Origin of the sequence: Rheinheimera tangshanensis, from assembly GCF_014645135.1 — a bacterium.
GTDB lineage: Bacteria > Pseudomonadota > Gammaproteobacteria > Enterobacterales > Alteromonadaceae > Pararheinheimera > Pararheinheimera tangshanensis.
On record NZ_BMLH01000012.1, the window covers coordinates 28481 to 119324 of the forward strand.

A 90844-nucleotide genomic window follows, 5' to 3' on the forward strand; every position below is an offset into this window, starting at 1 on the left:
AGGGAGAAGTGAGCTGGCCGGTACTTCGGATGGTCTGCCAAATGGAACTGACGAGTCATATGCTGGTGAATGCGGCGATGGATAGATATGCCAGCAATGAAATGGTACTGGCTGAGCAGTTGATTGAGACCACTCCCGATAACAGTCTGACCTTGTTTGACCGCGGCTTTTATTCGTTGGGATTGTTACATGCGTGGCAACGCAATGGACACAACCGACACTGGCTTATTCCGCTGAAAAAAGGCACTCAGTACGAGGTCTTAGAAAAGCTAGGCAAGCAGGACTATAGGGTTCGGTTGAACACGACGCCACAGGCGCGGAAAAAATGGGCAGAACTGCCAGAAGAGCGTTTATTGCATAAAAAAGTCAAGGGAAAAGAGTGCTTTATCCTGACGTCCATGTTGGATACTCAGCGTTATGTCGGCGATGAAATCGTCGATTTATACAGCCAGCGCTGGGAAATTGAATTGGGTTACCGGGAGATGAAACAACAGCTGCTGCAGAATGAATTTACACTGCGCAGTAAAAAGCCAGAACTCATCAGGCAAGAGTTATGGGGGATGTTGTTATGTTACAACCTTATCCGATACCAGATGGTAAGGATGAGTAAGGTCTTGCCGGGTATTTATTCAAACGAACTGAGTTTTACCTTGTGCGCGCATGCCATCATCAACATGTTCACGTTTGGTTTTACATTGAGTCATGCCCATCACATACCCAAAGAACTCTCGAACCTGACAGAGCAGGCTGAGTTTTACGTCTTACCATTCAGGCGCGAAGAGCGTAGTGATCCAAGGCAAATCAAAAGGAAATCCAGCAAATATGCGTACAAAAAATAATGCCAGTCAGCTTAACTGACTGGCATTAGCCTTGTGCTCCTTTTCTTTTTTTCAATACGACCAACGCTATCTGCTGTTAAACTTCATGTATCCTTTTTGATTTTATGTAGTTAGGGACCATAGTTGTGGCCAAAACACTGATGTTTGTCGCTTTATTGTGGTGTGCTTTTTGTGAAGCGTCCACAGAGCACAACGCTGTTGTCTGGATGAAAAATGGTGACAGATTAACAGGTGTTATCACTCAGCAAGACAAAGACATTGTCTTTTTGAATCTGCCTTATTCGGGGCAAGTGCAATTGCCCAGGGCTCAGATTGATCGGATTGAGCAGCAAAAGCTGCTTGCTGCCCCCATAGTTGTCGCTGAAACTCATGCTGTGGTGATAAAAAACCAAGCTGTACGGCACTCTAGTGTGGATCTGACCGCAGGTAAAAAACGCAGTAGCAGTAGTACCGACAATCTGGGTTTTAAAACGGCCTTTGAGCAGCGTGATACCAATATACGGCTAACCTTTGATGGCAAATACGATTACGAAACCAGTAATTCGCTCAAGAAAACTCATAAATATCTGCTCAATCCAGGTGCTGACTATTTTTTCCAGCCGCAATTATTCTGGCGTAATAAGGTGGATTATTCGCAGGACTTTATCGCGGCCGATTACAAAAACATCGATCTAAGCTCGGGTTTAGGCTACAGCTTTTATGACACCGCTGAACTGAGGATTGAGTTTATTGCACTAGCGGGTCTAAAGCGAACTCACTTTAAAGAAACTGCAGGGCTGGAATTATTTCTTGGCGACCGACAGCAGTTAGATTTTCGTCACATCCAGCTGGAATGGGATTTGCGGTATTTATGGCCTGGCAGCAGCTTTGAGGTATTTAGTGAAGGCAGCTACTTAAAACCAGTGAATCAGCCGGTGCAATACATTGAATTCAGACAAGATATAAACATAAGCTCAGGGTTGCATTATTATCTGACCGAGCGCATTCGGTTGTCCTTTTCAGTCGATTTAGACTGGTCAAAAATTGATGTGGTGTTGCCTCGATACGAGGGATTCTCGGCAGACAGCCGCGATTTACATCAAAAACTCAGTATAGGTGCCAAGTTCTGAAAAAAAAGGGGCTGAGTATACCCAGCCCCTGAACTATCAATTAAAGGCTGATAGCAGTGCTGGCGCTGCACTTAGTTGTGCTTGCCGCTTCACAGACTTTGTAGCTGTAGCTGCCACGGTTTAACGGACCATCACGATGGGCCCCGTCATTGGTTGTGGTCAGAATTTTCACGTTATTGCGGTACAGGTCAACTGAGCTTGTAGTTGCACTTGCCCATTTCAGGTCAACATAACGTTTACCTTTACTGGAAATACCCTGTAAAGTCAGGCTGATACCTGGTGTTGGAGTCACGCCACCACCACAACCGTTGGTCGTCAGGTATTGATGTGCTGCTGCCGCCTGAACAATACCGTAACCGAAGTAAACATCTTTACCTGCGGTACCAGAGTCTTTCGCCGTAGCTTTTAACGCATTACGGATTTGAGTACCGGTACAGCCTGGATGATTTGACCAGACCAGAGCTGCGATACCTGAAACAGCAGGCGTTGCCATAGAAGTTCCGCTCATCAGGCCATAATCGCTGGTGCCTATATTGATTGACGCTGTAGTTGCAGAAAGTAGGGCCGTTCTGTCTTCAAAAGCTGCGCCTACGGCAGGGATGGATGTGGTGTTGGCTGAACCTTCACCTAAGGTGCCGTATAACATGCCTGCAGTGTTATTGATCAGAACAGCTCCTACGCCACCAGAGTTCTGACAGTTTTTTACCTTGTCGTGGAAGGAGATCACACCACGGTCAATCATACAGATTTTACCGGCTGCGCCTGAATTCACCGTTTCTGCTGTGCCCATAAAAAAGGTTGCTGCACTTGCTGACCCTGGATTTTCCATGGCTGAGGTTGCAAAAGGAGTGCCGTTCGCGCTTAAGGTTGCGCTGGTTGCCATATCGGCTGGGTAAGTAGATAGGGTATCTACACCACCTGCAGTGGCTTCCACACAAATAGTCTCGTCCGTTTTTCCATTAGCAGTACAGCTTGGGAATTGGGAGAAGTCGGCGATATTATTGTTATTGTCGTTGGCACCTATCATCATGACCGATGGGTAACCTGCCGGGTAAGAGCGCACATTGTTACCGTCATTTCCTGCAGCTGCTATGACTAAACCGCCAGCGTCAGTGAAGGTTTTAAAGGCATTTGATTCAGTAGTATTGGCACCACCACCGCCTAAGCTCATGCTGATAATGTCAGAGCCAGCATTTTTACATTTTTGTGCTGCGTAAGCTAAATCCGAAGAATATCCCCAGCCTTCAGCGTTAAATACTTTGATGATATGCATAGAGACGCCTGGCGCCATGCCTACTACACCAAAACCGTTATCAGCCGCACCTATAGTTCCTGCTACATGAGTACCATGCGGCCCACCGTTGACGTTCCAGCTGCCTGTACCTGAATCGTTGTCACCTGTAATGCTGCCCCAGTCAAAGTCAGGATTAGATTGGTCTAAACCTGAGTCGATCACACAGACTTTAATGCCAGCACCAGGGTTAAATTGCACCTGATTGGCTTGAGACTGGTACACAGCATAAGGAGTGATTTGTTGTTGCATCGGATCGCCGGCGTCATCATTAAACAACGCCAAAGGTTTACGTACTAAATCTTCTTCTACCAGTTTGATATGAGGGTTTTTTAAAATACCTCGGATTTCGTCCACCGACTTGCCGTTGAACTGAGCGGCGATAAAACCATCTGCATCTACTTTTACTTCGCCACCCAGTTGTTTTGTTAAGGCGGTGATGATCCCTTTGTTGGCATTATCGACCTGAATAATAACCCGGTCCGCTGCTGTCGCAGTGGTGCAGCCCAAGGCTATTAAAGTTGCGAAGGAGATTTTGCTTAACTTACTGATTTTCATTGATTTGTTCCCGTTTATTATTATTGTTTTCTCCACTGCATCTGAGCATCTTTGTGCTTTTATCGCATGAATGTGGAGTCTTGTCGCATTTGTTGCTGTATATAAGCCTCTTCTAAATGCCATTTTTTGCGATGAGAAAGCAATCAAAATATTAAATTTTGTTTCCAAGTGTAATTAAATGTAATCGGTGGCGTGTATAGCTATTTGTACAGAAATTAGCTGGAGGGTGCTTCGTCTGGCAAGAACGAAGCACTCAGGAGACAGATGAAAAAACAGAATTAACGAGTGATCAGCTCTGAAGCTATTTGAAAAGAATATTGTCGTGCTTTTGGGTCGTGCATCATAGCAGTCAGCATTAACTCGTCTGGTTGATGTGTTGCAATAAAATTCAGAATACCTTGTTTTACTTCAGCCGGATTACCGATGACAGAGCAAGCCAGAGCTTTTTCCACATAAGATTTTTCGTGCGCTTGCCAGATCTGATCCATATCCTCGACTGGCGCAGGTAACAAACCTGGCACACCGCGCACTAAATTAACAAACTGCTGCTGTGGTGAGGTAAAAAGACGCTGAGCTTCGGCTGTGGTATCCGCAGCAAAGACATTCAGCGCCAGCATCAGGTAAGGCTTATCCAGTTGAGCCGATGGCTTAAATTCTCTGCGATACAAAGCTGCTGCCTGTTCCAGCATGGCTGGCGCAAAATGTGAGGCAAAAGCATAAGGTAAACCCAGATGGGCAGCCAGTTGAGCACCATATAAGCTCGAACCTAAGATCCACAAGGGGACATGCAGGTGTTGCCCCGGTACAGCTTGTACCGCCTGATTGGGTTTAACCGGCCCAAAATACTGCTGCAATTCAAGGATATCGCTTGGGAACTGATCTTCAGTTTCCATACGATTGCGCCGCAAGGCCCGTGCAGTTTGTTGATCGCTGCCCGGCGCACGGCCCAAACCTAAGTCAATCCGGTTTGGATACAAAGTCGCTAAAGTGCCAAATTGTTCGGCGATGACCAGAGGGGAGTGATTCGGCAACATAATGCCACCAGCACCCAGGCGGATGCGTGAAGTCGCAGCGGCTAAGTGACTGATTAGCAGAGATGTTGCGGCACTGGCAATACCCGGCATATTGTGATGTTCAGCCAGCCAGTAGCGATGGTAACCCAAAGCGTCAGCTTGTTGTGCCAGAGCTTTGCTATTGGCAAAACTGTCGCTAATAGTACTGCCCGAAGGGACAGGCGCTAAATCTAAAATAGAAAGAGGGATCATCAATACTCCGCTTAGCTGTGAACTTTCTGTTTTATACCAATTGGTATGGAACTATGGCAGCTATGGGTACGCAATCATCTTTATTCAAGTCTGATGCTGTATTTCTCTCAGTGACAGGGGTGAGTGAGTGTTTTTTTGCGACGGACTGAACTTTGTCACTTGTCGATCATTTAGAGTAACTAAACGTCGCTCCTCGTTTCGCGTTCAACGCGGCGCCAGAGCAAACAAAATTTAATCTTGAAACGTCAACACGCCCTAGTATTGCGATAGATCAATAGCTTATATTCTGAACCAGCTAAGCTGGGCTCACCTAACAAAGACGATGAATCATGGCAGAATTTGACGTAACCCTGACCCAAAACTTTCTGATCGCGCTACTGATTGGGGCTTTGGTGGGTATAGAGCGGGAAAAACATAAAAGTAACTCTCACCCCGGTTCTTTTGCCGGAGTTCGAACTTATATTTTATTGGCTCAGTTTGGTGCCGTCAGTGCCTGGTTATCGGTATTTTTACAAACGCCCTGGTTATTTATCGCTGCTTTGGCTGCGGTGGCTATGATAGTACTCAGCTCTTATTATCTGGAAAACAAAGCCAATGCAGTGGCTTTAGGTTTAACTACTGAGCTGTCTGCTATTACGGTCTGCCTGTTAGGGGGCGCCGTTATGTTTGGTTTTGCCGAAATTGCGGTGTCATTGGCCATTTTAACTTCGGCTATTTTAGCCTTTCGGGATCCCTTACATGGCTTAGTCAGCAAAATTGGTGCTGATGATCTGTATGCAGGGTTAAAGCTTTTGATCGCCAGTTTTATCGTCTTGCCTTTGTTGCCAAATCAAGCTGTTGATCCCTGGCAGGCGCTAAATCCTTATAAACTCTGGCTCTTGGTCATTTTGATCTCTGGATTATCTTTAGTGGGTTATGTCGCTGTGCGTTTTTTTGGCTCAGTCAAAGGCACTATGATTACTGCCCTGACCGGCGGCCTGGTGTCCTCTACCGCTATGACTTTAAGTTTTTCCCGCAGCAGCAAAACGGAAACTGACAGTGGAGCAGCCAACAGATTAGCTGCCGGTATTCTGCTGTCCTGGTTAGTGATGTTCTGTCGGGTTTTGTTGATTGTCGCTGCCGTCTCTGTACCTTTGATGCAACAATTAGTCTGGCCTTTGTTGGGACTGGCGCTGTTAACAGCGGTACTTGCGGTCGCATTTTTTCTGGCCGGACACAAGCTACAATCGGTCGAAGCCACAGAGTTGTCTGTGACTAATCCTTTTAGTTTATGGTCAGCTATTCAATTTGCTTTGTTATTTGCGCTGGTGCTGTTGCTGGTTAAGCTCACAGAGCATTATGCCCCGGGACAAGGTTTATATTGGCTGGCCGCTTTAGCGGGCTTAACGGATGTTGATGCCATCAGCTTATCGGTCGCAGATTATGCTGGTCGCACTCACGCTGTAGATTTAGCCGCTACAGCTATAGGTATCGCCATCCTGAGTAACTCCGTAGTAAAAACAGCCATGGTATGGGTGGCTGGCACTCGAACTTTGGCCCTTAGGGTGAGCGCAGCCACTGTGGCGCTTGGGCTGATGGGGTTGTTGTTATTTCGTTTTAGCTAAATGGAAAGTCACTGAGTCGGCGGATGCTCAGCTTGTCTTAAGTTTTGCTTGCCACAATAAAAATAACTGCTGAAAAAGAGGTGGATATGTCGGGTTCTCAACAAAGTTACAATCAATGGATGGTTCGTTTGCACTGGCTGACCGTGCTGTTGATCATCGCTATTTATGCCAGTATTGAATTCAGAGGCATCTTTGAAAAAGGCACGCCAGAGCGCGATTTGATCAAAGAGGTGCATTTTGTACTGGGGTTAAGTTTGTGGTTTATTACCTTGCTGCGTCTGGTGGTGCGGCGTTTTAGTGCTATCCCTGCAATAGAACCGGCGCCCTCTGCTCTGGCTATTAAAATTTCTGGTCTGATGCATCTGGCACTTTATGGCTTTTTACTGCTGATGCCTTTACTGGGATGGCTGATATTAAGTGCTGGCGACAAAGTTATTCCGTTCTGGGGTTTTCAAATGCCAGCGCTGATAGGGCCGGATCCGGATTTGGCGGGGTCCATTAAAGAAATCCATGAAATGCTGGGCACTGTAGGTTATGTGCTGATTGCAGTGCATACTTTGGGCGCGCTGGCGCATCATTACCGATTCAAAGACAATACCTTAAAACGTATGTTGCCCGGTTTATTTGGTCAGAAAAGCTAAAACTGGTTGACGGGGATCGTTGAAAGGTTTTAACTCTGGGCCCTCTTGAGTGAGGGCCTATGAGTAAAGCAAAACAAGCTTCCGAAATTACCTTGCCGGCCAAAGATTTGGGCTGGGGCACTGTGCTGAATTTTCTGATTGATAAATTCAGCCGTATCGATGCTGCTATTTGGCGACAACGAGTGGCAGACGGCAAAGTACATTGGTTTGGTGGTGAGCTGATCCATGCCAATACGCTTTTTTTGCCGAGTCGCAGAGTTTGTTATTACCGTGAAGTTGTTGCTGAGCCCTGCATTCCTTTTGCTCACCAGATCCTGTATCAGGATGAGCATATCCTTGTGGCCTGCAAACCGCATTTTTTACCCGTCACACCAGGCGGCGAATTCGTCAACGAATGTCTGCTCGAGAGAGTAAAACGGGAGACAGGTTTGCCTGACATAGTTGCTGTGCATAGATTAGATAAAGAAACAGCGGGTTTGGTGCTGTTTTCTGTCAATAGCCAAAGCCGCCCTTTGTACTATCAGCTATTTGCCACTGGCCAGATCTGTAAAAGTTATCAAGCTGTTGCTTATTTGTCTGACGAGCTACAGCAGTTGCCATTACCGCAGCACTGGCAGGTAAAAAACCGCCTGGAAAAATCGAATCCGACTTTTTTAATGCAGCAGGCAGAAGGGGAAGTGAATGCTGTTTCCAGCCTCAGTCTGGTGGATAAAAGAGCTGAACTTGGATTATTTGAATTGAGTCCCCATACAGGTAAAACCCATCAACTGCGTTTGCATATGCTGTCTTTGGGTTGCCCTATTTTATTTGATAAATATTACCCGAATTTATTACCAAAACAGCCAGGACAAGAGTTGGATCTTACACAACCTTTGCAATTACTGGCCAAGCGCTTAAATTTTACTGATCCGGTTAGCGGATTGGAGCATCAATTTGAATCAAGTCGTCAGTTGCAAAGCTGGCCTTTTGATGACGGTTCTAAGGAAAACTAATGTCTAAAAAAGTCTATTGTGTTGCTCAGTTTCTGCCTAAGCCGGGTAAAGAGGCTGAACTTTTTAAAGTACTGCAAGGTTTGGAGGCCAATACCTTGCGTGAAGATGGCTGCTTGCAGTACAGAGTAACGCGTCAAATCTCCAGCCCTTTTGCTGAGGGTAAAAGTTTCCCCATTGTTTTTAATGAAATATGGGCTGATCTCAAGAGTTTTGAAGCACATTGTCAACGCAATGAAATTAAAGATTTTTTTCAAGCCTATTGTCTGGCTGAAACAGGTTTAGCCGCGGACTGGAACGTCTGTATTTACAGCGATGAGCCAGAAAACTTTGATGCACCAAAGCTGGTATAGTCGCGTCAGACAGAACTGACTTTATTTTTTAAGCACGGTTTCTGAGACCTGACTGCTTTAGGCCCGAACTTAGTATGAACACTGTCATCCCATCCATCTGGTGAGCTCTTACATGTCAAAACCAGTTTTTAGAAAACTACCTGCCCATACTATGGGTTATGTGATGCCGCTTATTTTATCCATTATTATGAGCTGTATTGTGTCTTTGATCAGTACGTTAAAAAGCACAGGCTTTAGCGGTTTTGAATTACCGATTTGGTTGGGCGCCTGGGGATTATCCTGGGTAGTGGCTTATCCGGTATTGCTGTTGATATTACCCTTGGTGCGTAAGCTGACATCCTTCATTGTCGAAACGCCTTAATCGCGCTTTTCATGATAAAAAAACGCCGGTACGAAAACCGGCGTTTTTATTTAGAGCAACCTATTAAGAACCTATTACGCCGCCATCATCTTTAGTGATAATCACAGTAGCAGAACGTGGTCTGCTGCTGCCATCGTTGGCTGGCCAGTTACTGGTGAACTGAGTTGGGGTAGAACGATCGCCAGGGTGCTGGATATTGACAAACATAGTTTTTAAATCAGGTGTAAAAGCCAAGCCTGTGACTTCAGCATCCACTGGTCCGACAAAAAAGCGTTTGATGGTGCGACTGACTGGGTCTGCAACCAACATTTGGTTATTACCATAAGGGCCTTCACCTTGTTGCGAGCCACTCATGTCAGTTTGGATCCATAGCAAACCGTTGGCACTGAAACATAAACCATCCGGGCTTGCCATGTGGTTATCTGCAGTTAAAACCAGGTTGGTACCAGGGGTTGCAGTACCTACATCACCAGCCAGCAGGAAGATATCCCAGTTAAAGCTTAAACCCTGAGTCGCAGCGTTTTCTTTCCAGCGAATAATATGGCCTGTGGCGTTATTAGCGCGTGGGTTTGCCGGGTCAATTTGCTCTGCTTTACGACCTGTGTTGTTGGTCAGAGTAAAATACACTTCACCAGTGGTTGGATGCACCGCACCCCATTCAGGTCTGTCCATTTTCGTTGCGCCGGCAATATCGGCCGCCAGACGGGTGTTTATTAATAAATCAGCCTGACTGTCAAATGTAACACTGGCAGCAGCGGCTTTCGCCATCAGAGCTTCGTTATTGATATCTAACGCCAGCCATTCACCTGAACCGTCGGCATTAAATTTTGCTACATACAAAGTACCGTCATTAAGCAGGTGGCCGCCTGCGGTTGCTTGAAAGTAGGCCGCTTTAGACACGTATTTGTAAATGTATTCAAAAGTAGAGTCATCACCAGAATAAACACTGATTGGCTGACCTTCGACTACTGGTCCAAAAATAACACCTTCATGGCCAAAACGGCCTAAGGCGGTGCGCTTTTGTGGCACGCTGTCAGGGTTAAATGGATCTATTTCTACTATCCAGCCAAAGGTATTGGGCTCGTTACGATAATCCTCGGTCGCATCTGCACCTAAGCTGGACGCATTAAAACGTTGATACTGATCGGCGCCAGAATCTGCTGTTTCCCAGTAGTAACGCCCATTTTTACTGCTGACCCCATAACGCTTATGCTCGCGAGGTTGAGTGGCGTCGGCATTCATAAAGTAACCTGCCCAGTTTTCTTCGCAGGTTAAATAAGTGCCCCAAGGCGTAAATCCATTACCACAGTTATTTAAGGTGCCGCGGGTTCGGGTACCGTCCTGGCTGTATTTTGTGACTACTTTGGCATCACCACGTACAGGGCCTGTAATATCCATAGGGGTAGCGCCTGTAATACGACGGTTCAGCGGACTACCTTGTACCAGTTGGAATTGGCCTTGCGCATCTTTTTTGATATGGGCCACAGTCACGCCGTGTGCAGCCACTTCTTTGCGTACTTCATCTGCTGGGCGTGGTAAACCTGTAGGACCCATAGGATGCAACACGTTGGCATCCAGGTATTCATGGTTAAATACCAACAAACCTTCGTCGCTGTTTTTATTAGTGCTGCGGGCATCTAACGGAAAAAAGTGCATGCCGTCATGGTGCGCACCCACTTGCTGTTCCATATCTGCGCCGCTGTTGCTGCCATCTGCCAGATAAGCGGGGTAGCGACCTAATAGCGGCGTACCCATAGGTAAAAATGGACGGGCTGTATAACCTGCAGGAACAGTTACTGTGTCTAAACGGTTTGCGGCTATCGCAGTAAAACCTAATAAAACCGGTGCAGGTTCAGGTTTTACTGCCACAGGGCCAGTTGTGGGTTCGGCGGTATCACTGCTGCAAGCCACTAAAGATGTGCCCATAATAGTAGCTATGGCAGCGCCTAAAGAACCTTTTAAAAAGCTGCGGCGGGACGCTAATACCGACTGAAAATCCGGGTTATCGGAAAAGTTGGTTTGTGGATCTATACCTGAATTGTCGATCTCGAAATTTTTGTTCTGCATTTTGACTCCGATGTCGGTTTAATTAAAAATCTGCACGCGACATTAGAGCTGTTGCTTGTTTCAGTAAGGTTACTTTTTGTTGATAAAATAAAGACAGCTATTCGACATTTATATGACAAGCGGCTGTGAATTCAGTCTGGGGAAAACGCAGTGTGAACATGGTCACACTGCGTAGCGGATTTTAGTGATGGCCTTTACTGACTCCACCACTGGCGTTCGGCAGGCTGATCCGCACATTTTGCATCATGCCCTGATCTTCGTGATCCAAAATATGGCAGTGCAAGACAAAGTCGCCGATATAGCGCTGGTATTGAGTGCGAACTATCACTTTGTAGGATTGGCCCATCGCATTTTTCACCCATAACGTGTCCTTCCATTTGCCTTTTAAGCCTCTGTATTGCGGGTCTGGGAATTTTTTCGTGGTGTCATAATCATCCACCGCATCGTCAGTACTGACATCTTTACCATTGGGATCTAATACAGCAACAACCTGAAATGGATTCACATGAATATGAAAAGGATGACTTGCCAGTTTTGACGTTAAAGTCCACTCGTCGGTATGACCTAAAATCAACTCTCTGTCGATACGGCCAGGCTGATAAGGTTCGCCGTCAATTTCAAAGCGGACAGGGCTGGCTTTGGTATCAATATTAAACTCCAGTTGCTGCTTATTCGGCGTGTCCGGCAAATCCTGATGTGGCACAAAATGACTGAGTTTCAGACCGGCCTGTAAGTCGTTTATCACCGCATTTTGCATATCGGGGCTGATATTCACTTTGGCGCTTTGGATCAGCTGCTGCCCTATAGTGGATATGACAGGTCCGGCAGAGTTTTCTACTTGTACTATGCCCAGTAGTTGTGGTTCTGACGGGGTCTGATCAACGTTGGCTGACGCTGCTGCTGCATCGTCTATAACGCAATATTGTCCGCCATCAGGAAACATCATTAGCGTATCCCAGCGGTAACCCGGCTGGAATACAGTGACTTCTGTGGAGTCTATTTCGCTGAGCGTTAAACCATCTGCTGCAATTTGATGTTGTGGCACTAAAGCGCCAGTGCAGGATTTTTGTAGTAGCTTTTGCTCATCAGCAGCCGATACTGGGCCTTGTAATGGTTGGCCAGTCAGTTTTACCACTTTTAAGTTGATACTGTCGCGCACCCCGGCATGCACCATACGCCAGTGTTCGACCTGACCTGCTTTGGCATCGGCAAAAAAAGGTTGCACTGCGCCATTGATACTGGTGTAACGGCCAGATTTACTCCAGCCACCCGGGCCAAATCCGGCATAATCCAGTATTTCGCCTACATCACCGGGATCGCAGATATAAGCACCATTAGCATCCATTTTCAGCGTGGGTTTTTCACCCGGTTTGGTCGGTTTGGTATAACAGCCATACTGAATTTGCTGAAACACCATGGTGCGCTCTTTAAAGGTCTGGTTAGCAGAACTGGTTAACAACAGATCGATATCCCCGGTGCGGTCTTTCGTCGGCTGTCGGGTGCCCTGAATAATTAAAGCTCCGGCCATTCCGCTGGCCACCTGAATAGCGGTAGAGCCATGACGGTGCGGGTGATACCAGAAAGTACCTGCCGGATGGTCAGCCGGAATATTGTATTCGTACTGAAAAGATACGGTAGGGTCTATCGATATCAGCACGTTGTCACTATTGCCAGCCGGGTTGATCCACAAGCCATGGGTATGCATATTGGTGCCGTTAAAACAGTGGGGGACATTGACGCCTTTCTGATGACTGACACAGCTAGGATCAGCCGGGAGCTTGTTATTTAAGGTGGCTCTGATGGTTTCGCCCGGAAATACCCGCAAAGTAGGGGCAACAAAAGGTGCGTTAGTATCAGTCTTGCTGCCTCGATAGCTGCGTAAATTCACCTGATCCCAACTGCTGGTATTTGGATTCCATAACTGGCTGCGGGTAAACACAACATCCCAATTCAGACTGGCTTCATCAGGTTGAGGCGCTCCGGCTTGTTGCTGGGCTTTGGTCAGTGGAGCATGTATCGCCCTTTTAATCTCCAGCAAAGGGGGATCTTGTAGCGGACGGGGTTGAGTTGCCACAGCCGCATCACTCGCTGTAACCGTTACGAGCAGTGTCAGAGGGAGAATATGACGAGAGATAAAGTCAGACATAGGGAAGTCCTCACTAAAATTAATAGGATAAAACCCGGAGCATTCCGGGTTTTATTTGGGATTTCTATTGGCGAGTTGGCGCAGTTTCCAGTCGGATTTGACCTAGGGTGATGCCAGATTGGCGGGGCTTTTCTGCGACTTCTGTCGTGGTTAAATTGGTCGGGACAAAGTGCACCATCAGATCTGCAGCATCAGCATGGCCCAGTTGTTGCGCCAGATCTGTCACTTTATAGACTAAGTCTCCCATATCTCCCATTGCATGGCCGGCATGCGCGTGGTCTGTTACACCAAAGTAGTTGATAGTCGCGACATACAACTTTTGCTCAGGCTGTTGTTCAGTACTCAGGTAGATTTTATAGGTAGTGGCAGGGGCTCCGACCATTTTCACATCTTGCAGGACCAGATAAGTATCTCCTGTGCTCTGAGACAGCAGCTCTATTTTGTCTGACGCCTGTAATTGAGCCGGAACTTGTGGATCCAGTGCCACTTTGGTGGTCGTGCCGCGTAAATCCACAGTTTTATTGCTGCTGACCGGGGCATGAGCTTTAAACTGAATAAGGGTTTTCTCAGGTTGAGCTTTGGCCAGTTGCTGTGGTGCCACTTTTTGTATGTCGCAGGCGGTTTCGTTGCTATAACGTACCGGAATTTTTCCTGGCGTAAATACATCTGCGATGGTCATGGTTGCCTGATTACCATTTTCATCAGCAAAGCTGTAGCTGGTTTGATACCAGCTTTCCGGCATACCCAGGTTGGCTTTAGCCCATGCCAGATCAATGGTTTTGCCCGCGGCTTTTTTATTCAGCCAGCACTGCCATAAACGGTCTATATTGGCATGATGCATATAAAACACTGGGTCTAAACCAGCAATAGGCACAAAGCCCATATTAGGTGTGGCACAGCCTGTCCCTACAGCACAATGCATAGCCCCATGGGGCTGTCCTTGCAGCTGATTAGAGAAGTGAGTGAAATCTGTAAAAGAAAAAGCCTGAGCTGCACTGGCACTGTCTGGATCTATGGCTGTTTTATTGTCATTTAGCCCTGGAGTGCGGAACTGGTCGTATAGTGAGCCTGCGGCTTGCCCTCTGACCAGTTGCGGTAACGCTAAACCCTTGCCGTCAGGGCTGCGCTCCTGAAAATAGTCCCAGTAGGGTAACGAAAAGTTCGGATCGCCTACATGTTTTCTTAAGGTTTTTTCGTAAAAATATAAAAACATCCGGTGCCAGGGTAAAAAGTTCAGGTTACCGTGCTGGCAGGTTCCCCATACATTGTCAGTAAAGCCATCGTTAGGCACTGTGGAGTTACTCATATGCTGGTAGTAAGCATCACAGGTGGCTTTATCCAGCACTTCTAAACAGCCCGGCATACGATACGCTATGTAGGCTTTCAGATCTGTGGCGTTTTTCCCTGTACCAAAAAAACCATGGGTATTGGACCAATAGGCAAAACTGGTACGAAAATCTGCTGACATGGGATTGGCCTGACTTTTGGCTTTCATCCGCTCTATGCCTTGTTGCAGAGCTTTTACTTTGGCCGGATCGGAGGAGAAGTCTTTTACGCTAATGCGGTAAGAGGCTTCGGCCAATGCGTAACTGCTGCATAACAGCAAAGAGAGGGCGATGGTAAATGTTTTTTTTGTATAGGACGATTTTTTGGACAGAGCGGCTGGCATACAAGGATCCTTTTTGTAGTCTGAACAACAGGCTGTAGTTTCTATATTCGAGATTTATTCAAACGGGCTACACAACCATAGTCCCTTTTTTAGATAAATCAACGTCGGATCAATTTATTTTGGTGATGGTGCTGGAGTGCTATGACGGAATTAAATGCAGAGGCAGGCCGGAAGATGAGTGGCAGCGAAAGAGGGGGACTGCTTTTGTTGCAAGCTGTCAGGGCCGCTGAAAAATCAGCTCAGCTTAGTTTAGAAAGATAAGCGGGTACAATTTTTGCGGCCGGACCGTAATACCCCTCAGCAAAATCACCCCGGGTCGCTTCCATATTCAGCTCCACGGTATGAGCGCCTGATTCTGCCGCAATCTTTACAAAACCAGCCGCAGGATAAACCTGACCTGAAGTGCCTGTAGAGATAAATAAATCTGCTTGCATCAGCGCATCTACGCAGTCATCCATCAGATAAGGCATTTCACCGAACCAGACAATATCGGGTCTGAGTGGTTGTGGATTTTTACAGCAGTGACACAGATCGGCTGCAGTTAAATCCTTTAGCCAGCTCAGGTTTTTCCCTGTAACAGGGCATTTTACTTTTTGTAATTGGCCGTGCATTGTAATCAATGACTCAGAACCCGCTCTTTGGTGCAGGTTATCGACATTCTGGGTGATCAGTAAAAAACGCCCCCCTTTGCTTTTGTGCTGAAGTTCAAACTGCGCCAATGCCTGATGAGCCGAATTAGGTTTTAATTTGGGATCCAATAACTGAGCACGGCGCTGATTATAAAATTGATGCACTAAAGCTGGATTTCGCTGATAGCCTTCAGGGGTGGCGACGTCCTCTATCTGATGGTTTTCCCAGAGGCCATTACTGTCTCTGAAGGTTTTAATACCTGATTCAGCAGAGATACCAGCTCCGGTCAACACTACTATGTTGTTAAATCTCATAAATCAGAACCTGTGTTGCTGTCAGTGCAAAAGTATGGGGTGAGGTCCAGGCGTAATTCAATGCATCGCTTGTCGTATCCTACTGCCAACTGAAAAAGAGAACCAGCCCCTAACCCCTATTCTTGCAAAGACCATCCCTAGAATAAAAGCTGGTGCTGCTCGCTTAAAACGAAAGGAGCGAAGATAGCCGCGTTCAATGTTTGTTTCACTTTTATCATATTTGTTGTGTCTTTATTTTGACTCTGCTATTTTCTTGCTAATTAGCACAGAGGCTGACCTATAGTTATAAAGCTTTAAGTCAATTTTGGCTTAGCTTTTAAAAACGTCTGACGTTACAGACCAAGCAGGAGTTGTATGCCAAGCCCGTCGTTAGCCTCGTTAAGTGATTATATTGATCAGTTACTTGAAGCTATTTGTGTGGTGGATGCCAATGGCCACTTTTTGTATTTGAGTTCCGGTTGTGAGCGGATCTTTGGTTATCAAAGCAGCGAAATGATTGGTCGTTCTATGATTGAGTTAGTGCATCCGGATGACAGAGAACGCACTTTGTTGGCTGCCAGCGAGATTATGTCGGGCGATGAAAAAATTGATTTTGAGAACCGTTATATTCGCAAAGATGGTCAGATTGCTCATATTCAATGGTCGGCCCGTTGGTCTGAAGATCATAATGTACGGGTGGCTGTGGCCCGTGATATCACTAAACATAAACAGTTATTAGAGCAGTTACAGCATATTGCTTTTTACGATCCGCTGACGCAATTACCCAACAGAGCTTTGTTTGAAGACAGGCTACAGCAATCACTGGCGCGGACCAGACGAGAGCAGGGAATGCTGGCTTTGTGTTTTGTTGATTTGGATAAGTTTAAAGAAGTGAATGACCGGTATGGTCATGCTGCTGGCGATTTATGTTTGAAGAAAGTAGCAGAGCTTCTGTTGTATTCAGTGCGGGAAACCGACACTGTAGCCCGTTTAGGTGGTGATGAGTTTGTAATTGTAATGGATGCGGTAGCAGAGCAATCAGCTGTGATGGGCACCTTACAGCATCTTTTAACTAAACTGCAGCAGCCGTTTTTATTCGAACAACATCAACTGCAACTCTCGGCTAGCATAGGAATAGCGTTGTTCCCTCTGCATGGTCAGGATCAGGCCAGTTTGTTAGCTGCTGCTGACCGGGCTATGTATAAGGCTAAACATGCCGGTGGTCATCAACTTTCTATGGCAACTGAGCTTTCACATTCAAGCGGAAAAAATTACGGTTAATTTTGCTTTTATCGCTGTTAAACTTTTGTTTTTCATGCAGTTGAGCTCTGTATTCCTATGTCCTTACCCCGTCGTATCCATCGCTTTTTGGGCTGGTGTTTGATTCTGCCATTTTTTGTCTGGGCTTTCACTGGCCTGGTGTTTTTTATAAAACCCGGTTATCAGGCCGCTTTTTCCTACCTGACGGTCAAAACCTATCCTATCAGCAACGCAGTTCAGCTCATTCCACAACCAGAGTGGCAGGAAATCAAATTACTGCAAACCGTGCTGGGACCACATTTAATGGTGAAACAATCAGATAGGTGGCAGCAGTTAAATCTGACGGATTTTACAGTGCGACCACAACCTTCGGCTGATGACTTGCTGCGGCTGATTAAAGACGCAATGAGCGTCGATTCGAAGCGATATGGCGAACAATTGCTGAAAACAGAGCAGGGTTTTGTCACTGATACCGGAGTGCAAATTCAGCTGGACTGGGCTAGCTTAAGTCTGTCGCAACAAGGCAAAGATACGGAATTAATTAACAATTTATACAAAGCTCATTACCTGCAATGGACAGGACAAAAGACAATAGATCAGGTACTGGGTGTGATTGGCTTAGTGCTGTTGATGTTGACCACAGTAGTGGGAGTCTGGTTACTGATCCGTCGTCGTTGAAGGCGCTTTAATTGTTTCATCGCTGGAGATTATAAAAAAGTTCCATCTAAATGAAAATTGTTTGCAAACAAGAATGATTCTCGATAGCATGCGCAGCAGGATCAGCGCCGATACCGAAAAACTTGTTGTTAACACTCTATTTTCATAGAAGGACTTTATTCGATGGCTTTTATCACCGCTAAAAAACATCAGCAGGTGGCCCGTTTTAATACCACTTTGTTAGCTTCAGCTTTCGCTTTGGCGTTACCGGCAACAGCAACTGCTGATCAACAAAATACTGCAACGCAAAATGACACTCAACTGGATGCTGTGGTTGTTACCGCTGATGCAGTGGAAGCAAAATACAAAGCTGAAAAAGCAAGTTCAACTAAGCTGACTCAGCCTTTGGTGAACACACCACAAACTCTGGTTGTAGTGAAAAAAGAGTTGTTCCAGCAACAGGCTGCAACGACTTTGTCTGATACCTTACGCAATACACCTGGCATCACTATGTTGATGGGTGAAAATGGTAATACAGCCACTGGCGATTCCATTTTTATGCGTGGTTTTGATACTCAAGGCAGCATTTTTGTCGACGGTATCCGTGATTTAGGCACCATCAGCCGTGATACCTTTAATACAGAGCAAGTTGAAATCGCTAAAGGCCCTGCAGGTGCAGACAATGGCCGTGGCGCATCCTCTGGTTATATCAACTTATCGAGCAAGCAGGCTACACAAGAAGAATTCACGACAGGCAATCTGACTTTAGGTTCTGGCTCGCACAAAAGAGCGACTGTCGATATGAATCGTCAGTTGTCTGACACCTCTGCTATTCGTGTGAACCTGCTCAAACAGGATTCAGGCATCGTTGATCGCGATGAAGTGGAAGACAATAGAACTGGTATTGCCACCTCTTTAGCCTTGGGTTTAGGCACAGCAACCCGCGCTTATTTAAACCTGTTTCATGTTGACCAGAAAAACCTGCCTGATGGTGGTACTCCAACTGTAGGGTTAGAAGGCTACTACAATGCAGCTTTTGATGCTGACCCAAGTACAAATTTCCCCAATGGTGGCCCTAACGCCGGTAAAACTCTGGTGCCTGTGGATACCAGCAAGTTTTACGGCTCAAAAAATGATTTTGATGACGTCAAAGCCACTATGGTTACTGCAAAAATTGAGCATGACTTAGGCGATAAAACTACTATTCGTAACACCTCACGTTTTGGCCAATCCACGCAGGATTACTTGCTGACGGGTGTGAATGCTATTACCACAACAACAGGCACCCTCGCTGCTGCTGTTGCCATCCCGGATCCGGCCAACTGGACTATTTCCCGCAGCCGTCAGGGCAAAGATCAACAAAACCAGATCTTAACCAACCAGACCCAATTAAATTCTTCTGTTGAAGTGGCGGGTTTGACCCACGATATCAGCTCTGGTATCGAGTTTATTTATGAAAGTCAGCGTAACAATACCTTAGCTTTACCAACAGGCACAACTCAGGTAGCTGCTAACTTATATAACCCAAGTACAAATGATGCCTTTGTTGACCCGGTTCATACCGGCGCCAGCACAGATGGCAGTACCTTAACCTCTGGCGTTTATCTGTTGGATACCATTCATTTAAACGAGCAATGGCAATTAAACGCCAGCGCCCGTTTAGATCATTACAAGACAGAAACCGATACAGTCACTATTCAGGGCACTTCAACACCACAGATTATTCCTGTAGGCACGAAGTTAGGTTCGTCAGTCGAAGCGTCAGACAACCTGGCCAGTTACAAGCTGGGTGCTTTGTATAAACCTGCAGTCAATGGCAGTGTGTATTTATCTTATGCCACCAGTCAGTTGCCACCGGGTGGTTCAAATTTCACCTTAAGTGAGACGGTTGGCAATATCAATAACCCAAATCTGGATCCACAAAAAGGCACTAATTTAGAGTTAGGCACGAAGTGGGATCTGCTGAGTGATAAACTAGCTCTCACTGCTGCTGTGTTTAAAAGCACCAACGAAAACGAAATTGCCACTGATCCGGACGGCACTGCACTGCAAGTCGGTGAGCGCGAGGTGCACGGCCTTGAGTTAGGTGTGGTTGGAGCTATTACTTCTGCCTGGCAAATCAGCGCTGGTGCTGCTTACATGGACTCTGAAATTACCCGGGGTAATCAGGCCGGTACCAACCCTACCGACGGTGGTGTGATCCAGTGGACACCTGAACTGACTTTCACTTTGTGGAATACCTATGAGTTGCCACTAGGTCTGACTTTAGGTGGTGGCGTGCGTTATGTCGATACAGTGGTTCGCTCCAGCAGCACCACCTTAAATCTGGCAAAAACTGCTGTGGTTGAAATGCCGGATTATTGGGTGGTTGATGCTATGGCCTCTTACCCTGTCACCCCATATGTCGACGTACAACTGAACGTCTATAACCTGTTAGACGAAGAGTATATCGCCAAGTTGAACAACGGCGGCTCACGGTATTTTGCCGGTACTCCACGTTCGTTCCGTTTGGGTGTGAATGTACAGTTCTAAATAACAATACCCTTCCTGCGTGAAGCTGCAGCTTTGTTGACTGCGCTCACTCGCCCCAGTCACATAGGATCTCTATGCTCCTGGGGTCATGCGAGCTTGTCGCCGCCCTGCAACATCACGCAGTTTGGGTATAAGCCTCACTATTGTGAGGCTCTTTGCAGGATTTTTTATGCTAATCCATATTCCACAAGTATTAACCAAAGACCAGGTGGTACAATTCAGGCAGTTGCTTGATGCAGCAGACTGGACTGACGGTCGTGCTACTGTTGGGCCACAAGGTGCTTTGGTTAAACAAAACAAACAGTTGGCTGTTGAATCACCACTGGCGAAACAACTGGGCGCCGTGATTTTACAAGCCCTTTATCAGCATCCGCTTTTTATGGCTGCAGCTATTCCGCTTCGCACCGTGCCACCACTATTTAACAGCTATCAGGGCGGCGAACATTATGGCTTGCATGTAGATGGCGCTATCCGCGGTTTGCCTGGTTCTGGTTTAAGTTTAAGAACAGATCTGTCTTCGACCTTGTTTTTGTCCGAGCCTGATGACTATCAGGGCGGCGAGTTGCAAATCATGGATACCTTTGGGTTGCATGAAATTAAGCTGCCGGCAGGAGATTTAATTTTATATCCGTCCAGCAGTTTGCATCAGGTATTGCCTGTCACGAGTGGCGAGCGGGTATGCAGCTTTTTCTGGACCCAAAGTATGGTGCGTAACGATCAACAGCGTTCTATGTTATTTGAACTGGATCAAACCATACAACAGTTGCGCTCACAGCATGGCGACACCGCAGAAGTGCTGGCGCTGACCGGGCATTACCATAACTTAGTGCGTTTATGGGCTGAGCTGTGAAACGATCTGCCTCGTTGTTTTTGCTGGTGCTGATGGTGCACTTAAGTCTGATTGCGGCTGTGGTCAGCCAAACCAGTGAACCTCAAGCCAAAGCGGTCGAAAAGGCTATAGAAGGGGTTATTATTCCTGCTCCTGTAGCGCCACAGCCAGAAAAGCCTAAGCCAAAACCGGTTCAGCCTGAACCTGTGAAAAAACCAAAGCCCAAACCGCTGAAGCGACAAAAAGCGCAAGCGAAAAAAGCAGTGGCTAAACCAAAACCAGCTCCGGTATTACCAGCTCCAGTTGCAGAAGCTTCACCTAGAGCTGTCAGTGCACCAGAACCTGTGGCGCAAGGGGCAAATAACAAAGCTGTAGCCAAAGCAGCAGAGCCTGAACCTCAAGCAACACCGCCTGTGGCCTCAGCCTATAAAGCCCTGAACAAGGCGCCACTTTATCCGACCTTATCGCGCCGTCTGAAAGAGCAGGGCACAGTCTATTTACAGGTGTTGGTGCTTAAAAATGGCAAAGTAGGGCAGTTAAAACTAAAACAAAGTTCGGGTTTTGCCCGACTGGATCAATCGGCATTAAATGCGGTGCGCGGCTGGACTTATCAGCCTGCGCAGAAGCTGGGGCAACCAGTCGACTACTGGTTTGTGCAGCCTGTGGTTTTTAATTTAAATTCAATTCATTAGCGAGTAAATCATGCAAGAGAATCCCTATGGTATTGCCGCACTCTGGGCACAAGGTGACTTTGTTATCAAAGCTGTGGCCGTGATGCTGCTGTTGATGTCTGTCGCCAGTTGGTCTGTGATTGTGATCCGGGCTATTAGTTTATGGCGCTTAAAACGGATCAGCAGAGCCAGCAATGATTTCTGGCATGCCCACAGTTTTACCGAAGGTTTGCGGATTTTAAGTTCGGCCGATTCAGCAACAGGCCCGATGAACCCGTTTCGCTATATGGCTGATGAAGGTCAGGCGGCTTTGGATCACCATCAAAGCCATCAGCAGGATTTACATGGTAATTTGCCTTTAGCCGAATGGCTTACCTCTTGTTTACGCGGCGCTATTGATGAAAGTGCTGAGCAGATGCAAAAGGGTTTAGCTATTTTGGCCTCTGTCGGCTCTACAGCGCCTTTTGTCGGTTTATTTGGCACCGTCTGGGGTATTTATCATGCACTGGTGGGGATAGGTGTTTCGGGGCAAGCCAGTATCGACAAAGTTGCAGGCCCTGTTGGTGAGGCTCTGATCATGACGGCCTTTGGCCTGGCTGTGGCTATTCCTGCTGTACTTGGTTACAACGCTTTGCAGCGTGGCAACAAAGATGTGTTGAATAAAATGCATCGGTTTGCCCATCAACTACATGCCTATTTTCTGACCGGTGCAGCGCCAAAAAGCAGCAAAGTGGTAGTGCCATTAAAGGAGGCAAAATAAATGGCTTTTGGTGGTGGTTTAGATTCAGACAATGAAGTGATGAGCGAAATTAATATGACACCACTGGTGGATGTGATGCTGGTGCTGCTGATTATTTTTATTATCACAGTGCCGGTATTAACCCATAGCGTAAAAGTCGATTTACCCCGGGTCAGCAACGAAAAGCAGGAAATCAAACCTCAAACTGTCACTTTAACAGTCAAAGCTGACGGCGCTGTATTTTGGGACGACACGCCTGTTGATGCAGCTGCGCTTGAGCTAAAACTTGCTGAACAGGCGCAAAAACAGCCACAACCTGAAGTACATATACGGGGAGATAAAGCCGCTCCTTATGAACATGTCCTGAAAACTATGGCCGCTGTGCAGCAATCGGGTTTGCTGAAATTAGGCTTTATCAGCGAACCTGCGGCTTGAACTTTGCTGTTCGGTTTTTTGCATAAAGTACATCGATAAAATTAAATTGCATGCAATTTAATTGTTAGGCATTATGTTTGCACTTTGGAATTATACCCCCAGTAATTGTAATTGCAGCGAGACGACAAGAGTGAGCGGCCTCAGGAGCATAGTTTAGCTATGTGAATGGGGCGAGAGCTCGCGGTCAACAAAGCGGCAGCTTCAAGTACGACGGGTATATCACTGAAACCAGAACAGCAGAGGAGCAAATAATGTCGAACCCAATTTTTGATTTAGCAGTGACCAATATCAAAGGCCAGCAGGTAGAGTTAAAAGACTATCAGGGTAAAGTGCTGCTGATTGTCAATACGGCCAGTAAATGTGGTTTTACGCCGCAGTACAAAGGCTTAGAAGAGTTGTATCAAAAGTACAAAGATCAGGGCCTGGAAATTTTAGGTTTCCCTTGCAACCAGTTTGGTAAACAAGAGCAAGGCAATGAAAGTGAAATCAGCGAGTTTTGTGAACTGAACTACGGTGTGTCTTTTCCAATGTTCGCCAAAATTGAAGTCAACGGCCCTGAGGCCTCGCCTTTATTTAAAAACCTGAAACAACAAAAACCAGGTTTATTAGGCTCAGAGTCGATCAAATGGAACTTCACGAAATTTCTGATCGGCCGCGACGGCAAAGCGATTTTACGCGCAGCACCACTAACCAAACCAGAAGATTTAGAAGCAGAAATTCAACAGGCGCTAGCAGCAAAATAAGTGCAGAGATAAATGGTAGGGGCGACCTTTATGGTCGTCCTTTTTTATGCCAATCTGCTTTTTGCAGAAGTGTAAAAAAGCGCCTGAACACAGGCGCAAAATACACAAGGCTGGGATCGGTTGCGAAAAGACCTGCTTTTGGACAACCTGTTCATCCTACTGTGAGAACGAAGCTCAGTGTGCGCCAGTTCTGCTGGCCTCGCCTTGATTTAAAACAATAAAAAGCCAAGCTTTGTTTTTTAGCTGTCTTTATTTTTTCCTTTCATCTTTAGCCCTGCTGCGGTTAAAAAAGTAGGACGTAAAAGCTAACTGTATTTTCTTTCGCACTGAAAATTGCGGTAGCCACCAACTTTTTCGCACAACAGATTTGCATTGCTGCGCCAACCTGACCGGAAAACTTTGCAGGCTTTTATTATCCAGCTGCAATTTATAAAGCAAGTAGGCCAGATTCAATAATAAGATATGCCGCCACTTTGGCTGCAAAGCCGGATATGCCTGCTTTTGCTCTAACGCTGTGAAGAAATTATGCAGTTGCTGCTGATGCTCAGCTTTGACATTAAAAGAGGCACTGGCCTGATGTTCACGATACCCATAAAGGGGTAAACGCAGATGGTACAAGCGCTGCGCTGCCAGATATAAATCGGGTAATGCCATTACATCTTCGCAAAAGGCGACCCCCACAGGAAACTGAAAATCCATGGCTATTTTTTTACGATAAATTCTCAACCACGAAAACCATTGATTTATTTTAAAGACATTCGTCACTGCTTTGTCTTTTGCTAACCAACCAGAATTCTTATGCAGGTAACGGGCTTTACTCTGTGCTATGGCGGCCTCATTTATAAATCTTTTATAACCGAGTTCAATCAGGTCAGGCTGATGCTGTTGGATGACCTGTAATACGGCCTCGACATAACCTGGCAGCAGCACATCGTCCGCATCAACAAAACCAATATAGTCACCAGTTGCATGCTTGATACCGTTGTTTCTTGCCGCACTGACCCCTGAGTTGTGCTGACAAAGCAGTAAGTAGCATTCCGGCATTGCAGAGCTGGCCATATGCTGTCTGGCGATCTCCAGACTGCCATCGGATGCACCATCACAGATCAGCACAATTTGTACCTGCTCTGTTAGCTGAGCTTCAATAGAGCCCAGTAATTGAGAAAAATAGTCTGCTGCATGATAAAAAGGCACAACAAGTGACAATAAGACACTGGATTGCATAAAAGGAAGACCCGCTAGCGCTATGTAAAAATGACCTTCATTTTATCAGGATCGATACGCAACTCAGCAGCAGTTTTACATGTAGTGACAAAAAGCCTGAAGATCTGGAATCATTGAGTTTCTGTTTGAACTCTAATAAAACGCTGATTTTCGAGGTTTTCGGCTTGCTTTCATTGAGGAATTTCTAAAGACTGACGCCAGTTCATTCTGTTGTTCAGGTTGTTATAGGACCTTATGAAAAGTCTGGCGCACTCTGCTTCTGATCATCCCACGAAAGGGATCCTTTTTATGTTGCTGGCTGTTGGTATGTTTTGCGCTATGGACGCTTGCATGAAGCAACTGACAAAGCACTATGGCCCCATGCAAATTACCAGTTTGAGGGCTTTATTTGCCTGGCCATTAATAGTGTGCTGGTTAATAACTACCAACAGAGTGCAGCATTTACTCAATTCACGCTGGTCTTTGCATCTGCTAAGAGCTGTGCTTGGTATAGTGATGTTGTCCGCTTTTGTCTATGCCATTCAAACCCTGTCGCTCTCCGATGCTTACGCTATCTTTTTTGCCGCGCCGCTTCTTATCACTGCTATGTCAGTGTGGTTTTTAGGTGAACATGTGCAGCTGCGGCAATGGGTGGCTATAGGTATTGGCATGCTGGCTGTGGTCTTTATGCTCAAACCTGAAGGCGATCAATTACTGAGTTTAGGCGCGCTGGCTGCTTTGGTGTCGGCACTTTGTTATGCCATTTCGGCTATTACGGTGCGGGTGTTATCCCGCACCGACAATAGTGGCAATATGGTGTTTTGGCTGATGACCATGATAGGGGTGGGGGCCGGAGCTTTGGCTTATCCGGACTGGGTGGCTTTATCATCCGAACATCTGTGGTTATTTGCACTGATGGGCTTAAGTGGTGCCATAGGTCAGGTATTTATTACCGAAGCTTTTCGTTTAGCGCCTGCTTCTGTGATTGCGCCTTTTGAATACACAGCGCTGGTTTGGGGTTTAGGTTTTGATATCTTGTTGTGGCAGTTGTACCCGGATTTATCTTTGTTGATAGGCGCTGGGGTGATTATGGCCAGTGGCCTTTATCTTTGGGCACAGGAGCGGCGTTGGTAAAACAAATGAACCCGTTGTCATGTTAGTGTCATTGCGGCATCTTAGGATAAGACTTTTGCAAAAGGTATAAATAATATGCTGATCCAAAAAGGGTTTTCTCTGCTGCTTCTGAGCCTTCTTGCTCTGAATTTTTTGCCTTTCGCTGCTGTAGCAGCTGATGCCTGTCTGAATCCACCGTTAGTCATAGCGCATCGCGGTGCCAGTGGTCACTTACCTGAGCATACGCTGGAAGCTTATCAGCTTGCGATGCGAATGGGTGCCGACTTTATCGAACCGGATTTAGTGCCAACCAAAGATGGTCAGCTTATCAGCCGCCACGAAAATGATTTAACCAACACTACTAATGTGGCTGTACTAGCACAGTTTGCCGATCGCAGAACTACCAAGCGTATTGATGGCATTCCCGTCACCGGCTGGTTTAGTGAGGATTTTACGCTTGCTGAAATTAAGCAACTCAAAGCCCGCGAACCTTTGCCTGCACTGCGTCCGCAAGGGGCTGAACATAACGATCAATACTCTATTGCGACTCTGTCTGAAATTGTCGGCTTGGTTAAACAGTTTGAAGCCGATACAGGTCGTAAAGTAGGGCTTTATATTGAAACTAAACACCCGACTTATTTTCGTTATGAAGGTAAAACATCTGACAGCAAAGCCATAGCGCTTGATACCAGCAAAAAGCTGATCCAGCAATTAAAGCAACTGCAGTTTACCGACCCAAATCGGGTGTTTATTCAGTCCTTTGAAGTGCAAAATCTGCTGGAGTTAAAGCAACAGTGGATGCCGGCTCTGAAGCTGAAATTTCCACTGATCCAGCTGATAGGCGATACAGAAAAAGCCTATTTACCGCCCAAAGACAGCTTCTCTGTGCCTTATGATGTGTTTTATCACCAGCAACAAGGGACTGATTTAAAAGCTATCTATCCACAAGAGACTAACTTTTTATCGGCCGCAGCTAAGCCTTTGGATTACTCCGCATTACTGAATGAGAAAGGACTTAGCTTTGTGCACAGCTACGCCGCAGGTATAGGGCCATGGCGTAGCAGTATTTATCAAAAACACAGTCTGGCCTTAAAGCCATTTGTCAAAGCTGCACAGCAGCAGGGCTTAAAAGTGCACCCTTATACCTTCAGGGCTGAAGCTAATTATTTAATGGCCAAAGACGCCAAAACTACCTTTAGCTTTGATGAAGAAATGCAGGCCTTGTTTAAACAGGGCATAGACGGCGTATTTTCCGATTACCCTGATTTAGCCTTAAAAAACCGCACTTTGTTTCAGCAAGGCTGCGGGATTTAATATGTGTAGTGAGTCAATTTTAACTCACTCATCTTCTAATACCCTTCTAAATTAGGCTGCTCCCTTTTAGAGAGCAGCTTTCCACCAGGGCTTAAATGCTTGTTCCCTGCCATCTAAATAAATGGCTTGTCCGATCAGCGGAGTCCACAGCTGGTAATCATAGTTTTGACTCGCCTTCGACAAACGCTCGAATGGCTCAAACCAGTCATGAGGTGCCAAAGTGAAACGCCCGACATGAGCTGGCGTCATAGCTCGAGTGTTGAGGTCATCGGCAGCTTGTGCCGCTTGTTCCGGAGTCATATGCAAGTGTGCCCAACGCGGATCATACTGACCACTATCCAAGGTCACCCAATCAAAGGCGCCATATTTACTACGGATTTCCGAAAAGTGTGGTCCATAGCCAGAATCACCACTAAAAAACAGCCGACGTTGCTGGCTTTCTATGACAAAGCCAAGCCATAACGATTGATTGCGGATGAAAGTGCGGCCTGAATAATGCCGGGCAGGAGTGGCATGTATCTTCAGATCTGCACTGATCTCTAGTTCACCGTACCAGTCCAGTTCCTGAATAAGACTTGGATCGTAGCCCCACAGCTCAAAATGCGATCCCACGCCTAAACCTGTAACCACCTGTTTAACCAAAGGTTTTAGCGCCAGAATGCTATGGTAGTCCAGATGATCATAGTGGTCATGCGTAATGAGTAACAGGTCTAGCGCCGGTATATCTGCTGCAGAATACAAACTAGTACCGTCAAAGGCTTTAATCATACCTGGCACTGGCGCTGCGTAGTCGCTGAACACTGGGTCAATCAGCATGCGTTTCCCACCTAGTTGCAGATACCAGGACGAGTGACCTAACCAAATCACCAGATCATCCTTGGGATTGAGGCTAAACAGATCGGTTTTTTCTGTGGGGATCAGATGTTCAGGCCGGGTTATTTTCTTGTCTGCAAGCCAGTTTTCTATACGGATAGATAACTGGGTCGCACCGTTCGTCAAAAAAGGCGTCTCAAGCTGATTCTTAAAGGCGCCTTGAGCATAGTTTGGAGACGACTGGATCCTGTCCAGTTTTGCTGCATCAGGCAAGCTGCCGAATAAGGCATGCTGAAAATAGGCATAAGTGAAGACCGCTAGCAGAGCCAGCAGACAGGCAAATCCAATAAGTAGTTTTTTTATCATGTATCAACTCTGATTGTTTACGGCAGCTTTTCACATTGGGTCCACAGCATCAAAGTGCTGAGGTTTTACTGCAGTGTTATAAGAATACATAGTCCATTGTACGGGGGAACCCGCCAGTCGATTAGCCGAATAAAACTCTATGCGGTGATGAGTTATTTTCAATAATCATGCTTTTTACAAAGCAGTAACCTGTTTATTCTCTCTGTATCTGATGGCATCTACAAAAGCCATAAAAGCAGGTGATGCTTGACGACGATTTGGGTAATACAGATGGTACCCCTGAAAATACGGACTCCAGTCGGTTAGGATCATTTTTAATCGGCCATCTGCCAGATAAGGTGCAACCAGAGGTTCTGGTACATATGCTAGTCCAATACCATCCAGAGCAGCATTCAGCACATGCATAATGCTGTTAAACACCAGAGGGCCTTCCGCCTTGACGGTAAAAGAGCGTTGGTCCTTTTCAAATTCCCATGCATAAATAGGCCCAGCCACTCGATGTCGAATATTAATACAGGCATGTTCTGTAAGTTCATCTGGTGTTGACGGTGTTGAGTGATTTGCAAAGTAGTCAGGAGATCCCACCACCACCAAGCGCCAGTCAGGCCCGATACGCAAGGCAATCATATCTTTACTAATGGATTCTCCAAGCCTGATCCCTGCATCAAAGCGTTCTTCAACCAGATTGGTAAAGCCATAATCTACATAGAGTTCAAGTTGGATTTCCGGGTAATCACGCAAAAAATTAGCCAGCATAGGGCGCAAATGCAGTTGGATTTGATCATCGGTGCAGGTCAATCGAATCGTGCCTTTGGGTTTATCTCTGAGTTCACCCAGAGCGTCCAGCTCAGCATTGATCTGCTCAAACAATGGAGTGATGGACTCTGATAACCGCACACCCGCTTCGGTCAACGACACATTTCGTGTTGTGCGGGTAAGTAAACGCACTCCCAAACGTTCTTCCAGCGCACGGATGGTGTGACTCAAAGCCGAAGGCGTAACCCGCAGTATGGCTGCGGCTTTGGTAAAGCTTTGCTGCTGTGCTACCGCCAGAAAGGCCTGTAAATCGTTCATCTTATTTTGTGCCATTGCTGAATTTTTCTCACAACTACATAAAGATTATGTCTACTAATCAAAATATCAAAGCTCTGTCAAGATAAAGCTATGTTTTGGTCTTTGCAGATGTGATGAGATGAATAGCCATACTCATAGTTCCGGTGTTGCTGATACGGCGAATAGCTGGGGTAGCGTATTTGCTATGTCAGTGTGTGCCTTTGCGTTGGTTGCATCCGAGTTTTTGCCAGTGAGTTTGCTAACTCCTTTAGCTGAAGATTTACGCGTAACTGAAGGGTTGGCTGGTCAGGGGATCGCCATCTCCGGCTTTTTTGCTGTGCTGACCAGTCTGTTTATTTCTCCACTTTGTGGGAAGCTTGACCGTAAAACTTTGCTGCTGGGGCTGACCGCTGCCATGGGCTTGTCAGGCGCTGTTGTTGCCTGTGCGCCTGATTATCAAGTCTATATGCTCGGCCGCGCGCTGATTGGCGTTGTGGTCGGCGGCTTTTGGTCTATGTCTGCCGCTACCGCTATTCGATTAGTACCTTCTCATCAGGTGCCACGCGCCCTTGCTATCGTTAATGGTGGTAACGCTTTGGCTACGGTAGTAGCGGCACCACTTGGAGCCTGGCTTGGAGCCACACTAGGTTGGCGATTTGCATTTTTTTGTCTGGTGCCTGTAGCGCTGATGGCGCTTGGCTGGTTATGGCATGCTTTGCCTTCGATGCCTGCAACAGTGCAAAAAAGCCAGAAAAGTCAGGTGTTTAAAGTATTTGGTTTACTAAAACGCCCCGCTGTTCTGCCTGGGCTTTGTGCCAGCAGTCTGATGTTTATGGGACAGTTTGCACTATTCACTTATCTGCGGCCTTTTCTTGAGACTGTGACTGCAGTGCAAGGAACCACCATCTCGTTTTATTTGCTGATCACAGGGGCTGCGGGCTTTATCGGCACTGTGTTGATAGGCCAGATCCTGCAATGGCGTTTTTACCAAACGCTGATTGTTATTCCTCTTGTGATGACTCTGACGGCATTGCTGCTGATCCTGCTTGGCGATCGGAGTCACGCAGTTCTGGTTTTGCTTGGGTTATGGGGCCTGACTGCAACTGCAGCGCCTGTGGGTTGGTGGGCCTGGATAGCTCAGGTTTTTCCGGATGACGCTGAAGCTGGCGGCGGCCTCTTTGTCGCTATGGTGCAGTTATCTATTGCTCTGGGTTCGACAGTCGGCGGTCTGCTGTTTGATCACAGCGGCTACCAAAGTACCTTTTTACTTAGCGCTGCCCTGCTGCTGATTTCCGCAGGCCTGACAGTCATTGCAGCCCGCACTGCAGCCATAACAACGCCGGAGCCAGGTTCAGATGACTAAAACATCCGATCACATCTTCAGTATCTGGGCTTTTGCCGCCCTGCTTACTCTGGTTGCCTGCGCTTTTGTGCCAACTACCCAAGCTGATGTCAGGTCGAAGGAGGCCGCCGTGTCCAAGATACAAAAGATGTCCAAGATACAAAAGGTGTACAACATACAAATTGAACTGGATGGCGCAGTGATCTCTGCCACTTTGGATGATAACCCTACAGTACGGGATTTTATTGCCCGCTTGCCGCTGATCGTAGCGCTTAAAGATTACGCATCGACCGAAAAAATCGGTTATTTGCCTGACAAATTGACCACGCAAAACGCCCCACCAGGCAGCACTCCTGTTGTTGGCGATATCAGCTATTACGCGCCTTGGGGCAATCTGGCGATTTACTATAAAAATTTTGCTTATTCCGCAGAGCTTGTAAGGCTTGGGCGGATCAGCTGCGGTATAGAACACCTGAACTTCAGCGGCGAAAAACACGCCACTATTAGCCTTATTCATTTTAATTAAGCCATGAGGATAGAAACCATGAACAACGATCAATCTCAGATGAAACAAGCCGGACAACCGGACACAGGCCGGCGCAATTTGTTAAAAATGACAGGCGTAGGTATTGCTGCCGCTTGTGTAGCGCCACTTTTTACAACTTCAGCAGCTGCAGCAGCTCCAGTCTCTGCTGCTCAGACAGGACTGAAACTTGGTACAGAGTGGGACAAAACCTTCGCCAAAAGTGACAAAGTGGAGCATAAAAAAGTCAGCTTTAAAAACCGTTATGGCATCACTTTAGCTGCTGATTTATATCAACCCAACAATCCAGGGATCATAAATAATGGCGGTAAGCTGGCGGCTATTGTGGTTGGTGGTCCTTTTGGTGCTATTAAAGAGCAATCCTCTGGTTTATATGCGCAGACCATGGCAGAGCGTGGTTTTATCACCTTAGCCTTCGACCCATCCTTTACCGGCGAAAGTGGCGGTGAACCGCGCCATGTCGCCTCACCTGATATTAATACCGAAGATTTTAGCGCAGCAGTGGATTTTCTTGGCTTATTACCCAATGTCGATCGTGAGCGTATTGGCATGCTTGGTATTTGTGGTTGGGGTGGTATGGCACTAAATGCAGCTGCAATCGACAAGAGAGTGAAAGCTGTAGTAGCCAGCACTATGTACGATATGACGAGAGTGATGTCTAAAGGTTATAACGACAGTGTGACCAAAGAACAGCGAACTGCAGCGCTGGAACAACTAGGCCAGCAACGCTGGAAAGATGCGGAGAAAGGTGAGCCGGCGCTGGGTCCTGTTTACAATGAACTCAAAGGCGGGGAACCACAATTTTTAGTAGATTATGCAGGGTATTATAAATCCCGCGATCGCGGCTTTCACCCACGAGCTATTAACTCGAACAGCTCCTGGACTATTACCAATCCGTTGTCCTTTATGAATATGCCGCTGCTGTCATACATTGATGAAATTTCACCACGCCCACTATTGTTGATCCATGGTGAAAAGGCGCATTCACGCTACTTTAGTGAAACCGCTTATGCGGCGGCAGCTGAGCCAAAAGAGCTGATGATTATCAAAGGTGCTAACCATGTCGATCTGTATGACCAGATGGATGTGATCCCCTTTGATAAAATGACCAGTTTTTTCCGCCAACATCTGGTGGCTTGACCCTTGGCTTTAGTGCGTCAGAGTGAGACTGAATCTATGTCGCTGAGCTCACTCTTGGCGCTATCGAATAAGCTGTGCTATCCAGCGAAAGCCGACCACACTGCGCAGTGTTTTGACCAGGCTGTTGTGGCGCAGTTGAAACAGGCAACCTACGCTAAAGCTCAATAGTAAGCCGGGTGTAGAACCTATAAATGCCAGTGCACTTTGCGACAGTTGTTGTTTTCTGAGCAACAGTTCCTGCTGCTGTAGCTGGCTTTGTTCTGTCAGGACAGCCAGCTTTACTTGCTGCTTTTTAATCAGCTGTTGAATTAGCATTTTTGTCCTCAGGTTTGGCTGCAAAAAACAAAAGACGTAATTGCTGCAACGTATTTGAAAAGCCCACTTGCGACAACACATAACCCAAGCTGCGCCAACACCAATACAACAAGCCAAACTGCAACAACACTAAGGCACCAGCTGTGACCAAGACTGAGCTACTTAACTGAAACAGCAGATAACCCAGCACTAATAAAATGCTGCCCCAGAGCAAAATCAAACCAGCACCAAAACAGACGACCAGAGCAGCAGCTATAGTCAGGCTGCGTCCGCTCAGTTGCCATTCTGCTGTCGCTATTTGTCCTGTCAGTTTCAGCTGACCGGCGTAAGCCTGTTTGACTGAATGGCCAAGAGCAGCCAGATGCGCCAGTTGATCTAAAGCCTGTTCTGCGTTATGACTAAGGGCAGCCGATGCAGGCTGCCCAGGTTTTTGTGCAGGAGCTTCAGAGCTCTCGCGATGTTGCATAAATCCGCCTTGCTCGAGTCAGGTCTGTTTAAAGGCTTAGTTACGACGTAACAGAGCTGTCAGCAGTACACCAGCAGCAAAAGCTATACCAGCGGTAGCCAGCGGGTTTTGCGCTGCCAATTCACGGGTTTTGCTGTATGACATTTGCAGTTGCTGTTTAATTTCTTCCTGCTTATGCGACAGCGTTTCCTGTGAGCTGGCTGCTGTTTTGCGAAGCGTATCTTCAGCTACAGCGGCTTTACTAGCTACGGCATCCACTGCATGATGGGCAGCTTCAACCGCTTTTTCCGTCACTGGCGAATTTAACGCGCTGTTGCTTTTTGCCTTCGCTTGTTCTGTTGCACTTTGTGAAGTAGCCATAATAATTCTCCATGCTCGATAGTGTGAAATACAGCAAGATGCTGTACTTTGCATCTTAATTAAAGCACTTGCTGTGCCAAATAGATATAAATCAATAAAAACAATAATTTATCAGTTTTTCACTGTTGGTGAGGCTTTTGATTGGCTGTAGAACTTACCCGTTGCTGGTAATTTTTACATGCCTTGTCTTCAGGGCATGATCTAGGAAAGAAATGAGAAAGCCGGGGCATTTAGCATCCCGGCTTTGTGTCACTCTGAATTTTGTTAGAAATCCAGTTTTAACGTCACAGTCGCTGTACGTTCAGCACCTAAGTAATAAGCGCCTTCCTGGCCGCCTGCTAAGTAATCTTCGTCGTTTAAGTTATTCAGCACTAATGAAAGATCTAGGCCTTTAAACATGTCTTTAGACGACAAATCTTTACTGTAGCCGACATAGAAATCCATCACTGTAGAGGCTGGGATTTCATCTTTATTGCCACCTAAAGCCGCGCCAAAGTAAGTGTCAGTGCGCTTGGCGGTTAAACCTGCACGGTACGCATCACCCTGGTAACGCAGTGACAAGCTCAGCATAGTTTCTGGTGAGCCTGCGACTTTATCGCCCTCAAAAATAGCAGCAGGGTTAATGGCTGGTTTACCGTCTGGGCCTGTCACTACATTACCATCGTCATCCAAAACCAAGGTATTAATACTTTGGCTATATTCGGCGTTATTGCTGGTCAAAGCACTGTAGAGGCTCCAACCTTGCATAAATTCCCAGTTTAAGCTGGCTTCTAAACCGTTCGATTCAATACCACCTACGTTGACATAAGTACCGTCTAATTCGTTCAGATAATCCGGGCCAGCGCCATTGGCACCGGGTTGCAGGAAGGTAATACGGTTATCAAACTGTACGTCGTAATAAGTCAAAGACAGGCTTAAGTCATCGCCAAAGTAGCGTAAACCTAAGTCGATATTCTCTGCAGTTTCAGCCTCCAGTGAACCAAAATCCTGATCGGTTTCTAAAATCGCATCGCTGATAGCTTTGAAGTTTTCGGCGTAACCACCAAAGACTTCGTAGCTTTCGTTTAAGCGATAAACAAAACCCAGGCTTGGCAATAAATCTGAATCGCTGTCGAGTTTACCTTCGTTACCTGCCACTATATTGTCTTTGCGGCTGACATCGACATAAAACTGCTTCACGCCCAAAGTAACAGTGAAGTCGTTCCAGCTGATTTGATCCTGCAGGTAAATTTTCTGAGTGTCAGTTTCATAAGTCCGATCGTAGTGCACCCAGTAAGGTTGATTGTCGAAGTAATGATACTGTTTCGGGTCAATCACGTTGTGCCAGTCGCGGCTTTCGTCACGGTCTTGCTGTTCAAGCCAGGCACCTAACCGCAGCTCGTGGTTTTCCATCGCCCATTTGAGTTCTGACGTCAGACCGTAACGGTCTTTTTCATAGTGGGTATGGCGGTAAGAGGATACGCGGGTAGCACCTGTTAAATCGGCATTTGGATCCAGAATCGGCTGACCTTCAGCATTGACGTACTGATAAGGCGTTAAAGTACCGTTACCTGTGCCACGGCTTACGCGGTTACCGGCAGCATCTTCCACATAGACCTGATACGGCGGCATCCAGTCACCACGGCCAGATTGCATATGCACATAAGGCGTTACAGTCAGGTTCAGGCTGTCTGATAAGTCGGTATCAATTTTCACGTAGGTGAAGCTGTTTTCGCGCAAGGTCGACCAGACTTCAGCAAAGTTTTGATCGACATCCGGGTTACCTGTCCACACATTGGTCAGACGATCCCACTCCGGGTTTTCGAAAAACTGAGCTAAAGAGACGGTGTTGTAGTTGTCTTCTTCAGCGTCATCGTAAGAAAAACGCGCGGTAATAGTGGTGTTTTCCAATTCGGTCACAGTTTTAACTTCACCGTGCAGACGGTCAGTAAAACCATTGCTGCCTGAACCTATCCATCTGTTGTTAAAGCTGTCTGACAAGCTGAAATAGGCTGTGGTATTGCCACCTATCTGGCCTGTGTCAAAACGGGTGTAATAACGACGGGCATTATGATCGCCGCCTGTCACCCCTACAGATAAGTTTTCTTCGGCCAGCGGGTTGTTGGACACAAAGTTTAAAGTACCGCCCAACGCATCTAAAGAAGCAGAGGCGATATCGGATGTGCCTTGGCCTACTTCGACAAAAGCGGTGTTTTCTGTGTCCAGGTAACGGTTGGCTTTACTGCCACCGCCATAACCAGAGCCACCATTAGGTAAACCATCTACGGTAATACCCAGTTGTTGCTCGTTCAGGTTGACGTTAAAACCGCGCATTGAAATAGTTGTTGACCAGTCGTCACCACCAAAAGCGTCGCCTTGGCCGACGCTAATGCCAGGTAGTTGGCTGACTAAATCAAGCACATTGCCTATTGGCGCTTTGGTATTTTTAATGGCTTCGTCTGTGCTGTTATTGGCGTAGCTAATACGTTTGCCGGTAATGGCCAACACTTCGACTTCCTGCTCTTCAGCCGCTGCCGCTGCGGCTTCTTCTGCGACAACAGGTACCGATAAACCCAGGGCTGAACTCACTGCCAAAGCGAGCAGATGTTTGTGATGTAATGCCACGTGAAACTCCATATTGTTGTTTGAATTGAAGAAAATGCCATCATTCTGGAGTGGTCTGATGACATTGCAGTGAAAGGGCGATGACAAAATGAAGTAATTGATATGTAAGTTTTATGAACGGCTGAGTGGCTGTTTTGTGAACAGTTCAAAGAAAAAACTGGAGTTCAAACAAGAGTTTGGCCTATGCTGAAGTGAGGTTGTAGATGGTGAAGTCGATGCAACAACTGCTGTATTTAGGAATGCTCTGTGTGGCCTTCATGGCTGTTCCTGCAAAGGCGCAGCAGCTACAGCTTTTAGTTGGGGTGGAAAAACCTCCTTATATCAAAGTATCGACTCAAACCGGCTACGAACTGGAATTACTCAGTGCTGTGGTCAAACGTATGGGCTTTGACTGTCAGTTTATTCATGTACCCAATGGTCGATTACTGGATGTATTTAACGAAGGCCAGGCTGATTTAGTGTCACTGCAGCGTAGTGCCCCAGAGGGGCTGTTCGCCACCGAATCCTACATCAGTTATCAGAATATTCTGATAGTACGCCAAGACTTGTATAAAGAGATCCTGAGCTTAAGCGATTTGGTGGGGCTTAGAGTGATGGCTTTTCAAAACGCTCTTAAGTTTTTGCCGCCAGCTTATGCCGACGCCATTAATAAAACCAGCAGTTATCTCGAAGTGGTAGAGCAACATCAACTGCCGGCTTTATTATTAAAAAACAGGGTGGATGTATTGGTAATGGACAGAAATATCTTCTGGCACTATTACCGCCTAACAGCCCCTGATGACAGGAGTCTGAAAGTCCTGAGCTTGTTCCAGCCGAATCACTATCATATGTTAGCCCGCACTCCAGAGGTCGCTGAGCGTTTTAATAAAGCACTGATGGAGGTGAAACAGTCGGAGTTATTTAGCCAACTGCAGCTAAAGTATTTTGCGGAGTTGAGTCAGTAGCTGGAAGGCAAGGATGGACGGCAGTTCACTGCTAAAAACTGTTGAAATCGGTGCACCTTAGGCATAACTTGATAGATGGGCGTACCATAAAACAAGGAGAACAGCTGTTCGACTTGCCAGACGAACACTGTTTGCATAGACGCTGTTATTTAATGTGAGGACATGGATATTCTTAAGGTCATTTTTTGGCTGCTTTTGATATGGCTTTTGTTCACTTTAGCTACCCGGATTTATTGGTATAAAAAAGAAGGCTATGGTTATGCAAGTTGGTTTTTCGAGTGGTTATTAGCTTGCTTTTCTTGTGCTGGCGTTTACGTGGTTGCCTATGATACTCCACTGCTCGAGCAAAGAGTGTGGTGGTTTGTCCTTTTCTTGGTTCTCGTGTCAACAATCTATAGATTAAGAAGCCAACGGTTCAACGCCCAAATGATACAACTTAATAGGGCACAAGTTCTTTTGGTTAAATCGCTTATGGCTCTTTTTACTGTACCAGTAGTCGCTATTCTGTTGGTAAATGCCAGTAACTTGACTGGTGTATGGACCCCAGGATCTTGATATCCTCTTGAGCTGCCGGCTGATCTGGTCCTACTGGAGCAACTTATTTTCGCTTCACTCAGTGAAAGCTGAGCTTTAGCTCATTTAGCCTGCAGAGCAAAAGAGTTGTCGGCCTGATGGAGTGAGTATGAAAAACCTTGTCATTATTCTGCAGCTTTGTTTTAGTCTCTGTGCTTATAGCAATCAGCTAACTCCGTTATCCGGTTTTGAAGCGCTGCAATGGCAGCAACGTATTATTCTGGTCAATAACCTTCAAGACCAGCAGAGCGTATTGACTCTTTTTGAGCAAAACAAAGCTGAAATTAAAGAGCGGGATATTATCTGGTTTGTGTTTAGTGCAGATGAAATCCAGACAAATTATCAAGGTGTGTTGTCAGCAGATTTTATAGCCAGTACAAGAACGCAGTACCGGCTGAAGCCTGGACAAATTATGTTGATAGGTAAAGATGGTGGCGTGAAAATTTTGCTTGACCGTATGGATTTAGAGGCGATATTTAACGAAATTGACGCTATGCCGATGCGACAAAACGAGATGGTGCATTAAGTCTGGTGACTTGTGGTTGAATGCTTTGATGTGCGCCCGGCATTAAAAAAGGACCCGAAGGTCCTTTCTAAACAAGGTCAGATCAATATTTAGCAGCTTGATCCGGCTTAGGTAAAGTGGCTTTGATAAAGTCACGTAAGTCCTGGTTCGACTGACGTAAATCGTCGTAACGCAGGTACATCATATGACCGCTGCGGTAGCCTTTGAAGCTTAATCTGTCTTTCATTTTGCCACTTGGGTCTAACTGCCACATATTGTATTTGGCATCAAAATAGTTGGTGGCGCCGTCGTAATACCCCGATTGCGTCATCACATGCAGGTAGGGGTTTTGCGCCATGGCCTGACGCAGGTTTTCACCAGTATTGTCATTACTTCTGTCCCATGGATGTACGTTACCAAACATATTGTATTTCACGTCGGTTTTGTAATTCAGCTCGTTTTTCAGATAGTTATTAATAGCTGGAGTAAAAGAGTGCAGCCATGACGTCAGCTCGGCGTTGTAATCCGGCTCTGAGCCTGCATCTTTTTTATCTATACCCAAATAACGTGAGTCTAAACGGCCGACGGTCTGGCCACGTTCACGCAGCAATTCTTTCCAGAAAAAGTCGGTATTGATATCCAGATTATTTTGCAACACAGCTTTGACTGATAAACCTGAATACTTCGCTACTTGCTCAGCAATCTGTTGTTTTTCAGCTTGAGGTAAAGAGTTGCCTTTGGCTAAAGCAGGTAAGTAAGTGTTCAGGGTAAACTCTTCGACTTCTGGCAGATAGTCGGTTAAGTCTTTTTGCTGTAAATCGCTAGAGAGCGCTTTGTGATACCAGGCTGTGGCGGCAAAGTAGGGCAGACGGTTAGCCACATCAACAGGGCCATCACGTTTAATACCAATTTCAGTAGGGGACACCAGCACTACACCGTTTAAGTACATCCACTGCTGGTTTTGCAGTGCTAAAGCTAAACCCGACACCCGTGTTGTGCCATAGCTCTCGCCAATCAGGTACTTAGGCGATTCCCATCTGTTGTAGCGGCTGACAAAGGTGTTGACCCACTCGGCCAGGTATTTGATATCCGCATTCACACCAAAAAACATTTTTTGTTGCTGATCCGGGCTTGGCATTTTGCCATCTTTACCAGGCAATACGCGGGAATAGGCGGTGTTCACCGGGTTTACAAAGACGATGTCTGCAGTATCCAGCACTGAATAAGGGTTTTGTTTTACGCCATAAGGTTGCAGCGGGTAGCCTTCGCTATCGACATTCAGCGCTTTGGGGCCTGTGTAAGCAATTTGCATCCATACCGATGCTGAACCAGGGCCGCCGTTAAAGGAAATCAGCAAAGGGCGGCTTTTTCTGTCTTTTACATCCTGACGTTCGTAGTAGGTATAAAAAATGGCGGCCGTTGGATTGCCTTGCTCATCCCATACCGGCTGAGTGCCAGTGTAGGCTTTGTAACTGAAATCCTGATCCAGCACTGTGGTTTCATGTTCTGTCACCACTACTGAATCCGCGTCTATTTGTACACTGGCATTTTTTGCAGTTTTGGCATCTTCAGCCTGAACAGCAAAGCTTAAACTGGTTGCACTCAGGTATAAGCTGAGCAACAGAAGTGGACTGATTTTCATAGAGTTCCTGCTAGTTTTTGTTGTTTATAGTGCTGGGGATTGTCATTCAGCTTACTGTTTAACTCACAAAACACAAAATAACCATCTGTGTTGAGACTAATTCACCTGAACTTGGGATACCGTGCTTTGTCTGTTGCTCCGCACTTCTTGCCTAAAAGTCCAGCAGGCTGATTTGAACGGTGCAGGGCTGTTGCTTTGCTTTTATACTGGTTTTAAACATCTGTGAAGGAGAACGTAGTGAGTATCGAACTGCAACTTGAACAACTCAAAACCCAGCTTTCGTCTCATATGCCTGCTGATGGTGTTAAAGAATGTATGATTCCTGACTTGCATTTATACCGCACCGAAGTGACTACCGACGTGACGCCGGTGGTCTATGACCCTTCTCTATGCATTATGCTGCAGGGCGAAAAAGAGGTGTATTTAAACAATGACAAGCTGGTGTATGACCCCTTAAGTTATTTGCTGGTGCCTGTGACTGTGCCTGTCAGCGGCAAAGTCACCAAAGCCAGTGTCGATAAACCTTATCTTGCGCTGAAGATGACTATTGACCTAAAAGAATTGGCTGATCTGGTGATTGATTTAGGTGGTAGGGTCGAACGCAGTCAATATCAGGTGAAAGCTATGTCGGTTGGCCGGGTGGATGAAGCTTTATTATCTGCGGTCAGTCGTATGGTTCAACTGTTAGATAAACCGTCCGATATACCAGTGCTTTATCCGCTATTAAAACGCGAAATTTTATACCGTTTATTATTAGGCGATTTAGGTAGTCAGTTACGTGATTTTATGCTGCTGGATAGTCAGGGACACCGTATCAGCAAAGTGATTGAAATACTTCGTAAAAAATTCAATGAGCCACTGCGAATTAAAGATTTAGCCGATGAGGTACATTTGAGTGAGTCCGCTTTGTTTCAGGCTTTTAAGGCCGTGACTGCTATGTCACCTTTGCAGTATCAGAAAAAATTACGCCTGAATGAGGCGCGCCGTATTATGTTACAAGAGGGCATTGAAGCGGCCACTGCCAGTTATAAAGTAGGTTACGAAAGCCCTTCGCAGTTTAGCCGTGAGTACAGCCGATTATTCGGTGCTCCACCTAAAGCTGATATCGAAAGAGTGCGTTTGCAGGGCAGCTGATGGCTCAGAACTTGTGTAGCTGCTAAATCCTCTATGTGGGTCAGAGCTGACAGCTCTGACCCACAGTCGCTTACTGCTGCAACCACATCCGTGCACTGCGGGCCGGAATAGTCACCTTTAACCACTGCGTATTGACCTGAAAGCTATTGCCACTGATCACATCAGTGTAGTTGACATACCAGTTCAGCTCGTTGGCGTAGGTATCGACCCAATACTCCTGTGGTGTATCACATTTGTTAATGCCCACTATGCCCTTTTTGTCACGTTTAAACAGCAGGAAGCACTGGCCGTGTCCCAGCACCTGCATACCGCTGCCTTGGGTACTGTTATGAAAACGGATCATATTTTTAATATCTGCTCTTTTATAAAAATCCTGCCAGCGGTAGCCATCTAAATTGGCCGTCTCACCGTGATCCGAATAAATCATTGGCGTACCACCGTTTCTTCCCAGAATGTAAGCATGGGCCAGCGTCTCATCTGTGCTGTTCATGATCTGATAACGAAAACCATCATTGGTTGGAATGTCATGAGTGATGGCAAAGGTTACGGCTTTGTTCCATGCCAGTGCCTGACCATAAGCACCTGGGTCGACCAGTACGCTCATAGAGCCGCCAAAACTGAAGGCATTGCGCATAGAAGCAAACAGCGGGAAGTCATAAGCACTGTGGCTGGTATTGTCCAGATAAGGTTTTAAAAACAGTTCGTACTCCTGATTGCCTGAGCCGCCAGAGGTAATAACTTCACCAAACACATGCATGCCACTAAGTAAAGTCGGAGTAAACACAGCATTAATGTGGGCATTGGTCATATGTTTCACAGCATCCACCCGGAAGCCTTTAATACCCATATCTTTCAGTGCCTGTAAGTAGGCTTGCTGCTGAGCTATGACCCAGTTGTTATTATCCAAATCAGGTAAGCCGGTATCGCTGCCACCGCCACAAAGCCGGTAATATTGTACTTGCCAGACGTCCAGATAATTACTGATACAACCAGGCGCATGAAAGTCTGAACCGGACAGAAAGTTCTGTGTTAAATCGCCATACAGTTTCTGATTATTGGCGTAGGTCCAGTTGGCCTGATAGCTGCTGAGTACTGCTAAACCTGGGTAGTTCAGATCACTGCGCTGGGCGCTTTCATTCGCCATATGATTCAGTACCACATCAGCATAGACCTGAATGCCTTTGCTGGTCATGGTCTGGATCAGCGTTTGCAGCTGCTGTTTGTTGCCGCGTGGATGATCTATCAGGCGTAAATCCTGTGGCTGATAACGGGCCCACCACTGCTCGCCGCTGGATTTCATTGGCGGTGCTATCAGCACTTTTTTATAACCGGCCTGCTGAATTTCAGTGGCTTTGGCGGTGATTTCGCTGTAGTTCCAGTTAAAGGCATGCAAAATTACATCGGCATACGCCGGGCTTGCAGATAGCAGGCTGACGCCCACTAACAGTGTCTGTAGTGATAATTTCATTCGTTTTACCCTGTCATTTTTTAATGGGCCACTTTGACGGCGAGTTTTTGCTCGTCCTGTCTGTGGTTGTCTTTTTGTACACCGGTGACAGATAAAAGTTATGAAAGGCTGATTGATTTGTAAATAAAGTTGCTCAATTGTTTATTAAATGCATACGTATTCAGTGCGAAATAGTATTTTTTAATGCATAGCCTGCCATTGCTCCAGCCATAACCAGACTTGTTGTTGCTGTTGCTGGTTAAACTCATGGCGTGCTTCAGTCCAAATTTCAGTGCGAAGCGCTGATTCTGCGCCAAAGGCCCGCCAGACTTTTTTCAGTTGATGCTGCCCTTGAATAACACCTTGAACTGGCATCAAGGGATCTTGTCCGCCATTGATTAAATACAAAGCTTTGGGCGCCGCTAAACTGACCTGATCCGGAATATCCAGCTGACGGGCCAGACCCGGATGCAGCATATAAAAGGATGACTGGCCTTTGGTTAAATTGGCATCAGGTTGTAACAGTTGCTGGTAAGTATTAAACCAACAAATAGCAGCTGCGGCCTGAATATGCTCAGACAGCGCAGCTACTTGCCATGCACGGTACGCGCCCATCGAAAAACCTATGGCAGCAATTTTTCCTGCAGGAACCTGCGGTCTTTGTGCTAAAAACTTCGCTAGTTGCATATCTTCATAGGCAGATAACCCTGCCAGTGAATGGCCTGTTGCGATTAGATTCGCTGCCAGTTGTTGTTGCTGTTCATACTGAATAGGCCCACGTTCACCAAAACCTGAAGTATCAGCAGCCAATACCAGATAACCCTGGGCTGCAAGTTCATCACCAATAAACTGGCCGCCATAGTATTTATTCACCCAGTCTTTGGCTTGTTTTTGCACTGGAGAATCTGCAAAAGGCCGGATCATTTTTTCTTTGCCGATGACAAAATAAGCACCATGGTCGTGCAGCAATAACACCGCAGCTTTGATCGGCTGATGTTTTGGCGTGAGCAACAGTGCTTTGCTATGGCTGATTTTGCTTAGCGGGATTTGCCACAATTCAGCTTTATAGCTGCCTCTGTCTTCTTGTCGCAGCAAGGCTGCGGGCGCTAGCGTCGCTGTTGCAGGAGCGAGCAGGGCATCCAGATAAAACTGACGTTGTTGCTGTTGCCATTGGGCCGGAAGTGATTGCTCTTGCCAACTGCCCGCATAAGCAACTGCTGGTGTTACAGGCAAAATCACTGCTGCTTCAGAAAAAAAGCAGCTGAACGCCAGCCACAAAATCCCACATAATCTGATCATAATCGCCATCCCAACAGCATTTTCTTTAGCATATAACACTGCTGAATTTCAGGTTGAACTTAGGGAGGAAAATTCCATAAAACGAACAGGCAGAGTTATTAAGCGCATCTATATGAGCGTTAATCGTAAAGGATGCGTTGAGTAAACAGTTTTGTTATGCTCGCTTACTAATTTTATTAGCACTTACCTCTTCTTCATTGAAACAAGGGTTTCAGACGAAGAAGGGTACAAAATCCGGGGAACAGGATAGATGAAATACGCATTAAGCGCCGTGGCTTTGGCTTTATTAACAGCCTGTGGCCAACCAAGTGATACCTCAAAGACACAAGAAACTCTTATGACAGAAACTCAGGCTGCTCACCCTTTTACTTACCCTGTCACTGCTAAAGGTGATGTGGTTGATAGTTATTTTGACAAGAAAGTAGCAGACCCTTACCGCTGGCTGGAAGATGATCGCAGTGAACAAACTGGTAACTGGGTCAAAGAGCAAAACAAAGTCACTTTTGCTTATCTTGACCAAATCGGTTACCGCGATCAGATCAAACAACGTTTAGAAGCGCTGTGGAACTATGAAAAAGTAGGCGCGCCTTTTATTGAAGGTGACTACACCTACTTCTTCAAAAACGACGGCTTACAAAACCAGTCGGTTTTGTACCGTAAAAAAGGCGATGCTGAAGCTGAAGTCTTTTTAGATCCAAATACCTTCAGCAGCGATGCTACGACCTCTTTAGCTGACGTGTCATTTTCGGAAGATGGTAAAACTCTGGCGTATTCCATCTCTGAAGGTGGCAGCGACTGGCGTAAAATTATCATTATTGATGTAGAAACCAAAAAGCCAATTGAAGAAACTCTGGTGGATGTGAAATTCAGCGGTGTGTCGTGGAAAGGCAATGAAGGTTTTTACTACTCCAGCTATGACAAACCAGAAGGCAGTGAGCTGTCGGCCAAAACCGATCAACACAAGTTGTATTACCATCAATTAGGCACAGCGCAAAAAGATGACCCCGTGGTGTTTGGTGGTGTGGATGCGGAAAAACACCGTTATGTTGGTGGCGTAGTGACAGATGACGGCAAATACCTGATTGTGTCTGCTGCCAATGCAACCTCCGGCAATAAAGTCTTCTTAAAAGATTTAACCAAAGCCGACAGCGCTTTCGTAACTTTGTATGCTGAAGGCAATGCTGACTTTGAGTTTGTTGATAGCCGCGGCGATGCCTTGTATTTCGTCACTAACTTAAATGCACCCAACAAAAAACTGATCAAAGTTGACGCCACAGCGCCTGATGCTGACAAATGGACAGATGTGATCCCAGAAACCGCAAACGTGCTGGATGTCAGCAAAGGTGCAGGTTTCTTATTCGCCAACTACATGGTGGATGCGATTTCTCAAATAAAACAATACGACTATGACGGCAAGCTGGTGCGTGATGTGTCTCTGCCGGGTTTAGGTACTGTGTCTGGTTTTGGCGGCAAAACCAAAGACACTACCTTGTACTACAGCTTCACCAACTACAACACAGCACCCAGCACTTTTGCTTTTGAGCCAAAATCTGGCGAAACCAGCACTTACTATAAAGCGGCTGTGAAGTTTAACAGTGACGATTACGAGTCGAAGCAGGTGTTTTACACCAGCAAAGATGGTACTAAAGTGCCGATGATCATTACCCACAAAAAAGGTATTCAACTGGATGGTAACAACCCAACCATGTTGTATGGCTACGGTGGTTTTAACGTCAGCCTGACGCCAGCTTTTAGTGTGGCCAACCTGGTGTGGATGGAAATGGGTGGCGTGTATGCGGTGCCTAACCTACGTGGCGGTGGCGAATACGGTAAAGCCTGGCATGACGCTGGCATTCAGCTGAAAAAACAAAATGTGTTTGATGACTTTATTGCAGCAGGTGAATACCTGATCGCGCAAAAATATACCTCCAGCAACAAACTGGCGATACGTGGTGGTTCTAACGGTGGTTTATTAGTCGGTGCTGTGATGACGCAGCGTCCTGACTTGATGAAAGTGGCTATTCCACAGGTCGGTGTACTGGATATGCTGCGTTACCACACCTTCACTGCTGGTGCAGGTTGGGCTTACGACTATGGCACGTCTGAGCAAAACAAAGAGATGTTTGATTACCTCAAAGGCTACTCACCAGTGCATAACGTCAAAGAAGGCGTGGCTTATCCAGCTACTCTTGTGACTACAGGCGATCACGATGACCGCGTAGTACCAGCGCACTCCTTTAAGTTTGCTGCTGAACTACAGGCTAAAGCAACAGGACCTAACCCGCAAATGATCCGCATTGAAACCAATGCAGGTCATGGTGCTGGTGTGCCGGTCTCCAAGCAGATTGAATTAGCTGCAGATATCTTTGGTTTCACCCTGTTTAATATGGGTGTAAAAGAGTTACCTAAGCAGTAATAAACTGGGGTCAGAGTAAAATTAAAACTTCGGTTTAATTTTACTCTGACCCCGATAAAAACCTTCCTGCCACCTGCAATACATTCTGTCGTAACTGATACATCAGCGGGCTTTCGCTTTGCCAATAGTGCCAATACAATTCTGTATCCAGAGAATAACCCGGGGTTAAATCTACTAGTTCACCACTTTCCAGCTGCGACTGCATTTGTAGTTCCGGCAACAAACCAAAACCTAATCCGGCCAATGTGGCTTTTAAAAAACCTTCAGACGAAGGGCATAAATGAAAACGTTGAGGTACAGCCTGTGCTACATGCTGCAGGTACTGATGTTGCAACTGATCATCCTGATTAAACACCAGACAAGGAGCCTGACTGATCCTTTTTTCAAACTGCTGATGCAATTGATAACGCTGAATAAAGGCTGGGCTTGCGACGGCGCGGTATCGCAGTGCACCTAATGCCATCACAGCGCCACCATTGACCGGCTGAGGGCTGGCACATATACAGGCCATTACATCCCCTTGTTTCATCCGCTTTAAGCCAACGGACTGATCTTCCACCACCAGATCAAAACGCACCGCCTGTTGCTCTGGCAAGACTAAAGCTTCGGGTAACCAGGTGGCTAAGGAGTCTGCATTGGTGGCCAGGCGCACCACCAAATCTTGTGGGTCATCTGTTAATCCTAAAGCCGTTTCCATTTGTCGTACCTGCTGCAAATGGTTTAACAAACGTTGTCCTGCGGCAGTTGGAACTGGCGGACTGCTGCGTAATAACACTGGCTGACCCAACACAGATTCCAGCTGTTTAATACGACGGCTGATGGCTGACTGAGTTAAATGTAAGACCAGACCCGCTTTTTCAAAACCACCTTGTTCAACCACGGCAGACAGTGCCTGCAATAAACGGTAATCAATCATCAGTTTTTCTCATGGAACATAAAATTTATTTGTTGGATTCATAATAAGCCGCTTCGTTAAACTTACACCACTTGTTTCTTGTAGGGCGAATCTCATGCTGTCGTTTTTTACCGGTTTTACCGTGGGTTTAAGTTTAATAGTGGCAATAGGCGCGCAAAATATCTGGGTACTGAGCCAAAGTATGGCGGGCGCGAACAGGCTGGTGATAGCTCTGGTCTGTATTTTGTGTGATGCGGCTTTAATTGTGACCGGTGTTTACAGTGTGCAGCTTATTCAGCTGTGGTTACCACCTTTGGTGCCGCTGTTAACCTGGGCCGGAGTGGCGATGTTGTTGTGGTTGGCCTTTGGTGCGGCACAGCGGGCATGGCGTGGGCAAGCTGCTTTGCATTCCAGCTCTGCAGTGCAGGTACAAAGCTGGCAAAAAACTGCGCTGACTGCTTTGGCTATTACTTTATTAAACCCTCATGTTTATCTGGATACGGTGGTATTGATTGGTAGTGTCGGTTCTGTGCAGGCGCAACCTTTCTGGTTTACAGTAGGGGCTTGTCTGGCCTCTTTTTGCTGGTTTGGTGCTTTAACGGGTTTAGCCCCGAAGCTGAAAGTCTGGCTGAGCTCTCCGATACGCTGGCGGCTGTTTGATGGCCTGGTTGCCTTGGTCTTGTCTGGTATTGCACTGAAGTTAGCGCTTTAAATTTCAGGCCCTGATCTACTGGGAAAAACCTGAATCATACAGTACTATGTGGCGCATTTACTGGGTCAGGTGTTGGCTCAATTGTGGTAGCGGCGTATACAAGGGGAAATGGCATGAAGAAGTGGTTAGCAGTGGCTGTGTTAGGTTTTGCGCTGGCAGGTTGTAGCTCTGTGCCGGATGACTGGAGCAATATGACACAAACTGAAATACAAAGCTGGCAAGCCAGTGGCTTTACTGCAGAAGTTGCCCAGCAGTGGAAAGCCAGTGGTTTTAATTCAGAAGCTGCAGGCCTTTGGAAAACTGCGGGTTTTAACCTGGAGTCTGCGACAGAGTGGTCAGCACAGAAATTCAGTGCTGAAGAAGCGAAGAACTGGGTTGCTACAGGTTTTGAACTGGATGATGCCGTAGATTATCGCGCCAGAGGTTTATCCCCAATTCACCGTGAACAGGCGGTTGAATAACCTCAGCGTCTGACACCATGTGTTAACACAGAGCCCGGTTTTTACCGGGCTTTTTGTTGCGCCTGCTTTTCGAGTGCCCCACTGTATTTTTATTTCGCAGTTCTTATTCAAACTGTCGTTTTGTACTTGAACAGAATTCGCTTCTGCGCTCTGATGAGGTTAACTTCAATGGAGACTCTCGATGACAGATTTTCGCAGTGACACAGTCACCCAGCCTACAGCAGCAATGAAAGCCGCTATGCTCTCTGCGCCTTTAGGAGACGATGTATTTCAGGACGACCCGACGGTCAATGAGTTGCAACGTTATGCCGCAGAACTTTTAGGTTTTGAAGCCGCATTATTTGCACCCAGTGGTACCCAAACCAACTTAATTGCACTGATGGCGCATTGCCAGCGCGGTGATGAAGCCATAGTGGGGCAGCAGTGGCATACCTATCGCTGGGAAGGCGGCGGCATGGCAGTATTAGGTTCTATTCAGCCGCAACCTATTGAACATCAGCCTGATGGTACGCTGGCGCTTGAACATATCCGAGCTGCAGTAAAACCAGACGATCCACATTTTGCCCGTACTAAATTGATTGTGATGGAAAACACCACAGGCGGGAAAGTGTTACCTTTGTCTTACATGAATTCGGTGGCGGCTTTAGCTAAAGAGTTGGGATTAAGTTGCCATATTGATGGCGCCAGACTGATGAATGCGGCTGTGGCTTTAGCCACAGCAGATGGCTCAAATCCACTACAAAAAGCCAAAGCGCTGTGCGCTAGTTTTGATTCAGTGTCTTTGTGTTTATCCAAAGGCTTGGGCGCCCCTGTTGGTTCGTTGTTGTTGGGGAATCAGGCTTTTATTCAGCAGGCAAGACGGCTGCGTAAGATGCTCGGCGGCGGCATGCGTCAGGCTGGTGTGCTGGCTGCAGCTGGTTTATATGCGCTGCAACATAACATAGATCGTCTGGCGGAGGATCATCAGCATGCGCAGCAACTGGCCGAAGGTTTACAGCGGATAGCAGCCGAACATCCGCTGCTAAAAGGCAAACTGGAGCTGGTAGCGGTCAATACCAATATTTTATTTACCGATATAGCGCTTGATGTTGCAGAGCCTTTATTGGCTTATTTGGCGCAGCAGGGCATTCAATTAACCAGCAGCAATTACAATAAAGCCGATCAGCACTTTAAGCGAGTGCGTTGGGTCACACATCTGGATATCAGTGCTGCGGATATTCAGCATGCACTGTCGGCGGTGCAAGGCTTTAGTGGCTAAGACTAAGCCGCTGATTTCTGAGATGGCCTGCTCTGTTTTTCTTTGCTGAAGCTGTTAAGGTAAAACAAACAACCCAAAAGTAAAAACAGAAAATCCGGGGCTATCTATGAAACTCACTTTCGTCGCTTGTCTGACGGCTGCACTTTTTGCCAGCAGTTATGCCGATGCAGCTTATTATCGCTCGCCTTCACTGCAGCAAAACCAACTGGTGTTCACCGCCGAAGGTGATTTATGGCTAAGCTCTGTCAATAGCAGCGAAGCCAAACGCCTGACTACGCATGCTGCTGAAGAATCTCAGGCGCTTTTTACCCCAGACGGTAAAGCTGTGGTGTATGTAGCGGCTTATGATGAGACGCCGGATATTTATTATTTAGCTTTAGCGGGCGGTGCACCGAAACGTTTAACAGCCTTAAATGCGAAAGTGAAGCTGCAAGGCTGGAGTCTGGACGGCAAATTGCTGTATAGCACAGATGCCATGACAGGGCCTGTAAACAGCTGGGTGCTGAAATTGCTCGATTTGGACACTCAGCAGACCGAAACTTTACCGCTATTGGACGCCGTTGAAGCTGTGCTGGACGAACAAAACGGTTATGTCTACTTTATCCGTTATGGCTTGCAATTAACGGGAGATAACGCCCGTCAGTATCAGGGCGGCGCTAAAGGTCAGCTCTGGCGCTGGAAACTGGGCTCACAACGTGAAGCTGAACGCTTGGTGGCTGATCATCAGGGGTCAATACGTCACCCTATGATCTGGCAAGGTAAGTTAGTACTGGTCAGTGACGCTGGCGGTAATGCCAATTTATGGTCTTATGACCCGGTATCCACCCAACTGAAAGAGCTGACCAGTCATCAGGATTTTGCAGTTCGCTCAGCTCGTATGGATCAGGGCAAAGTGGTGTATCAACTGGGCGCTGATATCAAGTTGCTGGATTTAGCCTCAGGCCTAAGCAGCACACAGGCTCCGGTATTGGTCACGGACTCACCACAGCAACGTCAGCGCCTGTTAAGTGAGCCTTTAAAGTATCTCACATCCGATTCAGTCGGCTTCGCTAAACAAAAGTTGGTATTAACCCTGCGTGGCAAAGTGCAGGTATTATCCAGGGCGCCTCAGCGTATAGTCGAGCTGGCAGTGCCTGAAACAGCACGAGCCCGCAGTGCTGTTGTCAGTCAGGATGGTCTGTGGGTGTATTTGATTTCCGATCAGTCCGGTGAGCCGGAAATCTGGCGATATGCTGCCGATGGTTCGGACCAGGGTAAACAGCTGACTAAAGATGGCCGAGGTTTTCGCTGGAATTTAAGCTTGTCACCCGATGGGCGTTATCTGGCGCATGATGATAAACAAGGCCAGCTCTGGCTACTGGATGTCAGCACTGGCAAAAATCAACTGCTGTATAAAAGTGGCTCAGGTTTAAGCCCATACGGCGATTTAAGTTGGAATAAAAACAGCAATTTACTGGCCTTTACCACAGAAAAAGATGGCGTCGGTCGCCAGCAAATTGGCCTCTATTCCATTAAAGAGCAACAAGCCAAATTACTGACCACAGATAAATACAACTCCTACAGCCCTGCTTTTCATCCCGATGGCGACTGGCTGTATTTTTTATCTGAACGTGAATTAAAACCCACCCCGGGCGGCCCTTGGGGCGATCGCAATATGGGGCCGGCTTTTGATAAAAGGGCGCAGGTGTTTGCTTATGCACTCAATAGCACAGCTGTGTTCCCATTCGCAGCTGAAACCGAGCTGACGGCAGGCTTAGAAGGACAAGCTAAAGCCATCGCATTTGAAAATTTACCAGGCCAGCTATGGCAAGTACCAGTAGCGGCCGGCAATTATCAAAAACTGCAGGCCGGGGCCGATTATTTGTATCTGCAGGAGTTTGAATACAGCGGCGATGCAGGGGCTGTCAGAGCAGTAAAAATTGAACCAGACAATAAAAAGCTGCTGAGCTTTGCCGGTAAGGTGAGGGATGTACAAAGCAGCGCTGATGGTAAGTCATTGTATTTACGCTATGAAACCGAACCTGGTCAGTACAGGTTTTTCTTAGGTTCAGCCACAGCCAAAGCGCCGGAGGGTGAAGACGCCGAACCATGGACGGTGGATAAAATCAGCCTGACCCTAACACCTAAAGCTGAATGGCAACAAATGTTTCATGATGCCTGGCTGATGCATCGTGAATTTTTATTCGACCCAGCTATGCGGGGTGTCGATTGGGGCAGTACCAAAAAGCGTTATCAGCCTCTAGTCGACAGAGTGACAGACAGATTTGAGCTCGATGATGTACTGGCGCAACTGATTGGTGAATTGTCGGTATTGCACTCGCAAGTGCGAGGCGGTGATTATGCCAAAGCCAGTGAAAGCAGCAAAGCCGCCAGCCTTGGTGCTGAATTTATCAGCCGTAATGGCAAACTGATGCTGCAGACTATTTATCAGACAGACCCGGATTTACCTGCTGTAGCCAGTCCACTCAATAGCGCTGGAGTGGAACTCAAAGCAGGCGATAGTGTAGTGGCTGTGAACGGCAGAGCGGTCGCTACAGTGTTGGATCTGCATCAGGCCTTACAGCAGCAACAAGGTCAGCAAGTACTGTTGCAGTTCGAGCGCGACGGCAAAAGCTTTAAAAAAGTGGTAGTCCCCGTCAGCCCACAACAAGAACAAACATTAAGGTATCAGCACTGGGTACAGCAGAAAAAGCAGCAGGTAGAGCAGCAAGGTCAACAACAGCTGGGGTATTTGCATTTGTACGCCATGACCGCCGGCGATATCAGCAACTTTGCCCGTGAGTTTTATGCCAACGTGGATAAACCCGGTTTGATTATTGATGTGCGCCGTAACAGAGGCGGCAATATCGACAGCTGGGTGATTGAAAAGCTGTTACGTAGGGTTTGGGCCTTCTGGCAACCCACTCAGGGCAAAGCCTATGGCAATATGCAACAGACATTCCGTGGCCAGTTGGTGGTACTGACCGATCCTCTGACCTATTCAGATGGCGAAACTTTTGCCGCTGGTGTGAAAAGTTTAGGGTTGGGTCCGGTAGTTGGACAACAAACTGCGGGTGCCGGCGTCTGGTTGTCGGGCCGTAACTTATTGGCTGATATGGGCGTGGCACGGGTTGCAGAGACAGCACAGTTTGATAGAGACGGCCGCTGGATCATCGAAGGCCGGGGTGTCAGTCCTGATGTGTGGGTCGATAATCTGCCGTACGCCAGTTTTAACGGCCAGGATGCACAGTTATCTTATGCCATCAGTCTGTTGCAAAAACAGTTGCAGGAAAAAGCCGTATCAGAACTGAAAGCCGAACCCGTAAAACCCGGCATAGCCAAAGATGCACAAAAGCTAAGCTGGTAATATACCCGTTGTACTTGAAGTTGCAGCTTTGTTGACTGCGTGTTCTCGCCCCAGTCACATAGGTAAACTATGTGACTGGGGTCTCACGCTGTTGTCGCCTCCCTGAAATTCCAGGTTACTTGGGTATAAACTCAAAATGGGGGAGAAAGCAGGTTACGAAAAAACGTAATGGGTTTTTGTCCTGCCGTTGGATGTAAGCGCTTTACATTTTTCGGTTTAACTGGTATCCAATTGAAATCATTCATTATTGGATAAAAGTCATGAAACTTAAACTGCTGTGTTTTTCTGTCGCCTTTTGTAGTTATGCCACGCTGGCAGCCGACTGGCAGGCTTTGCTGGATAAAACTTTGAGTCAGTGGGATACCTATTTAAGTTATAAACACAAAGAGTCGTACGATGGTTCAGTGCCCAAAGACGAGCAGGGCAAGCCGATAGCGCCTATAGGTTTAAATACAGGCAACGATTTATACAAAGTCTTTACCATGCTTGAGGAAAATAATGAGCCTGTGCTTCGAGTCAGCGGTGAAATTTATGGTGCTGTCACCAGTAAAAACTCTTACAAAAACTACCACTTAAAACTGCAGTTTCGCTGGGGTGATAAAAAGTGGCCACCTCGCCTGAATAAACTCAAAGACAGCGGTATTTTGTATCATGCTGTAGGCGAACATGGGCAGGAGTATTTCCGTTCCTGGATGATGTCGCAGGAATTTCAGATCATGGAAGGTCATAATGGCGATTATTGGCAACAGGCCAATTCAGCTATTGATGTGCGCGCTTTTATGCCTGAGTCCATTATGAATGCGGTAGCTGATGAAACTCAGCCTTTTCTGAAAGTCGGTAAAGGCGAAGAGTTGCAGGGGTTTGTCTTACGTAAAGACAACCATGAAAAACCAGCAGGGCAGTGGAATACGCTGGAGCTGATTAGTTTTGAAGGCCAAAGTCTGCATATCGTCAATGGTCATGTGGTGATGGTGTTGCGCAATTCCCGGTATGTTACACCGGACGGTAAAACCAAGCCTTTAGTCGAAGGTAAAATTCAGTTGCAAAGTGAAGCAGCAGAAATTTTTTACAAAGACGTGCAAATCAAAGCGCTTGATCAGATGCCAGCTGAGTATGCCCGGTTGTTTTTGTAATGTTTTAGCAAAAAGAGGCCGCCATTGGCAGCCTCTTTGATTTGAGAAAAGTTGTGGCCGAACTAGGTGTCAGAATTTGTATCCGACGTTCAATACCGCCACGGTTTTGTTATCGCCTTCACGACGTCCGTTCTGATGCTCTGCAGTGCCTAAGCCGCCACCTAAAGTCCAGCCTCGACCATTAAAGCCGTTGAAGTGGTAGTCATAAGTCGCCAGCAGCAAACTATCTGCATCAAATACATCGGACTCTGACGCATACTGCGCACCAAAAACGTGCTGACTGCTGACCGATGGCGCCAGATGAAAACCGACAGCAGCGCCATTTACGCCGACACCGACATACAGAGCCATATTGTTTTCGCGATAGATAAACTTACCGCCTAAATCGCCATACTGTGAACCAAAACCTGCCGCCGGGATAAATTCGCCCGCCTGCACTGTGGCTGTGAACGCCGCAGTAAGTACCAGCGCTGTGAGCGCTACTTTCATTTTCATTGGTAGTCAACCTCTGTTGAATTTTGTATCTGATGTCATGGAGTGACAAAACGGCGGCAGTCTATCTTTGCGAAATGAACGGTAGCTTACTGGTATGGAAAAAGTATCTTGAGGCCGATTCGGAAAAATCTTCTGAGTGAAAAAGTAAAGATTCAGTTCAGCCAGCGCTCATTTTTCGTAGGTTAGGCTTGCAATTCGCCTGCTGTTGGGAAGTCCGAACCTTACCCGGCAGTGTCAACCAAAAGAAGACAGGAGTGCATCTTATGAGTGCAATCAAACAACAGCAAAGTGCGCAACCCTATGACTACAGCGCCCGAACCATCAACGAAGCATTAACTCAACAGGAACGCAGAGCATTAAGCCTGATTTGGCGGGATGACGACAGTGACGTTGTAAACACAAAACGTCGTGAAACTGCGGTTGAGCATTGCGCTGAGCTCGGCTACAACTGATTTTTTAAGCGCTGCAGGACATCTGCCCGCACTGAGGTAAAGCAGGGGTAGCTAAAGCATAACCCTGCTACTCCCGCTATTTTGCCTGTGTCCTGGCGTCCACCACTGTGCACATCTGGCGTTTGCCTGCTGAGCATCACTGCGGGTGATCACGGATGTGCTCCGTCAGCATGGTACAACTTCAGTTGCTGCATCAGTTGCCAGACGCTTTGTGGCTGCTCTGTGGCCTGCAAATAATCACCAACTTTTTGCCGCTGAGCGGCAGATTTATTCTGCGATAGTTTCATTTTTCCAAGCCAACTGCTGACATCAATCCGCACGCCACAGATAGCATGCACCAGCTTTTGTTGATACTCAGCCGCTTGCTGCAGATCTGGCGCAGAAAAACCTTCTTGCCTGCGCACTAAATCCAGCGTTTGCTCCGTGCTCAAGGTAAAGGCTGTGCCTTTGAGTTCCACCAGACTGTAGTTCCAGGTGGACACCGCATGTGCTTCGTCATAACAGTCTGCGGCGACAAAAGCATGTGGCCCCATAATCACAACCTGTACTTGCTGTTGGTCAAGCTGTTTTAACTGTGGATTATTGCGGGCCAGATGACAATAAGCCGTAAGTCGTTGCTCTTGCCAGTCGAATAAAAAAGGCAGAGGGCTGTACAGCAGTTCCGGCTTGCTGCTGAGCAGTAAACCAAAATAGTTTTGCTGCAGAAAAGCCTGGATCTGTGGCTGATCGTCAGTGTGAAAATGTTTAGGCAAATACATGATTTTTAGAGTTCTCTTTTGATCACAAAGGCATTGTGACATAACTGATAGCCGACTTTGGGGTAGTACCGCATTGCACTTTGCGCACTATGCAACAACTGCTGTACTTCAGGTCCTGTGACATGCTGCACCTGACGTAATAATTCTTTGCCAATGCCTTGATGTTGCGCGCTTTTATCCACCAGCAAATCACAGATATAAACCACCCAGGCTTTGTCCGTCATACAGCGGGCTAAGCCCACCAACTTGCCCTCTTGCCGTGCAGTCACCAATAAATTGGCGCTGGCTAGCAGAGTCGCCATCCGGCTTGGATTGTCTATGGGTCTGTTAATGCCAGAGGCTTTATATAAAGCCAGCATTTCTTCCAGATCAAAACCGGACTCTACTTGATAACTCAGCATGCAAACTCCTCCTGTGCTTGTATTGGTTGCTGTTTTATCGTTAAACTGGTTCTGTTGAAAGTGCCAGTTTTTTTAAAGTGAGAGATCCAGTTTGCGAATTGAGCTTGGAAGTTTTTTCCTGTCTGGTCAGGGGACTTTGCAACAACAGTTGTATCAGGCACTGCGCGAAAAGCTATTAACGGCGCAGTGGCCAAGCAGTGCCTTGTTGCCATCCAGCCGGCAGTTAGCCAATGAACTGAATCTAAGCCGCAACACTATTAATCAGGTGTTACAGCAGTTAGTCGCAGAAGGTTATCTGCAAGGACAACCAGGGCGAGGTTACCAGATTGTATCTACAGCTCCTGATCAGTTTTTTCAGGCCAGCAGTGGGCCTTTCAAAGCTGCCGAAACCGAGATGGAGTTGTTTGATTATGGCATCCGCCTGAAGTCCGGACCTGCATCTGGTTTGTTGCAACCTGGAGTGCCGGACTTAGCTGCTTTTCCTTTTGCGTTGTGGCAAAAGTTGACTCAGCGTCACAGTGGCAGAGCCGCCTTGGCGGGTATGGCTGATGTGATGGGGTATTTGCCACTGCGTCAGGCACTGAAAGATTATTTGCGCCAGTCGCGTCAGGTGTTGTGTGACGAGGACAGTATTCTGATCACACCCGGTGCTCAGGCCGCTTTGTTTGTCGCAGCAAAATTAGTCAGCAAAGCCGGAGACAAAGTGGCGATGGAGTCACCGGGCTATCCGCGTCTGCGTCAGGCGTTGCAGTTATCCGAAGCCGACATTCACTACATTGATGCCAGTTCAGATCAGGGGATTGCAACCTCCGCACTGCATCAGCTTCAGGGCTGCAAAGCTTTGTTTGTCACCCCAGCCCACCAATACCCTATGGGTGGCATTATGCCGCTTACAGAGCGGTTACAGTTATTGGAGTGGTCGAGACAACAACATTGTGTATTGGTCGAAGATGATTACGACAGTGAGTTTCAGTTCAAACACAGGCCTATTGCCAGTTTACAGGGTTTAGCTCAGGGGCAGGGCGTGATTTACGTCGGTTCCTTCAGTAAAACCTTATTTCCTGCACTGAGGTTGGGATATCTGGTGCTGCCTCAACAGTGGATGCCTAAAGCGGCAGCTTTACTGCAGGCTCTTTATGGTGATGTGGCTTTAGTGCCTCAGGCCGTGACTGCAGATTTTATACTGGAGGGGCATTTTGGCCGGCATTTACGGAAAATGCGACAGCTGTATCAGCACAAACAACAGTATTGCCTCAACCTGATCAGAGAGTTTTTACCCGACGCCATCTTGCATGCCCGATATGCAGGCTTACATCTGTGTATTGAGTTTCCTTACAGCATAGCGGATCAACAATTAACAGCTGAACTGGTAAAGCGCGGTTACAGAATACAGCCTTTGAGTCGTTATGTGTTTTCAGGTATCAAGCGTACAGGTTTAGTCATAGGGCTTGCTCATACCACGGAGCAGCAGTTAATGGTGGCAGTAAAGTTGATTGCACTGTTGGTGCCTTGCTACAAAGATGCCGGTACAATGGAATAGATTGCATAATTTGCAAATGGGAATTATTATCATCTGTGTTGTTTATTTACGCTGTTACATCTGATGATAAAACCTGAGCAAAAAAACGCGGCCGCCACATTGATCAAAACCACCCGACAGTGGCTTGGGCTTTTTATTGTACTGACCGGAGCTGTAATACTGGTGTTGGAGGGGATTGCGGTCTTACCGCTTTAATACTCAAGCCTGGCCTGAACCTGGCAAACTAACCAGACGAACCCCGCACTGTGTTCAGCTCTCTTGTTGTTCTGCTGTACACTGATTACAATCGCCGCCATTTGAGTGAATGAGTTGGAGTTGTGATGAATAAAAGTCTTTTGACCAATCTATTGTCTTTGATAGTGATGGCCTGTGGCTGGTTTTTCGCGCTGCCCTGGTTGTGGGCTATGGGATTGTTCGCATTTTCAGGGGCCGTAACCAACTGGCTGGCTATTCATATGTTGTTTGAAAAAGTGCCACTGCTGTATGGCTCAGGCGTCATTCCGGCGCGTTTTACTGAATTTAAACAGGGCATTTATGATTTGATCATGGGGCAGTTCTTTAGCAAAGAAAATCTGCAACGTTTACTTGCAGAGCAGCATGAACAGGATGCCGTGAGCTTAAAACTTGCTCCGGTGATTGAAACCATCGACTTATCTCCAGCCTTTGATGCCCTGCTTGAAACTGTGCAGAAGTCTTCTTTGGGTGGCATGCTGGCTATGTTTGGTGGTGCTCAGATGTTAGTGCCGTTAAAACAACCTTTTATTGAAAATTTGAGTCGTTCTTTAGTTGAGCTGGCAGACAGCCCGGACGTACAACAGCAGATTAAAAATCAGCTGCATCAGGGCGATACTATTGATCTGCTGCAACCTAAAATTGCTGCTGTAGTAGAAGCTCGTTTAGCGGAGCTGACGCCTGCGATGGTCAAAGACATAGTGCAACAGATGATCCGTCAGCATTTAGGCTGGCTGGTGGTATGGGGCGGTGTGTTTGGGGCCTTGATTGGCTTGTTAAGTAGTATTGTCCCTGCGATTTAATGACTTAGACAGCAGGGGAAGCATGAACTTTGCCCTGCTGTTCTTTTAACCACCATTTCAGGGCGGTCAGGGCAGATAAATTTCGCCTTTTAAATACAGCCTGGCCTGACCGGATACCTGCACCCGGTCTGACTTGAGTTCACAGCGTAACACTCCACCCCGTGCCGAGGCCTGATACGCCATCAGTTGGCTTTTCCCTAACCTGTCTGCCCAGTAAGGTACTAGACCGGCGTGAATGGAGCCTGTGACCGGATCTTCATCGCCACCATTGGCGGGCCAGAAATAACGGGAGACAAAATCGTAGTCTGTGCCTGCTGCCGTTGCGACTACATCGTAAGGGGCGAGCTTTTTAAGCTCTGAACTGACTGTGCAGAGTTGTTTTACCTGCTGCTCGTTATCATAAACGGCAAAATAAGCCTGCGCACTGCGCAATACTAAAGTCGGAGTAATGGATAAACCAGTAAGCAATGCTTCTGGTGCATCAACAGCACTGGCCAGACGTTTGGGAAAATCCATTTGGATCCAATTATCTTTTTGCTTGCTTACCATTAAGTCACCTACAGCTAAAGTACTGAATTTAAGCTCAGTACTGTCAGTTTGACTAAACAAGACAAAAGCGGCAGCTAAAGTGGCGTGACCACAAAAATCAATTTCAGTGACTGGAGAAAACCAGCGGATCTGATAGTGATCCTCAGCAAGCTTTAGTATAAAAGCCGTTTCTGACAAGTTGTTTTCAGTGGCAATCTGTTGCATCAGTTCAGGACTGATGGCTTGAGATACAGGCACTACCGCCGCATAGTTCCCCTTGAACAACTGATCGGTAAACGCATCGACCTGATAAATGGGCAGTTTCATCTGTGTCTTCCCTCGTTTGAGCTTAAGTTGCTGCATCATAACTCAGAAAAATGCAGCCTGATGGCTGAACTTACTTATAATGGAGCCGTTTTTTTATGAGGGGGTTTGATGAAAGTTATAATGTCAGTGTTGTTGGCCGGTCTGTTCGTTTGTGCCTCTGTCTCTGCCAATGAGGTGGATATGGAAAAAACCATGAAACAAATGGCGCTGAGTTTTAAACAAGCAAAAGATGCTCAATCTGTTGAGCAAATGACGGTTGCTATCGCAAGTTTTGAAGCGCAGGTCCAGCTGGCACAGCAAGCCAGCTTCGCACCTGAAAAAGCCGAGTTGTATCAAAAGGGACTCAAAGAGCTGGCACTTGAGGTGGATCAAACCCAATTATTGTTGGAAAAAAATGACTTAGTAGCGGCACAACAACAACTGCAAAAGCTGGATGAGCTGCGCAAACAGTATCATAAGCACCGCAAGCCAAGTTTCTGGCAGCTGATTTTTGGCTAATGCTGCACAGTAGAGACTAAATACAGACAATTAATCACAGATTGTTATTGTCACATGCAGCAGACTGGCGCTTTTGAGGAGCTATCACCATGCGTTTATTGTCTATCGCGATTTTATGTTGTTCCTATGGCAGTTGGGCCGCTTGTCCCGGCCAGTTTGACAGCAGCACTGACCAGCAATGGAATCAGTTTCGTTTGCACTCAGACGTGAAACGTCTGGGTCCCTTGCTGGCGGAAGAGTTTGTATTAACGCATTCGGATGGCCGAGTGGAAAACAAGCACAGTTATTTACAGGATTTGGCCAGCAGCAACAGGGTTAACACCCAGATTGAAAACTTTGATGTCCAGATCCGTTGTTTTGAAAATACAGCAATAGTCACAGGAAGAACTCTGCAGCAAGGGATCTCTGCTGGCAAGAAATGGCAGGGTGAATTCCGCTTCACCCGCCTTTGGTTTTATCAGAATAATCAATGGTTGCTGCAGGCTTCACACTCCTCTCGTTTGCGTTAACTGGTTTTTCCAACCCTATCTGAAGTATATTGCATACAATTCAATTGAGTCGGGTCAGATCATGAGTGCTGAAAAAGAAGATTATTTAGTGCTGGAAAAACAGCTGTGTTTTTCGTTGTACAGTGCAAGCCACAGACTGGTGCGCAGCTATCGACAGTTACTTGAACCTCTGGATTTAACCTATCCACAGTACTTAGCCATGTTGGTGCTGTGGCAGCAGAGCGAACTTAATGTCAAAGAATTAGGCGAAAAATTGCATCTGGATTCAGGCACTTTAACTCCTCTGTTGAAAAGGCTGGAAAACAAAGGCTTAGTTAGCCGAACCCGCAGTCAGCTTGATGAGCGTGTGGTACACATCCACTTGACTGAACAAGGCAAGGCGTTAAAAAACCAGGCCAGCCATATTCCTGTGGCTATATTTCAGCAGTCCGGTTTGCCTTTAGCGCAGTTACTTGAGTTGAAACAAAGCTGCGATTTGTTGTTTCAGCAGCTGGACACCTTGTAATACTCTGCTGCATCCCCATCTTATATTGCAGATCCTTGCAAAGGGCAGGATGATTTCAATGAGGCAAAGACTATGAGTTTATCTTTTTACAGTGCGTCAGTTCCGGTGTTCAAGCAGTTTCTTACCAGCTTAAAAGATTTATTAGCTAAAGCCGAAAAATTTAGTCAGCACAAAGAATTAGACGATGCAGTATTGCTGCAGTCGCGTTTGTATCCTGATATGTTTCCGTTGGTGCGTCAGGTGCAAATTGCTGCCGATTTCGCTAAAAGTGTCTCAGCTCGTTTAGCTGGCGTTGATGTACCAGCCTATGAAGACAATGAGCAGACTTTTGCACAGTTACAGCAACGTCTGGATAAAACTCTGGCTTTTCTGGACACTTTAACTGCAGAACAATTTGCCAATGCTGCAGACAAAGAAATTGTTTTGCGTCCGGGCACGGCCAAAGAAAAACGTTTTACTGGCACTCAGTATTTAGCTCAATATGGTTTGCCACAGTTTTATTTTCACGTCACCACAAGTTATGCCCTGCTACGACATAATGGGGTTGAAGTCGGCAAAAAAGATTATATGGGGCAAATCTAAATTTCCTCAGGCCATCAGGGGAGCTGCGTTGTCTTTATGCAACGCTGATTTGTCGGGATCCTAAGAGAAACAGCAGCGACTTAAAAAGCTGCTGTTTCTGTATTTACTTGAAGTATAAAATACCTTCCACGGCTTCCGTATTGATATTGTGGTAATGCTTTAGAATCATTTGCCACTTCTCCGCGATAAACTGTTGTTGGCCACTGCGCCTGAATTTTTCTGCTGCTGTTTTCCAGCGTTGCATCAGTTTTGGGTTGGTGCCTGATTTAGACATTAATAAATACACGTCAGAGCTTTTCAGGTTGTAAACCGATTTTACATCCGTGGTTTCGAGACCTTCCTCCCACAATAAATGCTGAATTCCCTGGCTTTCATAGGCAATTAAATCCAATCGGCCTGACCGTAATCTGTGGATATTTTGTTGATGATTCACAGAAGGATGTAAATTACCAAAACCCTGCTCCGTCAGCCATTCCTCTCTGATATCACCACGCACCACTCCTATGGCCTGTACTTTACGCAATTGTTCCAGTGACTCAATGTGAACAGGATTTGAACTTAACGCATACACTGACCAGGCTTTAGCACTCAATTGGCCCAGCCAATAAAACTCATCTTCTCTTTTTGGGGTTCTGGAAAAACTAAACAGCACTACATTAGGTTCAGTGCGGGCTATATGAATGGCCCGTGCTTCGGGCAAAACTTCGATCACAGTTTTGTCGTCCAGGCTTCGCTGAATAGCCTGCACCACCTCAACAGAAAAGCCAGTAAGTTGGCCATGACTATCCAGATAGCTGGCTGGAGGCTCGACGACCGTGATAATACGAAGGGGCTTGCCGTAAAGTGCAAAGCTGGTTAGAAAAAAGAAAATAACGCCAACAATCCATCGCATGTTTTGCGTTCTCGAAAAAAATACTACTCTAGGTATAGTCAGATTTATTAGCTCTGACAACCACTTTGCTCTGACAACTTATGAAAGTTTGAGGAGACGTTTAAGTTGTGCTGTCGGCAATAAGATAATCACATTACCTAACGCCACTATAGAGACACCAATCAGTGCAAACCAGCTCCAGTGGTAATTTTCAAAAAGAGTAGAGATACCTAAAGCCACTATAGGAAATAGCACCATGGTATAGGCGGCTTTAGCTGGGCCAATACGTCCAACTAAGGTAAGGTAAGCGCCAAAAGCCAAAACAGAGCCGAATAGCGACAGATACAACAAGGACAAGTTAAACTGAAGACTGGTATCAAATACAGGCATAATACCTTGCACTAAAGCAAAGACCGCCATCATAGCTGCGCCATAAGTCATGCCAAATACATTACCCTGCACCACTGGCAGCTGTTGCTGTTGGTTTTTCGATGAGAGCATATTGCCAAGTGATGCAATATAAGTCCCAGCGATACTCAAGACTAAACCCCAGAACGCAGAGCCGTTGCTCTCCAACCCTGCGAGTTCAGGCCAGAATACAAAAGCTATACCGAGGATACCTAACAAAGCCCCCAGTAGTGTTTTCATTTCAATAGGGCGGCCAAAAAACAGAGCGCCATTGAGAATATTCATCAGCACTATGCTGGAAAACACCACGGCTATCAGACCGCTGGTTAGGTCTGAAGTCGCCAGGTAAATCAGCAGGTAATTTAAACAGAACAAAAACAATCCCTGCAGAGCCATCCAGCCATGCTGGCGGCGACTGAAACGCAGCGGCAGTTTGCGCCATAGGCACCAGAACCAGAGCAAGAGGGCAGCTAAACCAAAACGATAGGTAATGGACCACATTTCCGGCACATCGCCAAGCTGAAACTTAATTGCAAAAAAAGTCGAGCCCCAAATCAACACTGTGGCCAGATACAAAGTAATGGAATGGGTCAACATACAGCCTCAGGAAAAATCGAAGTTTAATCAGCTTATTGAACAGGTTTAACAAGTTTCTTCTGAAAATCGCGTTGTACTATAGCCAGGGCTGACAGTACTGTTTCTGTTGGCAAATCCTGCTGCTCCAGCAACAGGATCAGTTCTACAGCCAGTTGCACCTCAAAAGGGGCATCAGATAAAGCCGGAGTCTCAGCTTTTGTCACGTTGGGTATCTAAGAAAGCTTTGGCTTTGGTGACCGCTTCGCGTACTTTCATCACCATTTCAAAACGTTCAGTCTGAGGCAAGTAAAACGCCATGTCGACTTCATAACGAATGTATTTAGGGGGTAACTGGTTCAGTACTATACAGCATAAATCGGCCAGATATTCGGTGTCGTATTCATCATCCAGACGCAATTCAACCAAATGATCAAGCAGAAGTTTTTCGTAATAGTTATGGATATCGTCATCTAACTTCATCTGTTACTCCTCGTGTGCCTGAACCTTGTGCTCTGGCCCCTGGTTATTTTCACTTAGCATAATCAGTTCAGGTATAAAACGCTACCAGCAGATGTTAACTTCAGGTCCTACTGATAGAATAGCGCGGTCAAAACAACAGGCTGTGGCCTAAGATAAAAAAATGCAAAAGAATACAACCCCTTGTTACTACGGTGACTACCTGCAACTGGACAAAATTTTAACTGCCCAGGCGCCTGAAAGTGCAAAGTATGCCAATGAAGCTCACGATGAAACTTTATTTATTGTGGTGCACCAGGTGTACGAATTGTGGTTTAAGCAGGTACTACATGAACTTAAAGCTGTACTTGGCGTGTTTGCCGGCGACGAAGTCAAAGATCAGCAACTGACAGGTGTAGTGCATAAGCTGAAGCGGGTTATTACCATCCAGCAACTGATGAACCAGCAAATTGGCGTAATGGAAACCATGACTCCTCAGGACTTTATGTCGTTTCGTGACTATCTGGTGCCAGCTTCCGGTTTTCAAAGCGTGCAATTTAAAATGCTCGAAATTGGTCTGGGCTTAAAAAGCGAATACCGTATCGACTTTGATAAAAATTCCTTTTACAGCCGCTTAAATGAAAAAGACCGGTTGTTTTTAGAGGGCTTAGAAACTCAGCCAAGTTTATTTGAACAAGTCGAAAAATGGCTGGAACGTATGCCATTTTTACAATTTGGTGATTTCAGTTTCTGGCAGATGTACCAAAGCGCGACAGAAAAAATGCTGAACGAAGATGAAAGCACAGTGTTGTCTATTGAACAGATTGCTGAACACGAACGCGAAATGCAGCTCAAAGAAATCATTAATACCAGAGCCAAATTTGCCGCTTTGCTGGATAAAGATAAATATGCGGAACTGCAGCAACAAGGCAGTTTCCGTTTAAGCCAACGCGCTATGTTAGCCGCTTTGTTTATTACCTTGTATCAGGAAGAACCTGTGTTTAACCTGCCATTTCAGGTACTGACCTGCCTGACAGAAATCGATGAAAATATGACGATCTGGCGCTACAAACATGCCATGATGGTACAGCGTATGCTGGGAACTAAGATTGGCACTGGTGGTTCGTCTGGCCATGACTACCTAAAACGCACTACAGAAAAGAACCGTATCTTCACCGATTTATTCCATATGGCTACGTTCTTACTGCCAAAATCGGATTTACCTGAATTGCCTTTGGCAGTGCGCAAACAGCTGGGGTTTTATTTCTCAGGTGCACAGCAGATTTAGAATCACCAAAGCTGTAGCTTCAGGTACTAAGCATATCTGCCCAAAGTAATTGATATTGCAGTGAGGCGGCAAGCGAGTGAGACCCCGGGAGCATAGTTCACTATGTGACTGGGGCGAAAGCGCGCTGCCAACAAAGCTGCAGCTTCAAGTACGAAGGGCATGAAACCAGCGGTTTGTATTTGGTAACGGCAAACCGCTGATTTTAAAGGCCGCATAAAACAGCTGCAGGTGAATTTGAGTTAAAGCTGACAGATCACGCTGATATCCGCCACCAATCACAGCCGCTACCGGAATACTGCGCTTGTGACATTCGTTGAGTACACACCAGTCCCGCTCTGCCACTCCCGCTGTGCTGATATGCAAAAGCCCTAAATCATCCTGCTGATGAATATCGATGCCTGCATCGTAAATCACTAAATCCGGCTGATGGATGCGCAGTAAATACTCCAGACTTTGTGTTACTGCAGCCAGATATTCGTCGTCTGTGCAGGCTGTGGGCAAACCTAAATCCCAGCTCGATTGCTGCTTGCGGGCAGGGAAGTTTTTTTCACCATGCAAAGAGGCTGTAATGATGGCTGGTTCATTTGCAAAGATAGCGGCAGTGCCATCGCCCTGATGTACATCACAATCAAAAATCAGCACCTTATCCGCGCCCTGAGTTAAGGCATAACGTGCCGCCACAGCTAAATCATTAAATAAGCAAAAGCCACTACCTTCACCAGCAAAAGCGTGGTGGTAACCGCCACTTAAATGCAAAGCTAAACCTTGCTGCAGTGCAAGCTTTACCGTTTGCACTGTGCCGCCAACCGAGGTTAATGAGCGTGTTACCAATTGTTCTGACCAGGGGAAACCTATACGACGCATGGCCTTGCTATCAAGCTGACCGGAGATGAGCTGCTCTGTATAAAACGGCTCATGCACAGACAACAACTGTTCAACGCTGGAGATTTGGGATGACGTGAATTGATCAGCCGGCACACCCAACTCCACTAAGGCCTGATACAAAGCCTGATATTTGCCTATCGGGTAACGGTGTTTAAAAGGCAGGTCAAGCTTGCTGTAAATAGGGTGATAAATCAGCCCCGGCGATTTTGTTCGGACCACTGAATTTCTACCTCTAATTCACTGATGGCTTTGCGACAACGACCTAAACGGGCGTGAATAGCAAGCACTCTGTCGGCACTTGTATCCGCAGAACCGCCGGACAACTGACGTTGTTCCAGTTCCAGCATATCCAATAAGCGTCTTTCATAACCCTGATACTCAGACAGTTGCTGATAAAGCTCTTGCGTTGAGCGGCGTAATTGTCCCACCATAGCCTGAGCTTGTTCTGATGCATTAGGTGAGGTGGTGCGTTTTTTGATTTTACCCGGTAAATAACGTAAGTCTTTGGTTTGAAAAGCCCGACTTAAGGCTTGAATTTGGGCGCTGAGTTTCGCCGCTAAAGCTTGAGCTGAGCCAGTGCGCTGTTCTGAGCTGGCTTTGAGGCGTTTGAGCATAGCTTCAGCTTCGAGCACATAGTCGGTTAAAAAAGGCGAGTGGGATTGAAACAAGTCACTATCAAACCAGGCTTTTTGTTGCCAGCTGCTTTGTTTACCGTCAATCACTTTGGCTTGTTGAGTCAGCTGTTTTAGTTGTTGCTCAAGCGCTGCCAATAAGTCTTTCATCCATTGCTCCAGGCTTGCCATAACAAGCGGGCCGTAATAGCTAATACCATAGTTAAAAACAGCGGCCGGATAAACTTACTGCCAAAACGTATCGCTGAACGGGCACCAAAATAAGAACCGAGCATTAAACAAGCACCCATCGCAAGGCCCAATGCCCAATAAATATGGCCAAGCCAGGCAAAAGTCACCAGCGCAAAGATGTTGCTGACACAGTTCATCGAACGAGCGACACCGCTGGTGAGCAGTAAGTTAATTTTATACAGCGCCATGGTCGACACCATCCAAAACGAACCTGTGCCTGGGCCTGCCAGACCATCATAAAACCCTAAGGTAAAGCCCTGAGCTCTTTGCTGCCAGAAATGTTTAGGTGTCTGCTCTGGTAAGGTGAGTTGATCGTCTGGCTGCATTTTTACCAGCAGGCTGTACAAAGCAGCGATGACAATAAAAAACGGAATAATACGTTCCAGCCATTCTTTGCTGATTAAATCCACCACTAAAGTGCCACAAGTTGCACCAATAGCAGTGAATATCAGAGCAGTACGCCAAAATTGTGGGTCAAACAGTTTACGTCTGTAATACGTAACGGATGCGGTAATAGAGCCAAACGTGGCAGCCAGTTTGTTAGTGCCTAATACCAGATGAGGCGGTAAACCTGCAGTGAGTAAGGCGGGGACTGTCAATAAACCTCCGCCTCCGGCCACTGCATCAATAAAACCTGCAACTAAAGCGACTGCACATAAAGCAGCGACTACCCAGAGGTCTAAACCTAATTCCATTGTTATTCTTCAATAGTTCGTGAAAAAGGGGGCAAGGCGTTGAGCATGGCTTTGCCATAAGTTTTGGTTACCAGGCGTCTGTCTAAAATAACAATGCGTCCATGGTCCATCTCCTGACGTAACAGTCTACCACAGGCTTGCACTAGTTTTCGTGCTGTGGCTGGTACAGTCATTTGTAAAAACGGGTTGCCACCGCGTTTGGTAATAGCTTCAGATAAAGCTTCTTCCAAAGGTGAGGAGGGCACGGCAAAAGGCAATTTGGTGATCACCAGATTGGTTAGCAAAGCCCCAGGTAAATCCAGACCTTCGGAGAAGCTTTGGGTACCACATAAAATACTACCTTCGCCAGCTTTGACTTTCAGCGCGTGAAGCTCCAGTAACGACTGACGTGAGGCTTCTCCTTGTACTAAAAAAGACCAGCCTTTAACCCGCAATGCTTCTACGACTTTTTGCATTTGCCAATACGAAGCAAACAGCAGCAGGTTCCCTGCGGTTTTATCTATGTACTGTGGCAGTTTTGCTATTAATTCATCAGTAAAAGCATCACTGCTGGGGTCCGTTTGCATTTTTGGCAGCAGCAGACGGGCTTTTTGTTGATAATCAAAAGGTGAGTCAACTTTGAGTGTTTGCAAACCCGGATGCTGGGAAAGTCCCAACTCCTGTTTGATATAGTCAAAACTATTCAGCGTTGTTAAGGTGGCAGAACACAGCACTGTGGCAAAGGCCTGACTGAATAATAAATCGTCCAGTAAAAAGCTGACAGACAAAGGACTGGCATAAGCGCTGCTTTGCTGATGTTCTTTTTGATCTTGTGTGACCCAACGCGCCTGATTGACATGTTTTTGCTGCGGTACTGAATACAGTCGCCAAAGTTCCGATTGCTGCTCAAATCGGTGTTCTATAGCGGTGAGTTCGAACTGCAGCGGCAGGACCAGCTTAGTTGCGATTTTATGTTCAGTCGCAGCTTCAGATAAAAACTGTTGTAATTTCTCAACAGCAGATAAAGCTTTGCCACTTAACTCGGCTAATTGGTCTGCATTGGCGGCAAAAGTCTCAGGCAATACCGCATCGGCAAAACGATAATGTGGTTCTTTAGCAAACCAGGAGCTTTGATTTAATTCAATCTGATGTTGCACAGGTTTGAGCTGCTTTAAAAAGTCGCTCGCTAGCTCATCGAGTTTTAACACTTCGGTCATAGCGCCGTGCTGCGGCAATACACCGGCCAACTGCTGCGTGGTCTTTTTTAGCTTTTCCAGATACTGGACCGGGAAACTCAGCGGCGCATGTGCTGAAAAGAAATCACGACCGCTGTCGGGTAAGTGATGGGCTTCATCTATGACATATATACAGTCGGCGGGCTCTGGCAATATTTGCGATCCTGCATCTAAATCAGCCAGTAACAAGGCATGATTGACGACCAGCACAGTGCTACCTTCTATTTCCGCGCGGGCTAAATGAAAAGGGCATTGATGGTGCACGGAGTTGGCTTTGCTGCAGTGGGCTGGGTCGGAGGCTATGGCATACCAATGCTCATCTGCAATTGGTTCCTTTAAGCTGTCTCTGTCACCTAACCAATGACGTTGCTGCCAGTTGCTAAGTAACTGCTGTAATAAAGAAGCTGGCGCTGTGCTTTGAAATAAAGGCAGTAAATCAGGTTGTTGTAGTTGCTGACGAATTTTTTCGACACAGGCATACCTTTGCCTGCCTTTCACCAGACAAAATTCAAATTTAAGACCGCTGTGTTTCAGGAAGAAAGGTAAATCTTTTTGCACCAGCTGTTCTTGCAAAGCGACAGTTGCTGTTGCTATCACCAGTGTTTTCTTTTGCTTTAATGCAAAAGGAATAGCAGCCATCAGATAAGCCAGAGATTTACCTGTGCCAGTGCCTGCTTCTACTAATAGGGTTCTGTCATAGCTGTGATAACTTCCGGCCAGAGTGTTGGCAATCTCAGCCACCATTTTATTCTGGCCAGGTCTGGGTTGGTAATTCGTCAGATTGCTTTTGAGCTGTTGATGAATTTCACGAATTTGGTTTTTTAAAGCATCAGTAAGCATTAAAACATCTGGATAAAAAGACAGGGGTTTATGATAAGACAGCTGTAACTCGAGCGCAATATCGATATCGAGGTGAAAATTTGAGCTTTTCGATGCTAAATAAATGAAAAAAACTAATTTATAGGTGTATTGATAGGTTTACGAAATTTTGCGCTGGATCTTACCAGATTTCTGTTTTGACCAAAAAATGAGCGGCAATTGGGGGGGGATTGAGCTATTTGGTACTGAATTTGAGACGAAAACTCAAAATATGTCCATTCTTTTCATCATATCCGATGCGAAAAGTCTGGATCATCGGGCTCGTTGACAACAGCTGACGTAATCTGTTCCGTAAAAGCTGTTGACCACGTTGAAAAATTGCGTTTATTATCGAGTCGTTGTTTTCGGGGTCCGCCTCGATTGCGAAAAGTTCCGGAGTTCCAATCGCCGTAAAGGTTGGTCATCGTAAAAATAGAATCACTAGATAGTGGTCCAGGGAGAATAAAACATGTTTACAAATAATAAATTATCGAAGGCAGTGCGTTTAGCTGTTGCTTTTGGTGCAGCTTCTACAGCTGTTTTCACCGGTGCAGTTGTTGCACAGGAAGCTGAAGAAGCAAAAGAAGTTGAACGTATTGAAGTTACTGGTTCACGTATCAAACGTACTGATATTGAAACTGCAAGTCCTATTCAAATTACTTCTGCTGAAGAGATTAAAGCTGCTGGTTATACCCGTATTGAAGATATGCTGAACAGCCTTCCTCAAATCGAAGCTTCAAGCACAGCCTTCACTGCTAACGGTACTTCTGGTACAGCTACATTAGACTTACGTGGTATCGGCGCTAACAGAACATTAGTGTTGGTAAACGGACGTCGTTTACAACCAGGTGGTCTGTACTCAAGCTCTGCTGACGTTAACCAGATCCCTGCAGCATTAGTTGAGCGTGTAGAAATTCTGACTGGTGGTGGTTCTGCAACTTATGGTGCTGACGCTGTTGCTGGTGTTGTTAACTTTGTAATGAAAGACGACTTCGAAGGCGTTGAGTTAAATGCCGGTTACTCAGGTTACCAGCACAAAAATGATAACAGCTTTATCCAAAGCAAAATGGATGCAGCTGGTTATGATTATGAAACAGGTAACTCTGGCTTAGACGGTAAAAGCAAAAGCCTTGACCTGACTGTTGGTGGTGCTTTTGACGGCGGTAAAGGTCATGCGACAGCGTACGCATCATGGCGTCAGGTTGACGAGATGTTGCAAAAAGAACGTGATTACGCGTCTTGTGCATTAGCTGCCGGAACAGGAAACTGTGGTGGTTCTTTCACCAATGCCATCCCTAACTTTGATATTTACCCAATTTTCAATGGCGAAACTGATTTTAACCAAAACGCGTTTTGGACTATTGAAGATAACGGTGGCACTACTCAGTTCTCTGAGGATGTTGGTGTTTACAACTTCGCTCCAGTTAACCACTTCATGCGTCCGGATGACCGCTTCACTTTAGGTTCTTTTGTACGCTACGAATTGAACGAACATGCTAACGTTTATACAGAAGTTAGCTACATGAACAACAGAACTATCGGTCAGATTGCTGAATCAGGTTTATTCTTCGAACCATTCGTTTTCGACGCTGATGCTGCTGTGTTCTCTGATGCACAGCGTGACCAGTTAGCTGCAGCTTTCCCTGGTGCAGACCAGTACTCAATCAGTATTGCAAAACGGAACGTTGAAGGTGGTGGTCGTACAGCTAACCTGGAACACAACTCTTTCCGTATCGTGACTGGTATGGACGGTATGATCAATGATACATGGTCTTATGACGTATCTTATCAATACGGTTCTGCAAGTTCGTCTGATGCATACAAAAACGACTTCTACATCAACTACGCTGGTACCCGTGTTGGTGCTGCTGGCGAAGAAGAGTGTGTTGGCGATTGTATCCCTTACAAAGTGTTTGAATTCGGTGGTGTAACGCCAGAAGCTGCTGCTCAGATGGCTGGTGCTGCTATCGCTACTGGTTTTACAACTCAGAAAGTATTTAACGCCTTCGTAACTGGCGAAACTGGTTGGACAGTTCCAGGCCACTCTTTACCTGTTGCTGCGGTAATTGGTGTTGAGAAACGTGACGTGTTCTTTGACCGTACCGTTGACACTATTTACGCTGAAGGTGCTTTATCTGGTCAAGGCGGTCCTACTCTGGATCTGCAAGGTGGCTATAAAGTAGAAGAAGTATTTGGTGAATTATCTGTTCCATTAGTTGAAGATGTCGCTGTTGCTGAGAACATTACTCTTGAATTAGGTGGTCGTTACTCAGACTACTCTACTTCTGGTGGCGAAAATGCATTCAAAACAGCAATCGACTGGTCAGTAAACTCTGAATGGAAATTACGTGCCAGCTACAACAAAGCTGTTCGTGCACCAAACGTTGCTGAATTGTTTGCAAGCCAGGGTCTTGGTTTGTGGTCTGGTTCAGATCCTTGTGCTGGTGACGATCCTTCTTTAAGTCAGGCTGAATGTGCTAACACGGGTGTAACAGCCGCTCAGTACGGTAATATCACTCCAAGTGCTGCTTCACAATACAACCAAATTGCTGGTGGTAACCCAGAGCTGACTCCAGAAGTGGGTAAGACGCTGACAGTTGGTATCGTTGGTAACCCGTTTGAAAACTTCAACTTCAGCATCGACTACTGGAACATTGAATTAAGTGATGTTATTTCAGCATTAGATCCTGAAGAAACCATCACTCAGTGTGGTAAAACAGGTATCGCTGCCTACTGTAGCCTGGTCAACCGTGCTCCTAGTGGTAGCTTATGGTTAAGTGACGATGGTTTCGTCACTGCAACAAACCAAAACTTAGGTAACGAACATTACCGTGGTATCGATTTAAGCATGAACTACAGCATGGATGTTGGTCCAGGCACGTTGTCTACCAGCCTGTTGGGTAGCTACAACATGAAGAAGTTCTTCGATCCGTTACCAGGTGTAGATGGTACTTCTTACGATTGTTCTGGTCTGATTTCTACTAAGTGTTTCCCACAACCAGAGTGGCGCCACACTATGTCGTTTAACTACACTACTGGCGGTGATTGGACTGCAGGTGCTAAATGGCGTTACTTCGGTGCTGTTGAATTTGATGGCACCTCACGGAACGTTCTGATTGGTGACGAAATCGAAGGCGTATCGTTCTTTGACGTAGTGGGTTCTTATGCTCTGACTGAAAATGTAAGTGTTCAGTTGGGTGTGAACAACGTGTTTGACCGTGAGCCTCCATTAGTAGGAAGCACTTTGGCTAACACTAACACTATCGCAGGCTACTGGGACTTGTTAGGTCGTTATGTTCACATGAACGTAACAGCACGTTTCTAATAAGACTGTTGACTATTCATTAAGTTAATAAGTAACTTAATGAGCGATTTAAAAGCCGGCTGTATTTCAGCCGGCTTTTTTATTATCAACGTTAAGATATTTCCTCTGAAGATCGCGATAATCAGTTTGGCTGAGATCTAGACAGAACTACAACGCTTCGTTACTCAATAATGATAAATACCCGGCATGAGTGCTCAAATAACTGCATTGAGGTTTGTTGTCCTGGCTTTCGTGTAAATGGCCAGGTAAGGGCTGTTATAAAAAGAATAAAACCTGTCAGTCCTAGGTATGGAGAAAGTTAAAAAGCGATCGCTCTATAGCGGCCTGAAGCTGAACGATGACTATGAAGGGCTAGTTACACGATCATTAAAGGAAAAAAATAGGGAGGGATTGAGCAGACTTCACTTGGACGGCACAAACAACATAAAGCTGACAACTAACAGAGCAAGTCTGAGCTAATTACACTCAAACTGCCTGATAAATTGCCAGTTTTAAAGTCAACACTGCATTCTTAGCATGAACCGCCATAAGCACAATTTCTGACTTGATTCAGACCTTCTTTTGCTTTTTCGCTGTCATGTTTAATTTGTGCTGTACTTCTGCAGGTTTTTTTACCGAAACGTGTACCTACTGTCGTTTCAGTTTTGCATCTGTATTCGCCTTTTTTGCTTTCAGCGACTTGCTCACTTTGCTTTACTTCTTTCACTGCCGTTGCAGTTTTTGTTGACGGCGTTGTTTGGCATCCTGCTAACAAAAGTGTAGAAAAAACAAACACAATGGATGTTTTCATTAGTAACATACTGGCTCCTTTAGTATACAAAGTAGAATATATAAAATTAGTGTTATTAGAACGTTTCCTAGAATGATATGATTTTTGACACAAGTCAACGGATAGATCAACCGCTCAAAGGAAGTGCGTAGCGCGCTACAGAACATGTAATACAATAAAAATCAGCAGATGAAGAATGTTTATTATGTAAAAAAATGTAATTTATTATTTAAACAAGGACTGACATCTGCTGCATCTTTGTGTTGCAGGGTCGTGAAGTAATCGTTCGGGTTCTATATTTTTTTCACAATCGGCACAAATTCCATACATATTGAGATCTAACTGGCTTAACGCGGCCAATACAGCTTCTAACCTGGACATCGATTTTTGTAAGGGCCAGTACAAACGGCCTTTAGTAAGATCAGGCCAAAATGAAACCAAGTGCTGCTCCAGAACCATTAAAAGTTCCGTTCCAAGTTGGTGTTGTTCTGAACGTAACTCTGCTTTGATCTGTTGCTCTAGCTCCGACAACTCAGCCACCAATCGTTGTTTCGCTACTATTTGTGGTGTTATGCTCATCGTAAGTAACTCCGCTATTTTTAGCTAGTGTGGTCCCTAAATGAAAAGCTTGCTCTGATGCAAATCAATAAAAGGTAAAGGGATGAAATTTTTTCACTACTATTCGGGTCTACTCTTTGCAACTTAATGCAACCCACAAGGAACATCGTTATGAAATCAAATAAAACTACTGCTGTTGCTGTCAGTGCTTTAGTGTTGGGGTCTTTATCTACGCTGAGCTTAAGCGCAAATGCCAATCCGTTTTCTGCTGAGCAGTTAAACGCGGGTTACCAATTAGCTTCCGCTGAAGCTTCTTGTGGTGCTGATAAAGCCAAAGAAGCCAAATGCGGTGAGGACAAAGCTAAAGACAAAGAAGCCAAATGCGGTGAAGGCAAATGTGGCGGCGATAAAAAAGACGCCAAAGACAAAGAAAAAACTAAAGAAGCTAAATGTGGTGAAGGCAAGTGCGGAGGCATGGCCTAATCTGCTGATGAGTCAGCCTGCATCCTCAGGCTGACTGCTTTTCAGGAGTACTTATGTCTGATATACCTTTTTTTGGTCTGGTCCCATCTGAAGTGGGCTTAGGTCTACGCCGTGAAATGTTGAGCTCTGTGCTGGAGCAGCAAAACACGGATATAGATTTTTTTGAAGTCGCGCCAGAAAACTGGTTGCCTTATGGCGGCAGTTACCAAAAAAAATTCCGGCAGCTGACTGAGCGTTATCCTTTTATTTGTCATGGCTTGTCGTTGTCTCTGGGAAGTCCCGAACCACTGGATCTCGGTTTTATTCGTCAAATCAAAGCGTTTTTAAAAGAACATCAAATCAAGCTCTACAGTGAACATTTAAGTTATTGCTCCGCCGGCGGTCATCTATATGATTTATTGCCAATCCCTTTTACTGAAGACGCTGCAGCTTATGTAGCTGATCGTATTCGCATAGTGCAGGATATTCTTGAACAACCTTTAGTGATTGAAAACGTCTCTTATTATGCAGCACCCGGTCAGGAGCTGACTGAGCTTGAATTCACCAATGCAGTGCTAGAGTTGGCCGACTGCAAACTGCTTTTGGATGTAAATAATATTTACGTCAATTCTGTCAATCACGGTTACGATGCGTTAGCCTTTTTAAAAGGTTTGCCCACTCAACGTATTGCTTATGGTCATGTTGCCGGGCATTACCGTGAACACGATCAGTTGCTGATTGATACGCATGGTGCTGATGTCGCCGACCCGGTCTGGGCTTTGTTAGCTGAAGCTTATCGGCATCATGGGCTATTTCCGACTTTGTTGGAGCGGGATTTTAATATCCCAGATTTGCAGCAGTTACAGGCGGAGCTTGAGCATATCCGTTCTCTGCACTCTGTTTCAGCCATAAAACGCAGGGCCTGATATGAAATTTCAGCAGGTTCAACAGCAGTTTGTCGCCTATCTGCGCTCACCAGAGCAGAATGAAAAGCCTGCCGACGTAACGCAGGAAAGGCTGGATGTCTACCGGGAGTTATTATTTAACAATGTGTCCGGTTTTGTCAGTAGTGCTTTTCCTGTATTGAAGTCTTTATATACGGAGCAGGCCTGGCAGCAGAAGTTAAAGTTATTTTTTTCGCTTTATCGCTGCGAGAATCCATTCTTTTTATCCATTGCCCAAAGTTTTTTAGATTTTTTACAAAAGCAGTACCAGCTTCAAAACCACGACCCTGTATTTATGCTGGAGTTGGCTCATTACGAATGGCTTGAGCTTGAGTTAGCAACATGCAAAGCACAAGGTGGGCCTGGGCTGACAGATGTAAAACGTCAGGCTCTGCAGTTGTCTGGACTGGTATCGGCGCAAGCTTATCAGTACCCGGTGCATAAAATTTGTGCTGAGTTTCAACCAACAGAGCCTGAAGTAAGTTTTTTACTGATTTATCGTAATCAGGAAGACGAAATTACCTTTGTTGCGTTGAATCAACTGACGACCTTGTTACTGCAGTTGCTTGGCCAACAACCTGGTATGACTTTGGCTGAGCTGGTGGCACAGATGCAGCCTTATGTACCTCAGCTCACTGCTGACCAACTATTCAGTGGTGCAGAGCAAATGCTGGCTGATTTTGCAGCAAAAGGCATAGTGCATGCTTTTCAAGCGCGGTAAAATTCATTACCATGTTTCACCTTTTTAGCGAGTGAGCTCAGATTATGGCAGACGAAAATTTTAAAGAGTCTTTTGGTATTGGCCAATTAGTGTTACTGATAGTCGCATTTGTGGTTTGTTTATGTTTACCACCGATCATCAGCTGGGTTCGCTTTTTCAGCTAAAGTGTCGCGAGTGACAAAAAACCGCCTTGTGGCGGTTTTTTTATCTATTTTCAATGGAAAGCAAAGGGCTTGTCCCTTTTTATTAATTCAAATCAGGAAACTGAGAATGACGACAGAATCTCTTTCAGCTTTATTAAGCCAGGTGATCAAGGCGGTGCCTGATTACCCGAAACCAGGAATTTTATTTCGCGATGTGACCAGTCTGATGCTGGATGCTGAGGCTTTTGCCAAAGTGATAGACGCCTTTAAAGCACAATATCAGGACAAGGGCTTCACTAAAATTGTCGGCACAGAATCCCGCGGCTTCATTTTTGGTGCACCTTTGGCTTATGCCATGGGTTTACCTTTTATACCAGTTCGTAAACCGGGCAAGTTACCGCGTGAACGTATTGCCCAGTCCTATCAGCTGGAATACGGCGAAGACACACTGGAAATTCACAAAGACGCGATAGTCTCAGGTGATAAGGTGCTGTTAGTGGATGACTTATTGGCTACAGGTGGTACTATTGCTGCGACAACCAGTTTGGTCGAGCGTTTAGGCGGCAAAGCGACAGACGCTGCTTTTGTGGTGAATCTGCCGGACTTAGGCGGACAAGCTCGTTTAGAAAAGCTTGGGTTAAACCTATACAGCCTGGTTGAGTTTGCAGGCGATTAGTTCCTACCTAGCCAGCATTGCAGTGACAGCGCGCAGCCAACAAGGCTGTCGCTACTGGTACAAAAGCTAAAACAAATAGGCACAAGTGACATGAGTTATCAGGTACTGGCAAGAAAATGGCGACCGCAACATTTTGGTCAATTGGTCGGCCAGGATCATGTGAAAACGGCGTTGACCAATGCGCTGAATCACAACAGATTGCACCATGCCTATTTGTTTACCGGTACTCGTGGTGTCGGTAAAACCACCATAGCCCGTATTTTTGCCAAAAGTTTAAACTGCGAAACAGGTGTTACTTCCACGCCTTGTGGCGTCTGCAGCGCCTGCGTTGAAATTGATCAGGGCTTTTTTGTTGATCTGTTGGAAATTGACGCTGCGTCCCGCACTAAAGTAGAAGACACCCGGGATTTACTGGATAACGTGCAGTACGCGCCAAGCCGCGGCCGTTATAAAGTCTATTTAATCGACGAAGTGCATATGCTGTCGCGTCACAGCTTTAATGCACTGTTGAAAACGCTGGAAGAGCCACCGCCACATGTGAAGTTTTTGCTGGCGACGACTGATCCACAAAAACTACCAGTCACCGTATTGTCTCGTTGTTTGCAATTTAGCTTAAAGGCCTTGAGCCCGGAGCAGATTAAACAGCACTTATCTTATGTATTGGCGCAGGAAGGTATTCCGGCAGCGGAAGATGCTTTAGCCTTGTTAGCTCGTGCTGCCAAAGGCAGTCTACGCGATTCGTTAAGCCTGACTGACCAAGCCATAGCCCAGAGTAATGCCAATATCACAGTGCCGCTGGTGCGCGATATGTTGGGGTATCTGGAGCAGCAGTGGGCAGAGCTTCTGTTAGCTGCGGTGATTAACCGGGATCTAGCTGCGCTGAAACAGCATCTTGACCAATTAGTGCAGCAGCACAGTCATTTTGCTCATGTGCTGGATGATATGTTGGCCTTATTGCATTTAGCGGCATTAAGTCAGTTTAACTGGCAGGCCGCTGATTTGGTGACAGAACACAGTGCTTTTGTGCAGCAATTAGCAGAGCAGCAAAGCCCTGAGCAATTGCAGCTATTTTATCAGTTACTGATTTCAGGCAAAAAAGAATTGGCCTTTGCACCTGAGCCACGTATAGGCCTGGAAATGGCGTTATTACGAGCCGTGGCTTTTGTGCCAGGTGCCGCTGATACAACACCAGCCATGCGCGCTTCCGCTCCTGTGTCGCATGCGGCTGAACTCAAAGCTAAGTTTAATTTACCCGAAACTACAGCTAAAGAGCCAGAACCTGAGCTGCATATGGCAGCATCATCGCCATCAGAGCCTGAAGTTGTAGTCGAAACACTCCCAGAACAGCTCGTTCCTGCAGAAGTTGCAGTTACACAGCCATCGGCTCCCGCTGGTATAGCCGCCTCTATTCTGGCGCGCCGTGGCATTAAAGTTGATGCTGTTAGCGCCGATAGGGCAGTGGAGAATCAGACCGAAAAAAAGTCTGAACCAGTTGCCGCTGTAGCTAAGGCTGCAGAGCCTGCTGCTATACAAAGAACACAAGCTGCTCCAGCTGCAGTTCATCAGCCCTTGCTACAACAGCAGCCTGTATTACAGCAGCAAGCCCCGATGAATCAGCCGTCTCAGACAGCGACAGCTGGTATTCAGCACAGTCCGGTTATGACTGCTGTGGTGTCTGAACAGCCAGAACCGGTAATGTCCGCTTATCTGGATGAACCTGATACGTCAGATACCTCAACAGAGGATGCCGATTTTGCAGCCGACTGGGCCTGGCAGGAATTTCAGCAGCAACATCAGCCCGAGCCCGTGCCAGAACAACAGTCAGTTACAGCAGCACCAGAATCTAAAGCTCAGTACCGTTTTGATGGCGTGATCACAGCAGAAAACTTTTCAGTGCGTCTTGCCGCTCAGGTCGATGAATGGGCTGCTTTAGTCGATAGCCTGAACTTAGGCGGTTTATTGCGCTTATATCTGTTGCACAGTGCCATTAGTTGGACAGGAGATACAGTGCAATTGCTGGTCTGTCAAAGCCAGCAGCATCTGGACAAAGAAAAGCTGCGTACTGAAATTATTAAAGAGCTGAGTTTGGCCTTTCATAAAACGGTTCAGCTGGATATTCAGTATCAACCTTGGGTAGAGACATGCCCTGTAGCGATTCAGCAGCGTATCGAGCGGGAACGTTTTGTTTATGTTGAGCAGTTGTTGCAGCAAGACCCCTGGGTGGTGCAGCTGCAAAAAGACTTTGGTGCGGAAATAGTTCCGGACAGTATTATCGTCAACTAATTCGTCTTGTATTTTGCGGCTCAAGTCATTATCTTGTCGCCAGTTTAACAGAGTCATTTTTAAAGAGAGTACAGTTATGTTCAAAGGTGGTGGTGGCGGTTTAGGCAATATCATGAAGCAGGCGCAAGCCATGCAGGATAAAATGCAAAAGGCCCAGCAGGAATTGGCTAATCTGGAAGTTACGGGCGAGTCGGGTGCGGGTCTGGTGAAAGTCACCATGACAGGCAACCACAATGTTCGCCGTGTCAGCATCGACGACAGTCTGATGCAGGATGACAAAGAAATGGTTGAAGATTTAGTAGCAGCTGCTATTAACGACGCGGTACGCCGTGTAGAGGAAGCCAATAAAGCCAAAATGGCTGCTGTAACCGGCGGTATGCAATTACCTCCTGGTTTTAAGATGCCGTTTTAACAGGTCGCCTGAAAACGCATGAATAAATTCAGCCCTTTGCTGCAGCAGTTGATCGATGCCTTGCGCATATTGCCGGGTGTAGGTCCAAAGTCTGCTCAACGTATTGCTCTGCAGTTGCTGGAACGCAACAGGGCTGGGGCCATGCAGTTGTCTAAAGCTTTGGCGGTAGCGATGGAGAAAGTAGGGCATTGCCAGCAGTGCCGTACTTTTTGTGAAACAGAGTTATGTGCTATTTGCTCAGACCCGAGGCGTAGCGACAGTCAAAGCCTTTGTATTGTCGCATCGTCCTCTGATCAGTTTGCCATAGAACAAACAGGCCAGTTTAAAGGCCGTTATTTTGTCTTGCAGGGCCAGTTATCGCCGCTTGATGGCATAGGTCCTTCCGAATTAGGTCTGGATTTATTACAAAAGCAGCTGGGTACTGGTTCGGTGCAGGAAGTGATATTGGCAACCAATCCGACAGTGGAAGGCGATGCCACAGCCTATTACATTGCCGAGCAATGTAAAAAATATCAGGTGAATGTATCCCGTATCGCTCATGGTGTGCCTGTGGGCGGGGATTTAGAGTATGTGGACGGGACGACCCTGTCGCACGCCTTTAGTGGCCGCAAACCTATCTGAGCTTCGTCCTAGAACCTGTAGCAGCGTTGCTGTGTTTATTCTTTCTCCACTTGCCTGCTCCTCCATTTTGTTCTTTGTTTTGCCGCTATTGCCCCCTTGATATTTGTGGGTATTAAACCCATATCCTTGCCAGCACAATTGAAAGTCATTCCACGAAAGATAAGGAGCTGTATATGACTGAAACAGTACAAAAACAAAAGCACGGCTTTCAGGCCGAGGTCAAACAACTTCTGCAGCTGATGATCCATTCGCTGTACTCCAATAAAGAAATTTTCCTGCGTGAGCTGGTCTCCAACGCCTCAGATGCGGCCGATAAACTGCGCTTTTTAGCTTTATCAGACAGCAGCCTGTACGACAATGACGGCGAGCTGAAAGTCCGTATCAGTCTGGATGAAGCCGCTAAAACCATTACCATCAGCGACAACGGTATTGGTATGACGCAGGATGAAGTGATTAGCCACTTAGGCACTATCGCAAAATCTGGCACTAAGGAGTTTTTTGGTCAGCTTTCAGGCGACCAAAGCAAAGACTCTCAACTGATTGGTCAGTTTGGTGTGGGTTTCTATTCTGCTTTTATTGTCGCTGACAAAGTGACAGTTAAAACCCGTAAAGCCGGTGCGCCAGCTGATTCAGCGGTGGAGTGGGAATCAACAGGTGAAGGTGACTACACTATTACTCCTATCGTCAAAGCAAGCCGTGGTACCGACATTATTCTGCATTTGCGTGACGAAGAAACTGAGTTTTTAAGTCAGTGGAAGGTTGAGTCTATTGTCACTAAATACTCTGACCATATCAGTATTCCGGTAGAGATGTATCAGGAAGGGACTCCAGAGCGCGATGGTGAAGAGGGCGAAAAAATCCCTGCCACTGAAGGCTACTGGAAAGCGGTGAACAAAGCTACTGCACTGTGGATGCGCGATAAGTCAGAGGTCTCTGACACTGAGTACCAGGAATTCTACAAGCATATTTCACATGATTGGACAGAGCCACTGAGCTGGAGTCACAACAAAGTAGAAGGCAACACCAACTATACCAGTCTGCTTTATGTTCCGAAAAAAGCACCTTTTGATTTGTGGAACCGCGAAGCCCGTCATGGCTTAAAACTCTATGTACAACGCGTCTTTATTATGGATGACGCTGAACAGTTTATGCCAAGTTACCTGCGTTTTATCAAAGGCGTGCTGGACTCCAGCGATTTACCACTGAACGTATCGCGTGAAATTCTGCAGGACACCAAAGTGACACAAAGCCTGCGCAAAGGCTGTACCTCACGTGTGCTGAAAATGCTGGAGAAAATGGCCAAAGCTGAAGACCAAACCGAATACCAGACGTTCTGGACTGAGTTTGGTCAAGTGATGAAAGAAGGCCCGGCGGAAGATTTCGCCAACAAAGACACTATCGCCAAGCTGCTGCGTTTTGCCTCGACTCATAACGAGACAGCCGATCAGAATGTCAGTTTAGATGCTTATGTCAGCCGGATGAAAGAAGGTCAGGACGAGATTTATTTTATCGTTGCTGATAGCTACGAGGCGGCCAAACACAGTCCACATTTAGAAGTACTGCGTAAAAAAGGCATTGAAGTGCTGCTGTTGTCCGACCGTGTTGATGAGTGGTTAATGCAGCACCTGACTGACTTTGAAGGCAAAAAGCTGCGTTCTATTGCCAAAGGTAATCTGGACATCAGCAAGCTGGATGACGAAGAGACCAAAAAGGCTCAGGAAGAAACAGAAAAGCAATTTGCTGCTGTGACTGAACGTTTTAAAGCAGCCTTAGGTGATCAGGTCAAAGCCGTGAAAACAAGTCATCGCTTAACCGACAGCCCAGCTTGTATTGTCACTGATGAGTTCGATATGAGCACACAAATGATGAAGCTGATGGAGTCTGTGGGTCAGAAAGTGCCAGACGTGAAACCTATTTTTGAACTGAACCCGGACCATGCACTGGTCAAACATATTGCCGATGTGCAGGACGAAACGCAGTTTAAACAGTGGGCTGAAGTCTTGTTGGATCAGGCGTTATTAGCTGAACGTGGCAGCCTGAAAAATCCAGCAACTTTTGTTAGCCGCTTAAACGCGCTGCTGCTGGATTTATCGAAAAAAGCCTAAGCTATAACTGAAAATGGGGTCAGAACACATTGTTAACAGTTAACAATGTGTTCTGACCCCATTTTTATTTTCATTGAAAGATTTCCAGCTATTGCCCTGTCTCTTATCACAACAGCATGATGCGGAGCCTGATTGTGATACACCAAAGTATCCTGTTTTATCAAAAATTAGTGACGAAGCTGCAGCGACTGGATTTTATTCCGTTGTTGTTGTTGAGGTTATACCTGACCCCGGTAATGATGCAGGCGGGCTGGACTAAATTACATAACTTTGACAGTACCTTAAGTTGGTTCGCTGACCCGGACTGGGGTTTAGGGTTGCCAGCTCCTGCTCTGATGTTATCTCTGGTGATTCTGTTAGAACTTGGTGGTGGTTTAGCGCTGCTATTGGGTTTATTCACCCGGATGACCGCTTTAGGGTTAAGTATCACTATGCTGGTGGCTATGGGAGCGGTGCACGCCAAAAACGGCTGGCTGGCGATAGCAGATGCGTCCAGTTGGCTGGCGGATGGCACTGTTCTTTATAACGAAGCTGTGATGGCGGCACCGGATAAATTGGCGAGGGCCAATGATATTTTGCAGCAGCAGCCTGACTATGATTGGCTGGTTTCCAGTGGCAAATTCGTAGTGCTTAACAACGGCATTGAGTTTGCTGCTACTTACTTGGTTATGTTACTGGTATTGGTTGCCTGCGGGGCTGGGCGTTGGCTGAGTCTGGATTATTGGTTAAGCCGCAAAGTCGTTGGAGTGGCAACAACACAGGAGGCTGCAGCTTGAGTTTCCTTCGGTCTATGTCCTATAGTGAGCGGCCACAACCGGAGACCAAACCGGATACGGCACTCTTGCCTACAAGGACAACGAATGTGAAGTGGTGGTTAACGGACAAAGCGACTGTAAAAAAACAGACGCCAGAAAAAGAGCAGCGTCAGCACAGTTACATGCAACTAGTGCGTTTATATCATGCGGATTTATATCGTTATAGTTGCTGGCTCTGCCGCAGTGCTGATATTGCCGAGGATCTGGTTCAGGATACCTATCTGCGAGCCTGGAAAAGTATTGATTTACTGCAAAATGAAGCCTCTGCCAAAGCCTGGTTGTTTACTATTTTACGTAATGAAAACGCCCGACGTTTTGAACGTAAACAGTTTCAGTATCAGGAGGTAGAGCAGGATTTATTGCTGGATGAGCACCAGGTGACTCCAGAGCAATTGTACTCGCAGCAACAGTTACTAAAGCAAATTGAGAGTCTCGAACCTGAATATAGTGAGCCTCTGATCCTGCAAATTATCGGTGGTTTTAGTGGTGACGAAATAGCACAGTTGCTGTCTCTGAACCTCAATACAGTCAATACCCGTTTATTTCGCGCCCGTAAACAGTTACGGGATTTGTTAAGCCACGACAGTGTCAGGGAGCAAAAAAATGGATGAGTTAGAGGTTCGTCGCCGTTTGCTGACTGATCCCTATCATTTAACCGCTGAACAACAACAACAGTTGCAGCAGGACCCGGATAGTCAGCAATTTCACCAGGATGTGTTGGAGCTGGATCAGCATATCAAACAAGTGTTAAGCCCGCCTGTACCCAAGACGCTGGAAAATGCCTTGTTGTTGCAGCAGCACAAACACAAGCAGCAACAGCAGAAACGCTTTTACCAGAATCTGATTGCGTTGGCGGCTTCTGTGGCATTTTTAGCGGGCTTTGCGCTGAACTGGTCGTTTTTCCTGTATGGCTCCCAAAGTCTGGGGGAAAATTCTTTGGCTCATGTGTATCACGAAGAGCCTTATATGCACCACAGAATGGCCGCTTTATCTTTGTCTGATGTGAACAGTAAGCTGGCCGATTTTGATGCAGAGCTTAGTTCTTCAGACTATACAGTGGTATTTGCAAACTATTGTAACTTCCGTGGCACCCGCTCTTTGCATTTGGTGGTCGAAACAGAACAGGGTTTGATGACGGTTTTTGTTGTTCCTAAAGAAAACTCTTTGAGTTTTGAAGAACAATTTCATGATGAAAAATATCAGGGGCGCAGCATTGCAACTCATAAAGCTATTCTGGTGATGGTCAGTGACAAAGCTGAAACCCTGCAACAGGGCGAGCAACAGTTACTGAAAAACCTCCAGTTTAAAGCCTGAACGTAAAAAGCTTTGGAAGAGCTTTATGTGCTTCCGAAGCTTTGCTTTATAAAATTCTTTGTTTTATTGATCTCCATCAATTTTTACTTGCCAGTGTTAGAGTATTTTAATTTTATTTATTTATTATCAATAGGTTAGCCTTGATCTTTTCTGGTTGTTATTTCAGCAGTTCTACAATTTAACTTCAAAGCTCTGGTTGCAGCTGTTGCTCTGAGAGGCAGTAAATATGCACGACCTTAGTCGAATAGCTGGCTGTGTTTATTCAACTTTTTTATCTTTTAGCTGTATTTCCATCTGCTAATTGGCTCAATTGGCTGTTGTAGTAAGTTATCCTACCAAAGTAGGCTTGACTCAGGCTTATCAGGTAAGACAAGCAGACAAATTCCTTGTCTGATGAAGCACATTATGTAAAGATTCATCCCCTATAACAAATGGATCAATCCCAGGTTAATTGAGGATCTTTGTATGCGTATTATTTTGTTGGGTGCCCCGGGTGCTGGTAAAGGAACTCAGGCGCAGTTTCTGATGAACAAGTATGGGATCCCACAAATTTCGACTGGTGACATGCTGCGTGCTGCGATTAAAGAGGGCAGTGCTCTGGGGTTGGCTGCAAAGCAAGTGATGGATGCAGGCCAACTGGTGTCTGATGATTTAATTATTGGTTTAGTCAAAGAGCGTATTAGCAAAGAAGATTGTGCCAAGGGCTTCTTATTGGATGGTTTTCCGCGCACTATTCCGCAGGCCGATGCGATGAAAGCCAATGGCGTAGTGGTTGATCACGTGATTGAATTTGACGTACCAGATGATGTGATTGTTGAACGCATGAGTGGTCGTCGTGTTCACCCTGCTTCAGGTCGTGTCTATCATGTAAGCTACAACCCGCCTAAAGTGGAAGGGAAAGACGATCTGACCGGCGAAGATTTAGTGATCCGTGAAGATGATAAAGAAGAAACTGTACGCAAACGTTTAGGTATTTACCATGAGCAAACTGAACTGCTGGTTGGTTATTACCGTCAAGAAGCAGAACAAGGTCGCACCCAATATCACCATATGATGGGTACCTTGCCTGTTGAGCAAGTCAGTGCACAACTTGAAGCCTTGTTAGGTTAAGTTTTAGTTGTTGCGGCGAAGCCCACCTTGAGTGGGCTTTTTAATGGCTAACTTTTTTGATTTTTTTAAAAGCAAGCGAGTTCATAAATTTAGGTTTTGTCTGCAGAGAGTGTGGACTGGTCAGTTTTTAGAAACCCCAAGGTTGGTGAGTATGAGTTTAGCTATTACATCTTTGTATGCCGCCATTCTGGCGTTGTTGTATGTGGGATTGGCAGGTTTAGTGATCCGTCAGCGCTTCAAACACCGAATTGGCCTGGGAACAGGCAAAGACCCCCGGTTGTTACAAACGGTACGTATGCATGGTAACTTTGCCGAATACGTGCCGTTTTTACTTATTTTAGTTGCCTTGCTTGAACTGCAGCAGAGCCCCGTCTGGCAAGTGCATCTGGTTGCGGGTCTTACTTTGACTGGCCGCGTGTTACATGCGATAGGCTTGTGGCGCAGCAGTGGAACTTCAGCACCTCGTTTCTTCGGAATGATTACAACTTTCGCAGCTCTTATTGTCGCAGCTGTGTTTTTATTAATGAAGTAACTGATGCAACAGACGGTACTGATGCTACATAGTTCGTTGTCAAGCGGACGCCAATGGCAGAGTTTGAAGCTAGCCTTAAAAGCGCAGTATCAGGTATTAAATCCTGATCTGCTTGGGTATGGCAGCAATACTGAGAAGTACCCAAGGCCTATGCAACTGGCGGATGAAGCCAAAAAGCTATGGCCTTTGCTGGACGGAAAAGCGGCAGGTTCAGTGATTTTGGTAGGACACTCCTTCGGTGGTGCATTGGCTTTACATATGGCGCGCACTCGTCCTGAACTTTTCAAAGCAGTGTTAGTGTTTGAACCTGTGGCTTTTCATTTGTTTAAATCCACAGATCCCGCTTTGTATCAGCAGGTTCAGCAGTTAAGCCAGCAGATGCTGAATGTAAGTCCAAAAGACGCAGCAGAGCTTTTTATCGATTATTGGCAAGGTGATGAGTACTTCAATCATTTGCCGGATGTTATGCAGCAAAAACTCACAGCGCAAGTGGGGAAAGTGGCTGCTGATTTTGAAGCGTTAAGTGGTGAGCCTGCAACACTTATCGACTACGCCACTGCTATTCACTGTCCTGTGTTGCTGTTAAGTGGCGAGCAGAGCCAGTTATCAGCGCAACGTTTGGCAGTCATGCTGGCTGGTGCTTTGCCTTGCGTTGAGTTTCAAACCGTAAAAACGGGCCACATGGGGCCCGTTACAGATGCGGCATTAGTCAATGCTCTTCTGCTTAAGTTTATTCAGTGCCTTCAGGTTTAAGCATTACTCACCTGGGCCAGGTTAGAGTTTTCTTCCAGCAGCTGAGGCATAGCTTTGGCTGTTGACTGTTGATTAATGCTTATTTTGCGTGGTTTTAACGCTTCAGGTACTTCACGTATCAATTCAATATGCAGCAGGCCATGGCTCATCTGAGCACCAGTCACTTTGATGTAATCTGACAACTGGAACTTACGCTCAAAGTTACGTTCCGCAATGCCTTGATGCAGGAAGCGGCGACCTTCGGTTTTATCAGCTTTCTGACCACGCACCACTAAGTTATTATGTTCGGTTTCAATAGATAACTCCGCTTCATCAAAGCCAGCTATAGCCATAGTAATGCGGTACTGATCCTCACCTGTCACCTCTATGTTGTATGGCGGATAAGCCGGCTGTTTTTCATTGCGGGCAGCGGCATCCATCAGGTTAGCTAAATGATCAAAACCAATAAATGAGCGATAAAATGGGGTAAAGTCTAAAGTGTTCATAATCAAATCCTCTAAGGCAAATAATCTGTTCTGCTCTTCAATTGAACGAGCAATGTAAGCAGGTGCCGGATGGCCACCTGCTTACTTAATATGTGCACTTAGAGAGTTTTCAATACTGGGCTTTAAGATTTTTTGCCGGTTATTTGCGCAAGAGCAGCCATGCTGTGTGCGTAATCAGGTTCTTGCGCCAGAGCTGGAACCAACTGCTGATAGGCTAAATTCCCTTTAGCATCAATAATTAATACGGCGCGAGCCAGAATGCCCATATCTTTAATTAGTAAGCCGTAATTACTGCCAAAATCGCGCCAGACAGCGTCGGATAACACCAGTAACTGATCAACTTTTTCCTGAGCACAGTAGCGTTTTTGCGCAAATGGCAAATCGGTAGAGATGGTCATCATCACCACATCGTCCGACACTTTACTGACTTCCTGATTAAATCTTTTGGTTTGTAGCGAGCAAATGCCAGTGTCGACGCTGGGTACTACACTGATCAATATAGTTTTGCCTTTAAAGTCACTTAATCTGATGGTTTTAAATTTCTCGTCTACCACCTGAAAATCTGGCGCCTGTTGTTGTAACTGCACCTGATGACCTTGCAATTCCACAGCCTTGTTACCGGCTTTTACTTCAGATAAACGGCTTGGCAACTGTGCATTTAAATCGACGGCCCAGGTGGCAGGGCTTAGGATTAAACTAAAAACGATAGTTTTTATCAAATTTGACGACATTCACATGTCTCCCAGATTGTTAATACGGTTGAAAGTGAAAAAAACAGTAGGTGTTGTTTATTTTTTGTCAGATACTACACAGGGTTAGCGCAGAGCCATCTTTCTGACTACACTGGAAAATAACAATACGTGAAGTGAGCCGTAAATGGTAGCAGCAGTTTTGATATGTGACGATTCCAACCTTGCCCGTAAGCAAATGGCGCGGGCTTTACCTGCAGAGTGGCAGCAAAATATCCAATTTGCTGGTCATGGTGGGGAAGCGTTGGATATTTTGCAGCGCCAGTCGATAGACTTACTTTTCCTCGATTTAAATATGCCTATATTAGATGGATATCAGGTACTTGCTGCTATTCAGCAACAACAGCTGTCCGTCAAAACTATAGTGGTGTCCGGTGATATTCAGCCTGAAGCCCGTGAGCGGGTTTTATCTTACGGCGCTTTAGACTTTATAAAAAAACCCGTCGACCAAAATAAGCTAAATCATGTATTGGGTTTGGTTGAACAAAAAACTATTCAGCAGCAAGAGCAAGCCAAAACTGAACCTAAGGTCGCAGCAGTAAAAAATACCGGATCTTTTGTACTTTCTAACGATTTACGTGATGTATTTCAGGAGTTGAGCAATGTGGCCATGGGCCAGGCTGGTGATCTGCTGGCGCGTCTGCTGAAGGTGTTTGTCAAACTGCCTATTCCAAATGTAAACGTCATTGAAGTCAGTGAACTGCATATGGCCATTGCTTCTGTAGAGCAAAAAGAAAACACCTCAGCAGTCTGCCAGGGCTTTATTGGCGGTGGTGTCGCTGGTGAGGCACTTTTGATACTCAATGACTCTAGTTTTGTTGATATAGCCCGGCTGATGCAATACGACGGTGAGCTGACTACTAAAGTGGAGCTGGAGCTATTAATGGACATCGCCAATATTCTGATTGGCGCTGTATTAAAAGGACTGGCCGAACAAATTGATATGACCTTTAGTCAGGGCCACCCCGTGGTATTAGGGCAGCATGCGCCTGTCAGTGAACTGATTAAAGCCAATGCCAGACGTTGGCGCCGTACTTTAGCGATAGAAATCAGCTACGGTATTGAAAACTATAATATCAGCTGCGATTTATTACTGTTGTTTACCGAAGATAGTATTAAAACGCTGAATTATAAAGTCGAATTCCTGCTGGAAGATTAAATGTCACAAAGCAACGTAGAAGTATCCGAAATTCACTGGTTGATGGACATGTTCCAGACGGTTGACGTCGGTCTGGTGGTGTTGTCTGCTGATTACCGCATTCAGGTTTGGAACGGCTTTATGGAGAACCACAGCGGTCTGACGCCTCGTCAGGTTCGCGACAGATACCTGTTTGATTTATTCTCCGAAATTGATGAAGACTGGCTCAGACGCAAATGCGATCCAGTGATTTTATTGAAGAACCGTGCCTTCACCATCTGGGAACAGCGACCTTATATTTTCAAATTCCGTAACTATCGGCCCATTACAGGCTCAGCGGAATATATGTATCAAAATAGCACCATATTCCCGCTGACCGATACTATGGGGAAAGTCACCCATCTTTGTCTGATTATTTATGATGTCACTGATGTGGCGGTGAGTCGTATAGAGCTCGAGTCGATGAACGGGCAGTTACGTACTTTGTCCAAAACCGACTTTCTGACCAGTTTAAATAACAGAGGTTTCTGGGAAGAGGCACTGATAAAAGAGTACAAGCGTATTCAGCGCAGTGGTCATCACAGTACCTTGTTGATGTGCGATATCGACCATTTTAAGCGGGTGAACGATACCTATGGTCATTCCGCTGGTGATGCGGTGATCCAACAGGTTGCTGCTGCTGTGAAAAAAAATCTGCGCAGTACCGATGTGGCTGGCCGTTATGGCGGAGAAGAATTTGCTGTCTTACTGCTGGATACTACAGTCGACCAAGCGATGTTTTTTGCTGAGCGTTTACGCAAAAATGTAGAAGCTATGGCGGTCGAATACAATCAGCAAGTGCTGCGGGTGACCGTCAGTATAGGTGTCGCTGAATATCGTGAGGACATGGGAGAGTATCGCGACTGGATTGAAGCTGCTGACAAAGCTTTGTATCAATCCAAGGCTGCTGGACGCAATCGCATAACCAAAGCCGAATAAAAATGGGGTCAGATCCTGAGGTATCCCCACAAAAATATGAGTAAAATCATAGAGGTGATACAAAAAATTAAGTAAGTGAGAACATTCATGGTGTTCGGTGATCAGATCTATCGCCAAACAAACCTACCA

87 protein-coding genes are annotated in these 90844 nt (G+C 46.3%); 54 read left to right on the forward strand and 33 right to left on the reverse strand.

The annotated features are described in order from the left end of the window. Positions 1–839, forward strand: an 839-nt coding sequence (locus IEW88_RS17295) for an IS4 family transposase (protein ID WP_188713518.1), incomplete at its 5' end; no start/stop codon positions are given. Positions 840–964: 125 nt separating this feature from the next. Next, on the forward strand, positions 965–1948 hold the full coding sequence (locus IEW88_RS17300) for a DUF481 domain-containing protein (protein WP_147905391.1): 984 nt from the start codon (positions 965–967) through the stop codon (positions 1946–1948). A 40-nt stretch (positions 1949–1988) separates the two neighbouring features. On the opposite strand, the gene IEW88_RS17305 is transcribed toward IEW88_RS17300, so the two are convergent. Both IEW88_RS17305 and IEW88_RS17310 read right to left on the reverse strand, forming a co-directional pair. Then, a complete protein-coding gene (locus IEW88_RS17305; RefSeq protein WP_147905390.1) occupies positions 1989–3797 on the reverse strand; it encodes a S8 family serine peptidase in 1809 nt (602 codons plus the stop codon). A gap of 278 nt (positions 3798–4075) precedes the next feature. Continuing rightward, entirely contained in the window at positions 4076–5062 is a 987-nt protein-coding gene (locus tag IEW88_RS17310) for an LLM class flavin-dependent oxidoreductase (RefSeq protein WP_147905389.1), read from the reverse strand. 329 nt (positions 5063–5391) lie between these two features. Here IEW88_RS17310 and IEW88_RS17315 point away from each other — a divergent pair, with 329 nt between their 5' ends. The 5 genes from IEW88_RS17315 to IEW88_RS17335 all read left to right on the forward strand — a co-directional run bounded on the left by IEW88_RS17315 (position 5392) and on the right by IEW88_RS17335 (position 9010). Further along, positions 5392–6666, forward strand: coding sequence for an MgtC/SapB family protein (locus IEW88_RS17315; RefSeq protein ID WP_147905388.1), 1275 nt, complete (start codon positions 5392–5394; stop codon positions 6664–6666). 86 nt (positions 6667–6752) lie between these two features. Next, positions 6753–7307 carry a cytochrome b gene (locus IEW88_RS17320; protein ID WP_147905387.1) on the forward strand — a complete coding sequence of 185 codons (555 nt, stop codon included), beginning with the start codon at positions 6753–6755 and terminating at the stop codon, positions 7305–7307. Between the two features lie 59 nt (positions 7308–7366). Continuing rightward, positions 7367–8299: a pseudouridine synthase gene (locus IEW88_RS17325; protein WP_147905386.1), complete on the forward strand. Its 933-nt coding sequence runs from the start codon at positions 7367–7369 to the stop codon at positions 8297–8299. Further along, on the forward strand, positions 8299–8649 hold the full coding sequence (locus tag IEW88_RS17330) for a putative quinol monooxygenase (protein WP_053425116.1): 351 nt from the start codon (positions 8299–8301) through the stop codon (positions 8647–8649). The genes IEW88_RS17325 and IEW88_RS17330 overlap by 1 nt, the downstream gene beginning before the upstream one ends. 112 nt (positions 8650–8761) lie before the next feature. Next, positions 8762–9010, forward strand: coding sequence for a DUF2798 domain-containing protein (locus IEW88_RS17335; RefSeq protein ID WP_147905385.1), 249 nt, complete (start codon positions 8762–8764; stop codon positions 9008–9010). A gap of 63 nt (positions 9011–9073) precedes the next feature. Here IEW88_RS17335 and IEW88_RS17340 read toward each other — a convergent pair whose 3' ends face one another. From IEW88_RS17340 to cobB, 4 genes are all read right to left on the reverse strand, one after another. Continuing rightward, complete coding sequence (locus IEW88_RS17340; protein WP_147905384.1) at positions 9074–11077, reverse strand: PhoX family protein; 2004 nt, start codon at positions 11075–11077, stop codon at positions 9074–9076. A 181-nt stretch (positions 11078–11258) separates the two neighbouring features. Continuing rightward, positions 11259–13223 carry a multicopper oxidase family protein gene (locus tag IEW88_RS17345; protein ID WP_147905383.1) on the reverse strand — a complete coding sequence of 655 codons (1965 nt, stop codon included), beginning with the start codon at positions 13221–13223 and terminating at the stop codon, positions 11259–11261. A 64-nt stretch (positions 13224–13287) separates the two neighbouring features. After that, positions 13288–14892 (reverse strand): tyrosinase family protein, encoded by a 1605-nt coding sequence (locus IEW88_RS17350; protein ID WP_221411461.1) that lies wholly within the window; start codon positions 14890–14892, stop codon positions 13288–13290. A 239-nt stretch (positions 14893–15131) separates the two neighbouring features. Continuing rightward, positions 15132–15836 (reverse strand): Sir2 family NAD+-dependent deacetylase, encoded by a 705-nt coding sequence (cobB, locus tag IEW88_RS17355; protein ID WP_147905382.1) that lies wholly within the window; start codon positions 15834–15836, stop codon positions 15132–15134. A gap of 354 nt (positions 15837–16190) precedes the next feature. Between cobB and IEW88_RS17360 the strand changes: the two genes are divergently transcribed. From IEW88_RS17360 to IEW88_RS17395, 8 genes are all read left to right on the forward strand, one after another. Beyond that, complete coding sequence (locus IEW88_RS17360; protein WP_147905381.1) at positions 16191–17096, forward strand: diguanylate cyclase domain-containing protein; 906 nt, start codon at positions 16191–16193, stop codon at positions 17094–17096. 57 nt (positions 17097–17153) lie between these two features. Then, the gene (locus tag IEW88_RS17365; protein ID WP_147905380.1) at positions 17154–17753 is read left to right on the forward strand and encodes a PepSY domain-containing protein; all 600 of its coding nucleotides are present in this window, start codon (positions 17154–17156) and stop codon (positions 17751–17753) included. 162 nt (positions 17754–17915) lie between these two features. After that, positions 17916–20264, forward strand: a complete 2349-nt coding sequence (locus tag IEW88_RS17370) for a catecholate siderophore receptor Fiu (RefSeq protein ID WP_147905379.1) — start codon at positions 17916–17918, stop codon at positions 20262–20264. Between the two features lie 169 nt (positions 20265–20433). Next, complete coding sequence (locus IEW88_RS17375; protein ID WP_147905378.1) at positions 20434–21114, forward strand: Fe2+-dependent dioxygenase; 681 nt, start codon at positions 20434–20436, stop codon at positions 21112–21114. After that, positions 21111–21785, forward strand: coding sequence for an energy transducer TonB (locus IEW88_RS17380; protein ID WP_221411460.1), 675 nt, complete (start codon positions 21111–21113; stop codon positions 21783–21785). The genes IEW88_RS17375 and IEW88_RS17380 overlap by 4 nt, the downstream gene beginning before the upstream one ends. 10 nt (positions 21786–21795) lie before the next feature. Further along, positions 21796–22524 (forward strand): MotA/TolQ/ExbB proton channel family protein, encoded by a 729-nt coding sequence (locus IEW88_RS17385; RefSeq protein WP_147905377.1) that lies wholly within the window; start codon positions 21796–21798, stop codon positions 22522–22524. Then, complete coding sequence (locus IEW88_RS17390; protein WP_147905376.1) at positions 22525–22938, forward strand: ExbD/TolR family protein; 414 nt, start codon at positions 22525–22527, stop codon at positions 22936–22938. A 251-nt stretch (positions 22939–23189) separates the two neighbouring features. Then, positions 23190–23681: a glutathione peroxidase gene (locus IEW88_RS17395; protein WP_147905375.1), complete on the forward strand. Its 492-nt coding sequence runs from the start codon at positions 23190–23192 to the stop codon at positions 23679–23681. A 249-nt stretch (positions 23682–23930) separates the two neighbouring features. On the opposite strand, the gene IEW88_RS17400 is transcribed toward IEW88_RS17395, so the two are convergent. Further along, complete coding sequence (locus IEW88_RS17400; protein ID WP_147905374.1) at positions 23931–24905, reverse strand: glycosyltransferase family 2 protein; 975 nt, start codon at positions 24903–24905, stop codon at positions 23931–23933. Positions 24906–25139: 234 nt separating this feature from the next. On the opposite strand from IEW88_RS17400, the gene IEW88_RS17405 reads away from it, so the two are divergent. Both IEW88_RS17405 and IEW88_RS17410 read left to right on the forward strand, forming a co-directional pair. After that, positions 25140–26018, forward strand: a complete 879-nt coding sequence (locus tag IEW88_RS17405; protein WP_147905373.1) for a DMT family transporter — start codon at positions 25140–25142, stop codon at positions 26016–26018. 75 nt (positions 26019–26093) lie between these two features. Next, positions 26094–27311 (forward strand): glycerophosphodiester phosphodiesterase family protein, encoded by a 1218-nt coding sequence (locus tag IEW88_RS17410; RefSeq protein WP_147905372.1) that lies wholly within the window; start codon positions 26094–26096, stop codon positions 27309–27311. A 66-nt stretch (positions 27312–27377) separates the two neighbouring features. Here the strand turns inward: IEW88_RS17410 and IEW88_RS17415 are convergent, their stop codons facing one another. Both IEW88_RS17415 and IEW88_RS17420 read right to left on the reverse strand, forming a co-directional pair. Beyond that, entirely contained in the window at positions 27378–28490 is a 1113-nt protein-coding gene (locus tag IEW88_RS17415; protein ID WP_147905371.1) for an MBL fold metallo-hydrolase, read from the reverse strand. 174 nt (positions 28491–28664) lie between these two features. Continuing rightward, positions 28665–29564, reverse strand: coding sequence for a LysR family transcriptional regulator (locus tag IEW88_RS17420; protein WP_229670596.1), 900 nt, complete (start codon positions 29562–29564; stop codon positions 28665–28667). A 118-nt stretch (positions 29565–29682) separates the two neighbouring features. Between IEW88_RS17420 and IEW88_RS17425 the strand changes: the two genes are divergently transcribed. From IEW88_RS17425 to IEW88_RS17435, 3 genes are all read left to right on the forward strand, one after another. Further along, positions 29683–30906, forward strand: a complete 1224-nt coding sequence (locus IEW88_RS17425; RefSeq protein ID WP_221411459.1) for an MFS transporter — start codon at positions 29683–29685, stop codon at positions 30904–30906. 127 nt (positions 30907–31033) lie between these two features. Next, positions 31034–31411, forward strand: coding sequence for a cyclophilin-like fold protein (locus tag IEW88_RS17430; RefSeq protein ID WP_147905369.1), 378 nt, complete (start codon positions 31034–31036; stop codon positions 31409–31411). A gap of 18 nt (positions 31412–31429) precedes the next feature. Beyond that, on the forward strand, positions 31430–32569 hold the full coding sequence (locus IEW88_RS17435) for an alpha/beta hydrolase (protein WP_147905368.1): 1140 nt from the start codon (positions 31430–31432) through the stop codon (positions 32567–32569). A 60-nt stretch (positions 32570–32629) separates the two neighbouring features. Here IEW88_RS17435 and IEW88_RS17440 read toward each other — a convergent pair whose 3' ends face one another. The 4 genes from IEW88_RS17440 to IEW88_RS17455 all read right to left on the reverse strand — a co-directional run bounded on the left by IEW88_RS17440 (position 32630) and on the right by IEW88_RS17455 (position 36314). Further along, on the reverse strand, positions 32630–32884 hold the full coding sequence (locus IEW88_RS17440) for a hypothetical protein (protein WP_147905367.1): 255 nt from the start codon (positions 32882–32884) through the stop codon (positions 32630–32632). Next, positions 32862–33350 (reverse strand): hypothetical protein, encoded by a 489-nt coding sequence (locus tag IEW88_RS17445; protein ID WP_147905366.1) that lies wholly within the window; start codon positions 33348–33350, stop codon positions 32862–32864. The genes IEW88_RS17440 and IEW88_RS17445 overlap by 23 nt, the downstream gene beginning before the upstream one ends. Before the next feature lie 36 nt (positions 33351–33386). After that, complete coding sequence (locus IEW88_RS17450) at positions 33387–33710, reverse strand: DUF883 C-terminal domain-containing protein (RefSeq protein ID WP_053425099.1); 324 nt, start codon at positions 33708–33710, stop codon at positions 33387–33389. Positions 33711–33974: 264 nt separating this feature from the next. Next, positions 33975–36314: a TonB-dependent receptor gene (locus IEW88_RS17455; protein WP_147905365.1), complete on the reverse strand. Its 2340-nt coding sequence runs from the start codon at positions 36312–36314 to the stop codon at positions 33975–33977. A 215-nt stretch (positions 36315–36529) separates the two neighbouring features. On the opposite strand from IEW88_RS17455, the gene IEW88_RS17460 reads away from it, so the two are divergent. Both IEW88_RS17460 and IEW88_RS17465 read left to right on the forward strand, forming a co-directional pair. Beyond that, complete coding sequence (locus IEW88_RS17460; protein ID WP_185148657.1) at positions 36530–37258, forward strand: substrate-binding periplasmic protein; 729 nt, start codon at positions 36530–36532, stop codon at positions 37256–37258. Positions 37259–37940: 682 nt separating this feature from the next. Further along, positions 37941–38357 carry a DUF4174 domain-containing protein gene (locus IEW88_RS17465; RefSeq protein WP_147905363.1) on the forward strand — a complete coding sequence of 139 codons (417 nt, stop codon included), beginning with the start codon at positions 37941–37943 and terminating at the stop codon, positions 38355–38357. Positions 38358–38439: 82 nt separating this feature from the next. Here the strand turns inward: IEW88_RS17465 and IEW88_RS17470 are convergent, their stop codons facing one another. Next, entirely contained in the window at positions 38440–39978 is a 1539-nt protein-coding gene (locus IEW88_RS17470; protein WP_147905362.1) for a S10 family peptidase, read from the reverse strand. 237 nt (positions 39979–40215) lie between these two features. Here IEW88_RS17470 and IEW88_RS17475 point away from each other — a divergent pair, with 237 nt between their 5' ends. Further along, entirely contained in the window at positions 40216–41112 is an 897-nt protein-coding gene (locus tag IEW88_RS17475) for an AraC family transcriptional regulator (protein WP_229670598.1), read from the forward strand. Positions 41113–41182: 70 nt separating this feature from the next. Here IEW88_RS17475 and IEW88_RS17480 read toward each other — a convergent pair whose 3' ends face one another. Beyond that, on the reverse strand, positions 41183–42580 hold the full coding sequence (locus tag IEW88_RS17480) for an alpha-amylase family protein (RefSeq protein ID WP_147905361.1): 1398 nt from the start codon (positions 42578–42580) through the stop codon (positions 41183–41185). 180 nt (positions 42581–42760) lie between these two features. Next, positions 42761–43858: a dienelactone hydrolase family protein gene (locus tag IEW88_RS17485; protein ID WP_185148656.1), complete on the reverse strand. Its 1098-nt coding sequence runs from the start codon at positions 43856–43858 to the stop codon at positions 42761–42763. Between the two features lie 250 nt (positions 43859–44108). On the opposite strand from IEW88_RS17485, the gene IEW88_RS17490 reads away from it, so the two are divergent. Further along, on the forward strand, positions 44109–46274 hold the full coding sequence (locus IEW88_RS17490; protein WP_147905359.1) for a prolyl oligopeptidase family serine peptidase: 2166 nt from the start codon (positions 44109–44111) through the stop codon (positions 46272–46274). A gap of 40 nt (positions 46275–46314) precedes the next feature. Here the strand turns inward: IEW88_RS17490 and IEW88_RS17495 are convergent, their stop codons facing one another. Continuing rightward, entirely contained in the window at positions 46315–47190 is an 876-nt protein-coding gene (locus IEW88_RS17495; protein WP_147905358.1) for a LysR family transcriptional regulator ArgP, read from the reverse strand. Positions 47191–47284: 94 nt separating this feature from the next. Here IEW88_RS17495 and IEW88_RS17500 point away from each other — a divergent pair, with 94 nt between their 5' ends. The 5 genes from IEW88_RS17500 to IEW88_RS17520 all read left to right on the forward strand — a co-directional run bounded on the left by IEW88_RS17500 (position 47285) and on the right by IEW88_RS17520 (position 54079). Next, positions 47285–47881, forward strand: coding sequence for a LysE/ArgO family amino acid transporter (locus IEW88_RS17500; RefSeq protein WP_147905357.1), 597 nt, complete (start codon positions 47285–47287; stop codon positions 47879–47881). Positions 47882–47994: 113 nt separating this feature from the next. Beyond that, positions 47995–48342, forward strand: a complete 348-nt coding sequence (locus IEW88_RS17505) for a hypothetical protein (RefSeq protein ID WP_147905356.1) — start codon at positions 47995–47997, stop codon at positions 48340–48342. 181 nt (positions 48343–48523) lie between these two features. After that, the gene (gene ltaE / locus IEW88_RS17510; protein ID WP_147905355.1) at positions 48524–49600 is read left to right on the forward strand and encodes a low-specificity L-threonine aldolase; all 1077 of its coding nucleotides are present in this window, start codon (positions 48524–48526) and stop codon (positions 49598–49600) included. Positions 49601–49706: 106 nt separating this feature from the next. Beyond that, positions 49707–52946, forward strand: a complete 3240-nt coding sequence (locus IEW88_RS17515) for a S41 family peptidase (protein WP_147905354.1) — start codon at positions 49707–49709, stop codon at positions 52944–52946. A gap of 260 nt (positions 52947–53206) precedes the next feature. Beyond that, complete coding sequence (locus tag IEW88_RS17520; RefSeq protein WP_147905353.1) at positions 53207–54079, forward strand: 3-keto-disaccharide hydrolase; 873 nt, start codon at positions 53207–53209, stop codon at positions 54077–54079. A 69-nt stretch (positions 54080–54148) separates the two neighbouring features. Here the strand turns inward: IEW88_RS17520 and IEW88_RS17525 are convergent, their stop codons facing one another. Continuing rightward, positions 54149–54574, reverse strand: a complete 426-nt coding sequence (locus IEW88_RS17525; protein ID WP_053425085.1) for a hypothetical protein — start codon at positions 54572–54574, stop codon at positions 54149–54151. Positions 54575–54837: 263 nt separating this feature from the next. Between IEW88_RS17525 and IEW88_RS17530 the strand changes: the two genes are divergently transcribed. Next, positions 54838–55026: a hypothetical protein gene (locus IEW88_RS17530; RefSeq protein WP_053425084.1), complete on the forward strand. Its 189-nt coding sequence runs from the start codon at positions 54838–54840 to the stop codon at positions 55024–55026. Between the two features lie 149 nt (positions 55027–55175). On the opposite strand, the gene IEW88_RS17535 is transcribed toward IEW88_RS17530, so the two are convergent. After that, the gene (locus IEW88_RS17535) at positions 55176–55784 is read right to left on the reverse strand and encodes an FMN-binding negative transcriptional regulator (RefSeq protein ID WP_185148655.1); all 609 of its coding nucleotides are present in this window, start codon (positions 55782–55784) and stop codon (positions 55176–55178) included. 5 nt (positions 55785–55789) lie between these two features. Then, a complete protein-coding gene (locus IEW88_RS17540; RefSeq protein ID WP_053425082.1) occupies positions 55790–56185 on the reverse strand; it encodes a GNAT family N-acetyltransferase in 396 nt (131 codons plus the stop codon). Positions 56186–56276: 91 nt separating this feature from the next. Here IEW88_RS17540 and pdxR point away from each other — a divergent pair, with 91 nt between their 5' ends. Together pdxR and IEW88_RS17550 are read left to right on the forward strand one after the other, a co-directional pair. Continuing rightward, the gene (pdxR, locus tag IEW88_RS17545; protein ID WP_147905351.1) at positions 56277–57725 is read left to right on the forward strand and encodes a MocR-like pyridoxine biosynthesis transcription factor PdxR; all 1449 of its coding nucleotides are present in this window, start codon (positions 56277–56279) and stop codon (positions 57723–57725) included. 320 nt (positions 57726–58045) lie between these two features. Beyond that, positions 58046–58759, forward strand: a complete 714-nt coding sequence (locus IEW88_RS17550) for a DUF445 domain-containing protein (protein WP_147905350.1) — start codon at positions 58046–58048, stop codon at positions 58757–58759. 66 nt (positions 58760–58825) lie between these two features. Here IEW88_RS17550 and IEW88_RS17555 read toward each other — a convergent pair whose 3' ends face one another. Continuing rightward, positions 58826–59614, reverse strand: a complete 789-nt coding sequence (locus tag IEW88_RS17555) for a PhzF family phenazine biosynthesis protein (RefSeq protein ID WP_147905349.1) — start codon at positions 59612–59614, stop codon at positions 58826–58828. Between the two features lie 108 nt (positions 59615–59722). Between IEW88_RS17555 and IEW88_RS17560 the strand changes: the two genes are divergently transcribed. From IEW88_RS17560 to IEW88_RS17575, 4 genes are all read left to right on the forward strand, one after another. Then, the gene (locus IEW88_RS17560; RefSeq protein ID WP_053425078.1) at positions 59723–60112 is read left to right on the forward strand and encodes a cytochrome b562; all 390 of its coding nucleotides are present in this window, start codon (positions 59723–59725) and stop codon (positions 60110–60112) included. Positions 60113–60201: 89 nt separating this feature from the next. After that, positions 60202–60621, forward strand: a complete 420-nt coding sequence (locus tag IEW88_RS17565) for a nuclear transport factor 2 family protein (protein WP_147905348.1) — start codon at positions 60202–60204, stop codon at positions 60619–60621. 61 nt (positions 60622–60682) lie between these two features. Continuing rightward, positions 60683–61126, forward strand: coding sequence for a MarR family winged helix-turn-helix transcriptional regulator (locus tag IEW88_RS17570; RefSeq protein WP_053425076.1), 444 nt, complete (start codon positions 60683–60685; stop codon positions 61124–61126). Between the two features lie 72 nt (positions 61127–61198). Next, positions 61199–61708 carry a DUF1993 domain-containing protein gene (locus IEW88_RS17575; protein WP_147905347.1) on the forward strand — a complete coding sequence of 170 codons (510 nt, stop codon included), beginning with the start codon at positions 61199–61201 and terminating at the stop codon, positions 61706–61708. A 103-nt stretch (positions 61709–61811) separates the two neighbouring features. Here IEW88_RS17575 and IEW88_RS17580 read toward each other — a convergent pair whose 3' ends face one another. The 4 genes from IEW88_RS17580 to IEW88_RS17595 all read right to left on the reverse strand — a co-directional run bounded on the left by IEW88_RS17580 (position 61812) and on the right by IEW88_RS17595 (position 64043). Beyond that, on the reverse strand, positions 61812–62600 hold the full coding sequence (locus tag IEW88_RS17580) for a substrate-binding periplasmic protein (RefSeq protein ID WP_147905346.1): 789 nt from the start codon (positions 62598–62600) through the stop codon (positions 61812–61814). A 78-nt stretch (positions 62601–62678) separates the two neighbouring features. After that, entirely contained in the window at positions 62679–63584 is a 906-nt protein-coding gene (locus IEW88_RS17585; RefSeq protein WP_147905345.1) for a DMT family transporter, read from the reverse strand. Between the two features lie 32 nt (positions 63585–63616). Then, positions 63617–63787 carry a DUF2496 domain-containing protein gene (locus IEW88_RS17590; RefSeq protein ID WP_147905344.1) on the reverse strand — a complete coding sequence of 57 codons (171 nt, stop codon included), beginning with the start codon at positions 63785–63787 and terminating at the stop codon, positions 63617–63619. Then, entirely contained in the window at positions 63774–64043 is a 270-nt protein-coding gene (locus tag IEW88_RS17595; protein ID WP_053425071.1) for a late competence development ComFB family protein, read from the reverse strand. Before IEW88_RS17595 ends, IEW88_RS17590 begins: the two co-directional genes overlap by 14 nt. A 160-nt stretch (positions 64044–64203) precedes the next feature. Between IEW88_RS17595 and IEW88_RS17600 the strand changes: the two genes are divergently transcribed. Further along, positions 64204–65307 (forward strand): tryptophan 2,3-dioxygenase family protein, encoded by a 1104-nt coding sequence (locus IEW88_RS17600; RefSeq protein ID WP_147905343.1) that lies wholly within the window; start codon positions 64204–64206, stop codon positions 65305–65307. 144 nt (positions 65308–65451) lie between these two features. On the opposite strand, the gene IEW88_RS17605 is transcribed toward IEW88_RS17600, so the two are convergent. The 4 genes from IEW88_RS17605 to dinG are packed head-to-tail and all read right to left on the reverse strand — an operon-like array spanning position 65452 to position 69804. Beyond that, entirely contained in the window at positions 65452–66411 is a 960-nt protein-coding gene (locus tag IEW88_RS17605) for a histone deacetylase family protein (RefSeq protein ID WP_147905342.1), read from the reverse strand. Beyond that, on the reverse strand, positions 66384–66974 hold the full coding sequence (priC, locus tag IEW88_RS17610; protein ID WP_185148654.1) for a primosomal replication protein PriC: 591 nt from the start codon (positions 66972–66974) through the stop codon (positions 66384–66386). Before priC ends, IEW88_RS17605 begins: the two co-directional genes overlap by 28 nt. Continuing rightward, complete coding sequence (locus tag IEW88_RS17615) at positions 66971–67750, reverse strand: sulfite exporter TauE/SafE family protein (protein ID WP_053425067.1); 780 nt, start codon at positions 67748–67750, stop codon at positions 66971–66973. The genes priC and IEW88_RS17615 overlap by 4 nt, the downstream gene beginning before the upstream one ends. 2 nt (positions 67751–67752) lie before the next feature. Beyond that, on the reverse strand, positions 67753–69804 hold the full coding sequence (gene dinG, locus IEW88_RS17620) for an ATP-dependent DNA helicase DinG (protein ID WP_147905340.1): 2052 nt from the start codon (positions 69802–69804) through the stop codon (positions 67753–67755). A 487-nt stretch (positions 69805–70291) separates the two neighbouring features. Here dinG and IEW88_RS17625 point away from each other — a divergent pair, with 487 nt between their 5' ends. After that, the gene (locus tag IEW88_RS17625) at positions 70292–73147 is read left to right on the forward strand and encodes a TonB-dependent receptor domain-containing protein (protein WP_147905339.1); all 2856 of its coding nucleotides are present in this window, start codon (positions 70292–70294) and stop codon (positions 73145–73147) included. Between the two features lie 511 nt (positions 73148–73658). Here the strand turns inward: IEW88_RS17625 and IEW88_RS17630 are convergent. Beyond that, entirely contained in the window at positions 73659–73946 is a 288-nt protein-coding gene (locus IEW88_RS17630; RefSeq protein WP_053423780.1) for a hypothetical protein, read from the reverse strand. A 195-nt stretch (positions 73947–74141) separates the two neighbouring features. Further along, positions 74142–74495: a TraR/DksA C4-type zinc finger protein gene (locus IEW88_RS17635; protein WP_147905338.1), complete on the reverse strand. Its 354-nt coding sequence runs from the start codon at positions 74493–74495 to the stop codon at positions 74142–74144. 150 nt (positions 74496–74645) lie between these two features. Here IEW88_RS17635 and IEW88_RS17640 point away from each other — a divergent pair, with 150 nt between their 5' ends. From IEW88_RS17640 to IEW88_RS17705, 14 genes are all read left to right on the forward strand, one after another. Further along, complete coding sequence (locus IEW88_RS17640) at positions 74646–74957, forward strand: HvfA family oxazolone/thioamide-modified RiPP metallophore (protein WP_046520580.1); 312 nt, start codon at positions 74646–74648, stop codon at positions 74955–74957. 53 nt (positions 74958–75010) lie between these two features. Then, entirely contained in the window at positions 75011–75862 is an 852-nt protein-coding gene (locus tag IEW88_RS17645) for an HvfB family MNIO-type RiPP peptide maturase (protein WP_147905337.1), read from the forward strand. Position 75863: 1 nt separating this feature from the next. Further along, entirely contained in the window at positions 75864–76601 is a 738-nt protein-coding gene (locus IEW88_RS17650) for an HvfC family RiPP maturation protein (protein WP_147905336.1), read from the forward strand. Between the two features lie 270 nt (positions 76602–76871). After that, positions 76872–77420, forward strand: a complete 549-nt coding sequence (apt, locus tag IEW88_RS17655) for an adenine phosphoribosyltransferase (RefSeq protein WP_147905335.1) — start codon at positions 76872–76874, stop codon at positions 77418–77420. A gap of 90 nt (positions 77421–77510) precedes the next feature. Beyond that, positions 77511–79703, forward strand: a complete 2193-nt coding sequence (dnaX, locus tag IEW88_RS17660; RefSeq protein WP_147905334.1) for a DNA polymerase III subunit gamma/tau — start codon at positions 77511–77513, stop codon at positions 79701–79703. A gap of 76 nt (positions 79704–79779) precedes the next feature. After that, complete coding sequence (locus tag IEW88_RS17665) at positions 79780–80115, forward strand: YbaB/EbfC family nucleoid-associated protein (protein WP_046520585.1); 336 nt, start codon at positions 79780–79782, stop codon at positions 80113–80115. An 18-nt stretch (positions 80116–80133) separates the two neighbouring features. After that, entirely contained in the window at positions 80134–80736 is a 603-nt protein-coding gene (gene recR / locus IEW88_RS17670) for a recombination mediator RecR (RefSeq protein WP_053423773.1), read from the forward strand. A gap of 173 nt (positions 80737–80909) precedes the next feature. Beyond that, the gene (htpG, locus tag IEW88_RS17675) at positions 80910–82841 is read left to right on the forward strand and encodes a molecular chaperone HtpG (RefSeq protein ID WP_147905333.1); all 1932 of its coding nucleotides are present in this window, start codon (positions 80910–80912) and stop codon (positions 82839–82841) included. A 134-nt stretch (positions 82842–82975) separates the two neighbouring features. Beyond that, positions 82976–83617 (forward strand): HvfX family Cu-binding RiPP maturation protein, encoded by a 642-nt coding sequence (locus IEW88_RS17680; RefSeq protein ID WP_229670600.1) that lies wholly within the window; start codon positions 82976–82978, stop codon positions 83615–83617. 86 nt (positions 83618–83703) lie between these two features. After that, the gene (locus IEW88_RS17685; protein ID WP_053423771.1) at positions 83704–84267 is read left to right on the forward strand and encodes a sigma-70 family RNA polymerase sigma factor; all 564 of its coding nucleotides are present in this window, start codon (positions 83704–83706) and stop codon (positions 84265–84267) included. Further along, positions 84260–84970, forward strand: coding sequence for a DUF3379 family protein (locus IEW88_RS17690; protein ID WP_147905331.1), 711 nt, complete (start codon positions 84260–84262; stop codon positions 84968–84970). The genes IEW88_RS17685 and IEW88_RS17690 overlap by 8 nt, the downstream gene beginning before the upstream one ends. A gap of 465 nt (positions 84971–85435) precedes the next feature. Continuing rightward, positions 85436–86080, forward strand: a complete 645-nt coding sequence (gene adk / locus IEW88_RS17695; protein WP_053423769.1) for an adenylate kinase — start codon at positions 85436–85438, stop codon at positions 86078–86080. A gap of 151 nt (positions 86081–86231) precedes the next feature. Next, a complete protein-coding gene (locus IEW88_RS17700; protein WP_147905330.1) occupies positions 86232–86612 on the forward strand; it encodes an MAPEG family protein in 381 nt (126 codons plus the stop codon). 3 nt (positions 86613–86615) lie between these two features. Further along, positions 86616–87365: an alpha/beta fold hydrolase gene (locus tag IEW88_RS17705; protein WP_147905329.1), complete on the forward strand. Its 750-nt coding sequence runs from the start codon at positions 86616–86618 to the stop codon at positions 87363–87365. Here the strand turns inward: IEW88_RS17705 and IEW88_RS17710 are convergent. Both IEW88_RS17710 and tpx read right to left on the reverse strand, forming a co-directional pair. After that, complete coding sequence (locus tag IEW88_RS17710) at positions 87362–87850, reverse strand: Hsp20 family protein (RefSeq protein ID WP_147905328.1); 489 nt, start codon at positions 87848–87850, stop codon at positions 87362–87364. The two genes, IEW88_RS17705 and IEW88_RS17710, sit on opposite strands and share 4 nt — an antisense overlap. 122 nt (positions 87851–87972) lie before the next feature. Then, positions 87973–88581: a thiol peroxidase gene (tpx, locus tag IEW88_RS17715; protein ID WP_053423766.1), complete on the reverse strand. Its 609-nt coding sequence runs from the start codon at positions 88579–88581 to the stop codon at positions 87973–87975. A 145-nt stretch (positions 88582–88726) separates the two neighbouring features. On the opposite strand from tpx, the gene IEW88_RS17720 reads away from it, so the two are divergent. Both IEW88_RS17720 and IEW88_RS17725 read left to right on the forward strand, forming a co-directional pair. Beyond that, the gene (locus IEW88_RS17720; protein ID WP_053423765.1) at positions 88727–89758 is read left to right on the forward strand and encodes a response regulator; all 1032 of its coding nucleotides are present in this window, start codon (positions 88727–88729) and stop codon (positions 89756–89758) included. After that, a complete protein-coding gene (locus tag IEW88_RS17725; RefSeq protein ID WP_147905327.1) occupies positions 89759–90715 on the forward strand; it encodes a sensor domain-containing diguanylate cyclase in 957 nt (318 codons plus the stop codon). Positions 90716–90844 lie beyond the last annotated feature (129 nt).

What these genes read in the sequence shown, in the direction of transcription:
- IEW88_RS17305 (WP_147905390.1), bottom strand. Translation starts at nt 3,797, where the DNA reads ATGAAAATCAGTAAGTTAAGCAAAATCTCCTTCGCAACTTTAATAGCC.
- IEW88_RS17310 (WP_147905389.1), bottom strand. Translation starts at nt 5,062, where the DNA reads ATGATCCCTCTTTCTATTTTAGATTTAGCGCCTGTCCCTTCGGGCAGT.
- IEW88_RS17315 (WP_147905388.1), top strand. Translation starts at nt 5,392, where the DNA reads ATGGCAGAATTTGACGTAACCCTGACCCAAAACTTTCTGATCGCGCTA.
- IEW88_RS17320 (WP_147905387.1), top strand. Translation starts at nt 6,753, where the DNA reads ATGTCGGGTTCTCAACAAAGTTACAATCAATGGATGGTTCGTTTGCAC.
- IEW88_RS17325 (WP_147905386.1), top strand. Translation starts at nt 7,367, where the DNA reads ATGAGTAAAGCAAAACAAGCTTCCGAAATTACCTTGCCGGCCAAAGAT.
- IEW88_RS17330 (WP_053425116.1), top strand. Translation starts at nt 8,299, where the DNA reads ATGTCTAAAAAAGTCTATTGTGTTGCTCAGTTTCTGCCTAAGCCGGGT.
- IEW88_RS17335 (WP_147905385.1), top strand. Translation starts at nt 8,762, where the DNA reads ATGTCAAAACCAGTTTTTAGAAAACTACCTGCCCATACTATGGGTTAT.
- IEW88_RS17340 (WP_147905384.1), bottom strand. Translation starts at nt 11,077, where the DNA reads ATGCAGAACAAAAATTTCGAGATCGACAATTCAGGTATAGATCCACAA.
- IEW88_RS17345 (WP_147905383.1), bottom strand. Translation starts at nt 13,223, where the DNA reads ATGTCTGACTTTATCTCTCGTCATATTCTCCCTCTGACACTGCTCGTA.
- IEW88_RS17350 (WP_221411461.1), bottom strand. Translation starts at nt 14,892, where the DNA reads ATGCCAGCCGCTCTGTCCAAAAAATCGTCCTATACAAAAAAAACATTT.
- cobB (WP_147905382.1), bottom strand. Translation starts at nt 15,836, where the DNA reads ATGAGATTTAACAACATAGTAGTGTTGACCGGAGCTGGTATCTCTGCT.
- IEW88_RS17360 (WP_147905381.1), top strand. Translation starts at nt 16,191, where the DNA reads ATGCCAAGCCCGTCGTTAGCCTCGTTAAGTGATTATATTGATCAGTTA.
- IEW88_RS17365 (WP_147905380.1), top strand. Translation starts at nt 17,154, where the DNA reads ATGTCCTTACCCCGTCGTATCCATCGCTTTTTGGGCTGGTGTTTGATT.
- IEW88_RS17370 (WP_147905379.1), top strand. Translation starts at nt 17,916, where the DNA reads ATGGCTTTTATCACCGCTAAAAAACATCAGCAGGTGGCCCGTTTTAAT.
- IEW88_RS17375 (WP_147905378.1), top strand. Translation starts at nt 20,434, where the DNA reads ATGCTAATCCATATTCCACAAGTATTAACCAAAGACCAGGTGGTACAA.
- IEW88_RS17385 (WP_147905377.1), top strand. Translation starts at nt 21,796, where the DNA reads ATGCAAGAGAATCCCTATGGTATTGCCGCACTCTGGGCACAAGGTGAC.
- IEW88_RS17390 (WP_147905376.1), top strand. Translation starts at nt 22,525, where the DNA reads ATGGCTTTTGGTGGTGGTTTAGATTCAGACAATGAAGTGATGAGCGAA.
- IEW88_RS17395 (WP_147905375.1), top strand. Translation starts at nt 23,190, where the DNA reads ATGTCGAACCCAATTTTTGATTTAGCAGTGACCAATATCAAAGGCCAG.
- IEW88_RS17400 (WP_147905374.1), bottom strand. Translation starts at nt 24,905, where the DNA reads ATGCAATCCAGTGTCTTATTGTCACTTGTTGTGCCTTTTTATCATGCA.
- IEW88_RS17405 (WP_147905373.1), top strand. Translation starts at nt 25,140, where the DNA reads ATGAAAAGTCTGGCGCACTCTGCTTCTGATCATCCCACGAAAGGGATC.
- IEW88_RS17410 (WP_147905372.1), top strand. Translation starts at nt 26,094, where the DNA reads ATGCTGATCCAAAAAGGGTTTTCTCTGCTGCTTCTGAGCCTTCTTGCT.
- IEW88_RS17415 (WP_147905371.1), bottom strand. Translation starts at nt 28,490, where the DNA reads ATGATAAAAAAACTACTTATTGGATTTGCCTGTCTGCTGGCTCTGCTA.
- IEW88_RS17420 (WP_229670596.1), bottom strand. Translation starts at nt 29,564, where the DNA reads ATGAACGATTTACAGGCCTTTCTGGCGGTAGCACAGCAGCAAAGCTTT.
- IEW88_RS17425 (WP_221411459.1), top strand. Translation starts at nt 29,683, where the DNA reads ATGAATAGCCATACTCATAGTTCCGGTGTTGCTGATACGGCGAATAGC.
- IEW88_RS17430 (WP_147905369.1), top strand. Translation starts at nt 31,034, where the DNA reads ATGTCCAAGATACAAAAGGTGTACAACATACAAATTGAACTGGATGGC.
- IEW88_RS17435 (WP_147905368.1), top strand. Translation starts at nt 31,430, where the DNA reads ATGAACAACGATCAATCTCAGATGAAACAAGCCGGACAACCGGACACA.
- IEW88_RS17440 (WP_147905367.1), bottom strand. Translation starts at nt 32,884, where the DNA reads ATGCTAATTCAACAGCTGATTAAAAAGCAGCAAGTAAAGCTGGCTGTC.
- IEW88_RS17445 (WP_147905366.1), bottom strand. Translation starts at nt 33,350, where the DNA reads ATGCAACATCGCGAGAGCTCTGAAGCTCCTGCACAAAAACCTGGGCAG.
- IEW88_RS17450 (WP_053425099.1), bottom strand. Translation starts at nt 33,710, where the DNA reads ATGGCTACTTCACAAAGTGCAACAGAACAAGCGAAGGCAAAAAGCAAC.
- IEW88_RS17460 (WP_185148657.1), top strand. Translation starts at nt 36,530, where the DNA reads ATGCAACAACTGCTGTATTTAGGAATGCTCTGTGTGGCCTTCATGGCT.
- IEW88_RS17465 (WP_147905363.1), top strand. Translation starts at nt 37,941, where the DNA reads ATGAAAAACCTTGTCATTATTCTGCAGCTTTGTTTTAGTCTCTGTGCT.
- IEW88_RS17470 (WP_147905362.1), bottom strand. Translation starts at nt 39,978, where the DNA reads ATGAAAATCAGTCCACTTCTGTTGCTCAGCTTATACCTGAGTGCAACC.
- IEW88_RS17480 (WP_147905361.1), bottom strand. Translation starts at nt 42,580, where the DNA reads ATGAAATTATCACTACAGACACTGTTAGTGGGCGTCAGCCTGCTATCT.
- IEW88_RS17485 (WP_185148656.1), bottom strand. Translation starts at nt 43,858, where the DNA reads ATGATCAGATTATGTGGGATTTTGTGGCTGGCGTTCAGCTGCTTTTTT.
- IEW88_RS17490 (WP_147905359.1), top strand. Translation starts at nt 44,109, where the DNA reads ATGAAATACGCATTAAGCGCCGTGGCTTTGGCTTTATTAACAGCCTGT.
- IEW88_RS17495 (WP_147905358.1), bottom strand. Translation starts at nt 47,190, where the DNA reads ATGATTGATTACCGTTTATTGCAGGCACTGTCTGCCGTGGTTGAACAA.
- IEW88_RS17500 (WP_147905357.1), top strand. Translation starts at nt 47,285, where the DNA reads ATGCTGTCGTTTTTTACCGGTTTTACCGTGGGTTTAAGTTTAATAGTG.
- IEW88_RS17505 (WP_147905356.1), top strand. Translation starts at nt 47,995, where the DNA reads ATGAAGAAGTGGTTAGCAGTGGCTGTGTTAGGTTTTGCGCTGGCAGGT.
- ltaE (WP_147905355.1), top strand. Translation starts at nt 48,524, where the DNA reads ATGACAGATTTTCGCAGTGACACAGTCACCCAGCCTACAGCAGCAATG.
- IEW88_RS17515 (WP_147905354.1), top strand. Translation starts at nt 49,707, where the DNA reads ATGAAACTCACTTTCGTCGCTTGTCTGACGGCTGCACTTTTTGCCAGC.
- IEW88_RS17520 (WP_147905353.1), top strand. Translation starts at nt 53,207, where the DNA reads ATGAAACTTAAACTGCTGTGTTTTTCTGTCGCCTTTTGTAGTTATGCC.
- IEW88_RS17525 (WP_053425085.1), bottom strand. Translation starts at nt 54,574, where the DNA reads ATGAAAATGAAAGTAGCGCTCACAGCGCTGGTACTTACTGCGGCGTTC.
- IEW88_RS17530 (WP_053425084.1), top strand. Translation starts at nt 54,838, where the DNA reads ATGAGTGCAATCAAACAACAGCAAAGTGCGCAACCCTATGACTACAGC.
- IEW88_RS17535 (WP_185148655.1), bottom strand. Translation starts at nt 55,784, where the DNA reads ATGTATTTGCCTAAACATTTTCACACTGACGATCAGCCACAGATCCAG.
- IEW88_RS17540 (WP_053425082.1), bottom strand. Translation starts at nt 56,185, where the DNA reads ATGCTGAGTTATCAAGTAGAGTCCGGTTTTGATCTGGAAGAAATGCTG.
- IEW88_RS17550 (WP_147905350.1), top strand. Translation starts at nt 58,046, where the DNA reads ATGAATAAAAGTCTTTTGACCAATCTATTGTCTTTGATAGTGATGGCC.
- IEW88_RS17555 (WP_147905349.1), bottom strand. Translation starts at nt 59,614, where the DNA reads ATGAAACTGCCCATTTATCAGGTCGATGCGTTTACCGATCAGTTGTTC.
- IEW88_RS17560 (WP_053425078.1), top strand. Translation starts at nt 59,723, where the DNA reads ATGAAAGTTATAATGTCAGTGTTGTTGGCCGGTCTGTTCGTTTGTGCC.
- IEW88_RS17565 (WP_147905348.1), top strand. Translation starts at nt 60,202, where the DNA reads ATGCGTTTATTGTCTATCGCGATTTTATGTTGTTCCTATGGCAGTTGG.
- IEW88_RS17570 (WP_053425076.1), top strand. Translation starts at nt 60,683, where the DNA reads ATGAGTGCTGAAAAAGAAGATTATTTAGTGCTGGAAAAACAGCTGTGT.
- IEW88_RS17575 (WP_147905347.1), top strand. Translation starts at nt 61,199, where the DNA reads ATGAGTTTATCTTTTTACAGTGCGTCAGTTCCGGTGTTCAAGCAGTTT.
- IEW88_RS17580 (WP_147905346.1), bottom strand. Translation starts at nt 62,600, where the DNA reads ATGCGATGGATTGTTGGCGTTATTTTCTTTTTTCTAACCAGCTTTGCA.
- IEW88_RS17585 (WP_147905345.1), bottom strand. Translation starts at nt 63,584, where the DNA reads ATGTTGACCCATTCCATTACTTTGTATCTGGCCACAGTGTTGATTTGG.
- IEW88_RS17595 (WP_053425071.1), bottom strand. Translation starts at nt 64,043, where the DNA reads ATGAAGTTAGATGACGATATCCATAACTATTACGAAAAACTTCTGCTT.
- IEW88_RS17600 (WP_147905343.1), top strand. Translation starts at nt 64,204, where the DNA reads ATGCAAAAGAATACAACCCCTTGTTACTACGGTGACTACCTGCAACTG.
- priC (WP_185148654.1), bottom strand. Translation starts at nt 66,974, where the DNA reads ATGAAAGACTTATTGGCAGCGCTTGAGCAACAACTAAAACAGCTGACT.
- IEW88_RS17615 (WP_053425067.1), bottom strand. Translation starts at nt 67,750, where the DNA reads ATGGAATTAGGTTTAGACCTCTGGGTAGTCGCTGCTTTATGTGCAGTC.
- dinG (WP_147905340.1), bottom strand. Translation starts at nt 69,804, where the DNA reads ATGCTTACTGATGCTTTAAAAAACCAAATTCGTGAAATTCATCAACAG.
- IEW88_RS17625 (WP_147905339.1), top strand. Translation starts at nt 70,292, where the DNA reads ATGTTTACAAATAATAAATTATCGAAGGCAGTGCGTTTAGCTGTTGCT.
- IEW88_RS17630 (WP_053423780.1), bottom strand. Translation starts at nt 73,946, where the DNA reads ATGTTACTAATGAAAACATCCATTGTGTTTGTTTTTTCTACACTTTTG.
- IEW88_RS17635 (WP_147905338.1), bottom strand. Translation starts at nt 74,495, where the DNA reads ATGAGCATAACACCACAAATAGTAGCGAAACAACGATTGGTGGCTGAG.
- IEW88_RS17640 (WP_046520580.1), top strand. Translation starts at nt 74,646, where the DNA reads ATGAAATCAAATAAAACTACTGCTGTTGCTGTCAGTGCTTTAGTGTTG.
- IEW88_RS17645 (WP_147905337.1), top strand. Translation starts at nt 75,011, where the DNA reads ATGTCTGATATACCTTTTTTTGGTCTGGTCCCATCTGAAGTGGGCTTA.
- IEW88_RS17650 (WP_147905336.1), top strand. Translation starts at nt 75,864, where the DNA reads ATGAAATTTCAGCAGGTTCAACAGCAGTTTGTCGCCTATCTGCGCTCA.
- apt (WP_147905335.1), top strand. Translation starts at nt 76,872, where the DNA reads ATGACGACAGAATCTCTTTCAGCTTTATTAAGCCAGGTGATCAAGGCG.
- dnaX (WP_147905334.1), top strand. Translation starts at nt 77,511, where the DNA reads ATGAGTTATCAGGTACTGGCAAGAAAATGGCGACCGCAACATTTTGGT.
- IEW88_RS17665 (WP_046520585.1), top strand. Translation starts at nt 79,780, where the DNA reads ATGTTCAAAGGTGGTGGTGGCGGTTTAGGCAATATCATGAAGCAGGCG.
- recR (WP_053423773.1), top strand. Translation starts at nt 80,134, where the DNA reads ATGAATAAATTCAGCCCTTTGCTGCAGCAGTTGATCGATGCCTTGCGC.
- htpG (WP_147905333.1), top strand. Translation starts at nt 80,910, where the DNA reads ATGACTGAAACAGTACAAAAACAAAAGCACGGCTTTCAGGCCGAGGTC.
- IEW88_RS17690 (WP_147905331.1), top strand. Translation starts at nt 84,260, where the DNA reads ATGGATGAGTTAGAGGTTCGTCGCCGTTTGCTGACTGATCCCTATCAT.
- adk (WP_053423769.1), top strand. Translation starts at nt 85,436, where the DNA reads ATGCGTATTATTTTGTTGGGTGCCCCGGGTGCTGGTAAAGGAACTCAG.
- IEW88_RS17700 (WP_147905330.1), top strand. Translation starts at nt 86,232, where the DNA reads ATGAGTTTAGCTATTACATCTTTGTATGCCGCCATTCTGGCGTTGTTG.
- IEW88_RS17705 (WP_147905329.1), top strand. Translation starts at nt 86,616, where the DNA reads ATGCAACAGACGGTACTGATGCTACATAGTTCGTTGTCAAGCGGACGC.
- IEW88_RS17710 (WP_147905328.1), bottom strand. Translation starts at nt 87,850, where the DNA reads ATGAACACTTTAGACTTTACCCCATTTTATCGCTCATTTATTGGTTTT.
- tpx (WP_053423766.1), bottom strand. Translation starts at nt 88,581, where the DNA reads ATGTCGTCAAATTTGATAAAAACTATCGTTTTTAGTTTAATCCTAAGC.
- IEW88_RS17720 (WP_053423765.1), top strand. Translation starts at nt 88,727, where the DNA reads ATGGTAGCAGCAGTTTTGATATGTGACGATTCCAACCTTGCCCGTAAG.
- IEW88_RS17725 (WP_147905327.1), top strand. Translation starts at nt 89,759, where the DNA reads ATGTCACAAAGCAACGTAGAAGTATCCGAAATTCACTGGTTGATGGAC.